General features: G+C 72.7%; 103 protein-coding genes, 1 tRNA gene and 1 riboswitch (2 of these 105 only partly in view). Of the genes, 56 read left to right on the top strand and 48 right to left on the bottom strand.

The genetic code is table 11. The features are described from left to right. Both ABT296_RS15030 and ABT296_RS15035 read left to right on the top strand, forming a co-directional pair. On the top strand, positions 1–155 hold the 3' portion of the coding sequence (locus tag ABT296_RS15030) for a hypothetical protein (RefSeq protein WP_351927161.1). It extends 655 nt beyond the left edge of the window; only the last 155 of its 810 coding nucleotides appear in the window; its start codon lies beyond the left edge, outside the window; the stop codon is at positions 153–155. Between the two features lie 35 nt (positions 156–190). Continuing rightward, complete coding sequence (locus ABT296_RS15035) at positions 191–700, top strand: HAD domain-containing protein (RefSeq protein WP_351927484.1); 510 nt, start codon at positions 191–193, stop codon at positions 698–700. 27 nt (positions 701–727) lie between these two features. Here the strand turns inward: ABT296_RS15035 and ABT296_RS15040 are convergent, their stop codons facing one another. Next, the gene (locus tag ABT296_RS15040; RefSeq protein ID WP_351927163.1) at positions 728–1,621 is read right to left on the bottom strand and encodes an NAD(P)-dependent oxidoreductase; all 894 of its coding nucleotides are present in this window, start codon (positions 1,619–1,621) and stop codon (positions 728–730) included. Positions 1,622–1,682: 61 nt separating this feature from the next. Between ABT296_RS15040 and ABT296_RS15045 the strand changes: the two genes are divergently transcribed. From ABT296_RS15045 to ABT296_RS15070, 6 genes are all read left to right on the top strand, one after another. Then, the gene (locus ABT296_RS15045) at positions 1,683–2,021 is read left to right on the top strand and encodes a winged helix-turn-helix transcriptional regulator (RefSeq protein ID WP_351927165.1); all 339 of its coding nucleotides are present in this window, start codon (positions 1,683–1,685) and stop codon (positions 2,019–2,021) included. Between the two features lie 249 nt (positions 2,022–2,270). Further along, positions 2,271–3,521, top strand: coding sequence for an NAD(P)/FAD-dependent oxidoreductase (locus ABT296_RS15050; protein WP_351927167.1), 1,251 nt, complete (start codon positions 2,271–2,273; stop codon positions 3,519–3,521). A gap of 29 nt (positions 3,522–3,550) precedes the next feature. Then, positions 3,551–4,447 carry an RNA polymerase sigma-70 factor gene (locus ABT296_RS15055; RefSeq protein ID WP_351927169.1) on the top strand — a complete coding sequence of 299 codons (897 nt, stop codon included), beginning with the start codon at positions 3,551–3,553 and terminating at the stop codon, positions 4,445–4,447. A gap of 78 nt (positions 4,448–4,525) precedes the next feature. Then, positions 4,526–5,038 carry a helix-turn-helix domain-containing protein gene (locus ABT296_RS15060; protein WP_351927170.1) on the top strand — a complete coding sequence of 171 codons (513 nt, stop codon included), beginning with the start codon at positions 4,526–4,528 and terminating at the stop codon, positions 5,036–5,038. Between the two features lie 86 nt (positions 5,039–5,124). Continuing rightward, the gene (locus tag ABT296_RS15065; RefSeq protein WP_351927172.1) at positions 5,125–5,778 is read left to right on the top strand and encodes a hypothetical protein; all 654 of its coding nucleotides are present in this window, start codon (positions 5,125–5,127) and stop codon (positions 5,776–5,778) included. Positions 5,779–5,915: 137 nt separating this feature from the next. Next, positions 5,916–6,251, top strand: coding sequence for a DUF2516 family protein (locus ABT296_RS15070; RefSeq protein ID WP_351927174.1), 336 nt, complete (start codon positions 5,916–5,918; stop codon positions 6,249–6,251). 283 nt (positions 6,252–6,534) lie between these two features. Here ABT296_RS15070 and ABT296_RS15075 read toward each other — a convergent pair whose 3' ends face one another. The 3 genes from ABT296_RS15075 to ABT296_RS15085 all read right to left on the bottom strand — a co-directional run bounded on the left by ABT296_RS15075 (position 6,535) and on the right by ABT296_RS15085 (position 10,303). Next, positions 6,535–7,875 carry a PP2C family protein-serine/threonine phosphatase gene (locus ABT296_RS15075; protein ID WP_351927175.1) on the bottom strand — a complete coding sequence of 447 codons (1,341 nt, stop codon included), beginning with the start codon at positions 7,873–7,875 and terminating at the stop codon, positions 6,535–6,537. A gap of 282 nt (positions 7,876–8,157) precedes the next feature. Beyond that, positions 8,158–9,243 carry a C40 family peptidase gene (locus ABT296_RS15080; protein ID WP_351927177.1) on the bottom strand — a complete coding sequence of 362 codons (1,086 nt, stop codon included), beginning with the start codon at positions 9,241–9,243 and terminating at the stop codon, positions 8,158–8,160. Between the two features lie 244 nt (positions 9,244–9,487). After that, positions 9,488–10,303: a class I SAM-dependent methyltransferase gene (locus ABT296_RS15085; protein WP_351927179.1), complete on the bottom strand. Its 816-nt coding sequence runs from the start codon at positions 10,301–10,303 to the stop codon at positions 9,488–9,490. Between the two features lie 190 nt (positions 10,304–10,493). Here ABT296_RS15085 and mshA point away from each other — a divergent pair, with 190 nt between their 5' ends. Continuing rightward, positions 10,494–11,834, top strand: a complete 1,341-nt coding sequence (gene mshA, locus ABT296_RS15090) for a D-inositol-3-phosphate glycosyltransferase (RefSeq protein WP_351927181.1) — start codon at positions 10,494–10,496, stop codon at positions 11,832–11,834. Further along, positions 11,827–12,321, top strand: a complete 495-nt coding sequence (locus ABT296_RS15095; protein ID WP_351927183.1) for a type III secretion system chaperone family protein — start codon at positions 11,827–11,829, stop codon at positions 12,319–12,321. The genes mshA and ABT296_RS15095 overlap by 8 nt, the downstream gene beginning before the upstream one ends. Here ABT296_RS15095 and ABT296_RS15100 read toward each other — a convergent pair. Beyond that, positions 12,287–13,117 (bottom strand): AraC family transcriptional regulator, encoded by an 831-nt coding sequence (locus tag ABT296_RS15100; RefSeq protein WP_351927185.1) that lies wholly within the window; start codon positions 13,115–13,117, stop codon positions 12,287–12,289. The two genes, ABT296_RS15095 and ABT296_RS15100, sit on opposite strands and share 35 nt — an antisense overlap. A gap of 49 nt (positions 13,118–13,166) precedes the next feature. Here ABT296_RS15100 and ABT296_RS15105 point away from each other — a divergent pair, with 49 nt between their 5' ends. Then, positions 13,167–13,592 (top strand): DUF2000 family protein, encoded by a 426-nt coding sequence (locus ABT296_RS15105; protein WP_351927187.1) that lies wholly within the window; start codon positions 13,167–13,169, stop codon positions 13,590–13,592. Between the two features lie 13 nt (positions 13,593–13,605). On the opposite strand, the gene ABT296_RS15110 is transcribed toward ABT296_RS15105, so the two are convergent. Continuing rightward, positions 13,606–14,862, bottom strand: a complete 1,257-nt coding sequence (locus ABT296_RS15110) for an MDR family MFS transporter (RefSeq protein WP_351927189.1) — start codon at positions 14,860–14,862, stop codon at positions 13,606–13,608. Between the two features lie 150 nt (positions 14,863–15,012). On the opposite strand from ABT296_RS15110, the gene ABT296_RS15115 reads away from it, so the two are divergent. After that, positions 15,013–15,774, top strand: a complete 762-nt coding sequence (locus ABT296_RS15115; protein WP_351927191.1) for a phosphoglyceromutase — start codon at positions 15,013–15,015, stop codon at positions 15,772–15,774. Between the two features lie 115 nt (positions 15,775–15,889). Here ABT296_RS15115 and ABT296_RS15120 read toward each other — a convergent pair whose 3' ends face one another. The 3 genes from ABT296_RS15120 to phoU all read right to left on the bottom strand — a co-directional run bounded on the left by ABT296_RS15120 (position 15,890) and on the right by phoU (position 17,221). Beyond that, positions 15,890–16,138: an SCO4226 family nickel-binding protein gene (locus tag ABT296_RS15120; RefSeq protein WP_351927193.1), complete on the bottom strand. Its 249-nt coding sequence runs from the start codon at positions 16,136–16,138 to the stop codon at positions 15,890–15,892. A gap of 121 nt (positions 16,139–16,259) precedes the next feature. Then, complete coding sequence (locus tag ABT296_RS15125) at positions 16,260–16,424, bottom strand: hypothetical protein (protein WP_351927195.1); 165 nt, start codon at positions 16,422–16,424, stop codon at positions 16,260–16,262. 107 nt (positions 16,425–16,531) lie between these two features. Next, a complete protein-coding gene (gene phoU, locus ABT296_RS15130) occupies positions 16,532–17,221 on the bottom strand; it encodes a phosphate signaling complex protein PhoU (protein ID WP_351927197.1) in 690 nt (229 codons plus the stop codon). Positions 17,222–17,454: 233 nt separating this feature from the next. Here phoU and phoR point away from each other — a divergent pair, with 233 nt between their 5' ends. Continuing rightward, a complete protein-coding gene (phoR, locus tag ABT296_RS15135; RefSeq protein ID WP_351927199.1) occupies positions 17,455–18,732 on the top strand; it encodes a two-component system sensor histidine kinase PhoR in 1,278 nt (425 codons plus the stop codon). Positions 18,733–18,737: 5 nt separating this feature from the next. Continuing rightward, complete coding sequence (gene phoP, locus ABT296_RS15140; protein ID WP_502977254.1) at positions 18,738–19,409, top strand: two-component system response regulator PhoP; 672 nt, start codon at positions 18,738–18,740, stop codon at positions 19,407–19,409. A 78-nt stretch (positions 19,410–19,487) separates the two neighbouring features. Here phoP and ABT296_RS15145 read toward each other — a convergent pair whose 3' ends face one another. Beyond that, positions 19,488–20,174, bottom strand: a complete 687-nt coding sequence (locus tag ABT296_RS15145) for a copper chaperone PCu(A)C domain-containing protein (RefSeq protein ID WP_351927203.1) — start codon at positions 20,172–20,174, stop codon at positions 19,488–19,490. A 615-nt stretch (positions 20,175–20,789) separates the two neighbouring features. Between ABT296_RS15145 and ABT296_RS15150 the strand changes: the two genes are divergently transcribed. From ABT296_RS15150 to ABT296_RS15175, 6 genes are all read left to right on the top strand, one after another. Continuing rightward, complete coding sequence (locus tag ABT296_RS15150; protein WP_003953493.1) at positions 20,790–21,272, top strand: CarD family transcriptional regulator; 483 nt, start codon at positions 20,790–20,792, stop codon at positions 21,270–21,272. 358 nt (positions 21,273–21,630) lie between these two features. After that, positions 21,631–22,395, top strand: coding sequence for a 2-C-methyl-D-erythritol 4-phosphate cytidylyltransferase (gene ispD / locus ABT296_RS15155; protein WP_351927205.1), 765 nt, complete (start codon positions 21,631–21,633; stop codon positions 22,393–22,395). Then, a complete protein-coding gene (gene ispF / locus ABT296_RS15160; protein WP_351927207.1) occupies positions 22,385–22,882 on the top strand; it encodes a 2-C-methyl-D-erythritol 2,4-cyclodiphosphate synthase in 498 nt (165 codons plus the stop codon). Before ispD ends, ispF begins: the two co-directional genes overlap by 11 nt. Before the next feature lie 52 nt (positions 22,883–22,934). Further along, entirely contained in the window at positions 22,935–24,335 is a 1,401-nt protein-coding gene (cysS, locus tag ABT296_RS15165) for a cysteine--tRNA ligase (protein WP_351927209.1), read from the top strand. Positions 24,336–24,423: 88 nt separating this feature from the next. Next, complete coding sequence (gene rlmB, locus ABT296_RS15170) at positions 24,424–25,371, top strand: 23S rRNA (guanosine(2251)-2'-O)-methyltransferase RlmB (RefSeq protein ID WP_351927211.1); 948 nt, start codon at positions 24,424–24,426, stop codon at positions 25,369–25,371. 117 nt (positions 25,372–25,488) lie between these two features. Beyond that, positions 25,489–27,090: a DoxX family protein gene (locus tag ABT296_RS15175; RefSeq protein WP_351927213.1), complete on the top strand. Its 1,602-nt coding sequence runs from the start codon at positions 25,489–25,491 to the stop codon at positions 27,088–27,090. A gap of 188 nt (positions 27,091–27,278) precedes the next feature. On the opposite strand, the gene ABT296_RS15180 is transcribed toward ABT296_RS15175, so the two are convergent. The 3 genes from ABT296_RS15180 to ABT296_RS15190 form a co-directional block, all read right to left on the bottom strand. After that, positions 27,279–28,013, bottom strand: a complete 735-nt coding sequence (locus tag ABT296_RS15180; RefSeq protein WP_351927215.1) for a nucleotidyltransferase family protein — start codon at positions 28,011–28,013, stop codon at positions 27,279–27,281. 355 nt (positions 28,014–28,368) lie between these two features. After that, the gene (locus ABT296_RS15185; protein ID WP_351927217.1) at positions 28,369–28,827 is read right to left on the bottom strand and encodes a hypothetical protein; all 459 of its coding nucleotides are present in this window, start codon (positions 28,825–28,827) and stop codon (positions 28,369–28,371) included. 205 nt (positions 28,828–29,032) lie between these two features. Then, positions 29,033–30,160 carry an ABC transporter ATP-binding protein gene (locus tag ABT296_RS15190; protein WP_351927219.1) on the bottom strand — a complete coding sequence of 376 codons (1,128 nt, stop codon included), beginning with the start codon at positions 30,158–30,160 and terminating at the stop codon, positions 29,033–29,035. 206 nt (positions 30,161–30,366) lie between these two features. On the opposite strand from ABT296_RS15190, the gene ABT296_RS15195 reads away from it, so the two are divergent. From ABT296_RS15195 to fxsT, 3 genes are all read left to right on the top strand, one after another. After that, positions 30,367–30,440, top strand: a tRNA-Thr gene (locus tag ABT296_RS15195). Positions 30,441–30,558: 118 nt separating this feature from the next. Then, complete coding sequence (locus ABT296_RS15200) at positions 30,559–32,025, top strand: VMAP-C domain-containing protein (RefSeq protein ID WP_351927221.1); 1,467 nt, start codon at positions 30,559–30,561, stop codon at positions 32,023–32,025. Between the two features lie 356 nt (positions 32,026–32,381). Next, the gene (gene fxsT / locus ABT296_RS15205) at positions 32,382–36,323 is read left to right on the top strand and encodes an FxSxx-COOH system tetratricopeptide repeat protein (RefSeq protein ID WP_351927223.1); all 3,942 of its coding nucleotides are present in this window, start codon (positions 32,382–32,384) and stop codon (positions 36,321–36,323) included. A gap of 36 nt (positions 36,324–36,359) precedes the next feature. Here the strand turns inward: fxsT and ABT296_RS15210 are convergent, their stop codons facing one another. The 3 genes from ABT296_RS15210 to ABT296_RS15220 form a co-directional block, all read right to left on the bottom strand. Then, positions 36,360–38,138, bottom strand: coding sequence for an HEXXH motif domain-containing protein (locus tag ABT296_RS15210; protein ID WP_351927225.1), 1,779 nt, complete (start codon positions 38,136–38,138; stop codon positions 36,360–36,362). Between the two features lie 17 nt (positions 38,139–38,155). Next, positions 38,156–38,320 (bottom strand): FxSxx-COOH-like cyclophane-containing RiPP peptide, encoded by a 165-nt coding sequence (locus ABT296_RS15215; protein ID WP_351927227.1) that lies wholly within the window; start codon positions 38,318–38,320, stop codon positions 38,156–38,158. A gap of 130 nt (positions 38,321–38,450) precedes the next feature. Then, a complete protein-coding gene (locus tag ABT296_RS15220; RefSeq protein WP_351927230.1) occupies positions 38,451–39,362 on the bottom strand; it encodes an effector-associated domain 2-containing protein in 912 nt (303 codons plus the stop codon). A 222-nt stretch (positions 39,363–39,584) separates the two neighbouring features. Here ABT296_RS15220 and ABT296_RS15225 point away from each other — a divergent pair, with 222 nt between their 5' ends. Continuing rightward, a complete protein-coding gene (locus ABT296_RS15225) occupies positions 39,585–39,758 on the top strand; it encodes a hypothetical protein (protein ID WP_351927232.1) in 174 nt (57 codons plus the stop codon). Next, on the top strand, positions 39,755–41,407 hold the full coding sequence (locus ABT296_RS15230) for an HEXXH motif domain-containing protein (RefSeq protein WP_351927234.1): 1,653 nt from the start codon (positions 39,755–39,757) through the stop codon (positions 41,405–41,407). Before ABT296_RS15225 ends, ABT296_RS15230 begins: the two co-directional genes overlap by 4 nt. Before the next feature lie 84 nt (positions 41,408–41,491). Here ABT296_RS15230 and ABT296_RS15235 read toward each other — a convergent pair whose 3' ends face one another. After that, entirely contained in the window at positions 41,492–41,965 is a 474-nt protein-coding gene (locus ABT296_RS15235) for a GNAT family N-acetyltransferase (RefSeq protein ID WP_351927236.1), read from the bottom strand. Next, entirely contained in the window at positions 41,962–42,813 is an 852-nt protein-coding gene (locus tag ABT296_RS15240) for an aminoglycoside phosphotransferase family protein (protein ID WP_351927238.1), read from the bottom strand. The genes ABT296_RS15235 and ABT296_RS15240 overlap by 4 nt, the downstream gene beginning before the upstream one ends. A 97-nt stretch (positions 42,814–42,910) precedes the next feature. Here ABT296_RS15240 and ABT296_RS15245 point away from each other — a divergent pair, with 97 nt between their 5' ends. Next, positions 42,911–44,317: an NAD(P)/FAD-dependent oxidoreductase gene (locus tag ABT296_RS15245; protein ID WP_351927240.1), complete on the top strand. Its 1,407-nt coding sequence runs from the start codon at positions 42,911–42,913 to the stop codon at positions 44,315–44,317. 15 nt (positions 44,318–44,332) lie between these two features. On the opposite strand, the gene ABT296_RS15250 is transcribed toward ABT296_RS15245, so the two are convergent. After that, positions 44,333–45,736 (bottom strand): M1 family metallopeptidase, encoded by a 1,404-nt coding sequence (locus ABT296_RS15250; protein WP_351927242.1) that lies wholly within the window; start codon positions 45,734–45,736, stop codon positions 44,333–44,335. Between the two features lie 6 nt (positions 45,737–45,742). Between ABT296_RS15250 and ABT296_RS15255 the strand changes: the two genes are divergently transcribed. After that, the gene (locus ABT296_RS15255) at positions 45,743–46,243 is read left to right on the top strand and encodes a hypothetical protein (protein WP_351927245.1); all 501 of its coding nucleotides are present in this window, start codon (positions 45,743–45,745) and stop codon (positions 46,241–46,243) included. Positions 46,244–46,405: 162 nt separating this feature from the next. Here the strand turns inward: ABT296_RS15255 and ABT296_RS15260 are convergent, their stop codons facing one another. Continuing rightward, positions 46,406–47,107 (bottom strand): pentapeptide repeat-containing protein, encoded by a 702-nt coding sequence (locus ABT296_RS15260; RefSeq protein ID WP_502977250.1) that lies wholly within the window; start codon positions 47,105–47,107, stop codon positions 46,406–46,408. Between the two features lie 173 nt (positions 47,108–47,280). Here ABT296_RS15260 and ABT296_RS15265 point away from each other — a divergent pair, with 173 nt between their 5' ends. Then, on the top strand, positions 47,281–48,441 hold the full coding sequence (locus ABT296_RS15265) for an NAD(P)-binding protein (RefSeq protein ID WP_351927248.1): 1,161 nt from the start codon (positions 47,281–47,283) through the stop codon (positions 48,439–48,441). A 52-nt stretch (positions 48,442–48,493) separates the two neighbouring features. Continuing rightward, the gene (locus ABT296_RS15270) at positions 48,494–49,474 is read left to right on the top strand and encodes a zinc-binding dehydrogenase (RefSeq protein ID WP_351927250.1); all 981 of its coding nucleotides are present in this window, start codon (positions 48,494–48,496) and stop codon (positions 49,472–49,474) included. Positions 49,475–49,622: 148 nt separating this feature from the next. On the opposite strand, the gene ABT296_RS15275 is transcribed toward ABT296_RS15270, so the two are convergent. Further along, positions 49,623–50,198: a TerD family protein gene (locus ABT296_RS15275; protein ID WP_217128641.1), complete on the bottom strand. Its 576-nt coding sequence runs from the start codon at positions 50,196–50,198 to the stop codon at positions 49,623–49,625. 168 nt (positions 50,199–50,366) lie between these two features. On the opposite strand from ABT296_RS15275, the gene arfB reads away from it, so the two are divergent. After that, a complete protein-coding gene (gene arfB, locus ABT296_RS15280) occupies positions 50,367–50,804 on the top strand; it encodes an alternative ribosome rescue aminoacyl-tRNA hydrolase ArfB (RefSeq protein WP_351927252.1) in 438 nt (145 codons plus the stop codon). A gap of 121 nt (positions 50,805–50,925) precedes the next feature. Continuing rightward, positions 50,926–51,768, top strand: a complete 843-nt coding sequence (locus ABT296_RS15285; RefSeq protein ID WP_351927254.1) for a sigma-70 family RNA polymerase sigma factor — start codon at positions 50,926–50,928, stop codon at positions 51,766–51,768. A 7-nt stretch (positions 51,769–51,775) separates the two neighbouring features. Here the strand turns inward: ABT296_RS15285 and ABT296_RS15290 are convergent, their stop codons facing one another. Both ABT296_RS15290 and ABT296_RS15295 read right to left on the bottom strand, forming a co-directional pair. Further along, the gene (locus tag ABT296_RS15290) at positions 51,776–52,258 is read right to left on the bottom strand and encodes a GNAT family N-acetyltransferase (protein WP_351927256.1); all 483 of its coding nucleotides are present in this window, start codon (positions 52,256–52,258) and stop codon (positions 51,776–51,778) included. Positions 52,259–52,307: 49 nt separating this feature from the next. Beyond that, on the bottom strand, positions 52,308–52,895 hold the full coding sequence (locus ABT296_RS15295; protein WP_351927258.1) for a flavin reductase family protein: 588 nt from the start codon (positions 52,893–52,895) through the stop codon (positions 52,308–52,310). 348 nt (positions 52,896–53,243) lie between these two features. On the opposite strand from ABT296_RS15295, the gene cdgB reads away from it, so the two are divergent. Together cdgB and ABT296_RS15305 are read left to right on the top strand one after the other, a co-directional pair. After that, positions 53,244–54,896, top strand: coding sequence for a diguanylate cyclase CdgB (cdgB, locus tag ABT296_RS15300; RefSeq protein WP_351927260.1), 1,653 nt, complete (start codon positions 53,244–53,246; stop codon positions 54,894–54,896). Positions 54,897–55,014: 118 nt separating this feature from the next. After that, complete coding sequence (locus tag ABT296_RS15305; protein ID WP_351927263.1) at positions 55,015–55,965, top strand: carbohydrate-binding protein; 951 nt, start codon at positions 55,015–55,017, stop codon at positions 55,963–55,965. Positions 55,966–55,976: 11 nt separating this feature from the next. On the opposite strand, the gene ABT296_RS15310 is transcribed toward ABT296_RS15305, so the two are convergent. From ABT296_RS15310 to ABT296_RS15320, 3 genes are all read right to left on the bottom strand, one after another. Continuing rightward, positions 55,977–56,906 carry a 1-phosphofructokinase family hexose kinase gene (locus ABT296_RS15310; RefSeq protein WP_351927265.1) on the bottom strand — a complete coding sequence of 310 codons (930 nt, stop codon included), beginning with the start codon at positions 56,904–56,906 and terminating at the stop codon, positions 55,977–55,979. 117 nt (positions 56,907–57,023) lie between these two features. After that, on the bottom strand, positions 57,024–58,154 hold the full coding sequence (nagA, locus tag ABT296_RS15315) for an N-acetylglucosamine-6-phosphate deacetylase (RefSeq protein WP_351927486.1): 1,131 nt from the start codon (positions 58,152–58,154) through the stop codon (positions 57,024–57,026). Between the two features lie 83 nt (positions 58,155–58,237). Next, entirely contained in the window at positions 58,238–59,179 is a 942-nt protein-coding gene (locus tag ABT296_RS15320) for an ROK family protein (protein ID WP_351927267.1), read from the bottom strand. Positions 59,180–59,284: 105 nt separating this feature from the next. Between ABT296_RS15320 and ABT296_RS15325 the strand changes: the two genes are divergently transcribed. From ABT296_RS15325 to otsB, 3 genes are all read left to right on the top strand, one after another. Beyond that, complete coding sequence (locus ABT296_RS15325) at positions 59,285–60,553, top strand: ABC transporter substrate-binding protein (protein WP_502977251.1); 1,269 nt, start codon at positions 59,285–59,287, stop codon at positions 60,551–60,553. 34 nt (positions 60,554–60,587) lie between these two features. Continuing rightward, positions 60,588–60,821: a DUF3263 domain-containing protein gene (locus ABT296_RS15330; protein ID WP_351927269.1), complete on the top strand. Its 234-nt coding sequence runs from the start codon at positions 60,588–60,590 to the stop codon at positions 60,819–60,821. A gap of 61 nt (positions 60,822–60,882) precedes the next feature. Beyond that, entirely contained in the window at positions 60,883–61,734 is an 852-nt protein-coding gene (otsB, locus tag ABT296_RS15335) for a trehalose-phosphatase (RefSeq protein ID WP_351927271.1), read from the top strand. A gap of 92 nt (positions 61,735–61,826) precedes the next feature. Here the strand turns inward: otsB and ABT296_RS15340 are convergent, their stop codons facing one another. Both ABT296_RS15340 and ABT296_RS15345 read right to left on the bottom strand, forming a co-directional pair. Beyond that, positions 61,827–63,215 carry an alpha,alpha-trehalose-phosphate synthase (UDP-forming) gene (locus ABT296_RS15340; RefSeq protein ID WP_351927273.1) on the bottom strand — a complete coding sequence of 463 codons (1,389 nt, stop codon included), beginning with the start codon at positions 63,213–63,215 and terminating at the stop codon, positions 61,827–61,829. A gap of 62 nt (positions 63,216–63,277) precedes the next feature. Continuing rightward, the gene (locus ABT296_RS15345) at positions 63,278–64,222 is read right to left on the bottom strand and encodes a glucosyl-3-phosphoglycerate synthase (protein WP_351927275.1); all 945 of its coding nucleotides are present in this window, start codon (positions 64,220–64,222) and stop codon (positions 63,278–63,280) included. Between the two features lie 173 nt (positions 64,223–64,395). Continuing rightward, positions 64,396–64,553: riboswitch (SAM riboswitch) on the top strand. 18 nt (positions 64,554–64,571) lie between these two features. On the opposite strand from ABT296_RS15345, the gene thrC reads away from it, so the two are divergent. The 4 genes from thrC (at position 64,572) to groL (ending at position 68,736) form a co-directional block, all read left to right on the top strand. Then, positions 64,572–65,855 carry a threonine synthase gene (thrC, locus tag ABT296_RS15350; RefSeq protein WP_351927277.1) on the top strand — a complete coding sequence of 428 codons (1,284 nt, stop codon included), beginning with the start codon at positions 64,572–64,574 and terminating at the stop codon, positions 65,853–65,855. Then, a complete protein-coding gene (locus tag ABT296_RS15355; RefSeq protein ID WP_351927279.1) occupies positions 65,852–66,127 on the top strand; it encodes a MoaD/ThiS family protein in 276 nt (91 codons plus the stop codon). Before thrC ends, ABT296_RS15355 begins: the two co-directional genes overlap by 4 nt. A 431-nt stretch (positions 66,128–66,558) precedes the next feature. Further along, complete coding sequence (locus tag ABT296_RS15360) at positions 66,559–66,762, top strand: cold-shock protein (RefSeq protein ID WP_004986573.1); 204 nt, start codon at positions 66,559–66,561, stop codon at positions 66,760–66,762. 351 nt (positions 66,763–67,113) lie between these two features. Continuing rightward, complete coding sequence (groL, locus tag ABT296_RS15365) at positions 67,114–68,736, top strand: chaperonin GroEL (protein ID WP_351927281.1); 1,623 nt, start codon at positions 67,114–67,116, stop codon at positions 68,734–68,736. Between the two features lie 94 nt (positions 68,737–68,830). Here the strand turns inward: groL and ABT296_RS15370 are convergent, their stop codons facing one another. From ABT296_RS15370 to ABT296_RS15385, 4 genes are read right to left on the bottom strand one after another with little or no spacing between them, the layout of a single operon-like run. Further along, positions 68,831–70,546: a polysaccharide deacetylase family protein gene (locus ABT296_RS15370; protein WP_351927283.1), complete on the bottom strand. Its 1,716-nt coding sequence runs from the start codon at positions 70,544–70,546 to the stop codon at positions 68,831–68,833. Continuing rightward, positions 70,543–70,836: a hypothetical protein gene (locus ABT296_RS15375; protein WP_351927285.1), complete on the bottom strand. Its 294-nt coding sequence runs from the start codon at positions 70,834–70,836 to the stop codon at positions 70,543–70,545. The genes ABT296_RS15370 and ABT296_RS15375 overlap by 4 nt, the downstream gene beginning before the upstream one ends. Next, complete coding sequence (locus tag ABT296_RS15380; RefSeq protein WP_351927287.1) at positions 70,833–72,320, bottom strand: glycosyltransferase family 2 protein; 1,488 nt, start codon at positions 72,318–72,320, stop codon at positions 70,833–70,835. Before ABT296_RS15380 ends, ABT296_RS15375 begins: the two co-directional genes overlap by 4 nt. Next, on the bottom strand, positions 72,317–73,654 hold the full coding sequence (locus ABT296_RS15385) for a nucleotide sugar dehydrogenase (RefSeq protein WP_351927289.1): 1,338 nt from the start codon (positions 73,652–73,654) through the stop codon (positions 72,317–72,319). The genes ABT296_RS15380 and ABT296_RS15385 overlap by 4 nt, the downstream gene beginning before the upstream one ends. Before the next feature lie 310 nt (positions 73,655–73,964). Between ABT296_RS15385 and ABT296_RS15390 the strand changes: the two genes are divergently transcribed. From ABT296_RS15390 to ABT296_RS15400, 3 genes are all read left to right on the top strand, one after another. Continuing rightward, positions 73,965–75,095, top strand: coding sequence for an NADH:flavin oxidoreductase (locus ABT296_RS15390; protein WP_351927291.1), 1,131 nt, complete (start codon positions 73,965–73,967; stop codon positions 75,093–75,095). 73 nt (positions 75,096–75,168) lie between these two features. Then, positions 75,169–76,053, top strand: coding sequence for a metallophosphoesterase (locus ABT296_RS15395; protein WP_351927293.1), 885 nt, complete (start codon positions 75,169–75,171; stop codon positions 76,051–76,053). Between the two features lie 209 nt (positions 76,054–76,262). Next, the gene (locus ABT296_RS15400) at positions 76,263–77,732 is read left to right on the top strand and encodes an MFS transporter (protein WP_351927295.1); all 1,470 of its coding nucleotides are present in this window, start codon (positions 76,263–76,265) and stop codon (positions 77,730–77,732) included. 54 nt (positions 77,733–77,786) lie between these two features. On the opposite strand, the gene ABT296_RS15405 is transcribed toward ABT296_RS15400, so the two are convergent. Next, on the bottom strand, positions 77,787–78,749 hold the full coding sequence (locus ABT296_RS15405) for an ankyrin repeat domain-containing protein (protein ID WP_351927297.1): 963 nt from the start codon (positions 78,747–78,749) through the stop codon (positions 77,787–77,789). A gap of 180 nt (positions 78,750–78,929) precedes the next feature. Between ABT296_RS15405 and ABT296_RS15410 the strand changes: the two genes are divergently transcribed. Beyond that, entirely contained in the window at positions 78,930–79,997 is a 1,068-nt protein-coding gene (locus tag ABT296_RS15410; protein ID WP_351927299.1) for a tyrosine-protein phosphatase, read from the top strand. A gap of 39 nt (positions 79,998–80,036) precedes the next feature. Here ABT296_RS15410 and ABT296_RS15415 read toward each other — a convergent pair whose 3' ends face one another. From ABT296_RS15415 to ABT296_RS15425, 3 genes are all read right to left on the bottom strand, one after another. After that, on the bottom strand, positions 80,037–81,365 hold the full coding sequence (locus ABT296_RS15415) for a PTS transporter subunit EIIC (protein WP_351927301.1): 1,329 nt from the start codon (positions 81,363–81,365) through the stop codon (positions 80,037–80,039). A 16-nt stretch (positions 81,366–81,381) separates the two neighbouring features. Beyond that, positions 81,382–82,317, bottom strand: a complete 936-nt coding sequence (murQ, locus tag ABT296_RS15420; protein WP_351927303.1) for an N-acetylmuramic acid 6-phosphate etherase — start codon at positions 82,315–82,317, stop codon at positions 81,382–81,384. A gap of 86 nt (positions 82,318–82,403) precedes the next feature. Next, positions 82,404–83,318: a MurR/RpiR family transcriptional regulator gene (locus ABT296_RS15425; RefSeq protein ID WP_351927304.1), complete on the bottom strand. Its 915-nt coding sequence runs from the start codon at positions 83,316–83,318 to the stop codon at positions 82,404–82,406. A 55-nt stretch (positions 83,319–83,373) separates the two neighbouring features. Between ABT296_RS15425 and ABT296_RS15430 the strand changes: the two genes are divergently transcribed. Together ABT296_RS15430 and ABT296_RS15435 are read left to right on the top strand one after the other, a co-directional pair. Next, the gene (locus ABT296_RS15430; protein ID WP_351927306.1) at positions 83,374–83,757 is read left to right on the top strand and encodes a DUF8819 family protein; all 384 of its coding nucleotides are present in this window, start codon (positions 83,374–83,376) and stop codon (positions 83,755–83,757) included. Next, a complete protein-coding gene (locus tag ABT296_RS15435; RefSeq protein WP_351927308.1) occupies positions 83,754–84,017 on the top strand; it encodes a DUF4031 domain-containing protein in 264 nt (87 codons plus the stop codon). The genes ABT296_RS15430 and ABT296_RS15435 overlap by 4 nt, the downstream gene beginning before the upstream one ends. 8 nt (positions 84,018–84,025) lie before the next feature. On the opposite strand, the gene ABT296_RS15440 is transcribed toward ABT296_RS15435, so the two are convergent. Then, positions 84,026–85,138 carry a GNAT family N-acetyltransferase gene (locus ABT296_RS15440; RefSeq protein ID WP_502977252.1) on the bottom strand — a complete coding sequence of 371 codons (1,113 nt, stop codon included), beginning with the start codon at positions 85,136–85,138 and terminating at the stop codon, positions 84,026–84,028. A gap of 9 nt (positions 85,139–85,147) precedes the next feature. Continuing rightward, a complete protein-coding gene (locus ABT296_RS15445) occupies positions 85,148–85,810 on the bottom strand; it encodes an HD domain-containing protein (RefSeq protein WP_351927310.1) in 663 nt (220 codons plus the stop codon). 121 nt (positions 85,811–85,931) lie between these two features. Here ABT296_RS15445 and ABT296_RS15450 point away from each other — a divergent pair, with 121 nt between their 5' ends. Continuing rightward, positions 85,932–86,624, top strand: coding sequence for a copper homeostasis protein CutC (locus tag ABT296_RS15450; RefSeq protein ID WP_351927312.1), 693 nt, complete (start codon positions 85,932–85,934; stop codon positions 86,622–86,624). Positions 86,625–86,949: 325 nt separating this feature from the next. On the opposite strand, the gene ABT296_RS15455 is transcribed toward ABT296_RS15450, so the two are convergent. Then, positions 86,950–88,992, bottom strand: coding sequence for a HelD family protein (locus ABT296_RS15455; RefSeq protein WP_351927314.1), 2,043 nt, complete (start codon positions 88,990–88,992; stop codon positions 86,950–86,952). A gap of 350 nt (positions 88,993–89,342) precedes the next feature. Between ABT296_RS15455 and ABT296_RS15460 the strand changes: the two genes are divergently transcribed. Continuing rightward, positions 89,343–89,528, top strand: coding sequence for a hypothetical protein (locus ABT296_RS15460; protein WP_351927316.1), 186 nt, complete (start codon positions 89,343–89,345; stop codon positions 89,526–89,528). A 33-nt stretch (positions 89,529–89,561) separates the two neighbouring features. Here the strand turns inward: ABT296_RS15460 and ABT296_RS15465 are convergent, their stop codons facing one another. Both ABT296_RS15465 and ABT296_RS15470 read right to left on the bottom strand, forming a co-directional pair. Next, positions 89,562–91,208 (bottom strand): DNA repair helicase XPB, encoded by a 1,647-nt coding sequence (locus ABT296_RS15465; protein ID WP_351927318.1) that lies wholly within the window; start codon positions 91,206–91,208, stop codon positions 89,562–89,564. Positions 91,209–91,290: 82 nt separating this feature from the next. Continuing rightward, the gene (locus ABT296_RS15470) at positions 91,291–93,813 is read right to left on the bottom strand and encodes a helicase-associated domain-containing protein (RefSeq protein WP_351927320.1); all 2,523 of its coding nucleotides are present in this window, start codon (positions 93,811–93,813) and stop codon (positions 91,291–91,293) included. A 133-nt stretch (positions 93,814–93,946) separates the two neighbouring features. Here ABT296_RS15470 and ABT296_RS15475 point away from each other — a divergent pair, with 133 nt between their 5' ends. After that, on the top strand, positions 93,947–94,921 hold the full coding sequence (locus ABT296_RS15475) for a hypothetical protein (protein WP_351927322.1): 975 nt from the start codon (positions 93,947–93,949) through the stop codon (positions 94,919–94,921). A gap of 23 nt (positions 94,922–94,944) precedes the next feature. Beyond that, complete coding sequence (locus ABT296_RS15480; protein ID WP_351927324.1) at positions 94,945–95,592, top strand: HAD family hydrolase; 648 nt, start codon at positions 94,945–94,947, stop codon at positions 95,590–95,592. Here ABT296_RS15480 and ABT296_RS15485 read toward each other — a convergent pair. After that, positions 95,571–95,819: a hypothetical protein gene (locus ABT296_RS15485; RefSeq protein ID WP_351927326.1), complete on the bottom strand. Its 249-nt coding sequence runs from the start codon at positions 95,817–95,819 to the stop codon at positions 95,571–95,573. The genes ABT296_RS15480 and ABT296_RS15485 overlap by 22 nt on opposite strands. A gap of 165 nt (positions 95,820–95,984) precedes the next feature. Here ABT296_RS15485 and ABT296_RS15490 point away from each other — a divergent pair, with 165 nt between their 5' ends. Continuing rightward, positions 95,985–96,368, top strand: coding sequence for a cold-shock protein (locus ABT296_RS15490; RefSeq protein WP_351927328.1), 384 nt, complete (start codon positions 95,985–95,987; stop codon positions 96,366–96,368). Positions 96,369–96,383: 15 nt separating this feature from the next. Here ABT296_RS15490 and ABT296_RS15495 read toward each other — a convergent pair whose 3' ends face one another. The 4 genes from ABT296_RS15495 to ABT296_RS15510 all read right to left on the bottom strand — a co-directional run bounded on the left by ABT296_RS15495 (position 96,384) and on the right by ABT296_RS15510 (position 99,872). Further along, positions 96,384–97,223: a 1,4-dihydroxy-6-naphtoate synthase gene (locus ABT296_RS15495; RefSeq protein ID WP_351927330.1), complete on the bottom strand. Its 840-nt coding sequence runs from the start codon at positions 97,221–97,223 to the stop codon at positions 96,384–96,386. Then, on the bottom strand, positions 97,220–97,912 hold the full coding sequence (locus tag ABT296_RS15500) for a futalosine hydrolase (RefSeq protein WP_351927332.1): 693 nt from the start codon (positions 97,910–97,912) through the stop codon (positions 97,220–97,222). The genes ABT296_RS15495 and ABT296_RS15500 overlap by 4 nt, the downstream gene beginning before the upstream one ends. Then, positions 97,876–98,370, bottom strand: coding sequence for a DUF2771 domain-containing protein (locus ABT296_RS15505; protein ID WP_351927334.1), 495 nt, complete (start codon positions 98,368–98,370; stop codon positions 97,876–97,878). The genes ABT296_RS15500 and ABT296_RS15505 overlap by 37 nt, the downstream gene beginning before the upstream one ends. Before the next feature lie 77 nt (positions 98,371–98,447). Further along, positions 98,448–99,872: an MFS transporter gene (locus ABT296_RS15510; RefSeq protein WP_351927336.1), complete on the bottom strand. Its 1,425-nt coding sequence runs from the start codon at positions 99,870–99,872 to the stop codon at positions 98,448–98,450. 273 nt (positions 99,873–100,145) lie between these two features. Here ABT296_RS15510 and ABT296_RS15515 point away from each other — a divergent pair, with 273 nt between their 5' ends. The 4 genes from ABT296_RS15515 to ABT296_RS15530 all read left to right on the top strand — a co-directional run bounded on the left by ABT296_RS15515 (position 100,146) and on the right by ABT296_RS15530 (position 107,478). Beyond that, positions 100,146–101,072 carry a DUF3027 domain-containing protein gene (locus ABT296_RS15515; protein ID WP_351927338.1) on the top strand — a complete coding sequence of 309 codons (927 nt, stop codon included), beginning with the start codon at positions 100,146–100,148 and terminating at the stop codon, positions 101,070–101,072. 1,116 nt (positions 101,073–102,188) lie between these two features. Then, entirely contained in the window at positions 102,189–105,365 is a 3,177-nt protein-coding gene (locus ABT296_RS15520) for a sacsin N-terminal ATP-binding-like domain-containing protein (protein WP_351927340.1), read from the top strand. A 176-nt stretch (positions 105,366–105,541) separates the two neighbouring features. Beyond that, complete coding sequence (locus ABT296_RS15525) at positions 105,542–106,414, top strand: DUF5707 domain-containing protein (RefSeq protein ID WP_351927342.1); 873 nt, start codon at positions 105,542–105,544, stop codon at positions 106,412–106,414. 155 nt (positions 106,415–106,569) lie between these two features. After that, positions 106,570–107,478, top strand: coding sequence for a hypothetical protein (locus tag ABT296_RS15530; RefSeq protein WP_351927344.1), 909 nt, complete (start codon positions 106,570–106,572; stop codon positions 107,476–107,478). Between the two features lie 18 nt (positions 107,479–107,496). Here ABT296_RS15530 and ABT296_RS15535 read toward each other — a convergent pair whose 3' ends face one another. Beyond that, positions 107,497–109,890, bottom strand: a complete 2,394-nt coding sequence (locus ABT296_RS15535; RefSeq protein ID WP_351927346.1) for an HAD-IC family P-type ATPase — start codon at positions 109,888–109,890, stop codon at positions 107,497–107,499. 119 nt (positions 109,891–110,009) lie between these two features. After that, positions 110,010–110,273, bottom strand: a complete 264-nt coding sequence (locus tag ABT296_RS15540) for a DUF2530 domain-containing protein (protein ID WP_351927348.1) — start codon at positions 110,271–110,273, stop codon at positions 110,010–110,012. 132 nt (positions 110,274–110,405) lie between these two features. Here ABT296_RS15540 and ABT296_RS15545 point away from each other — a divergent pair, with 132 nt between their 5' ends. After that, positions 110,406–111,832 carry the 5' portion of an NCS2 family permease gene (locus tag ABT296_RS15545; RefSeq protein WP_351927350.1) on the top strand. The gene runs 25 nt beyond the window's last position, so only the first 1,427 of its 1,452 coding nucleotides appear in the window; it begins with the start codon at positions 110,406–110,408; its stop codon lies beyond the right edge, outside the window.

Raw genomic sequence — 111,832 nt, forward strand, 5'->3', positions numbered from 1 at the left:
ACTACGACCCCAAGGGCTTTCGCACGGATCTGAACGTCTGGTCCCGGGAAGGAACGGCTGCCGCGGAGGCGGCCGTCTCCGTCTGGAACAAGCACTTCGACGATCTCTGGTCGCTGGCGAAGCAGCCGGCGTGGCGGTCGAGCACGGTTTCCTGAAGCTCCCGCCGCCGTTCTGCGGGATGCTGGTCGGGATGATCCTCTTCCTCGATGTCGACGGGACGTTGTTGCCCTTCGGCGGCCCGGGACCCTACCCCGAGTTCGAGGCGCCGCTGCCGGCGGCCCTCGCCGGGAACCCACTGCTCGCCCGGGTCGACCCCGCCCTCGGGCCGCGGCTGGCCGGGCTGGGCTGTGAGCTGGTGTGGGCCACGACCTGGCTGGACGACGCCAACACCTGCCTGGCGCCCCGGCTCGGACTGCCCGCGCTGCCGACGGTGGACTGGCCGGAGGACCGGGAGCCGCCCGACGGGCTGCACTGGAAGACGCTCCCGCTGACGGACTGGGCGGCCGGGGAGCCCTTCGTCTGGGTCGACGACGAGATCCGCGCCGCCGACCGGGACTGGGTGGCCGCCCGGTACCCGGGCCCCGCCCTGCTCCACCGCGTCGACCACCGCGCCGGCCTGACCGGCGCGGACTTCGACGCGCTGGAGCGGTGGATCACCACCTACGGGATCAGCGGGCCTGCCGAGGCGACAGGTCCGTGACGTGCACGAGGCCGTCCGATTCGTGGATCAATGAGCCTGCCGGGCCAGCAGGTCCGTGACGCGGACGAACCCGTCCGAGCCGTGGCCCTCGGCGACGACCCGGCGTGCCTGGCCCTCGACGACGCGCATCAGGCTCGCGTCGATGCCGTGCGACTCCGAGGCGTGCACGATGTGCGACATCGTGGACACCGCCGAGGTGATCGGGTTCAGCTCCCCGGAGTACGTGCCGTCGTCGACGTCCCCGGCGAACTCCGCGAACAGCGGCGGCAGGATCGCGCCGATGCCCTGCGCGAAGGGCGCCAGCTCCCGCGCGGTGACCCCTTCGGCGCGGGCCACCGCGAGGGCGTGCGCGTAGCCGGCCATCGCCGTCCAGAAGATGTCGAGCAGGGCGATGTCGTAGGCGGCGGCCCGGCCGATGTCCTCGCCCAGGTGGGTGTGGGTGCCGCCGAGCGCGGCGAGCAGCGGGTGGTGACGCTCGTACAGGTCCTTCGGGCCGCTGAGGATGAAGACCGCGTCGGGGGTGCCGATCGACGGCGTCGGGGTCATGATCGCGCCGTCCAGGTACGCGATCGCGTGCTCGTCCGCCCAGGCCGCCGTGGACCGGGCGCGGTTCGGGGTGTCGGCGGTGAGGTTGACGAGCGTGCGGCCTTTGAGGGCGTCGGTGACGTCGTCCCGGCGCAGGACCGCGTCGGAGGCGTCGTAGTTCACCACGCAGACCACGGTCAGCGGGCTCGCGGCGACCGCCTCCGCCGCCGAGCCGGCGGCCGTGGCGCCGCGGGCGACCAGGTCGGCCTCGCGGCCGGGCGTGCGGTTCCAGACCGTGGTCCGCACCCCGGCGTCCAGGAAGGCCCCGGCCAGCGCGCGGCCCATCGGACCCAGACCGAGGACGGTGACGGCAGACTGGTCGTCGTACGTGGACATGCTTCCTCAACTCCCATACCTACGCAGTTGCTCATGAACATTCGTGAGAAAAGGGGCGATGATGACGCGCAGCCGTGCCAAGGATTCGAACGTCTGCGGAGTGACCGCCGCCATTGCGGTGATCGACGGAAAGTGGAAGACGAGCGTCCTGTGGCTGCTGGAGTCGGGCCCGCTCCGGCCCGGTGAGCTGCGGCGCGCGCTGCCCGGACTCAGCGAGAAGGTGCTGACCCAGGCGCTGCGCGAGATGGTGGAGGACGGCCTGGTGCACCGCGAGGTGCATGACGTGCTCCCGTTGAAGACGGTCTACTCGCTGACCGCCTTCGGCCGTGAACTCTCCGAGCTCCTCGGTCCCCTCTCCGACTGGGGTCACCGCCGGCTGGAGCGGCTGGCGGCTTCCTGATCAGGTGCGTCCAGCCTCGCGGGTGGGCGGAGCCGTGCCAAGTACCCACAAAAAGGTGGGTACGACGAAGCGGGGTGCGGGGCTGCCCCACCCCAGGGGCGAGACCGGGCGGCCCCGGCGCCGGTGATCTACTCCGTCGGCCGCTGGTTGCCCGAGCCCTGTTGAACGACGCCTGTGAGGACCCGGAGAAGGCTCCGGGAAGTGATCCGGGTCACGCCGTGTCACAGATCCGAGGGCCGCGGTGTCTCCATGCCGAAGCGACGGACACGGACCGAGGAGGCGGCGATGGAGAACATCGAGATCGTGGTGGTCGGCGGCGGATACGCCGGAGTGATGGCGGCCAACCGGCTCACCCTGCGCGAGGGGGTACGGGTCACCGTGGTCAATCCGCGGGAGACCTTCGTGGAGCGGATACGGCTGCACCAGTTGGTGGGCGGCTCCGACGACGCCGTCGTCGCGTACCGCGAGGTGCTGGCCGAGGGGGTGCGGCTGGTGGTGGACGCCGTGGACCGGATCGACGCCGCCGGACGCTGCGTGGAGCTGGCGTCGGGCCTGCGGCTCGGCTACGACCACCTCGTCTACGCCGTGGGCAGCGGCAGTACCGCGACCGGGGTGCCCGGGGTGGACGAGTTCGCCCGTCCGCTGGCCACCCTGGAGGAGGCGGACCGGCTGCGGTCGGTGCTCCTCGACACCCCCCGGTCGGCCCCGGTCACCGTCGTCGGATCCGGTCCGCTCGGCCTCGAGACCGCCACCGAACTGGCCGAGGAGGGCCGCTCGGTGACCCTGGTCTGCGGCGGGGAACTCGGCCCGTACCTGCACCGGCGGGGCCGGCGTTCGGTCGCCCGGCGGATGGCCGCGCTCGGGGTGACGGTCCTGGACGGCCCGGGCAGCCGCGCCGCCGAGGTCACCGCGGACCTCGTCCGGCTGGAGGACGGCCGTGAGGTGCCCAGCGAGGTGACCGTGTGGACGGCCGGGTTCGGCGTGCCGGATCTCGCCGCGCGCAGCGGGCTGAGCACCGACGCCATGGGCCGGCTGCTCACCGACGAGACGCTGACCAGCGTGGACGACCCCCGTATCGTCGCGGCCGGCGACTGCGCCGCGCCCTCGGACCTGCCGCTGCGGATGAGCTGCCAGTCGGCGATACCGCTCGGCGCCCAAGCCGCCGACACGGTGCTCGGGAGGATCGACGGCAAGGAGCCCGCGACCCTCAACCAGACCTTCGTCGGCCAGTGCATCAGCCTCGGCCGCGCGGCGGGCATCGTCCAGTTCTCCCGCCGCAACGACGTCGCCGTGTGGCTCCACCTCGGCGGGCGCCCCGGCGCGAAGGTGAAGGAATACGTCTGCGTGGGCACCGTCAAGTACCTGTCCGGCGAGGCCCGCAAGCCGGGCTCGTACCGTCTGCACAAGGTCCCGGGCACCCCGGAGCGCAAGAGGCTGCTGCGGTCCCGGAGCGAGGACGGACAGACCGCCGCCTCCGCCTCCGTCGAGCACACGGTCTAGGCCGCGGCCGAACCGGGGAGTGTCCCGTCATGAGTGATCACGCCACCGACCCGGCGACCGAGGCCTTCGTCGCCCACCGCAACCTGCTCTTCACCGTCGCCTACGAGATGCTCGGCTCCGCCGCCGACGCGGAGGACGTGCTCCAGGAGACGTGGCTGCGGTGGGTCCGCCTCGACCTGGACCAGGTGCGCGACCACCGCGCCTACCTGGTGCGGATCACCACCCGGCAGGCCCTCAACCGCCTGCGCACGATGCAGCGCCGCAAGGAGGCCTACGTCGGCCCCTGGCTGCCGGAACCCCTGCTGACCACGCCGGACGTGGCCGAGGACGTCGAACTCGCCGAGAGCGTCTCGATGGCGCTGATGCTGGTCCTGGAGACACTCGCGCCGACCGAACGGGCCGTCTTCGTCCTGCGGGACGTCTTCGACGTCAGCTACGACGAGATCGCCGCCGCCCTCGACAAGAGCCCCGCGGCCGTGCGCCAGATCGCCCACCGGGCCCGGCAGCACGTCGAGGCCCGCCGACCCCGCGAGTCGGTCTCCGAGAGCCGCACCCGAGCGGCCCTCGACTCCTTCCGGCGCACCCTCGAAACCGGCGACCTCCAGGGCCTGCTGGACGTCCTCGCCCCCGACGTCGTCCTCATGGCCGACGGCGGCGGAGTGAAGCAGGCCGCGGTCCGGCCGATCGTCGGCGCCGACCGGGTCGGCCGCTACTTCGTCGGCAACATGGCCAAGGCCCGGGTCGAGGTCGCCTACGAGGCCACCGTGGTGAACGGCCACCCCGCCTTCGCCGTCCTCCTGGACGGCGTCACCGACGGCATCATGGCGGTCCGCGTCGAGGACGACCGCATCACCGGCATCTACTACGTCCGCAACCCCGAGAAACTGACCCGGATCGACTCCGAGACCCCACTGACCCGGCACTGACGCCCTCCCGGCATGACATGGCGCACTATTGCAAGCGGGTGCTTGCAATAGTTAGCGCGAGTGGGGCAAGGTGGGGGCATGGCAACACTCAACGTCGGCAATCTCGGTGAGTACCTGCGCGAGCAGCGGCGAAACGCCCAGCTCTCGCTGCGGCAGCTCGCCGACGCCGCCGGGGTGTCCAACCCGTATCTCAGCCAGATCGAGCGCGGCCTGCGCAAGCCGAGCGCGGAGGTCCTCCAGCAGGTCGCCAAGGCCCTGCGGATCTCCGCCGAGACGCTGTACGTGCGGGCCGGGATCCTCGACGCCGAGCGCGACCGCGACGAGGTCGAGACGCGTGCCGTCATCCTCGCCGACCCCACGCTCAACGAGCAGCAGAAGACCGCGCTGCTCCAGATCTACGAGTCCTTCCGCAAGGAGAACGGCTTCGGGATCACGGCGGACGAGGACGTCATGGCGGGCACCGGACCCGGCCATGCCGCCGGGCCCGTCCGGCTCGACGGCACCCGCACGGCCGGTGACGGCGACGACGCCGTCGTCCAGGACCCACAGGACACCGAAGACCCGCGGGAACCACGGCAGTCGGCCGGCTGAGCCGGGAGACCGGCCGCCGCCGCACCGGCCCGCGGGACGCACCACCAAAACCCTCATCTGCCAAGCGACCCGGGAGAACCATCACCATGGCCATCACCGACGACCTCCGCAAGACCTTCAGCGACCCCACCCCGCTCTACTTCGCCGCAGGCACCGCCGACCTCGCCCTCCAGCAGGCCAGGAAGGTCCCCGGCCTGGTGGAGCAGCTGCGCACCGAGGCCCCGGCCCGCTTCGAGTCCGTACGCGCCACCGACCCCAAGGCCGTCCAGGAGAAGGCCGCCGCGCGCGCCAAGGAGGCCGGGGCCCGCGTCAAGGAGCGCCAGGAGACCCTCCAGGCCAAGGTCGGCGAGTTCATCAACACCCTCGACGGGGACCTGAAGAAGCTCGGCACCCACCTCGACGCCGACCTGAAGAAGTTCGGCGAGTCGGCCCAGGACCTCGCGCTGCGCGGGGTCGGCGTGGCCGCCGAGTACGCCGTGAAGGCGCGCGAGACCTACGAGAAGGTCGCCGAGCACGGCGAGCAGGCGGTGAAGACCTGGCGCGGCGAGGCCGCCGAGGGCATCGAGGACATCGCCGTGGCCGTGGAGCCGAAGGCCGAGCCGGTCGCGGCCGAGCCGAAGCCCGCGCCGGCCGCCGAGCCCAAGCCCGCCGCGGCCGCCGCCGCGGCGAAGAAGCCCGTGGCCAAGAAGTCCGCGCCGCGCAAGAGCACCGCGAAGAAGACCACCCCGCCCGCGAAGTAACGACTTCCGGGGCGACGACCGCACGACGGGCCGGGCACTTAACGCGTGCCCGGCCCGTTGTCGGGGTATCGCGCCAGCGGTTGCGGGTACGGTGACCGCGTAGGGACGAGCCGAGTCGGGTGGTGGACGTTGTGCTGATGCAGGGCTTCGCAAACTTCATGTGGCTGTTGAGCATGGCCCTGATCCTTTTCAGCGGCTTCGCGCTGATCGACGCCGCCACGCGGCGTGAGGACGCCTACCGCGCCGCCGACAAGAAGACCAAGCCGTTCTGGCTGATCATCCTCGGGATCGCCTTCGTGGTGAACCTGATCTTCAACATCCTGTCGTTCCTGCCGATCATCGGCCTGATCGCGACGATCGTCTACATGGTCGACGTCCGCCCGGCACTCCGCTCCCTCCCGGGCGGCGGCCGCAACACCCGCAGAGGCTCCAGCAGCGACGGCCCCTACGGCCCCTGGAACGGCGGCCGCTGACCCCCGCCCCGGCCTGCCATTTCAACCCAGGCCCGGTGAACCCACCCAGGGGCGCGGGGAACTGCGCGACCAGCCACGACGCACGGTCAGCCGACAACGCCCGAAGCCGGCTCAGGCCGCGTGTCCGGACGCTCGGCAAGTCATCCCACCCAGGGGCGCGGGGAACTGCGCGACCAGCCACGACGCACGGTCAGCCGACAACCGCCCGCCACGGCCCGTGGACACGCGGGGAACTGCGCGACCAGCCACAACACACCGTCAGCCGACAACCCCGAAAGCCCACTCAGGGCGCCCGATCCAGCAGCAGCACCGCAACGTCATCCGTCAGCTCACCCCCGTTGAGCTCCCGAACCTCCGAGACCGCGGCCCGCAACAACGCCTCCCCCCGCAGCCCTTCCGCCAGCTGACGCCGGACCATGGACACCATCCCGTCCTGCCCCAACCGCTCCCGCCCCGGCCCGATCCGCCCCTCGATCAGCCCGTCGGTGTAGAGCATCAGACTCCACTCCGCCCCCAGCTCCACCTGCATCCGAGGCCACCGGGCCCCCGGCAGCAGCCCGAGCGCGGGCCCGTTGTTGTCGTACGGCAGCAGCTTGGCCGCCCGCCCGGGCCGGGCCAGCAGCGGCGAGGGATGACCGGCCAGGCAGAGCCCGGCCCGCCGCCCGTCGGGCGCGATGTCCACCGTGCAGAGCGTCGCGAAGATCTCCTCGTCCGACCGCTCGTGCTCCAGCACCTGCTGAAGCGTCCCGAGCAGTTCGTCCCCGCACAGTCCCGCCAGGGTCAGCGCCCGCCAGGCGATCCGCAGCTCGACACCGAGCGCCGCCTCGTCGGGCCCGTGCCCGCAGACGTCCCCGATCATGGCGTGCACGGTGCCGTCCGAGGTGCGCACGACGTCGTAGAAGTCACCGCCGAGCAGCGCCCGCGACCTGCCGGGCCGGTACCGCGCGGCGAACCGCAGCGAGGAGCCCTCCAGCAGCGGCGTGGGCAGCAGCCCGCGCTCCAGCCGGCGGTTCTCCTGGGCCCGCACCCGGCCCTCGGCGAGCCGCCGCTCCGCGGAGTCGGAACGTTTCCGCTCCACCGCGTACCGGATCGCGCGGCTCAGCAGCCGGCCGTCCAGCTCGTCGCGGAGGAGGTAGTCCTGGGCGCCCACCCGTACCGCCTCCTCGCCGCGCTCGGCGTCGCCGGTGGCGGTGAGGGCGAGCACGGCGTGCCGGGGCGCGAGCTCCAGCACGTGCTTGAGCACGGCGAGCTCGTCGCTGTCGTCGCCGCGGCCCGGCGCGGGCAGCGCGAGGTCCAGCAGGATGCAGTGGACGTCGTCGGTGAGCAGCCGCTCGGCCTCGGTGAGGTTGCGCGCGGAGCGGACCCGGATCGGCTTGCCGGACCGGTCCAGCAGCTCGGGCAGTACGGTGGAGCCGCCCGGGTCGTCCTCGATGAGCAGCAGCGTCAGGCTGGTGTGCGCGGTGCCGGTGGCACCGGTGGTGTGCGTGGTGTCGGTCTGCTCGGCCACGGCGCCCCGGTTCGGGGCGTGCTCGGCCGAGGGGCCGCCGGCTGTGGGCATGACCGCTTGCGCCAGACCACTCTCCACGGCCGGGATCGCTCTCTGCCGCGGTACGGGTACGGGCATTGTCCTGGGTTCCTTCCCTCCCCCCGAGGGCACGGTGGGGCGAGGGACCTCGACCCACCGACGGGGACCATAGCGGTAGTCGGTGCCGCAAAGGAATGGCGCAGGCCACCCGGTTCGGCGCCAGGCCACTGTCATATGCCGCGTTCCGTAGCGCAGTTGGGCAGCCCGACCCGGCCCGGGCAATGACGAAGGTCACGTCCGCCCGTGTTCCGGCAGGGGTCTTGGGGTGCGGTCGGTCATGTGGCCCCCGTCACCGCCGGGGTTCTTTGGGTGACTTCGCTCTCAGATGTCCGGTCTCACGACCGCGAGGATCGGCATGGAGCCGGCCCCCGCGACGGTCACCGTCCGCCCGGGCCGCGGAGCGTGCACGATGGCGCCGTCGCCGACGTACATGCCGACATGGCTGGCGTCGTCGTTGTAGATGATGAGGTCACCGGGCCGCATGTCCTCGACGGCGATGCGCTTGAGCTGCTTCCACTGTTCCTGCGAGGTGCGCGGGATGGGCTGTCCGGCCGCCGCCCAGGCCTGCGAGGTCAGTCCGGAGCAGTCGAAGGTGTCGGGCCCCTCGGCACCCCATTCGTACGGCTTGCCCAACTGCGCGGTGGCGTAGGCCACGGCCTTCCTGCCCTGCGCGGACGCCTCGCCGTCGATCGCGTCGAGGATGCCGGAGTCCAGCCACTCGGTCTGCGCCCGCAGGGCGGCCTGCCGTTCCAGTTCGGCGAGGCGCTCCTTCTCCTCCGCCTCCAGCTCCGACTCCAGCTTCTCGGCGGCCGCGATCTGCTTCTTGATCTTCTTCTTCGCCTTGGCCCTGTCCTTGCGGTTCGCCTCCAGCTTCTCCCACTGGGCGGAGGCGTCCTTGGCGTACTGCTCCAAGTCCTGCTGGGTGCGGTTCAGTTCGCCGAGCAGTCCCTTGGTGGCACGCTCGCCCTGGATCACCCGGCCGGCGCCGTCGAGGAACTCCTCCGGGTCGTCGCTGAGCACCAGGTGCGCCCCGTCGGGCAGCCCGCCGTTGCGGTACTGCGCGGCGGCCGCGGAACCGGCCCGCTTCTTCAGCTCGGCCAGCTTCTTCTTGCCCTTGACGATCTTCTGCGCCAGCGCCACGATCTCGGCCGACTGCCGCTCGGACTTGTCCTCGGCCAGGTTGTAGGCGTCGGTGGCGACGGAGGCGTCGTGGTAGAGGCGGTCCAGCTTCTTGCGTACGGCCTCAAGGTCCTTGTTGGTCACCGGGATCGGGGCCGCTGTCGAGGACGCGCTCGGGGTGGGTGCGGGAGTGGGGCTCGCGAACGCGGTCCCGGGTGCCGCCAGCACGGTCACCGCGCACACCACGGTGACGGCGATGGTGATGAGGCCGCGCCTGCCCGTACCCATACCTCTTCCCCCAACCTGATTTACCGTCAGTAACTTACGGTCACCCGGGGGATCGTGCCATGTCCCGGCCCAAAACGACAGAGGCGGCGCAACCTGCTCCTTCCCCCCGCTCCCGCCCCGGCATGACGATCTCCCCGCCTGTGTGACGAACGACTCACGGAGATCGTTCCCCCGCCCGCGGCACCCGGTTCGGAGTTGACGGCCCCCCATCTCCACGGCCCCCAGCCCCCGAACCCCCGCCCCCTCAGCCTCCCGGAGCCAACGCCCCCCACGCCAGCGTCACTTCCCCCTGCCGCCAGCGCCCCGGGCCGTCCAGCACCGGCCAGTCCGCCGAGAGTTCCCGCACCGTACGCATCCAGCGCTGGCGGGCGCCGTAGGAGGCGTAGGGCGCGGCGGCCGCCCAGGCGCGGTCGAAGTCGCGCAGGAACGCGTGCACCGGTTCACCGGGGACGTTGCGGTGGATGAGCGCCTTGGGCAGCCGCTCGGCGAGGTCCGAGGGCCGCTCCAGCGAGCCGAGCCGGGTCGCGAAGGTCACCGTGCGCGGCCCCTCCGGCCCGAGCGCGACCCAGACGTGCCGCCGCCCGATCTCGTCGCAGGTCCCCTCGACCAGCAGTCCGCCGCGTGAGCCGCCCCCGGCCGGCGCGAGCCGCGCGCACAGCCGCTCCCACACCTCGGCCACCTGCCGCTCGTCGTACTGCCGCAGCACGTTGGCGGCCCGGACGAGCATCGGCCGCTCCGGGACCGGGATCTCGAACCCGCCGTGCCGGAAGGCCAGCCCCTCGCGCTCGTAGGGGCGGGCCGCCGTGACCCGGGCCGGTTCGATCTCGACGCCGACCACGCGCACACGGGGTGCGACGGTGCGCAGCCGCCCGAGCAGTTCCACGGCGGTCCAGGGGGCGGCGCCGTAGCCCAGGTCGACCGCCACGGCCGTGCCGCCGGCCCGCCGCAGCTCGGCGCCGTGCGTCGCCGCGATCCAGCGGTCCATGCGGCGCAGCCGGTTGGGGTTGGTGGTCCCGCGCGTCACCGTTCCCACGGGGCGAGGGGTGGCGCGGGCTGTCATGCCTACGAGGGTATGCGTCCCGGCGCCTCCCCAAGGGACGCAGTCGACGGTCGAACGGTTGAGCGACTGCCGGTAATGATTCGGCAAAGAGCCCTCAGCTGGAAATGGAGTCGAACCCTCCGGCGTTGGACCCCCTGGAGGGCCCCGAACGGCCTCCCTCAGCCATGCCCGCAGCGAGGAGGAACGCCACGTGAGCCACTACGTCAGCAGGCTCGGGCGTCGCTCCGCGGCCGCCGCTCCCTCGCGGCTGCGGCTGCACCGCCGCCCCCGCCGGGTCGCGATGCTCTCCGTGCACACCTCACCGCTCCACCAGCCCGGCACCGGCGACGCCGGCGGCATGAACGTCTACATCGTGGAACTCGCGCAGCGCCTCGCCGCGATCAACATCGAGGTCGAGATCTTCACCCGCGCCACCACGGCCGCCCTCCCGCCCACCGTCGAGATGGCCCCCGGCGTCGTCGTCCGGCACGTCGACGCGGGCCCCTACGAGGGCCTAGCCAAGGAGGAACTCCCCGCCCAGCTCTGCGCCTTCACCCACGGCGTGATGCAGGCGTGGGCGGGCCACCGGCCCGGCTACTACGACCTCGTCCACTCGCACTACTGGCTCTCCGGCCATGTCGGCTGGCTCGCCGCCCAGCGCTGGGGCACCCCCCTGGTGCACGCCATGCACACCATGGCCAAGGTCAAGAACGCCAACCTCGCCGCGGGCGACACCCCCGAGCCCGCCGCCCGGGTCATCGGCGAGACCCAGATCGTCGCCGCCGCCGACCGGCTCATCGCCAACACGGCGGAGGAGGCCGACGAACTCGTACGGCACTACAGCGCCGACCCCGCCAAGGTCGCCGTGGTCCACCCCGGCGTCAACCTCGAACGCTTCACCCCCGCCGACGGCCGCGCCGCCGCCCGCGCCCGCCTCGGCCTGCCCCAGGACGCGCTGATCCCGCTCTTCGCGGGCCGCATCCAGCCCCTGAAGGCACCGGACGTCCTGCTGCGCGCGGTCGCCGTGCTCCTCGACGAACGCCCGGAGCTGCGCTCGCGCGTCCTCGTCCCGATCGTCGGCGGCCCCAGCGGCAGCGGCCTCGCCAAGCCCGAGGGCCTGCAGAAGCTGGCGGCCCGCCTGGGCATCGCCGACGTCGTACGGTTCCGCCCGCCCGTCGGCCAGGACCAGCTCGCCGACTGGTTCCGGGCCGCCTCGGTGCTGGTCATGCCCTCCTACAGCGAGTCCTTCGGCCTGGTCGCCATAGAGGCACAGGCGGCCGGCACCCCGGTGCTGGCGGCCGCGGTCGGCGGCCTGCCGGTGGCCGTCCGCGACGGGGACACCGGCTTCCTGGTCTCCGGCCACCAGCCCGCCGCCTACGCGCGCGTGCTGGGCGAGTTCGCCGACGCCCCCGAGCTGTCCGCCCGCATGGGCGACGCCGCCGCCCGGCACGCCCGGTCCTTCGGCTGGGACACCTCGGCCGCCGCCACGGCGGACGTCTACACGGCCGCGATCCAGGCCCACCGCCGTCGCGTACGCTCCCACCATGGGTGATGCGCAGCAGGTGGTGACCGACTTCCTCCGGGACGCGGAACTCGACTGGGAGAGCCCCGAACCCGGCAGCTACGTGATCACGCTCCCCGGCACCCGCAAGCTGTCGACGACCGTCTCCCTGCGGCTCGGCCGCCACTCCCTCTCCCTCAACGCCTTCGTCATCCGCCACCCCGACGAGAACGAGGCCGGCGTCCACCGCTGGCTCCTGGAGCGCAACCTCAAGCTGTACGGCGTCGGTTACGCCGTCGACCGGCTCGGCGACGTCTACGTCACCGCGAAGCTCCCGCTCTCCTCGGTCACCCCGGACGACCTCGACCGGCTGCTCGGCCAGACCCTGGAGGCCGCCGACGGCGCCTTCAACTCCCTGCTGGAACTGGGCTTCGCGAGCGCCATCCGCAAGGAGTACGCCTGGCGCGTCGAGCGCGGCGAGTCGACCCGCAACCTGGACGCCTTCAAGCACCTGACCCGGCCCGCGGACGCCGGCTGACCCGCCGGCCGTCGGCGTAGCGGCCCGGTGTGACCCCCACCAGCCTGCGGAAGTGCCGGGTCAGATGGGACTGGTCGAAGAAACCGGCCGCCGCGGCGACCTCGCCGGGACGCGAGCCGTCGAGGAGCAGGCGCCGGGCGCGGTCGACGCGCCGCGAGGTGAGGTACTGGTGCGGGGCGATGCCGTAGGCGGTGCTGAACGCCCGTACCAGGTGGGCGGGATGGGCGTGCAGGAGTGCGGCGGCCTCCTCCAGCGGGACGCCCTCCACGAGCCGCGCGTCCAGCAGTTCGCGCAGCCCGCGGGCGAGCACCGGATCGGCGCGCGGCACCCCGGTGGCCTGCGTGGGCCGCAGGTGCCGCGTCAGGCGTTCCCCGACCAACACCAGCCTGCTCGCGGCCTCCAGCTCCTCGCCGGGCCGGTCGAGGGCGTCGTGCAGCTGCCCCACCCGCCGGCGCAGCACCGGGTCCCGCAGGTCGGGGGTGTCGACGGCGGAACCGACGAGGTCCTCGCCCAGCAGCGAGGTGTCCAGATAGAGCACCCGTTTGCGGAAACCGCCGGGGCCGGCCGGGGAGCCGTTGTGCGGGACGTGCGGCGGCAGCAGGGTCACCGTGTCGTGCGGGGTGCCGTGCTCGTGCCGGTCGAGGTCGTAGCGGACGGCGCCGTCGTCGACGATCAGCAGCGTCCACGCCGTGTGGACGTGCATCGGGTAGGCGTACTCGGTGAAGTGCGCGTGGAAGACCTCGACGACACCCGGGACACCGGGACGCCAGGCGGTCACCTCGGGCTGCGCGGGCATGCAAAGAACGTACAAGACCGGGCCGTGACGCTCCCGGCAGTCTCGGGGCATGAGCGAGCAGCCTTCCCGATTCGACACGAAGATCGCCGTGGTCCTGCGCGGGGACCTGGAGCCCTGGCAGCGGCTGAACGTGACCGCGTTCCTGGTCAGCGGCCTGGGAACCCAGGTGCCCGAGGTGATCGGGGAGCCCTACGAGGACGCCGACGCGGTGGCCTACCTGCCGATGTTCCGCCAGCCCGTGCTGGTCTTCGAGGCGTCCAAGGAGACCCTGACGGCGGCCCACGCGCGCGTGCTCTCCCGCGCGCTGCCCCGCGCCGTCTTCACCTCCGACCTCTTCGCCACCGGCAACGACCGGGACAACCGGGCCGCCGTCCGCGCGGTCCCCACCCGGGACCTGGACCTGGTGGGGCTCGCCGTGTACGGGCCGCGCAACGCGGTGGACAAGGTGGTCAAGGGGGCGCGGATGCACCCCTGAGCGCCGGCCGACGTCAGACGGCCGCGGTCTCGGGGCGCACCGCGGCGGCCTGCTCGGCGACGGTCCGCACGGGCGGGACCCGGCGCATCAGCAGCCCGTACCCGAGCCCCGCGACCGTGCCGATCACCGCGCACGCGCCCCACAGCCACTCGGCGCCGTACCGGTCGATGACCGCGCCGGACATCAGCGGGGCGATCAGCGAGGCGACGGCCCAGGACATCGTGTACATGCCCTGGTAGCGGCCGCGGCCGTGGGTGGGGGAGAGGCGGACGACCAGGCTGGTCTGGGTCGGCGCGTTGACGATCTCGGCGAGCGTCCACACGCAGACGGTCAGCGCGAACACGCCCACGGACCCGGCGAAGGCGGTGAGCCCGAAGCCGTACCCGGCGAGCACCGAGGAGACCACCAGCAGCCGCCGCGGGTCCCGGTGTTCGATCAGCCGGGTCACCGGGATCTGCAGGACGACGATCAGGAAGCCGTTGACGGCGATGGCCATGCCGTAGTCGGCCGGGGTGAACCCGGCGTCGCCCATCGCGACCGGCAGCCCGATGGACGCCTGCTGGAAGATCAGCGCGACCAGGAACGACAGCCCGACGACCCCCATGAACCGCCCGTCCCGCAGCACCGTCCCCAGCCCCACGGCGGCCTCCTGGGCCTTCACGGTCTCCGTCCGCTCGGGCCGGGACTCGGGCAGCTTGATGAAGACGACGATCGCGCAGGCCAGCGTCATCGCGGCCTCGATCAGGAAACCGGCCCGGTAGCTGTACGCGGCGATGAACCCGGCGGCCATGGAGGAGATCGCGAACCCGAGGTTGATGGCCCAGTAGTTGAGGGAGAAGGCCCGCACCCGGTCCTCGGGCGGGACGATGTCGGCCATCATCGCCTGCACGGCCGGCCGCGAGGCGTTGGAGGCCATGCCGACGAGGAAGGCCACGCCCGCGATGGCGACCGGGTGCTGCACGAACGCGAGCGCCGCCACCGAGGAGGCCATCGCGACCTGCGAGACCAGCATCGTGGGCCGCCGCCCCAGCCGGTCGGCCAGCACCCCGCCGGCGAGCGAGGAGACCACCCCGCCCAGCCCGTGGAGCGAGGCGACGAGACCGGCGTAGGAGGCGGAGTACCCGCGGTCGAGCGTCAGGTACAGGGCCATGAAGGTGGAGATGAAGGCGCCGAGCCGGTTGATCAGGGTGCTCGTCCACAGCCACCAGAAGGCCCGGGGGAGCCCCGAGACGGACTCGTGGACGGCACGCCCGATGGCGGCGACGGACATGGGAATCCCCCGAGATGTAAGTGGCGTGAAGGTTCGACACAACTTACGAAGCCGCCGCACCCGAAGGCCACTCGATTAACAGATCCCGTCAACCGTCCGCCCCCTGGGCGGAGGCGCGACCGATCAGGAGGTTCGATTACGCTCCACCCCATGGCCGACGCACCGTACAAGCTGATCCTCCTCCGCCACGGCGAGAGCGAGTGGAACGCGAAGAACCTGTTCACCGGCTGGGTGGACGTCAACCTCAACGAGAAGGGCGAGAAGGAGGCGGTCCGCGGTGGCGAGCTCCTGAAGGACGCCGACCTCCTGCCCGACGTGGTCCACACGTCCCTCCAGAAGCGCGCGATCCGCACGGCCCAGCTGGCGCTGGAGGCCGCGGACCGCCACTGGATCCCCGTGCACCGCTCGTGGCGCCTGAACGAGCGCCACTACGGCGCCCTCCAGGGCAAGGACAAGGCCCAGACCCTCGCCGAGTTCGGCGAGGAGCAGTTCATGCTGTGGCGCCGCTCCTACGACGTCCCGCCGCCCCCGCTCGAGGACGGCACCGAGTTCTCCCAGTCCGGCGACGCGCGCTACGCGACCATCCCCCCGGAGCTCCGCCCCCGCACGGAGTGCCTGAAGGACGTCGTCGCCCGCATGCTCCCGTACTGGTACGACGGCATCGTCCCCGACCTGCTCGCCGGCCGCACGGTCCTGGTCGCGGCCCACGGCAACAGCCTGCGCGCCCTGGTCAAGCACCTCGACGGCATCTCCGACGCCGACATCGCGGGCCTGAACATCCCCACGGGCATCCCGCTGGCCTACGAACTCGACGCCGACTTCAAGCCCCTCAACCCCGGCGGCACCTACCTCGACCCCGAGGCGGCCGCGGCGGCGATCGAGGCGGTCAAGAACCAGGGCAAGAAGAAGTAACTCTCGCGATCACGCCCCCGACCCGCGCGTACGGCGCGGAGCGGGGGCGTTTTCACGGGCCGGGCGCGCAGCGGGCCCGGGCTCCGCACCAGGCCGTGGTGGAGGCTGACGCGTCTCAGACCGTCAGCGGTACCGCGTGGACCTCGTCCGCCTTGTGGCCGGCGCGTTCGTGGATGCGCTGGACCGCCTCGGCCGAGGGCGCCTCGGAGAGGCAGTACACGAGGCCGGACTCCGGGTCGGCCCAGGCCTGCTTGAAGTGGACCTTCTCGTCCTTCTCGATCGCGAGATCCGCGTTGTGCGCCTCGCGCAACTGGTCGGCCGTGATGCCCTTCATCCCGTGGTGTACGTCCATGAACTGGGGCATGGCATACCTCCTTCCGGTCCTGCGGACCCTCCCCTCCATGCTGCGCCCGTGTCCGGCGCACAGCACGGTGAAGGGCCCCGGCGTCCGCACCGGGGCCCTTCACCGTCGTAAGGGAAACAGATCAGCCGCACTGGCACGGGTTGCCCGACTGGCAGCCGCAGCCGCAGCCCGAGCCGCAGCCGCACGCGGCGATCAGGGTCAGGTTCCTGATCTCGGCGGGCTGCTCGGTACGGCGCTCCTGCGCGGGGTCGGGTGTGGTGCCGGGCGTGCCGGGGGAGTCGGCCATGGTCCCTCCTCGTCGAGGCAGGCTGATGCCTGCTCCCCATTCCATGCCCGCTCCACCGGGCGCATCAACGGCGCACGGAGGCTTCCCGCCCACGCCCCCGAGCGGTGTCAGGCGCCCTCGACCCCCGTCACCGGCGGCAGGTCCTGCTGGAGCTCGTCCGCGTGCTCACCGGTCACCAGGAACACCACACGCTTGGCCACGGCCACCGCGTGGTCCGCGAACCGCTCGTAGTAGCGGCCCAGCAGGGTCACGTCGACGGCGGTCTCGATGCCGTGCTTCCAGCGCTCGTCCATCAGGTGCTGGAAGAGCGTGCGGTGCAGCAGGTCCATCTCGTCGTCGTCGGTCTCCATCTGGAGCGCGAGGTCGATGTCCTTGGTCACGATGACCTCGGCGGCCTTCGCCATCAGCCGCTGCGCGAGCTGGCCCATCTCCAGGATGGTGGCGTGCAGGTCGTTGGGGATCGCGCGCTCGGGGTAGCGCAGCCGGGTCAGCTTGGCCACGTGCTGGGCCAGGTCGCCGGAGCGCTCCAGGTCGGCGGACATCCGCAGCGAGGTGACCACGATCCGCAGGTCGGTGGCGACCGGCTGCTGCCGGGCGAGGAGGGCTATCGCGCGCGCCTCCAGGTCGTGCTGGAGGTCGTCGACCTTCTGGTCGGCCTCGATCACGCTCTCGGCCAGCTTGAGGTCGGAGTCGAGGATGGCGGTCGTCGCCCGCCCGACCGCCGACCCGACCAGGCGGGCCATCTCCACCAGGCTGTCGCTGATCGAGTCAAGTTCCTCGTGGTACGCGTCCCGCATGAGGGTTCCCTCTCGTACGTGTCTTACGGGGTTCCGGGGGCCGGGGCCAGTGTGCACGTCCTGCTGAACCGGCGCTATCGCACCCCACGCTCATACCGTCTGACCTGCACGCGTCCGTTTCTGCCACCCCAAATGAACCACTGCTAGCTCTCAGGTGAACTCTGGGCGACGAGTGTTCGAGGTCGCACCCTCATGGCTGTGGCCATGACCGTCGGCGTGCCTAACCTGGAGGCATGGACGTGAACGCGGCGGTCGCCGCAGCGGCAGCGATCGCCGGGGTGCTCACCGGTGTCATCGCCATGCTGGCGTTCCGCTGGAGCGAACGCGACCAGGCGCGACCCACCCGAACCTCCCTGCACACCGATCCGGTCCTGCCCCCGGGCGTGGACACGGTCCTGTCCGTACTGCGCTCCTCCGCGGTCGTACTGGACGAGGCCGACGCCGTCGTCAAGGCCAGTTCGGCCGCGTACGCGCTCGGTCTGGTGCGCGGCGGCCGGCTCTCCGTCGAGCCGATGCTCCAGATGGCCAGGGACACCCGGCGCGACGGCGAGATACGCCAGGTCGAGCTGGACCTGCCCCGGCGCGGCACCGGACGCGGCGAGGCCCTCGCGGTCTCCGCCCGGGTCGCCCCGCTCGGCTCCCGCCTGGTGCTCCTGCTCGTCGAGGACCTCACCGAGGCCCGCCGGATAGAGGCCGTACGGCGGGACTTCGTCGCCAATGTCAGCCATGAGCTCAAGACCCCGGTGGGCGCTCTCTCCCTGCTCTCCGAGGCCGTCATGGACGCCTCCGACGACCCCGAGGCCGTGGAGCGGTTCGCCGGGCGCATGCAGATCGAGGCGACCCGGCTCACCAACCTCGTCCAGGAGCTGATCGACCTCTCCCGGGTCCAGAACGACGACCCGCTGGAGGACGCCGAGCCGGTCCGGGTCGACGAACTGGTGGCCGAGGCCATCGACCGCTGCCGGCACGCCGCCGGCACCAAGCAGATCACCATGGCCGCCGGCGGCACCGCCGAGCTGAGCATCTGGGGCCACCGCGGTCAGCTCGCCGCGGCCCTGGGCAACCTCGTGGAGAACGCCGTCAACTACTCCCCGGCCCGGACCCGCGTCGGTATCGCCGCCCGCCGGCTGACCGCGCCCGGCGGGGACCACATCGAGATCGCCGTGACCGACCAGGGCATCGGCATCTCCGACAAGGACAAGGAGCGCGTCTTCGAGCGCTTCTACCGCGTCGACCCGGCCCGCTCCCGCGCCACCGGTGGCACGGGGCTCGGGCTGGCGATCGTCAAGCACGTGGCCGCCTCGCACGGCGGGGAGGTCACGGTGTGGAGCTCCGAGGGACAGGGCTCCACGTTCACCCTGAGACTTCCGGAGGCGGGCGCGGCCCGTGACCGAGCTCAGCAGCATCCCGTCCTCGACGACGAGGAAGGGCGCCCCGCCGACCCGTCCCACGACTCACCCCCCGACTCAGCAGCGTACGAAACGCTTCCCGCCCCGGAGGTCCTTCCGTGACCCGAGTGCTCGTCGTCGAGGACGAGGAATCCTTCTCCGACGTCCTGTCGTACATGCTCCGCAAGGAGGGCTTCGAGGTCGCGGTCGCGACCACCGGGCCCGACGGACTCGACGAGTTCGAGCGCAACGGCGCCGACCTCGTCCTCCTCGACCTGATGCTGCCCGGCCTGCCGGGCACCGAGGTGTGCCGCCAGTTGCGCGGCCGCTCCAATGTCCCCGTCATCATGGTGACCGCCAAGGACAGCGAGATCGACAAGGTCGTCGGCCTGGAAATAGGAGCCGATGACTATGTCACCAAGCCGTTCTCCTCGCGCGAGCTGGTCGCCCGCATCCGGGCCGTCCTGCGCCGCCGCGGGGAGCCCGAGGAGGTCACCCCGGCCGCGCTGGAGGCGGGTCCGGTCCGGATGGACGTCGACCGCCACGTGGTCACGGTCTCCGGCTCCAAGGTCGACCTGCCGCTCAAGGAGTTCGACCTCCTGGAGATGCTGCTGCGCAACGCGGGCCGCGTGCTGACCCGTATGCAGCTCATCGACCGGGTCTGGGGCGCCGACTACGTCGGCGACACCAAGACCCTCGACGTCCACGTCAAGCGGCTGCGCGCGAAGATCGAGCCGGACCCGGGCGCGCCGCGCTACCTGGTGACGGTGCGCGGCCTCGGCTACAAGTTCGAGCCGTAGACGGAGCGGGTGCGCAAAGGGCGGGGCCCGTCCTCCGGATGACCGGAGGACGGGCCCCGCCCGTTCTGCCTGTGCGGCTCAGTGGGCGACGGCCGCCTGCTCCGTCTCGGTCGCCGAGGCCGAGGTGGCGTCGGTCGGCGTCGTCGTGTCGTCCGGGGTGCTGGACGCGTCCCCGGTCGGCTCGTCGGTCGCGGTGGCACCGTCCGTCGGCTCGGTGCTCGGGGAGGCGGTGTCCTCGCCGGGGGCGGCCGGCAGCTCGGAGGGGCCCCAGCCGGTGAAGTAGCTCTTGGCGGGGACCACGAAGGCCTGCAGGCCCACGTCACCGGTCTTGCTGAAGGTGAAGGTCACCTTCTGCGCGGCACCGTCCTTGACGGACTCCGGAGTGGCCTCCAGCACCGCGGACGCGTTGTCCGCGCCGCCGAGGATCAGCGAACCGCCGGCCGGGACGTTCAGGCTCCCGCCCTTGGCGGCCTTGAGGGTCACCGGCCCGTCGGACCCGGCGACGGTGATCGACTCCAGCTTCTGGGCGCTGGTGCCCGTGTTGAAGAGCGTCGCGGCGACGACGGCCGGGCCGCTGGCCGTCGGGTCCGGCTGCGTCACGACGACGGCGTTCTGGACCATGATGTCGCCCACCGTGGTGGCCGCGTTGTCCGGCTTGATCTCCAGGGTCTGTGCGTTGTTGCCTGCGCCGCACGCGGCGAGCGGGAGAATCGAGAACGTGATGGCGGCGGCAGCGAGGGCACCGCGTCGAAGGCTGCTGCTCACGGCGGCGGCAACTCCTTGACTCGAACGGGGCGGGCGAATAAAGCCGCCCTAAGTGTCTGTCAGCGGCCTTAGGTTACCGAGCCGTTCCCGCGTGGCCGCACCCGACCCTCCCCTGAGCCCTACATGAACCCCTGTGCATCACCCGTCCCGTCCCCCACAAGTGACTCGCGGGTCACTTTGGAGCAGGGCTCGTCCCCATTCGCATAAGCCCCGCGCGCATACGCCGGACACCGGTGCGCGAAATTTCCGTGAAGGAATGCGCGGACCTCGGGAAAAGGATCACCGACTGTGCGCGGGCGGCCCCGGTGATCAATTCCGGAATCGTCCGGGACCCGACGGATGGAGACCGAACGGAGTAGCGGAAGTCGCACATGCGGAAGCGGACATATCGGGACGTTAGTCCGCTTGGCGGGGGCTTCGGATGTGTGTAACGTGCGCGTTTCTCCTCCCCCGAACAGCCGCTCCGACCTGCGAATACCTCCCTCCGGTCGGCCCGCGCAGCACGTTCGTGTCGCTGTTGTCAAGCCCCGAGATATGCCCTGACCTGCGAAAACGCCATTCAGAACCCGCCGTTTCCGTGTTACTCTGGATAGCCACGGAAGGGGTACCTGTCACATGACGTTCAAGGTTGGCGACACCGTGGTCTATCCCCATCACGGGGCCGCGCTGATCGAGGCTATCGAAACTCGCCAGATCAAAGGCGTGGACAAGACCTACTTGGTGCTGAAGGTCGCCCAGGGTGACCTGACGGTACGTGTGCCAGCGGACAATGCGGAGTTCGTCGGCGTGCGTGATGTGGTCGGTCAGGACGGGCTGGACCGGGTCTTCGAGGTGCTGCGCGCGCCGTATGCCGAGGAGCCCACTAACTGGTCCCGTCGTTACAAGGCAAATCTGGAGAAGCTCGCCTCCGGCGATGTCATCAAGGTCGCGGAAGTCGTGCGTGACCTGTGGCGTCGTGAGCGCGAGCGCGGACTCTCCGCCGGTGAGAAGCGCATGCTCGCCAAGGCGCGCCAGATCCTGGTGAGCGAGCTGGCCCTCGCGGAGAACACCAACGAGGACAAGGCCGAGGCCCTGCTCGACGAGGTCCTCGCGTCCTGACGCCCGCCGTCCCCGGCAGGCTCGGCCCACCACATTGATGCGCGGGTAGAAGAAGTGCCGCGGTGCCCGATGACGAATTGCTGTCGCCGGGCGCTGCGGCATGTCCGCGTACGCGTGGCGTCCCACGCCGTACGGCCTCCGCGTCGTCCATCCTCCCCGAACCACCTAGGGAAGCCGTCGAGCATCTTCCCTGAACGACCTCGGGAAGCCGTCGAGAACACCCGTCCTCGATAATGGGCGTGCCGGGCCCGGGCAGCTGGCTCGACCGATGTCACGGAAGGGTCCGGTCAAGGCGTCGCGCCCGGCACTTCCCAGGCCATACCCACGCCAGGCCGGAACACAAACCTGACAGGAACCGATGTCTGACGAATCGCGCCCCTCGCCCGCGCAGGCCGGTACGACCACCCGTACGGCCGCCGTGATTCCGGCCGCCGGCCGCGGGGTACGCCTCGGCCCCGGCGCCCCCAAGGCCCTGCGCGCGCTGGGCGGCACCCCGATGCTCATCCACGCGGTACGCGCGATGGCCGCGTCCCGCGCCGTCTCCCTCGTCGTCGTCGTGGCCCCGCCCGAGGAGGCCGCCGAGGTGAAGTCCCTGCTCGAATCGCACGCCCTGCCCGAGCGGACCGATTTCCTGGTGGTCCCCGGCGGCGACTCCCGCCAGGAGTCGGTGCGCCTCGGCCTCGACGCGCTGCCCCCCGAGTACGGCATCGTCCTCGTCCACGACGCCGCCCGGCCGCTCGTCCCGGTCGACACCGTCGACACCGTGATCGAGGCCGTCCGCGAGGGCGCCCCCGCGGTCGTCCCCGCGCTGCCGCTGGCCGACACCGTCAAGGAGGTCGAACCCGCCGGCGCCGAGGGCGGGCCCGAACCGGTCGTCGCCACTCCGGCGCGGTCCCGGCTGCGCGCCGTGCAGACCCCGCAGGGCTTCGACCGCGACACCCTGGTCCGCGCCCACGAGACGGTCACCGGCGAGGTCACCGACGACGCCGGCATGGTCGAACAGCTCGGCCTGACCGTCGTCGTGGTGCCCGGCCACGAGGAGGCGTTCAAGGTGACCCGCCCGCTGGACCTGGTCCTGGCCGAGGCGGTCCTGGCGCGCCGGAGGCTCAACGATGGCTTCTGAGGCACCCCTGCTGCCCCGGGTGGGCATCGGCACCGACACCCACGCCTTCGAGGAGGGCCGCGAACTGTGGTGCGCGGGCCTGAAGTGGGAGGGCGAGGGCACCGGGCTCGCCGGTCACTCCGACGCCGACGTCGTCGCCCACGCCGCCTGCAACGCGCTCTTCTCCGCGGCCGGCCTCGGCGACCTGGGCAAGCACTTCGGCACCGGGCGCCCCGAGTGGTCGGGCGCCTCCGGGGTCGTCCTGCTGACCGAGGCGGCGCGCATCGTCCGCGAGGCCGGGTTCGTCATCGGCAACGTCGCCGTACAGGTGGTCGGCCCCCGGCCGAAGATCGGCAAGCGCCGGGAGGAGGCCGAGGAGATCCTCTCCGCGGCCGCCGGTGCGCCGGTCTCGGTCTCGGGCGCCACGACCGACGGACTGGGGTTCCCCGGCAGGGGTGAAGGGCTGATGGCCGTGGCGACCGCACTGGTCGCCCGCACCACGGCCTGACGGTTGTCCACAACCGTCCGAGGCACTGGCTCGCGCCTACTACCCTGGACTCGTGACTATTCGCCTGTACGACACCAGCGCCCGGCAGATCCGTGACTTCACCCCGCTCAAGCCGGGTTGTGTCTCGATCTACCTCTGTGGCGCCACCGTGCAGGCGGCCCCCCACATCGGGCACATCCGGTCCGGGCTGAACTTCGACATCATGCGCCGCTGGTTCGCCCACCGCGGCTACGACGTCACGTTCGTCCGCAACGTCACGGACATCGACGACAAGATCATCACCAAGTCCGCCGACCAGGGCCGCCCCTGGTGGTCCATCGGCTACGAGAACGAGCGGGCGTTCAACGACGGCTACGCCGCGCTGGGCTGCCTGCCGCCGACGTACGAGCCGCGGGCCACCGGGCACGTCACCGAGATGGTCGAGATGATGCGCGGCCTGATCGAGCGCGGACACGCCTACGAGGCCGACGGCAACGTCTACTTCGACGTGAAGTCCTTCCCCGGGTACCTGCGCCTGTCCAACCAGGAGCTGGACAACCTGCTCCAGCCCTCCGGCGAGGGCGAGACGGGCAAGCGGGACCCGCGGGACTTCGCGATGTGGAAGTCGGTCAAGCCCGGTGAGCCGAGCTGGGAGACGCCGTGGGGCCGGGGCCGTCCCGGCTGGCACCTGGAGTGCTCGGCGATGGCCCACAAGTACCTGGGCCCCGCCTTCGACATCCACGGCGGCGGCCTGGACCTGATCTTCCCGCACCACGAGAACGAGATCGCCCAGGCCAAGGCCTTCGGCGACGAGTTCGCCCGGTACTGGGTGCACAACGCCTGGGTCACCATGAGCGGCGAGAAGATGTCCAAGTCGCTCGGCAACTCCGTGCTCGTCAGCGAGATGGTCAAGAACTGGCGCCCCATCGTGCTGCGCTACTACCTCGGCACCCCGCACTACCGCTCGATGATCGAGTACAGCGAGGACGCCCTGCGCGAGGCCGAGGCCGCGTTCGCGCGGATCGAGGGCTTCGTCCAGCGCGTGGTGGAGATGACCGGCCACGCCGTGGAGCCGGCCACCGAGGTGCCGACCGCCTTCGCCGAGGCGATGGACGACGACCTGGGCGTCCCGCAGGCCCTCGCCGTCGTCCACACCACCGTCCGGCAGGGCAACTCCGCCCTCGCCGCCGACGACAAGGAAGCCGCCGTGGCCCGCCTCGCCGAGGTGCGCGCCATGCTCGGCGTCCTCGGCCTGGACCCGCTGCACGAGCAGTGGGCGGGCGGCAACGAGCGCGGCGAGGACCTGCACGGCGTGGTCGACAGCCTCGTCCGCCTGGTGCTCGACCAGCGCGAGGCCGCCCGGGGCCGCAAGGACTGGGCGACCGCGGACGCCATCCGCGACCGGCTGACGCAGGCCGGACTGGCCATCGAGGACAGCCCCCAGGGGCCGCGCTGGACCCTCGGCGCGCGCTGAGCGCAGTGATCGATTGTGCCGCCCGGCCCTCCGGGCGGCACACTGCATAGACGTACGTTTTCCACCGCTACACACAGACAGGTAGGTCATGGCCGCGAACAACCGCCGCATGTCCGGCAAGAAGGGCGCGCAGGTCGGCAGTGGCGGCCAGCGGCGCCGGGGCCTGGAAGGCAAGGGCCCCACGCCGCCCGCCGAGATGCGCAAGGGGCACGCCAAGCAGCGCGCCGCCAACGCCAAGGCGCGGCGCGCGCAGGGCGGCCGCCCGCAGCCGCAGCGGCGCGGCGGCGGCCGGTCGACGTCCGAGCTGGTCGTCGGGCGCAACCCGGTCGTGGAGGCGCTGCGCGAGGGCGTCCCCGCCTCCACGCTCTACGTCCAGCAGTTCATCGACAACGACGAGCGGGTGCGCGAGGCGCTCCAGCTCGCGGCCGAGCGCGGCGGCATCAACCTGATGGAGGCCCCGCGTCCGGAGCTGGACCGGATGACCAACGGCCTCAACCACCAGGGCCTGGTCCTCCAGGTCCCGCCGTACGAGTACGCCCACCCCGAGGACCTCGCGGACGCCGCGGCGGACGCGGGCGAGGACCCGCTGATCATGGCGCTCGACGGGGTGACGGACCCGCGCAACCTCGGTGCCGTCGTGCGTTCCGTCTCCGCCTTCGGCGGTCACGGCGTCGTGGTGCCCGAGCGCCGCGCGGCCGGTATGACGGCCGGCGCCTGGAAGACGTCGGCGGGCACCGCCGCGCGCACTCCGGTCGCCCGCGCCACCAACCTCACGCGCGCGCTGGAGCAGTACAAGAAGGCCGGGATCACGGTCGTCGGTCTCGCCGCCGACGGCGAGGCCGAACTGGGCGACCTCGAAGCCCTCGGCGGCCCCGTGGTCATCGTCGTCGGCAGCGAGGGCAAGGGCCTGTCCCGGCTGGTCGGGGAGACCTGCGACGTGCGGGTACGGATCCCGATGCCGGGCGGCGCCGAGTCGCTCAACGCCGGTGTGGCGGCGGGGATCGTGCTGTACGAGGCGGCGCGCCGACGCGCCTGAACGCGCGTCCGCACCGTCGCCCGTACGGGGCAATCCGGTCGTCCAGGGCAAGCTTGACGCGGTCCGGACAGATCCGGCAGGTCAAAGCAGTGTCCTAAACACACGTCACTCGGTTAGATGAGTGTGGACACCAGAACACCCCGCACACCCACGGGGGACCGCTCGTCGGGATTCGACGACGCTCCCGCGCTGAGCATGGTGAAGGTGCCGAGCGATCCGGCGCAGATCATCGTCAATCACGCCAGTTTCCGCGTGCAGTTGGGCGCGTCGACGAGACGCAGCCAATCGCCGCGGATCGCACGGCACCTGAGCGCCGCCGAGGACACCGCCCGGATGCCCGCGGTCGGCGCCGCGCCCGCCGCCCGGCGCCGGCCCGTCGTCTGGAGCGGCCGGTCCGCGCCCGACGACACCGGCGCCCACCGGCTCCTCCAGGCGGTGCGGGGCGCCGGCGTCACCCACGCCGACGAACCGGCCGACACCGGCTCCACCCAGGTCATCCCGCGCCTCGGCGAGGGCTACGGCGGCGACGGTTACGACGAGCTCGCGCAGACCGTCGAGACCCCGCTGGTCGGCGCCCAGCGCACCCCGCCCGACGGCGGCACCCGGCTGCTGCCCGACATGCGCCAGGCCGGCAGCGCCTACGACGAGGAACTCGCCTACGACGACGAGCAGTTCGCGGAGCCGGAGGAGGACTCCCGCGGCCGCCGGTCCGGCGACGACCCCGCGCGGCACGCGTACTACCCGGGCCGCCGCATGAACCTGGGCGTGGTCCTCCTCCCGCTGCGCATCTTCCTCGGCTTCATCTCCATCTACGCCGGCATGGGCAAGCTCTGCGACCCCGTCTACTTCGACGGCGGCAAGCGCGGCTCGATGGTGAAGTGGCTCAACACCCTGCACCCCTGGGAAGTCGCCGAGCCGCTGCGCCAGTTCGCCCTGGAGCACCCGGTCGGCTCCGGCCTGGTCATCGCCTTCTTCCAGGTCATCGTGGGCGTCCTGACGATCCTGGGCTGCTGGCAGCGGGTCGCCGCCGTGGTGGGCGCGCTGCTCTCCGCCGCGCTGCTGCTCACCGTCAGCTGGAAGAGCGTCCCGGTCTACGACGCCCCCGACATCATCTACCTGGCCGCCTGGTCGCCGCTGATCATCGCCGGCGCCCCCGTCTACTCCGTGGACGGCCGCCTCGCAGGCAGCGCCTGGCGCCGGCTCGGCCCGCGCGCCCACATCTGGGACCTGCGCCGCTACGTGCTGCGCCGGGGCGCCCTGATCACCGCCATCGTGACCGGCCTGACGCTGCTGCTCGGCTCGCTGCTCGGCGGTGCCGTGCGCGACGCCGACCGGGTCGTCGTCCCCGGCCCCGGCGAGGCCCCGCGCAACGAGCTGCCCGGCACGCCGCTGCCCCCGGAGCCCGGCGAGCGGCGCAAGCGCACCCCGTCGGCGTCCACGGCACCCACCCAGGGCGCCACCTCGGCGGCCCCCTCGGCGGGCGCCGCCACGACCCCGGACGCCACCATGGACGCCGGTACGGCCGGCACGCCCAGCCAGACCCAGGGCACCGCGGGCCAGGCCCCGCCCCAGCAGACCACCCCGGCGGAGCAGGCCCCCAGCACCACTTCGGGCCCGACCACGGGCGGCACCACCGGCGGCGGGAGCACGCCGGGCGGCTCGGGAGGCGGAGGCACGACCTCCGGTGAACCGGGCCTGGTGGGCGGCCTGTTGGGGTAGACGGGCCGGTGGGCGGCATCCTGGGTTGAGCCCACCGGCAGCAGACGAGAAACCCACACGGATCCCCGCGCCCGCATCGGGCGCGGGGATCGGCGTGTGCGGCGGGTGGCGTGTCGGGCGGGAGGGCCGGCTCAGGGGCGGCGTGCGCGGCGGGGGCGCGGCTCACGCTCGGAGCCGTGCGCCTCGGCTCAGGAGCGGCGCAGGGCGGCGAGTTCCTTGGCCGCCTCGGTGAGGTCCTTGGCGGTGTCGATGGCCCGCCAGTAGGAGCCCTGGGGGAGCGGGAAGCCCGCCAGCCTCAGTTCGCGGGCCAGCCGCGGGAAGGTGGTCCGCTCGTGGTCCCCGCGCTCGGGGAGCATCGTGGCGAACTCGGCGGAGAAGACGTACACGCCCGCGTTGATCTCGTACGTCGTGGGCGGCGCCTCGATGAAGTCGGTGACGTGGCCGAAGCCGTCCGTCTGGACGGCGCCCCAGGGGATCCGCGGCCGGGCCAGCGCGAGGGTCGCCGTGGCGGCGCGCTCGGTGTGGAAGTCCGCCATGTCGCGCAGCGAGAACCGGGTCCAGATGTCCCCGTTAGTGGCGTACCAGGGCAGGTCGGGGTGGGGGAGGTGCGCGGCCGCGTACTTCAGGCCGCCGCCGCGTCCGAGGGGCTCGGTCTCGACGACCGTGGTGACCTCGACCGGCAGGTCGGCCTGGTCGAGCCACTCCTTCAGGACGTCCGCGAGGTGGCCGCAGCTGACCACCACATGGGTCACGCCCTCCTCGGCGAGCCAGGCGAGCTGATGGCCGATGATCGGCGTCCCCGTGCCTGGGATCTCGACCATGGGCTTCGGCCGGTCGTCGGTGTACGGACGCAGCCGGGAGCCCTGGCCGCCGGCCAGGATCACGGCTTGTACGGGGCGTTGGGCGGCGTTCGGATCGGTCATGGTCCGAACTGTACGGGGGCGCTCCGCTGGGGTTGGGGGTGCCCGTCGGGGGTGGGGGCGGGTGTTGGTGTGGGGGTGCGGGTGGGTGGGGGCTGGTCGCGCAGTTCCCCGCGCCCCTGGGAGCCTGCGGCCCCCGGTGGGCTCCTGGTGGGACTCCGGTGGGCTCCCGGTGGGACCCTGGCGGGCTCCCGGCGGCTCCCGGTGGGACCCCGGTGGGCTTCCGGGGGTCTGGGCGGCCCCGGGCGCCCTGGGGAAGTCCCGTGGGCGGCCGGGGGTGCCTTGGTCCGGCCAAGGGGTGGACCCTTGGCCGGACTCTGCGGTCCTGCCGGCGATTGTGCTGCCGACGGTGGTGCGGTCAGCGGTGGGCCGCTGCGACGCCTGTGGCGAAGGCGGTGTCGCAGACCGGGCGGGCATAGGACTGGGCGCGGGCCGGTCCGTACACGCGGACGGCGGCGCGGCCCAGGGCGCGGGCGATGGAGGCGCAGTGCTTGGCGAGCGACGGGCGCCCGTTCACGGCCTCCTGGAGGTGGGTCAGCGCGACTCCCGGGTTCTTCTGCACCAGCTCCGTCATCAGCCGGTCGCGCAGCAGGTCCTGCGGGGCGCGGGAGACGGAGCCGGGCTTGGCGTCCGAGACCGCCGAGTCCGACGCCGTGAGCACGGAGTTCGAGGAGGGGTTCCCCGACCAGTTGACCCGGGTGACCGCGAGGGTCCCGGAGAGCACCAGGACGACGGGCAGGACGAGGGCGAGGGAGCGGCCGATCCGGTGGGCGGGGCCCCGGCCGCGTCGCGTCTGTTGGTTAGTGGAGTGCTTCACGCGAGTGAGGGTAGCGCCCGGTAATGATTTGGCGACATTTAGTCACCGGTTCGGGGGACGAAGTGTGGCCTCTTTTTGGGTAGGGGGTTGACGCCTGCCGAACGATATGGGCGTTATGCCGGGGTATTTGTCGACAACGAGAAGGGCCCCGCAGCGCTCTGCGGGGCCCTTCTCGTCAACCTGGGTGATTCACCCGGTTCGCGCCTCAGTCGGTGAGACGCTCACCCGTGGAGGTGGAGAACACGTGGGTCTCGCCCGCGCGCGGCACGACGTGCAGCTCGGCGCCCTTCTCCGGGACCTGGCGGCCGTTGACGCGGACGACGAGGTCCTTCTTCTCGCCGCCGACCTCGGCGGTGCCGTAGACGTAGCCGTCGGCGCCGAGCTCCTCGACGACGTTGACGGAGACGGCGAGACCGGCCGGGGCGTCCGCGCTCTCCTTGGACAGGCCGGAGGCGCCCAGCTCGACGACCTCGAAGTGCTCGGGGCGGACGCCGACGGTGACCGTGCGGTCGCCCTTGTCGGCGGCGGCCTTCAGGGCGTCACGGTTGACCGGGACGACGCTGTTGCCGAACTTCACGCCGCCGTCGGTGATCGGCACCTCGACCAGGTTCATGGCGGGAGAGCCGATGAAGCCGGCGACGAAGAGGTTGGCGGGGCGGTCGTACATGTTGCGCGGGGAGTCGACCTGCTGGAGCAGACCGTCCTTGAGGACCGCCACGCGGTCGCCCATGGTCATGGCCTCGACCTGGTCGTGGGTGACGTAGACCGTGGTGATGCCCAGACGGCGCTGGAGCGAGGCGATCTGCGTACGGGTGGAGACACGGAGCTTGGCGTCGAGGTTCGACAGCGGCTCGTCCATGAGGAAGACCTGGGGCTCACGCACGATGGCGCGGCCCATCGCCACACGCTGGCGCTGACCGCCGGAGAGCGCCTTGGGCTTGCGGCCGAGGTACTCGGTGAGGTCGAGGATCTTCGCCGCGTCCTCGACCTTCTGGCGGATCTCGGCCTTGTTGACGCCGGCGATCTTGAGCGCGAAGCCCATGTTGTCGGCGACCGTCATGTGCGGGTAGAGCGCGTAGTTCTGGAACACCATGGCGATGTCCCGGTCCTTGGGCGGCAGGTGGGTGACGTCACGGTCGCCGATGCGGATGGCGCCGCCGTTGACGTCCTCGAGCCCCGCGAGCATGCGGAGCGAGGTGGACTTGCCACAGCCGGAGGGGCCGACGAGGACGAGGAACTCGCCGTCCTCGATCGCGATGTCGAGACCGTCGACGGCGGGCTTGGTGGAACCCGGGTAGATGCGGGTCGCCTTGTCGAACGTAACAGTGGCCATGGTGAATGGGCCCCCTTCTACCGGCAGGAACGTGCCGGACGATCCGTTGTAGGAAGGTGGTGACGCGGTCCAGCTCAGTGGACCGAACTCGGACGGTACCTGCCGTTCACCTGGTCTGTCAGTACCCGGACCCCTGTGAACTTCGCGGAAATTTTCGACGGGGCCACGCCGGGCGACGGTTACACTGCACGGGCACGCAGGTGCATGCCTCCTTAGCTCAGCTGGTCAGAGCGCCGCTCTTGTAAAGCGAAGGTCGTCGGTTCGAATCCGACAGGGGGCTCTTTCTCTGCCTCGGTGGCCCGCCGTCCTCGGGCCCCTCCTTTCCCCTGCCGCGGCGCCCCCCGCCGCCGTACGCTGGTCGGCACGACGGGACCGCGCCGGCTGGGGGAGGCAATGGAGTGAGGAGCCCGGAACGGGTCCGGAACGAGCTGCTGGTGGCCATCGTGGACACGCTTCAGGAATCGGCGACGGTGACGCAGGTCAGCAGCCGCGAGTTATGGCGGGAGATGCTCGCCGACGAGCTGGGGGCGGCGGTGGAGCCGTTCGGCGGTGACCGGCTGCGGCCCTGGCTGATCCAGATCGTGAAGGTGTGCACGGCGGTCGACGACGGTCCGGCCTGTCTGGTGCGGTCGCTGGAGTACATGGAGCAGCAGTCGGCCACGGTCGCGGCGTTATGGCCGCTGGTGGACGAGTGGGAGGCCGTCGACTTCTTCGACGGCGCCGACCTCGGCGTACTGCGGCAGGTCCTGGAGTCGCTGGGCTCCGCCGAGCTGGCGGCCATGGCCCGGCGGGCCAGCCGGTCCCGGGTGCAGGAGCTGCCGGACTGGTGCCGGACCGGCTGGCAGGTCTTCCTGCGGCTGGGCGGTGAGAACTCCCCCAAGGGCGGGCTGCCGCCCAGCATGGCCTTCCTGGCCCTGGCCGCGGACCGGCTGGTGGAGGAGGGCCGGATGGAGGCCGCGGAAGGGCTGCGCCGGTTCAATCGCGGCCAGGCGCAGAAGCTGGGCCTGGACGGCCTGTTGGCGGAGTGGCAGCACTCGGATCTCCCCCAGCCCGCACCCTCGGTGGTGCCGGCCTATCTCATGATCCAGTTCGAGCCGGACCGCAACGAGGCCGGCCGTTTCTACTTCACCTACTGGCGGCAGTCCGATTCGACGGGCTGGCACCCGGTGCGGGGCGAGACGCTCCACCTGCGGCGTGCCGAGCTGCCGGGCGCGGTGGAGGGGCTGATCGAGGAGTCCGAGGCGCGCTGGGCCGAGCTGCGCCAACCGGTCATCCTGGAGTTCATCCTGCCTTGGGAACTGCTCAATGAGCCGGTCGAGTGGTGGTCGAAAGATTCGAATCATCCCGATCCAACCCCCTTGGCCATGGATTACCCCGTTCTCATCAGGTCCCTGGAGCGGCTGCACCGTGCCTCCTGGCACCGCCCCTGGCATGCCAAGTGGCGCCAGCTGAAGGAGCGTCCGGCGGACAGCCACTCCCACTGGAGCCGTCCGGGCGAGGACGGGTCGTACTTCTTCCATCTGGAGCGGGAGCTGAAGGAGGACGGGCACGCCGTGTGCCTGGTACTCAGCGAGCCGCCGGGCGACGACTCGGGCACCGGACGGCGCGAGGTGCTGGCCGGGCTGCGGGCCGGGGTGCCGGCGATGATCTGGCACCGCTCCGACTGCTCCGACTCCGGCTTCCAGGGCGCCATCGGCGAGATCCTCCAGGACCGCGGGCTCGGCAGCCTCGCGGAGTCCGTCGCGAAGTGGCGCAATGACGCCCTCGCGCTCGGACCCGGCGGCTGGGACGGTCACGTCGGGCGCCATCTGGCCATCCTTCTGGACGACCCCGAGCGTAAGCCGGGCCCCGCGGGACCGGTGTAGCGGCGATGACTTCGCAGAGCGGGACCGGGCGCCCGGCCCGGCCCGGTGACGGCTTCTCGCCGATACGCGTACCCGAGTGGCAGACGGCCTTGCACGCCGCACTGCGCGGTGCCACGCTGGACCCGAGAAAGGCCGACGTGCTCGACACCGCAGGGGGGCGCGTTCCGTCCGCCGTTCCATCCGCTGATCGACTGTCCCTTTTGAGTACCTCTCACCCCCTGTGGCCTGCCGTCTTGCACCGTATGCAGACCACTGCCAGGCTTGGCACGTGGATGTCACGCATGCCCGCGAACAGCGGGGTTCCTCTACGGCGCTCCCTCCGTTCCCGGGCCTTACCGGACGCTCTGAGAGCGCTTATGCAGTGTGACGATGCTCCACGACCAACTGCGGAGACCGCGGCTGACGACCTGTCATTCGACGCCGTGCCGCACGCCCTGAGTGAACTGGCGCGCTCGTCTTCGGCGGACCCCCCGTGCGTGCTTCTCGTGGTCGACGACCACGCCACCATGCGGGTCTGGGACGAGACGGTCGAGCGGCTGGCCGGCGAACTCGCCCTGGAGGAACGGCTCGGCGCGGTCAGTTCCGTACGGCTGCTCAGTTCCGACGACACCGAACCGGCCCGCATCCGGCTCGAACAGCTGCCACCCTCCCCGTCCGAGCGCCGGGTGGTGCTCGTGCTGACCGACGGGCTGGCCGCGGGCTGGCGGTCGGACGCGGTGCTCCCGCTGCTGCGCGAGCTCGGCCGGACCGAGCCGCTCGCCGTACTGCACCTGTTGCCGCAGCACTTGTGGTCCCGGGCCGGTCTGGAAGCCAACCGCATGCGGTTCAGCAGCTCCCGCCCCTGGGCGGCCAACGACACCCTGCGCTGGGAACTGCGCAACTCCCCCCTCGAACCCGTCGACGATCCCGAGGCGCGTACCGGTGTGATCCCCGTGCCCGTCCTGGAGCCCACCGAGCGCTCCCTGTCGGGCTGGGTCGGCCTGGTCACCTCGGGCTCCGGCGAGTGGGTGGAGATGTCCGGCGTCCGGGCCCGTGACTGGAAGCGGCGGGCGGACGCGGCGCGGGCCGTGCCGTGGGTGGTGGACGTGCCGGATCCGGCCAGCGGCGTACAGCCCTGGGAGCGGGTCTCGGACTTCCGGGCCGCCGCGTCACCGACTGCGTTTGCTCTAGCAAAGCGACTGGCCGCGGCGCCGCTCACGCTGCCCGTGATGACCGCGGTGACCGCCTCGGTGCCGGGCGCGGGGCCGTCCCACCTGGCGGAACTGCTGATGAGCGGGCTGGTGCGACCCTCCGGCGCGGACGCCGAGCGGGTGGCCGACGTGGCGTTCGTCTTCGGCCCCAACATCCGCCAGGAGTTATTGGCACTGTCCCGGCGCACGGACACCGCCCGGGTCCTGCGCGACGTACGCGGGCTTCTCACCGGCGCGCCGCAGGACGACGACCCCGTCCTGCCCGCCCCCGGGGAACTGCTCGAAACGGACGACGTGCCCTCGGTGACCCGGGGCAATCTAGCTTTCCTGCGCGTCGAACTCGCCGCGTTGCGCGCCCTGTCCGGGAAGTTCCTCCCGCGGGCCGAGCGCCTGGCCCGCGCGCTGCGCGACTACGACCGGCAGAACTCCGTGAGCCTGCGCAAGGGCGTGGGCTTCCGTACCGCTCCTCCGAGCGGCGACCCCCTCTACGCCGAACCGGTCGCGACGGCGACCAGCACAACTTCAGAAGGAGTCACGCCCATGACCACCACGCAGACCCAGCCCGCGGTGGACAGCGGGCGTTCGACGCCGCGCCTGTGGGGCAACGTCCCGCCGCGGAACCCGAACTTCACCGGCCGCGTGGACCTTCTGGAACGGCTGAGCGAGCGCCTGCGCGAGGGCACCACCACGGTGCTGCCCGAAGCGATCCACGGCATGGGCGGTGTCGGCAAGACCCAGTTGGCGATCGAGTACGCCTACCGTCATCAGTCGGACTACGACGTCGTCTGGTGGATCGCCGCCGAGCGGCCCGGCCAGATCGGGCAGGCGCTGGTGGAACTCGCCCAGCGGCTCGGTCTGGTCACCAGCGCCGACGCCAATGTCGCCGGTCCCGCGGTGCGGGAGGCGCTGCGTGAGGGACGGCCGTACTCGCGCTGGCTGCTGATCTTCGACAACGCCGACAGTCCGGAGCGGGTCCGGGACTACTTCCCGACGGGGGGCAGCGGCACCATCCTCGTCACCTCCCGCAACCGGCGCTGGAGCGTGGTCGGCCCCTCTCTGGAGGTGGATGTCTTCACGCGTGAGGAGAGCAAGGAACTGTTGCGCCGCTCCGGCCCCGCCGACCTCGGCGACGCCGAGGCGGACCGCCTCGCCGACGCCCTCGGCGACCTGCCGCTCGCGCTGGAACAGGCGGCCGCCTGGCGGGCGGAGACCGGGATGCCGGTCTCGGAGTACCTGCGGCTGTTCGAGCACAAGCGGGCCGAGCTGCTGGAAGTCTCGCCGCCGCCGGACTACCAACTCCCCGTCGCCGCCGCGTGGAACGTCTCGCTCGACCACCTGGAGACACGCAGCCCCACCGCGCTCCGCCTGCTCCAGCTGTGCTCCTACTTCGCGCCGGACCCGATCTCGCGGTCCATCTTCTCCGGGCTCGGCGGCTCCACCATCGACCCCGATCTGGACCAGGCACTCAACGACCCGATGCGGCTCGCCCGCGCCGTACGGGAGATCAACCGCTACTCCCTCGCCCGGATAGACCACCGCACCAACTCGATCGAAATGCACCGCCTCGTCCAGGCCGTGCTGATCCACCGCATGACCTCCGAGGAACAGAAACGCATGCGCAATGGCGCCCACACCCTCCTGGCCGCCGCGGACCCCAAGGGCCCCAACCAGTCGGCCAACTGGCCGCGTTACGCCGAGCTGTACGGCCATGTGATCGCTTCCGGGGCGATCGAGTCCGACCAGCCCTGGGTCCGCGAGCTGGTGATGAACGTCGCGAAGTACCTCTGGTACTGGGGTGACCACAAGGTGGCCCGGGAGTTCACCGAGCTGGCGTGGCAGACCTGGCAGTCGCTGTTCGGTGAGGAGGACCAGCAGACCCGGCTGATGGGCTGGTGGCTGTGCTTCCTCTATCTGAAGGTGGGACGCTACGACGACGCCTCCCGGCTGGTCTCCCAGCTGAAGGACATCTACGCCCGCACCGCTCCCGAGGACCGCGAGGACACCCGCGAGGACGCGCTGGAGACGATGAACCTGGAGGCCGCGGTACGCCGCGCCCAGGGAGACTTCGCGGCCGGCGCCGAACTGGACGAGATGGCCTACGACCGGGCCAGGCGCGCTTTCGGCGAGGACGATCCGACGACCCTGGGCACCGCCCACAACCTCGGTGTGAGTCTGCGCCTGGTGGGCGAGTTCCAGCGGGCCCTGGAGCTGGACCGGCACACGCACTCGCTGAAGACACGGCTGTACGGGGTGGACCACCACCAGTCGCTCATCACCCAGGGATCCATCGCCATCGACGTCCGCGAGACGGGGGACTACGTCGGTGCGCGGTCCTTGCAGGAGGCGGTCGTCGACGGATTCCGGCCCGCTTTCGGGGAGGGAAATCCCTCGACGCTCCAGTCGTTGCGGCAACTCGGCGAGGCGTGCCGGAAGGCGGGCGACCACGACAAGGGCCTGGAGCTGGCCAGGGAGGCCTTCAACCAGTTCACCCGGCGGTACGGCGACACCCACCCCGAATCCCTCACGGCGGCCCTGGCCCTGTCGGTGGCGCTGCGCCACAACGACGACCTGGAAGCGGCCCTGGACCGCGGGATGAAGACCAGCGAACGGTTCCGGCGGGTGTTCCTGCCCGATCATCCACATGTGCTGGCCGCGGACGTGGACCTCGCTGTGACGCTACGCCTGCTGGGACGGGTGGACGAAGCGCGGGCGCTGGACGAGCAGGCGCTTGCCCTGCTGACCGAGCGGCTGGGAGAGAGGCATCCGATCGCGCTGGCTTGCGCGATCAACCTCGCCAGCGATCTGAGCGCGCTGGGTCTGGTGGAAGAGGCGCGCGAACTAGGCGCGAAATCGCTGCGATTGAGCCGTGAGCGCATGGGGGAGAAACACCCGACGGCGCTGGTGTGCGCCGCGAACCTCTCCCTGGATCTGGCCGCACTCGGTTTCGCCGAGGAGGCGTCTTCCCTCAGGGAGGAGACCTTGGCCCTTATGGACGAGGTCCTGAGCGCGCCCGGCCCTCGGGCCGCTGAGCCGGTGCCGCACCCGGCGACTGTCCAGGCTCGTGCGCGGGAGCGGGCGAACTGCGACATCGACCCGATGCCGCTGTGAGGTGACGAGGCGGGCCTCCTCGGGCGTGGACGGGATTCACTGGTTCGCCAGCCAGGTGGCCAGTTCCACCGGGTCCGGTGGGGTGCCCGTCTCCGTCGCTATCGCTGCGTATACCGCTCGGGCTCGTTCCGGGTGGTGGCGCAGGAAGCGGCCCGCGGCCAGGGACGACTGGTCCCGGCTGAGGCACTGGGCCAGCCCCGACCATGCTGTCGGCCGGCTGGGAAGGGTTGCCAGATGTGTGGCATAGGCGTGCTGGGCCGCCTTCGTCTCGCCTGCCGTCAAGAGGGCGTCAGCTCTCAGCGCTCCTGTCACGGCCGCCTTCTCCGGGTCCTCGCCGACCAAGCGATGACGGGTCAGGACGGCCAAGGTGTCCAGCCAGCGGGCGGATTCGTCGGTTACCACCCTCGAAGGCGCCGAGAGGGAACGGGGTGGGGCCGGGGCACCTGAGATCCAGGCTGCCGTGGCATCCTCCACCGCCTGCCGCGGTGGATGGAGGTGGTGAGCGCGCCAGCGGGTGGCGTGGTCCGTGGCGCAGACATGGGCCAGGGAGAGGGCGGAGTCCGGAACCGGCTCGTCCATCCAGCGGGTGGACAGTGCGTACAGGCGGTCCAGGAACCGCGCGCCGACAGGCGTCAGGCGTTCGTGGCGGTGGACCTGGCGCAGGGCCGCGGTCACATGGGCCCGCCACAGGGCGAACTCGAAATGGGCCATGGGAGTCCCGGCACCCGAGGCCAGGCGATGGGTCCGCCAGAACCGAGCGATGCCCACGAATGCGTAGATCCCCTGCATCAGGCCGTCCAAGGGGCGCGGGTCGTCCCGCCAGGGGGCATACCAGAGTTCGGGGGACTCCGACGTATCCGGGACCAGCAGGGGCGTCAGGTGCAGCAGCCCGCCCAGTTTCGTGTGCTGGAACTCGTGCACCAGGGTCACGGCCAGTTGGACCGCGTCGTCCGGCTCCGACGACTCGACGCCACCGAGCGCATCACCAGCTGTGACACTGCGTGGCCGGAACCTTTCCCTGGCCGGGCCTGGTGTCAGCGACATCAGTCCACGCCGCATCGCCTCGGCGGTCCTTGGCTGTTCGTCCAGCAGTACGGCCCAGGCACGCTCCAGCACGCGTCCCCACTGCTCGGCCTCGTCGTCGGTCAGAGGGCGGGGCTCGGTGGGCCGGGGATAGGTCCGGTACGGGTCGACGTCGTCGAGTGCCAGGGACAGGCGGTGGTGCGGAGGGCCGAGCAACAGCCGCCGCAGGGGATGCCAGCCAGGCGCTGGGGCATCCGGAGAGGCTGGCACGGTGACCGTGGCACCCGGTGCTGTGACAACCGTACGGCCCGCCTGTCGCCGGACCGTCGCCGTTCTCCACGGCTCACGGGTGGGCAGTTCTGCACAGCCCAGGGTGGGCAGTGGTACCAGGCCGTGGCGCATCGGGACCTCGATGGAGAATTCCAGCCCTGCGCGTAGTGCCGCCGCGGCGGCCAGGCAGGACACATGGCCCAGCACGACCCATAGCGGCGTGTCGTCCTGCGGGGCGCTGCCGCGAACCCGGCGCACGGCCGTGGCCAGCCACATTCCGGTCTGCGGATACATCAGTAGTTCGTCCACGACATCCGCGGCCCGGCGCTGCGCCGCACTGAGCAGGTCCCAGGCGGGGCCGAGATCGGTCGCGTCGTCGAGCATCCGTAACAGCAGCAGCCGTCGGCTGCGTTCGGCCGCGAGCAACAGCTCGATCGTGGCCGGACCGCCTTCACCGCAGCTCAGTTCCTCCAGGCCGGAGGGCGTCAGCCGGTGATGAGGAAGTGCGGGCTCAGCACGCATCCGCGGCCCTGGCCTCCTCAGTCCGGCCGCTCCGCGTTGAAGTCGCTGACACTGGCGTGCGCGCGATCGATGCGCAGGCGCAGCTCCTCCAAGGATCCGGCGAGAACCTGACCGTCCAAGGAGCGCAGCGTTTCAAGAGACACCCCCGCGAGATCGACTAGGTTGGACTCGACGGCGGCCACAGACGGCTCCATGACGGCCAAACCCCTTCCCCCCGGCTTTACTTGGCGTGCGGGATGCTCACATCCCCCTGATAATGGCCCGCCGTACAGGGGATGAAACCCGGCGCCCGGACAGCGCCGCGATATCAGGTCAGCGATGGCGCCGGGACAACTCCATCGCCTCCTGGTCCATTCGGGCAACGCCGGTGGAGTCGCCCTCCACCCACCGTATCGCTTCAAGGAGTTGGTCCAAGGTGCCTCGGTAACGCAGGCAGGTACGCAGGATGTTGAAGACATCGGGGCGCAGGGCGGGTGAGCGCGGGCTCATGGCCGAGATGACCGGGTCGATGCTGTCCAGGATCAGGGCGAGGCCGTCACGGTCGCTCACCGAGGGAATCTCGGTCAACGCCGTCACCAAGCCGTCGAGTTCGCGCGGCGGCAGGCGCTCGGGCAGGTGCGCGAGGCCGGGCGGGCCGTCCTGCCCGGGCGGGTCGGTGCGGGCCAGTCCGGCCTGGGACGCGGGCAGCCCGGCATGAGTGTGCAGCAGGGCCAGCTCGGCGGGGGAGAGCAGCCCGTACCAGCGGTCCACGCGGACGGCGGCGAGCCGGTGCGGGGCGTCTGCCCGGCGGTGGCCGGTGACCACCCCGATCAGGCGGTCCTCGTGCCAGACGGCGGCGCCGGTCAGCGCCTGCCGAGGAAGCTCTCCGTCCTGCGGCTTCACGTCGAGTACGAGGGTGTCGCCGCGGTCGTCGGGCGGGACGGAGATCACGCCCTCGGCGCGGCAGGTCGGGCCTGCCGTGAACGGCAGGGGGGCGGCCGTGAGCGGTACGGCGCCGTAGGTGGGCGGCGCGCAGCGGTTTGACATCGCGTCCGGCAACTTCAGCAGGGCCACACCGGCCGCGTCCGAGGTGAGCGCCACACGGGCGGGGGCGGTCCGGGTGCTTCCTGCGAACCGTACGGCTGTCTCCCGCGCGTCGCCGATCAGGTGCGCCGAGGTGAGGACCCAGCGGTCGCCGACCCGGTAGCCGGAGCCGTACCGCTCCGGGCCCCGGGCCGTGGTCACGCAGACCTCCGCCACCCGTGATGAATCCAGCGCAACTCCTCTGTCGCTCAAGCCAGTTCTCTCGCACCTACCCGTACCGCCGTTCCGTCACTCGATCCGGGCTGATTCCGTGCCGTGGATGCTGTGCGGCCCTGCAATGCATTAAGGTCGCCAAGGCGGTTGTAATCACCCTTAAACCGCCTGAAAGACGTAAACACCTGAAAAAGTGAAATGGACGGGGTCATGGAAAAGTCCGGAGTCGAGTCCGAGCTGATCGACCTGAGCGGGGTTCCGCTGGACGCCTGGCCCACTTGCCCCCTCCCCTCCGCCGAAGGCTCGCTGCGGCGGTTGCTGAACCGGATCGACGACCCCGCCGGCAGCCTCGGTGGGTACAACCCGCAGCGCGACGAAGCGTGAGCGGGGCGCACGTTCTGCCCGTCGGTGCCTTCGAGGAGCTGCTCGGTGGCGGCGGCGGGACCGCGGCGGTGGAGGCGCTGCGGGCGAGCGAGCGCAGTTGGCGGCTGTTGGTGGTGCGGGCCCTGCTGGATGCGCAGGGGTCGGCTCCCGCGGGAGCGTGGGAGCTGCTCATGCGGGCCCGGGACGCCGACGAGACCGCCTTCGAGGAGCTGCTCACCTATCCGGCCGTCGGTGTCTGGGCCGCGCACACCCTGCGGCGGCTGCGCGGCAGCGCGGCCGGAGTCGAGCCCCCGGACACCGGACATCTGCGCGCCGTCGCGGCGAGCGCGGCGATCCGCGCCGGGCTGGACTTCCGGACCGTCGTCCCCGTGCGGGACGGATGGGCCGTACTGCCCGCCCTCGGCGCCATGCGCGTGCCCGGCGCCGACACGGCCGAGGTGTCCGCCGCCGCGGGCCGGGTGCTGGTCGCCGGAGAGCCGCTCGACGGACCCCGCTGGCACCCCCTGACCCGGCTGGACTCCGAGGGCTGCGCCCTGCTCCTGGACGACGCCGACCCCTACCGCAGCCTGCGCACCCCCGTGCCCACCGAACCCGTGGACGCCGAGGGCTGGCAGGAGCTGTTCGCCGAGGCGTGGGGGATCCTGCGTGCCCTCGACACCGAGGCGGCCGGGGCGCTGGCCGGCGGACTGGTCACCCTCGTGCCCCGGCCGCGCGCCGAGCGGTTCCGTCCGCACAGCGCCTCCTCCGGCGACGCCTTCGGCGCGGCCCTCGCCTCCGTCCCCGACGACGGCGAGCAGCTCGCGGCCACGCTGGTGCACGAGTTCCAGCACAACAAACTCAGCGCCTTCATGCACCTGTTCACCCTTTACGAGAACCGGGGCGGTGCGCCGCGGCTCCACTACGCGCCCTGGCGGGACGACCCGCGCCCGCTGGGCGGGCTGTTGCAGGGCGTGTACGCCTTCTTCGGGGTCACCGGCTTCTGGCGGCGGCGCGAACACCCGCTGGGGCGCTTCGAGTTCGCGCTCTGGCGGGAGCAGACCGCGCACGCCCTGCACGCGATCGCCGCGGCGGAGGAGCTGACCGGGCTCGGACGGCGGCTGGTGGCCGAGCTGACCGAACGGCTGTCGCCCTGGCTCACGGAGCCGGTGGAGGACACCGCCCTCACCGCCGCCCGGCTCGCGGTGGCGGATCACCGGGCCACCTGGCGTGCGTACCATCTGCGCCCCGACCCGCGGGCGGTACGCGCACACCCGGCGGGCGAGCCGGAGCTGGTTCCCGGGGTTCCGGCCCGCGGACTCGACACCCGCGCGACACTGCTGCGCTGGCGGTTCGCCGATCCGGCGGGCTTCGACGCCCTGCGCGAGGACCCCGGCGCCACGGTGGAGGGCGCCCGCCCCGAGGACATCGCCCTGGTCACCGGGGACAACGCCCGGGCGCTGGAAGCGTTCCGCGCGCGGATTCTGCGCGGTGACGGCGACCCCGAGACCTGGGTGGGCCTCGGTATCGCGGCCCGCGCGTCCGGCGACCCGGCGGGCGGGGCACTGCTCGCCCGCCCGGAACTGGTCATGGCCGTACATGCTGAGCTGGGCACGGACGCCGACCCGTTGGACGCGGCCAGGGGGATCACCCTCAGCCCGTCCGGCGTTTGAGGGCGGGGCCCTCAAGGGCCGATGGGGGTCCGGGGGCGCAGCTCCCGGGGCCTGGACGGGAAGGGGCGGCGGGGGCGAAAACCCTCAGCCGCCCAGCTCGCTCAGCGCCTCGTCCGTCAGCCGGTACACCGTCCACTCGTCCTGCGGGCGGGCGCCCAGGGACTCGTAGAAGGCGATGGAGGGGGCGTTCCAGTCCAGGACGGACCACTCCAGGCGTTCGTAGCCGCGCGCCACGCAGATCCGGGCCAGCTCGGTGAGCAGGGCCCTGCCGTGGCCAGCGCCCCGGGCCGTGGGGCGGACGTAGAGGTCCTCCAGGTAGATGCCGTGGACGCCGCGCCAGGTGGAGAAGTTCAGGAACCACAGGGCGAAGCCGACCGGTTCGCCGGTCCCGTCGTCGACGGCCATGTGGGCGAAGGCGGCGGGGTGTTCGCCGAAGAGCGCCTCGTGCAGCTGCTCCTGTGTCGCCTTTGCCTCGTGCGGGGCCTTCTCGTACTCGGCCAGTTCCTGCACGAGCGCGTGGATGACGGGGACGTCGGCGGGGGTCGCGATGCGGATCATGGGGGGAGGATAGGGCCCGAACCCGCCCGGCCGCGCAGCCTCTTGGCGATCTCCAGCTGCTCGGGGAGCGGAGGCTCTCCCTCCTCCAGGCGCCACACCGCGCCCTGCAACACCCGCCCGTACGTCCAGGCGCGGGCCCGCTCCCGGTCCAGGGCCAGGATCTGCGTCATCGTGTCGAAGCGCCGGCGGACCTCGTCGGCCTCGAACCGGTTCCACAGCGCCGGGAGCAGTTCGAAACCCGGGTCGCCGGCGAGGGGCTTGGGGTCGATGGCGAGCCAGGGGGCGCGGGCCGCGGCCAGTACGTTCTCGAAGTGCAGGTCCCAGTGGAGCAGCCGGTCGCCGGGTTCGGCGGCCACTTCGCGGACCGCCGCCGCGCAGTCCGTGAGCAGCCGTCGTACGGGCCCGTCCTCGACCGCGGGCAGGACGGATGCGGCGCGGTCCAGGAGGCGGGGCGCGAGGTCGGCCAGGCGGCGCAGTCCGGGCGGGGCCGGGACGGCGGTCAGCTCGGCCAGCAGCCGGGCGACGACCTCGGTGGCCGCGCGGGTGTCGGGCAGGTCGCCCAACGGGCGTGTCATGTCGAGGCGTTCGAGCAGCATGGTGCCCGTGCCGGGGTCGTGGGCGAGGAGGCGGGCGGCGCCCGCGCCGTCCCAGACGCGCAGTGCGAGCGGCTCGCCGGCCGTCTCGTCGTCGACGTCCTGGAGCTTGAGCACCGCGGGTGTGCCGTCCGCCCGCAGCACGGGCAGGACCAGCGCGCAGCGGCCGCTGCGGGGCGGGCCGTCGCGGCGCAGGTCCCACTCCCGGAGGAAGCGCGCCGCGCGTTCGCCGTACTCGGCCGGAAGATCGCTCACGGGCCCGACGGTAGCGGCGCGGGAGGGGCGCCGGCCACGCGAGAACGACGGAATCCGAAGAAGACAGTGCCCGCCGCGACGGGTTACCGTCCCGGCCATGAGCAGCTCGGACAGCGGTGTCGTCAACGGCGGCATCTCCTTCTGGTACGCGGACGACGGCCTCCCTGCGGTGCGGGAGCCGCTGCCCGGGGACGCCACGGCGGACGTCGTGATCGTCGGCGGCGGGTACACGGGACTGTGGACCGCGTACTACCTGAAGAAGGCGGCGCCCTTCCTGCGGATCACCGTCCTGGAACAGAAGTTCTGCGGCTACGGCGCCTCCGGCCGCAACGGCGGCTGGCTCTACAACGGCATCGCGGGGCGCGACCGGTACGCGAAGCTGCACGGGCAGGAGGCCGCCGTACGGCTCCAGCGGGCCATGAACGAGACCGTGGCCGAGGTCCTCGCCGTCACCGGGGCCGAAGGCATCGACGCCGACGCGCACCACGGCGGCGTCCTCGAAGTGGCCCGTACACCGGCGCAGTTGGCGCGGCTGAAGGAGTTCCACCGGGCGGAGCTGGCGTTCGGGGAGAAGGACCGGGAGCTCTACGACGCCCGGGAGACCGCCGAGCGGATCCGGGTCGCCGACGCGGTCGGCTCGTCCTGGACCCCGCACGGCGCCCGGGTGCACCCGGTGAAGCTGGTGAAGGGGCTCGCGGCCGCGGTCGAGGCGCTCGGCGTCGTCGTCCACGAGGGCACCCCGGTGACCGAGATCCGCCAGGGGCACGCGGTCACGCCGTACGGCACCGTCCGCGCGCCCTACGTCCTGCGCTGCACCGAGGGCTTCACCGCCGCGCTCAAGGGCGAGCGGCGGACCTGGCTGCCGATGAACTCCTCGATGATCGCCACCGAGCCGCTCACCGAGGAACAGTGGGAGTCGGTCGGCTGGGACGGGCGCGAGACGCTCGGCGACATGGCGCACGCCTACATGTACGCCCAGCGCACGGCCGACGGGCGGATCGCGCTCGGCGGGCGCGGAGTGCCGTACCGGTTCGGTTCGCGCACCGACAACGACGGGCGCACCCGGCCCGCCACCGTCGAGGCGCTGCGGGAGATCCTGCACGGCTTCTTCCCCTCCCTCGCCGGGGTGCGCGTCGAGCACGCCTGGTCCGGGGTGCTGGGCGTGCCCCGCGACTGGTGCGCCACGGTGACCCTGGACCGGTCGACGGGGCTCGGCTGGGCCGGCGGCTACGTCGGCTCCGGCGTGGCCACGGCGAACCTGGCGGCGCGGACCCTCCGGGACCTGGTCCAGCAGGACTCGGGGCAGGGCGGGCGCACGGAGCTGACCGAGCTGCCCTGGGTGGGGCACAAGGTCCGCAGGTGGGAGCCGGAACCGCTGCGCTGGCTCGGCGTGCAGGGCATGTACGCCGTGTACCGGGCGGCGGACCGGCGGGAGACGGCGACGCACAGCGCCGGGTCCTCGCGGCTGGCGCGGGCGGCGGACCGGGTGGCGGGGCGGCACTGAGGGCGCCCGGCCCCGTCAGCCGGGGCTGTCCGGCTTGCCCTCCCCGTACAGCCAGTCCGCCCAGATCGCGTCGAAGTCCTCGTCCGGGGCCCGCTCCTCGACGTACCGGGTGAACTCCTCGGTGTCCGCGTTGCCGTGGCGGTGGCGGGCGGCCCAGCCCTGGACGAGGTCGTAGAAGGCGTCGTCACCCACCTGCTCGCGGATCTTGTGGACGACCATGGCGCCCCGGTCGTACACCGGCCGGTCGGAGATGTGCGCGGGGCCGGACGGCTTCGCGGGCGGGAAGGACCACAGCTCGGGGTCGTCCTCGGCGTACACCGCCTCGAAGGTCTCCTGGGCGCTGTCGCCGCCCTGGTCCTCCTCCCACAGCCACTCGGCGTAGGTGGCGAAGCCCTCGTTCAGCCACATGTCCCGCCAGGAGGCGGGGGAGACGGAGTTGCCGAACCACTGGTGGGCGATCTCGTGGACGAGCAGCGCGATGTCGGGGGCGCCGGGGAAGACCGGCCGGTTCTGGGTCTCCAGGGCGTACTCCGACTCGCCCGCGCCGGCGACGATCATGCCGGTGGAGGTGAAGGGGTACGGCCCGAAGTTGTACTCCGCCCACTCCATCACCCCGGGCAGTTCGCCGACGGCCTCCGGCGCGCCCTCGGCCCGGTCCACGGCCGTGTACGCGGGGTGGCCGGCGGCGGTGGAGCGGCGGACGGTGTAGTCGCCGACGGCGAGCGTGGCGGCGTGGCTCGCCATCGGCTCCCCGGTCCGCCAGGTTCTTACGGTCCGGCCGCCGCCGGTGCGCTCCTTGACCGGCTCGCCGTTGGAGACGGCCTCGACGCCCTCCGGCACGCTGACCGTCAGCTCGTACGACGCCTTGTCCGAGGGGTGGTGGCTGCCGGGGAACCAGGTCATCGAGCCCATCGGCTCGCCGAGCGCGAGGGCGCCGTCCGCCGTGTACAGCCAGCCCTCCCGGGAGCCGTCCGGGTCGGTGAGGGTGCGCGGGGTGCCGGCGTAGCGCACCCGCGTCTCGAAGGTCTCGCCCCGGCCGAGCGGGCGGGCCGGCCGGACGGTCAGCTCCTGGCCCTCGCGGCTCCAGCGGGCCCGCTCGCCGCCCACGGTGATCTCCTCCACCTTCAGGCCGGCGAGGTCCAGGTTGAAGGCGGAGAGGTCCTCGGTGGCGCGGGCGGTGACGGTGGCCGTGCCGGCCAGGTGCCGGGTGGCGGGGGCGTAGGAGAGGTCCAGGGCGTAGTGGCCGACGTCGTAGCCGCCGTTGCCGGCCTTCGGGAAGTACGGGTCGCCGACGCCCGCCGCGCCCGCGCCGGGCCCGTCGTCACCGCCCCCGCACGCGGTGAGCGCGAGGAGCAGCAGGGCGGGGAGAAACCGTACGGACCGGGGCACAATCGCGATCCTACGAGGGCGTGACACCATCACCTCGTGCTCGACATCGGCTACGCCCTCTCCAACCGCTTCCCGGACCCGCCGCAGACGGACTACCGCCGCGCGGACGTCCGGGCGCTGCGCCACGACCTGTTCTGCGGTGACGTCTACCTCGCCGACACCAAGGCGGACCGGGAGCTGTCCACGGCCTGGGGATGGGTGCCGGTGCTGGACTTCGCCTGGGCGCTGTGCGACATCGTGGAAAGTGTCGACCGGGACCCGGCGGGCTCCAGGGCCTCCCGCCCGCAGCGGGCGGAGCTGGACTTCACCGAGTCCACCGACCGGATGCTCTTCGAGCGCCGGTTCGGCTGGGTCGACGTCGAGGCCGACTGGATGCCGGCCGAGGAGGCGCCGCTGAGCTTCTCGCACGCGGAACTGCGGCGCGAGGCCCGGGACTTCCTGCACGATCTGGTCGCCGACCTGTGCGACCTGCACGAGGACCTGGCCGAGAACCCGGCGATCTGGACCCTCCAGGCGCGGTTCCCCCGGATTCCCTGACGCCCGCGGGGTCGGGGCTTCGATCCTCCCGCCTGTTCTCCGGCGGGAGCAGGGCTCCGGCTCCGGAATCCCCGGCAACAGGGCACCGGCTCCCCGGGCAGGTCCCCGGCACGAGGACCCCGGCTCCTCCGGCCGAATCCCCGGCCGGGCCGCCTGAAGCCCTCAGCCGGCCGGGCCGCCTGAATCCCTCGGAAGGGCCTGGTCCTCCACCCGAATCCCCAGCGCCGCCGCCAGCACCGGTGCCAGGTCGAGCAGTTGGCCCGTGCCGATCACCGCTCCCGCCAGGCGGTCCACCCCGTGGGTGATCTCCAGGGACGCCGCCTCTCTCAGGTCCACGTCCTTGAGGGTCGCCCCGGTCAGCTCCGCCCCCTTGAGCACACTGCCCGGGAACGCGACCCGCTCCAGCACGGCACCGCCGAAGTCCGGCTCGACCAGGACGCAGTTCTCGAAGACGACGTCCCTGACCCGGGCCCCGCGCAGATTCAGGTAGTCGATCTTGCCACCGCTGATCAGCACCCGCTCCAGCACCGAGCCGTGCAGCTGGACCCCGCCGAGGCGGGCGTCGCGCACCTCCACGTCCCGCAGGGTGGCCTCCGCCAGCTCGGTGCCGACGCCGCGCGGGGCGGTGAGCACCGAGTCCAGGAAGCGGGCCCGGGTCAGCCGGGTCCCGTCCAGCGCGCAGGACGTGAGCGCGCAGTCCAGGAAGCGGGCGCCGCCGCCGTCCTGCCCCGCCAGGTCCGCCTCGCGGAACTCCACACCGTCGTAGTCGCCGTCCGGCTCCAGCTCCCCGTCGGTGTGCGGCTCCAGCGCCGGGAGCCGTACCTCGGGGCGGCGTGCCGCCCTCACCCTTCCCGCAGTCACCATGGCCCCCATGCTGCACCCCGCCACTGACAACGCCGACGGCACGCCTGTGACCTGCGTCTCTCCGGGCGGTGTCACATTTGGGCGGGCTCGATCCGTCGTATCTGCGGAAAGGCCACCGAGCACCGGGCCCGAAGGCCACCGAGCACCAGGCCACCGAGCAGAGGGAGACCCCCATGCAGCGCATCACCGTCATCGGCGGAGGTTTCGCCGGACTCACCGCGGCCGTCACCGCGGCCGAGGCGGGCGCCCAGGTCACCGTTTACGAGGCCCACCACAGTCTGGGCGGGCGGGCGCGGACCGCCGACGGGCCGTACCGCACCAACGAGGGGCCGCACGCCCTCTACAACGGCGGCCCGCACTGGGCCTGGCTGAAGAAGCGCGGCCTGATCGGACCGCTCGCCACCATCCCGCCCCTGGAGGCGGCCAGGCTGCGGCTGCGCCACAAGGGCGTGCTGCGCCGCACCCCGCCCTTCGGCATGCTCAAGCTGCTGCGCCACGGTCTGCCGCAGGCCCCCGTCGACGTCGACTTCCTGACCTGGGCGACCGGGGTGGCGGGCGAGGAGGGCGCCCGGGCCGCGGCCCACTACTCGGCGGTCGCCCTCTTCCACCACGACCCGGGCGGCCTCTCCGCCGCGTTCGTGCAGGAGCGGCTGCGCCGGGCGACCAAGCTCCCCCCGGAGGCCCACTACCCGCGCGGCGGCTGGGGCGGCCTCATCGGGCGGATGGCCGACCACGCCTGGAACCTCGGCGTCCGGATCGAGACGCTGTCCCGGATCGACACCCTCCCGACGGACACCCCGGTCGTCGTCGCCACCTCGCTGGACTCCGCCCGCCGGCTGCTGGGGGACGACACGCTGCGGTGGCCGAGCGGCCGTACGACGCTGATCGACCTCGCGGTGCGCAGTCGGCGCGGGGACGCCTTCGTCGTGTCCGACCTGGACCACCCGGGGTGGATCGAGCGGTTCACCGCGCAGGACCGGACCCTCGCGCCCGCCGGTGAGCAGCTGATCCAGGGCCAGATCCCGCTCGGCCCCGGCGAGTCCCGGGCGGTCGGGATCGACCGCGCCGAGGAACTGCTGGACCTCGGGTTCGAGGGCTGGCGGGACCGGGTCACCTGGCGCCGGGAGGCCCTCGCCGGCGGCCGCACGGGCGCCGTGGACCTGCCCGGGACCACCTGGCGGGACCGGCCCTCGATCGACCGCGGTGACGGCGTCTACCTCGCGGGCGACCAGGTCGCGGCGCCCGGGGTGCTCTCCGAGGTGTCCTTCAACAGCGCCCTGGGCGCGGTGTCGCTGGCGCTCGGCCGGAGCGCGCTTGACCTCAAGCATGCTTGAGGTTGAAGAGTGGGGGGCCTGACCCACCCGCGGACCCGTTGGGGGAGCCCTCATGCACGCCATTCGCCTGCACGCTTTCGGACCGGCCGAGAACCTCGTCCATGAGCGGGTGGAGGACCCCCGGCCCGGTCCCGGCCAGGTCCGGATCGCGGTCGCCGCGGCCGGTGTCCATCTCCTCGACACCGCCCTGCGCGAGGGCTTGCGGGGGCCGGGCCCGGGACCGGCGGTCCTGCCCACCGTGCCGGGGCGTGAGGTGGCGGGCGTGGTGGAGTCCCTCGGGGAGGGCGTGGCCGGGCTCTGGCTCGGCAGGCGGGTGGTGGCCCACCTCGGCTTCGTCCCCGGGGGCTACGCCGAACTCGCGGTGACCGAGGTGGAGCGGCTGCACGAGATCCCGGCGAACCTGGACTTCGCCGAGGCGGTCGCCATGATCGGCACGGGCCGTACGGTGATGGGGATCGTCCAGTTCGCGGAGCTGGGTCCGGAGTCCGTGGCCGTCGTCCCGGCGGCGGCCGGTGGGATCGGCACCCTGCTGGTGCAGTACGCGAGGAACGCCGGGGCCACCGTCGTCGGTCTGGCCGGCGGCGCGGAGAAGGCGGCCCGGGTGCGGGCGAACGGCGCCGATCTCGCCGTCGACTACACGGAACCCGACTGGCCGGCGAAGGTCCGCGCCTGGCTGGGCGGCCGTGCGGCCACGGTGGTCTTCGACGGGGTCGGCGGGAACGCGGCCCGGGAGTCCGTCGCGCTGCTCGGGCCCGGCGGCCGGCACATCGTCTTCGGCTGGTCCGGCGAAGGGCTGCACGACGGCGAGCCCTACCTCGTGGAAGGGCTGTCCGAGCAGGTCCTCGGGCCCGTGATGCTCGGCCGGGCGGGTGGCCCCGACCCGATCCGCACGCTCGAACTGCGCGCCCTGACGGAAGCCGCCCACGGTCGGCTCACCCCCGCCGTGCAGCGCTTCCCGCTCGCCGAGGCGGCCGCCGCGCACCGCGCGCTGGAGACCAGGGCGACGACCGGCAAGGTCGTCCTGGAACCGTGACGGGTCCCCGACGGGGGCGGACACGGTGGGGCGGGTACGACGCGGCGGGTACGACCGGACCCCCGGCCGGGGGCCGGGGGTCCGGATCGAACGCGCGTGTCTGAAGGCTTAGGCGCCGGAGGGCGCCGAAGCCTCGACCGCGGGCGTCTCAGACGTTGACGCCGAAGTCCTGGGCGATGCCGACCAGGCCGGAGGCGTAGCCCTGGCCCACCGCGCGGAACTTCCACTCCGCGCCGTTGCGGTACAGCTCGCCGAAGACCATGGCGGTCTCGGTCGCCGCGTCCTCGGACAGGTCGTAGCGGGCGATCTCGGCCCCGCCGGCCTGGTTGATGATGCGGATGTAGGCGTTGCGGACCTGGCCGAAGTTCTGCGAGCGGTTCTCGGCGTCGTAGATCGAGACCGGGAAGACGATCTTGTCGATGTCGGCCGGGAGGCCGGCCAGGTTGACGTTGATCGCCTCGTCGTCGCCGGCGCCCTCACCGGTGCGGTTGTCACCGGTGTGGACGATGGTGCTGTCCGGGGTCTGCTTGTTGTTGAAGAACACGAAGTGGCCGTCGGAGTAGACCTTGCCCTGCGTGTTCACCGCGATCGCCGAGGCGTCGAGGTCGAAGTCCGTGCCGGTGGTGGTGCGGACGTCCCAGCCGAGGCCCACGGTGACGGCGGTCAGGCCCGGAGCCTCCTTGGTGAGCGAGACGTTGCCACCCTTGGACAGGCTTACAGCCATTGTTGGGAGTCCCTTCCCTCGTTTTGCGTACGAGCACGAAGCTACAGCTACCCCTATGAACGTCGAGAGGGGTACGCGAGGTTCCAGCCCGCTTTACTTTCTTTACTCGGCCTTCCGGAGCAGTCCGGGACGTAATTCGCGTGACGTGGACCGGACAGAGGCGGGACCATGGACGGCATGTCCGGTCCTTATGTCGTCCGCGGCTCCGTCTCGCTCCCCGAGGCCGAGCTGATGTGGCGTTTCTCGCGTTCGTCGGGGCCCGGCGGTCAGCACGTCAACACCAGTGACTCGCAGGTGGAGCTGCGCTTCGACCTGGCGCGCACCGAGGCGCTGCCCGAGGTGTGGAAGCAGCGGGCGCTGGAGCGGCTCGCCGGACGTCTGACCGACGGCGTCCTCAGTGTCCGTTCCTCCGAGCACCGCTCCCAGTGGCGCAACCGCGAGACCGCGGCCGTACGCTTGGCCGCCCTGCTCGCCGAGGCCACCGCGCCCCCGCCCAGGCCGCGCCGGGCGACCCGCATCCCGCGGGGCATCAACGAGCGCCGGCTGCGGGAGAAGAAGCAGCGCTCGGACACCAAGCGCGGGCGCTCCGGGCGGGACTGGGGATAACCCCGGCTCCGTCACATCGCCGGCACCGGCACCAAGTCGCCGACACATCGCCGTCACAGAGCCGGCCCGGCGTCCGTCATGTCGGTGAGCGCGTGTTCCCGACGAGAGGTGTGACGGACCCATGACCACGGACGACGAGTTTCTCGCCCGGCGCTTCGAGGCGCACCGGGGACGCCTGCTGGCCGTCGCCCACCGCATGCTCGGCTCGTCCGCCGAGGCGGAGGACGCCGTGCAGGAGGCCTGGTTCCGGCTCAGCCGGTCCGGGCCGGAACGGATCGACAACCTCGGCGGCTGGCTGACCACCGTGGTCGGCCGGGTCTGCCTCGACCTGCTCCGCTCCCGCGGCTCGCGCGCCGAGCAGCCGCTGGACGCCGTCGGCGCCCGGCCGGACACCGGCGCAGACCCCGAGCGGGACGCGCTGCTCGCCGACTCGGTGGGCGTCGCCCTGCTCGTCGTACTGGAGAACCTCACTCCCGCCGAGCGGCTGGCGTTCGTGCTGCACGACCTGTTCGCGGTGGACTACGAGGAGATCGCGACCGTGGTCGGCCGTACCCCCGGGGCGGCCCGGCAGCTGGCCAGCCGGGCCCGGCGCCGGGTGCGCGGGGCGCGGCCCTCGGACGCCGATCCGGCGCGGCAGCGGGCGGTCGTGGACGCCTTCCTGGCCGCCGCGCGCGAGGGCGACATCCAGGGGCTCGTCGACGTCCTCGACCCCGACGTGGTGGCCCACACCGAGGCCGGTGTCCTCGCGGGCGCCCGCGAGGTGGCCGGCAACGCCTCCCGCTTCGCCGCGCTCGCCCAAGTCACCCGGCCCGCGCTCGTCGACGGCCGGGCGGGCCTGGTGCTGCTGGTGGACGGGCGGCCCGAGCGGGTGCTGGACCTGACGGTCGTGGGCGAGCGGATCGCCGTCATCGACATCGTGAAGGACCCCGAGCGGCTGGCCCGGATGGAGGTCGTGCCCCTCTGAGGCCCCGCTAGGGCCTGTCTTCCGCAAGATTCAGCACCCCGACCGTCTGGCCCCCGCTGGTCTCGCCGTTCGGTTCGAAGCCGAGGGCGAGGTAGAAGCGCTCGGGGCCGGTCGGGCCGGGGTGCCAGGTGACGTACAGCTCGGTGCCGCCCCTGCGGCGCAGCTCCCGCGCCACGGACTCCACCGCGAAGCGGCCGTAGCCGCGGCCCTGTTCCGCCGCGGCGATGTTCAGCCGCCACAGGCCGGAGCGGACGACGGAGCCGTCGCCCTTCCAGTCGATGTCGAAGAAGGCCATCAGGAAGCCCACCGCCCGGCCGTCGTCGACGATCAGGCGCGGCCAGGCGACCCCGGGCCAGACGTAGGCCTCGGCGAGGGAATGCGCGACCGGTTCGACGGCGTGCTCCTGGTCCGGGCGGATCCGGATGGCGAGAGCGTCCTCGACATTCCTCGGAGTGAGCGTGTCGAGGCGGGGGCCGGTGGCGGTCGTCATGGGGCGAACCGTAGAGCGCGCGCTCACCCTGCGCCATCCGAATTCGGGCTCAGCCCAATTGGCGATAGCGACCGCGGAAATAGGTGAGCGGACCGCCCTCCGCGCCCGGCACTTCGGCCGTCAGAACGCGTCCGACGACCAGTGTGTGGTCGCCCGCGACCGTCCGCTGTTCGGTGCGGCACTCCAGGGTGGCGAGCGCGCCGCCCAGCAGCGCGGCCCTGGTCGCTTCGCCGCGGACATGGGGGACGTCCTCGAAGAGGAGGCGGTCGCTGATGCGGCCCTTCATGGCGAAGCGGCCGGCGATGTGGCGCTGGCGCTCGGACAGCACCGAGACCGCCCACAGGGGCTGCTCGTCGAGGAGGTCGTCCATGCGCGATCCGTTCCGCAGGCTGACCAGCACCAGCGGCGGGTCCAGGGAGACCGACATGAACGCCGTCGCGGTCATGCCGACGTCCTCGCCCTTCGGGCCGTCCGGGCTCAGGGGCGGTTCGAAGGCGGTCACCAGGACCACTCCCGCGGCCAGCCGGGACATGGCGGCGCGGAACTCGTCGTTGCTCACCCCCTCAGCATGCCCGGCGGCGGCGGGCGCGGTGAGCGGGGAGAGGGGGGAGAGTGGGGCGGGGGGAGTGTTCGGCACGCCGGAAACGCTAATCTCCCCCTCGGGACCGTCGCATCGGGCCCGGGTCCGAGAACGGACCTAGGACCTTCGACGGACACTCCGCAGCGGAGTCGAATGACTTCGCGCAGTGCACAAACTTTGCGTTCAGGAAACGCACAGGAAAAATGCAGAAACCCCGCTCAATTGTTCATCTTTCGCTGTGACTTGAGTCACAAGGGGCACTAATTGTTGACCCTGTGTACCGAGTGGGCAGCGCGCTGTGATTCAGTGGCCGGGGACCTTCATCAAGAACAGCAAGCGCGCCGCGCGGAAAAGACGCCGAAGACAACCCTTCATTCACTGCGAGGTCTCGGGGGGAGGGCGAGCATGGAGACCGAGTCGGAGCCGTACGTCCGTCTTGCGACCCTGCGACAACTGCACCAGGTCATGGCGGACATGAACACCGCACGCAGCCTGGCCGACACACTGCAGACCGTCGCCGACGGCGTGGTCAACGGCCTCGGCTACGAGCTGGCCTGCGTCAACCTGGTCCGGCAGGACGGCGACCTGGTCGTCGCCGCGCTCGCGGGCAACCCCGCCGCCGAGGCGCTGATCACCGGCCGGGTCGGCTCGCGCGAGTCCTGGGACCGCCGGCTCGGCATGGGCGAGCACTGGGGCGACCTGGTGTTCATACCCCACACCGAGGGCTGGGTCCTCGACGACGACGACGTCCCGCAGTGGTATACCGACGGTCCCGCGCCCCGCTTCGAGGACGAGTGGCACCCCTCCGACCGGCTCTTCGCGCCGATGTACACGCCCGGCGCGCACGGCGGCGGCTCCGGCGAGCTGATCGGCGTCCTGTCCGTGGACCGGCCGCGCAACGGCCGGCTGCCGGGTGCCTGGGGCCGCGAGGCCCTGCAGATGTACGCCTTCCAGGCCGCCATCGCGATCAGCAACGCGCGGCTGCGCGCCAACATGCAGCGGGCCCTGGTCCGCCTGGAGCGCGAACAGCAGGCGCTGCGGGCCAGCGAGGAGAGCTTCCGGCAGGCCTTCGAGTACGCCCCCTCCGGCATGGCCATCGCCGAGATGGGCGGCGACCAGCACGGCCGCATCCTGCGCACCAACGACGCCCTGTGCCGGCTGCTGGGCCGCCCGGCCGCCGCGATGCGCCGCTACTCCTTCTCCGACCTCGTCCACCCCGAGGACATCGGCACCCTGCTGCGGACCTCCGCCGAGGGCGGCCGGGCCGAGCTCAGGCTCGGGCGCCGGGACGGCACCTACGTCTGGGTCAGCCTGCGCAACAGCGTGGTCGCCGACGCCGCCGACGGCCCCCGCTTCCTGCTCACCCACGTCGAGGACATAGAGGAGCGCAAGCGGCGCGAGCTCCACCTCGCCCACCGCGCCTCCCACGACTCCCTGACCGGCCTGCCGAACTCCGCCGAGCTGCGCGCCCGCCTCTCCTCCCGGCTGTGCCGGCGCCCCGCCCAGGCGGGCGAGCTGGAGACCCTCGACGCGGCCTACGGCCACCCCGCCTTCGACGTCAACGGCCACGGCTTCGACTTCCCGCCCGGCGCGGACTCCCTCGAGGGCTACGACCACCATGTGCACACCGTCGCCCCGGAGAGTGAATACGACGACGGCACCAAGGGGCTCGCGGTGCTCTTCTGCGACCTCGACGGCTTCAAGTCGATCAACGACCGGTTCGGGCACAACTCGGGTGACGCGGTTCTCATCGAGGTCGCCCGCCGGCTCACCCGGGGCGTCCGCGACGGCGACACCGTGGCCCGCCTCGGCGGCGACGAGTTCGTCGTCCTCGCCGACGGACTCGGCCGGGCCGACGCCCAGGACCTCGCGGTACGCCTGCGCAACGAGATCATCCAGCCCATCCGGGTCGACGGCCGGGCCATGCGGGTGGGCGCCAGCTTCGGCATCGGCTGGGCGCACTGCGGCATGACGGCGGACGAGGTGCTGAAGTCCGCCGACGAGCGGATGTACGTAGAGAAACGATCTCGTCCCAAACAGCACAGACGCGCCGGGTGATTCCCAGGTCAGCGAGCTGATGCGGTCCGAGTCACCCGTTCGGGTCAGTCAGAGCGGGTAGGCTCGCCCTTCGTCACACGTACCGCATCCGCCCCGCACCTGGTGAGGAGACCAAGGGATGACGTCCGGCAACAACGGCGCCCATACGCCCGAGGACGACGACCCGTTCGGCTACCTCTACGCCGACGGGCAGGCCAACGGAGCCCAGCCCCCGTCCGGTGGCTACGGCTACCCGAACTCGGTGAACCGGGTGCGGTCGGTCGGCCAGCGCCAGTACGGCCAGCAGCAGGCGCAACCGGCCGGCTACGGCCAGGTCCCCCAGCAGCAGGGCGCCTACGGTCAGGCGAACGCGCACTACACGGCCCCGGAGACCCTCCCCGGCGGTGCCCCGACCACCCAGCAGCAGGCGATGCCCTCCTACGGCGGGGGCGGTGGCCGCGGACGGGGCCCCAACACCAAGGGGCTCCTGATCGGCGCCGTCGCGGTGGTGGCCGCGGTCGTGATCGGTATCGCGGTGGCGATGGCGGGCGGCGACGACGGCGAGGGCGGCGACGCGAACCAGGTCGACTCGTCGCCGACGCAGACCGCGAGCGAGGAGGCGACTCCCTCACAGGGCGGCGAGCCGGAGAAGGAGGTGGAGCTGCCCACGTCGGACGCCAAGACGATGCGGCTCTCGCCGGGCGTGGCCACCGCCTCCGAGGTGGAGGGCGCCCAGTCCGAGAACGGCACCTACGTCGCCGGCCTGAACCAGCCCGGCGCCTCGGTCACCTGGACCGTCGACGGCATCCCGGAGGACGGCGCGTACACGCTGTTCGCGCGGTACAGCGCGGCCGGTGAGGACCAGTCGATGACGCTCACCGTCAACGGCAAGCCGTTCGGCACCAAGCTGAGCATGAAGAACTACGCCAAGGCCGCGGACGGCGACTTCGCCAAGGGCTGGACCACGACGTACGCCTACCCGACCCTCAACAAGGGCACCAACACGATCTCGGTCACCTGCGGCGACGGCGACAAGTGCAACGTCCTGCTGGACCAGATGTGGGTCAAGGCGGGCCAGGTCAAGAACTAGGGCCGCCCCGCTCAGGCCGCGCTGGCCTCCGCCGTCACCGCCACCCGGGTCAGCAGCTCCTCGTAGGCCGTGCGGTCGAACTCGCCCGCCACCGGGGCCAGTACGCTCGCCGCGGACAGGGCCGTGGCCCGGATCAGGCGGTCCGGCCAGGGGAGTCGCTCCACCAGGCCCGACAGCAGACCCGCGACCGCCGCGTCGCCCGCGCCGGTCGGGTTGCCGCGCAGGGTGCCGGGCGGAGCCGCCCGCCAGCGGCCCTCCGGGGTGTGGGCGAGCAGGCCCCCGGCGCCGAGCGAGGCCACGACCGTGTGCGCACCGCGCCGGCGGGCGTCCTGGGCGGCCCGCAACGGCTCGTGGGAACCGGTCAGTTCGGCCAGCTCGTCGGCGTTGGGCTTGACGATGTCGGGGCGCGCGGCGACGGCACGGCGCAGGGGTTCGCCGCTGGTGTCCAGCAGGACGGGAACGCCCGCGGCGCGCGCCGCGCGGACCAGCCCGGCGTAGGCGCCGACCGGAACGCCCGGCGGGAGGCTGCCGCACAGGGCCACCGCGTCGGCGGAGGCGAGCAGCCGGCCGTAGGACTCCTGGAAGGCGGACCACTCGGCGGGGGTGACGATCGGGCCCGGCTCGTTGAGCTGGGTGGTGTCGCCGCTGAGGTCGTCGGCCACGGCTATCGTGCGGCGGGTCGCGCCGGAGACCGGGACGAGGGCGTCGCTCACCGCGCCGACCGCGGCGAGCCGTTCGCGGATCACCCGGCCCGTGGCACCGCCCACCAGGCCGGTGACGGTCACCTCGTGTCCGAGGGCCGCCAGCACCCGGGCCACGTTCAGGCCCTTGCCGCCGGGGCGTTCGAGGACCTCGGTGACCCGGTGGGAGGCGTGCGGGCGCAACGCCCGTACGCGATAGGTGATGTCGAGAGCGGTGTTCAGTGTGACCGTGAGGATCACCCGGGCCGACCTCCCCCCGAAAAGTGGTGCCGTCTCTTCCGGGCCTGATCATGCCAAACAGACGGCGGTCGTCCCAGTCCTCGAAGGCGACCGCCGTCCGTACCGCTGCCGGACGGATCAGCCCAGTTGGGGATCGACCACCCATTCACCCCGGCGCAGCACGCCCTTGAGGTCGAAGGAGGAGTCGAGGACCACCAGGTCGGCGTACTTGCCGGGCTCCAGGGAGCCGATGGTGTCGGCCATGCCGAGCAGCCGGGCCGGGTTGGCGGACAGGGCCGTCACCGCGTCCGGGACGGACAGCCCGTCGACCGTCACCGCGCGCTTGAAGGCGCGGTCCAGGGTGAGGGTGGAGCCCGCGATCGAGCCGCCCTCCACCAGGCGGGCGACGCCGTCGGCGACCTCCACCTCCAGCGGGCCGAGCATGTAGCGGCCGTCGCCGAAGCCGGCCGCGTCCATCGCGTCGGTGATGAACGCGACCCGGTCCGCGCCCGCGTGACGGAACGCCAGCTGGAGGGAGGCGGGGTGCAGATGGGTGCCGTCGTTGATCAGCTCGACGGTGATCCGGTCGTCCTCCAGCAGGGCGGCGATCGGGCCGGGGGCGCGGTGGCCGAGCGGGGGCATCGCGTTGAAGAGGTGGGTCGCCACGGTGGCGCCCGCGTCGATCGCGGCCACGGTCTGCTCGTAGGTGGCGTCCGTGTGACCGATCGCCGCGATGACGCCGTGCTCGGCGAGCAGGCGCACCGAGTCGATGCCGCCGGGCAGTTCGGTGGCGAGGGTGACCATGGCAGCCCTGCCGCGGGCGGCGTCGATCAGCTTGCGCACGTCGGCCGGGTCGGGGTCGCGCAGGAGTTCCTCGGAGTGCGCGCCCTTGCGGCAGGGGGAGATGAACGGACCCTCGAAGTGGATGCCCGCGATGTCGCCCTGCTCGGCGAGTTCGGAGAGCAGGCCCGCGCGCTGGGCGAGGAAGTCCATGTCGCCGGTGACGGTGGAGGCGACCAGGGTGGTGGTGCCGTGCCGGCGGTGGGTCTCGATGCCCCGGAGCACCTCCTCGACGGTGCCCGAGGTGAAGGAGGCTCCGCCGCCGCCGTGGTTGTGGAGGTCGACGAAGCCGGGCACCACGTAGTGGTCGGTTACGTCGATGACCTGGGCGTTCTCCTGGGCGCTCGCGACGATCCGGTCGCCCTCGAAGACCACCTCGCCGTTGCGGACGAGTCCCGTGGGAAGGGCTGCGTGGGCTCCCTTGAGGATCGTCTGCCGGCCGGTGGGGGCCGGTCGCGCCCCGCGGCGGAGCCGCAGCCCGTCGCCGTCCCGCGCCCCTGGGGGAGTTGCCATCAGGTCGTTACCTCCGTGCCGTGAGTAGTGTCGAGGAGATCCCAGGCCAGCAGCCCGGCGCCCAGGCATCCCGCCGTGTCGCCGAGGGCCGCCGGGACGATGGCCGGCAGTTTCTGGAACGTGACCCGCTGCCGGACGGCGTCCTGCAGTGGTGCGAACAAGGTTTCCCCCGCCTCGGCGAGGCCGCCACCGATGATCAGGGTGCGCGGGTCCAGCAGGGTGAGGGCGCCGACCAGGCCGTCCGCGAGGGCGTCCACCGCCTGCCGCCAGACGCGTACGGCGTTCGGGTCGCCGGACATGACGGCCTTCGCGCAGTCCGCGGCGTCCGCCTCCGGATCGCCGCTCGCGGCCGCCCACGCCTCGCTGACCGCCGCGGCCGAGGCGTACCGCTCCAGGCAGCCGTGCTGTCCGCAGGGGCAGGGGCTGCCGCCGGGGCGTACGACGACATGGCCGATCTCGCCCGCGAAGCCGTGCGCCCCCGCCTCCACCCGGCCGTCCAGGCCGATCGCGCCCGCGATGCCGGTGCCCAGCGCCACGAACAGGAACCGGTCGGTGCCCCGGCCCGCTCCGATGCGGCCCTCGGCGAGGCCGCCGGTGCGCACGTCGTGCCCGAGCGCGGCGGGGACGCCCAGCCGCGCGCCGACGAGGTCGCGCAGCGGGACGTCGCGCCAGCCCAGGTTGGCGGAGTAGGCGGCGACCCCGGTGGCCTCCTCGACGATGCCGGGGACGGCGAGGCCGGCCGCGACGGCGGGCTCGCCGAGCGTCTCCACGCCGTGGGCGCGCAGCTCGGCGGCGAAGTCGAGGATGCCCGCGACGACCGCGTCGGGGCCGCGCTCGCGTCCGGTCGGCCGGCGGGCCTGGTGCAGCAGGGCGCCGTCGGCCCCGACCAGGGCGGCCTTCATCCCGGTGCCGCCCACGTCGAGGGCGATGACATGTCTCACGAAGACAGTGTGGCCCGTCTACCCATGAGAGGTCTAGTCCACTACGGTGGTGTAGACCTTATGACGTTGTTTCGAAAGATTTCGCTTCGGGTTGGGGACATAGCAGTGCAGCGGCGCAGGACGGCAATGATCGCGGCGGTGTCCGCCCTCGGTATGACGGCGGTGCTCGGTGGCTGCGGCCTGACCGGCGGATCGGACGAGGTCACGCTGAGGCTCGTCGCCGCCGACTACGGCGACAGCGCGGCCAACAGCTCCGGCAAGTACTGGAACGCCCTCGCCGAGGAGTACGAGAAGGACCACCCCGGCGTACGGGTCGAGGTCAGCGTGTACTCCTGGACCGACGTCGACCGCGAGGTCAAGGAGCTCGTCGACGCCGGCAAGGCCCCCGACCTGGCGCAGATCGGCGCGTACGCCGACTACGCGAAGGCCGGGAAGCTCTACACCGCCAGCGAGCTGCTCTCGATCACCACCCAGGCCGACTTCCTCCCCCAGTTCGCCTCGGCGGGCGCCGTCAAGGGCATCCAGTACGGGATGCCCTTCGCCTCCTCCACACGGCTGCTGTTCTACAACAAGGACCTCTTCGAGCAGGCCGGCATATCCGCGCCGACCACCTGGCAGGAGCTGGCCGCCGACGCCGAGGCGCTGAAGGCGAACGGCGTGAAGTACCCGTACGCGCTGCCGCTCGGGCCGGAGGAGGCCCAGGCCGAGACCATGCAGTGGCTGCTCAGCGGCGGAGGCGGCTACACCGACACCGACGCCGGCACCTACAACATCGACTCGCCGGAGAACATCGCCACGTTCGACTGGCTCAACGACGAACTGGTCGGCCAGGGCCTGACCGGCCCGGGCGCGCCCGCCGCCCTGAACCGCGCGGACGCCTTCGAGGCGTTCACCGACGGCGAGGTCGGCATGCTCAACGGGCACCCCTCGCTGATGAAGGCGGCCAAGGCCAAGGGCGTCGACTTCGGCATGGTGCCGATGCCCGGCGCCGACGGGCCGAGCGAGGTCTCCATGGGCGTCGCCGACTGGATGATGGCGTTCAAGCAGAACGGCCACGCCGAGGAGGTCGGCGACTTCCTCGACTTCGTCTACGAGGAGGAGAACGTGCTCGCCTTCTCCCGCGAGTACAACCTGCTGCCCGTGACGAACGCCGTCTCCGACATCATGAGCACGGCCGAGCAGGACGCCGACCTGAAGCCCTTCCTGCGGGCCCTGTCCTCCTCCGAGCTGTACCCGGTGGGCCGCACCTCCTGGGCCGCGGTCAGCGCCGAGGTGAAGAAGCGGATCGGCAAGGCGGTCTCCTCCAGCGGCGACCCGGCGACCGTGCTGCGCGAGCTCCAGGCCACGGCGGCCGCCGAGGAGGCCGCGGAGTAGCCGCGCTGTCGGTGCCGGGGGCTACCGTGGGCCCGTGCAACAGGACCCGCTGAACCCCAGGGAACAGGCCGTCCTCGCCCTGGAGCGCCGCGGCTTCGCCGGCCCCGGCGCCAAGGAGCGGGCGATCCGCGAGGAGCTGGGCCTGGCCCCCGTCCGCTACTACCAGCTCCTCAACGCCCTCCTCGACGACGCCCGGGCCCTCGCCCACGACCCGGTCACCGTCAACCGCCTGCGCCGGGTCCGGGACTCCCGCAGAAGCGAGCGCTGAACCCGTCGCCGGGCGGATGCCCTGCTGACCGCACGCCCCCCGTCTCGGTAGGGTCGCCCGTATGGGCAGCCACCAGGACTCGACCTCCCTGCCGACCCCCGCCACCCCCGCCGGACGGGCCGGGCTCGCGGCGATCCTCGAACGGCCGGAGCGCGCGGTGATCGCGCTCGACTTCGACGGGACGCTCGCGCCGATCGTCCCCGACCCCGACCGGGCCCGCGCCCACCCCGACGCGGTGCCCGCGCTCGCCGCCCTCGCGCCGAAGGTCGCCGCCGTCACGGTGGTCACCGGCCGCCCGGCCGGCGTCGCCGTCCGCAACGGCGGCTTCGCCGGCGTCCCCGGCCTCGAACACCTCGTCGTCCTCGGCCACTACGGCGCCGAACGCTGGGACGCCGCCACCGGCACCGTCACCGCGCCCGAGCCCGACCCCGGGGTCGCCGCCGTCCGTGCCGAACTGCCCGGCGTCCTCGACGGCGTCGGTGCCTGGCACGGCACCTGGATCGAGGAGAAGGGCCGCGCGCTCGCCGTCCACACCCGCCGCGCCAGCGACCCGCAGGCCGCCTTCGAGGCGCTGCGCGACCCCCTCACCGCACTCGCCACCCGCCACGGACTGATCGTCGAACCGGGCCGGATGGTCCTCGAACTGCGCCCGCCGGGCATGGACAAGGGCGTCGCCCTGCTGGACCACCTCCGCGAGAGAGACGCGGCCTCGGTCCTCTACGCCGGTGACGACCTCGGCGACCTGCCCGCCTACGCGGCCGTCGACAAGGTGCGCGCCGACGGCACCCCGGGCCTGCTGGTGTGCAGCGGCAGCGAGGAGGTCCCCGAGCTGGAGGAACGGGCCGACCTGGTGGTGAAGGGACCGGCCGGAGTGGTGGACCTGCTGAACCGGCTGGCGGCCGCACTGGGCTGAACCCACGGCCGCCGGCGCCTCTGCCTTGGTTCAGGAGGTGAGGGCCCTCAGCACTGGGCTGAACCCACTGCCGCCGGCGCCTCTGCCTCGGCTCAGGCGGTGAGGGCCCGCAGCTGCTCCAGGAACCACTGCTCCGGGGGCAGCGCCGTGGCCGCGCCGGCCAGCCGCTTGGTGCGCTCGGCGCGCTCGGAGGGCGGCATCGTCAGGGCCTCGTGCAGGGCGTCCGCGGTGGCCAGCACGTCGTAGGGGTTCACCACGATCGCGTCCTCGCCGAGTTCCTCGTACGCGCCCGCCTCCCGCGACAGCACCAGCGCGCACCCCTCGTCGGAGACGACCGGCACCTCCTTGGCGACCAGGTTCATGCCGTCCCGGACCGGGTTGACCAGGGCCACGTCGGCGAGCCGGTAGGCGGCCAGGGAGCGGGCGAAGTCGTCCTTGACGTGCAGCACCACCGGCGTCCAGCCCGGGGTGCCGAAGGCGTCGTTGATCTCGTCCGCGAGCCGGCGCACCTCGGCCGTGTACTCGCGGTAGACGGCGAGGTCCTGCCGGGAGGGGTAGGCGAAGGCGACGTGCACGACCCGCTCGCGCCACTCGGGGCGGTCCTGAAGCAGATGCCGGTAGGCCAGCAGCCCGCGCACGATGTTCTTCGACAGCTCGGTCCGGTCCACCCGGACGATCGTCCTGCGGCCCGCGCCGATCTCCGTCCGCAGCGCCGCCATGCGCTCGGCGACGTCCGCCTCGTGCGACCGCGCGCGCAGGAAGTCCGCGTCCGCGCCCAGCCCGTGCACGCCGACCTCGGTGGCGCCCAGGCCCCCCGCCAGCTCCGTGCTGCACGCGGTGAAGGCGTCCGCCCAGCGCCGGGTGAGGAAGCCCAGTCGGTCGGCGCCGAGCATGCCGTCGAGGACCTCCCGCGCCACGTCGTCAGGGAGGATGCGGAAGTAGTCCACCGGCGCCCACGGGGTGTGCGAGAAGTGGCCGATGCGCAGGTCGGGGCGGAGCTCGCGCAGCATCCCCGGCACCAGCGTCAGGTGGTAGTCCTGCACCAGGACCGCGGCCCCGTCGGCCGCGTCGCCGGCCAGCGCCTCGGCGAAGGCCAGGTTGTAGCGCCGGTAGTTCTCCCACTGCCGCCGGAAAGCGGCGTCGAAGACCGGCTCCAGCGGCGTCTGGTACAGCATGTGGTGGACGAACCACAGCACCGAGTTGGCGACGCCGTTGTAGGCGTCGGAGTGCACCTCGGCCGGGATGTCGAGCATCCGCACACCGTCCTCGCCGACCCCGCGGCGGACCGCCTCGCGGTCGCCGTCGGAGAGCGCGGAGCACACCCACAGGGCACCGGCGTCCGGCCCGATCGCCGAGAGCCCCGACACCAGTCCGCCCCCGCCCCGTTTGGCGCGCAGCGAGCCGTCGCCTTGGACCTCGTAGGAGACCGGGCCGCGGTTCGACGCGACCAGCACCCGGGCAGCATCGTGCGTGGAAGCCATGTGCTCCAACCTAGCCCGTGTCGTAAACGCTCAAACGTACGAGCAGTCGGCGGGGGAATGTGTCAGGCCACCTTGCGTGCGGCGTACTCGGCGATCTCCACCATCGGCGGCCGTTCCTCGGTGTCCACCGAGTACGTCCGCGGCTCGAAACCGTCCTCGCCGCGCTCGAACTGGGTCAGCGCGGGGCGGACCAGGTGCCCGCGGGCCAGGCGGAGCTGGGCGGTGCGGTAGATCGCCGCGGACATCCGGCCGAGCGCCTGCCCGTCCTGGTGCCGGTGCTTGCGCACCCCCACGTCGACCTGGGCCAGCGCGTCCAGGCCCACCAGGTGCAGCGAGTCGATCAGCATGCCCAGCTCCACGCCGTAGCCGACGGGGAAGGGGAGCTGTTCGAGCAGCGAGCGGCGGGCCGCGTACTCCCCGCCCAGGGGCTGCACGAATCCGGCGAGCTGCGGCCAGTGCATGTTCAGCAGCGGGCGGGCCATCAGCTCGGTGACCCGGCCGCCCTGTCCGGCGGCCTGCCCCAGCGGGCGGTCGTACATCGCCTTGACCAGGTCGACCCCGGGTTCGGTGAGCAGCGGGCCGACGATGCCCGAGACGAAGTCCGAGGAGAACTCCCTCAGGTCCGCGTCGACGAAGCACACGATGTCGCCCCGGGTGGCCAGCAGCGAGCGCCACAGCACCTCGCCCTTGCCGGGCACCGCGGGCAGGCGGGGCAGGATCGCGTCCCGGTGCACGACCGTCGCCCCGGCCGCCGCGGCGACCTCGGAGGTGCGGTCGGTGGAACCGGAGTCGATCACGACGATCTCGTCGACCAGCGGGACCTGCTGCATCAGGTCGTGCCGGATCACGGCGACGATGTCACCGACGGTCCGCTCCTCGTTGAGGGCGGGCAGCACGACGGAGACCGACTGGCCCGAGGCGCGCTTCGCGGCCATGATCTGGTGCAGCGGGCGGTCGGTCACGGACCAGGAGCGGGTGCTCAGCCAGCGCTCGGTTTCTTCCAGCACAGTGCGCGGCTCCTCTGCGATCTCTCGGCGAGCTCCGGACCAGCATGAACGCCCCATGTGATCCATCTCGCGGTTCGGACGGCTCTCTCAACTGTCCTGGCCTTCGGTTACAGTCTTGAACAACGCTGATGACCATCGCATGTCGGGGGCCGTCAGCGCCCACAACCGAATACCGCTCATCCAGAGGGGCAGAGGGACACGGCCCGATGAAGCCCCGGCAACCCTCCAGTCGGTTCTCGTAGCGATCACCGTCGATCGCCCTGCGGGGCTCCCGGCTCGGGAAGGTGCCAAATCCGTCTCACGGCGAAATGCGTCGTGAGGAAGATGAGGAGAAAGGGCCTCGCCTCACATGGCTGTGCAGACTGCCGCAAGCACCGGAAATCCCACCGTCGACCTCGGTCCCGCCGCCGCCCTGAGCTGCCGCGAGTGCGGTCACCGCGTCCCGCTCGGCCCGGTCTTCGCGTGCGAGGAGTGTTTCGGCCCGCTGGAGATCGCCTACGACTTCTCGGCGTACGACACCGAGGAGCTCCGCGCGCGGATCGAAGCGGGACCCGCGAACATCTGGCGCTACGCGCCCCTGCTGCCCGTCCCCTCGGACGTGGCGGACAAGCCCAACCTGAACCCCGGCTGGACCAAGCTCGTCCAGGCCGACAACCTCGCCCGCGAACTCGGCGTCACCGGCGGGCTGTACGTGAAGGACGACTCCGGCAACCCGACGCACTCCTTCAAGGACCGGGTCGTCGCCCAGGCCCTGGAGGCCGCGCGCGCCTTCGGCTTCACCACGCTCAGCTGCTCCTCCACCGGCAACCTGGCCGGCGCGGTGGGTGCCGCCGCCGCCCGGGCGGGCCTGCGCTCGTGCGTGTTCATCCCGCACGACCTGGAGCAGGGCAAGGTCGTCATGGCCGCGGTCTACGGCGGTGAACTCGTCGGCATCGAGGGCAACTACGACGACGTGAACCGTTTCTGCTCCGAGCTGATCGGCGACCCGGCCGGCGAGGGCTGGGGCTTCGTCAACGTCAACCTGCGCCCGTACTACGCGGAGGGGTCCAAGACCCTCGCGTACGAGATCTGCGAGCAGCTCGGCTGGCGGCTGCCGGACCAGATCGTGGTGCCGATCGCCTCCGGCTCGCAGCTCACGAAGATCGACAAGGGCCTGCAGGAGCTGATCAATCTCGGTCTGGTCGAGGACAGGCCGTACAAGATCTTCGGTGCCCAGGCCGAGGGGTGCTCGCCGGTGTCGGTGGCCTACAAGGCGGGCCACGACGTCGTGCGCCCGCAGAAGCCGAACACCATCGCCAAGTCGCTGGCCATCGGCAACCCGGCGGACGGGCCCTACGTCCTGGACATCGCCCGCCGCACCGGCGGCGCGGTGGAGGACGTCACCGACGAGGAAGTCGTCGACGCCATCAAGCTGCTGGCCCGCACCGAGGGCATCTTCGCCGAGACGGCGGGCGGTGTGACGGTCGGCGTGACGCAGAAGCTGATCAAGAACGGTCTGCTCGACCCGGCGAAGACGACCGTCGTCCTCAACACCGGCGACGGCCTGAAGACCCTCGACGCGGTGGCCGGCACCGGCCTGACCGCCACCATCCGCCCGAACCTGGACTCCTTCCGAGAGGCTGGCCTCGCATGAGCGTGACCGTCCGCATCCCCACCATCCTGCGCACCTACACCGGTGGGCGGGCCGAGGTCGCCGCCGAGGGCGCCAACCTCGCCGAGGTCATCGCCGACCTGGAGAAGAACCACACCGGCATCGCCGCCCGCGTCCTGGACGACCAGGGCAAGCTGCGCCGCTTCGTGAACGTCTACGTCAACGACGACGACGTCCGCTTCGAGCAGGGTCTGGAGACGGCGACCCCCGAGGGCGCCGGAGTCTCCATCATTCCGGCGGTCGCCGGCGGCTGATCGTTACCTTCGGTAACGTATGTCACCGAGAGTTCATCGAATTGCCCTCTCCGTAAGAGAAACGGAGGGGGCAATTCTGCTTGATTGAGCACGGTAGAGTTGGGGAACCAGCTGTTCCCCGCTTGCCGGACGCATATGAGCTCCGACCTCCAGGCGATGAGAAACAGCCAAAGTGTGCGGGTCTTTTGCGTCATTTGCTTCTTTTGCGGGGCCCGACTTGCCCTGAATGCAGGCGAATTCTTACTACATTCCGGACCTCGTGCGTCCAGAATTCTCGTCCGATTGACCTGTTGCAGACGGCAGTTGGACAGATACATTCAGCCGCGGTCGACGCGTTCCGGCGCACGCCCCCAATACGACTGGGGGGTGAGGTCTGACCCGGATCCGCGAAGTGCGGATCTGTGCAAGGGCCAGTAATAGGGGAGTTAGGCATGGCTCAGGGCACCGTCAAGTGGTTCAACGCGGAGAAGGGGTACGGCTTCATCGCGGTCGACGGTGGTGCGGATGTTTTCGTCCACTACAGCGCGATCCAGATGGACGGTTACCGCACCCTGGAAGAGGGCCAGCGGGTCGAGTTCGAGATCTCGCAGGGCCAGAAGGGCCCGCAGGCCGACATGGTTCGCGTCACTGCCTGAACGCGCGACCGAGAACCGCAAGCGAGTCTTCTGCTGAAGGGCTCGCACCGGAGGGACCCAACCCCTCGGGTGCGGGCCCTTCCGCATGCCCGCGGCCGTGCCCGCACGGGGTCCGGCGCGGGGTCGCCGCCCCGAAGGAGTGGGGTTCGATCCCCGAGAGCCGCTTGCACTCGCATGGGTCGAGTGCTAATCATTGGCGTTAGCACTCTGAAGGTGAGAGTGACAACGAAGGACCGGGTCGGTGAGGCCGCAGGCCGGGTGGGGCAAGGAACCACGAGGCAGGCAGGCCGTCCGTCGCGGGCGCGGGCGCGGTCCGAGGAATCACCCCCAGTCCTGGAGGGACCACTTCACATGGCCAAGATCATCGCGTTCGACGAGGAGGCGCGGCGCGGCCTCGAGCGCGGCATGAACCAGCTCGCGGACGCCGTCAAGGTGACGCTCGGCCCCAAGGGTCGCAACGTCGTCCTCGAGAAGAAGTGGGGCGCCCCCACGATCACCAACGACGGTGTCTCCATCGCCAAGGAGATCGAGCTCGAGGACCCGTACGAGAAGATCGGCGCCGAGCTGGTCAAGGAAGTCGCCAAGAAGACGGACGACGTCGCCGGTGACGGTACGACCACCGCGACCGTTCTCGCCCAGGCGCTGGTCCGCGAGGGCCTGCGCAACGTCGCCGCCGGCGCCAACCCCATGGCCCTGAAGCGCGGTATCGAGAAGGCCGTCGAGGCCGTCTCCGCCGCCCTGCTGGAGCAGGCGAAGGACGTCGAGACCAAGGAGCAGATCGCCTCCACGGCCTCCATCTCCGCCGCCGACACCCAGATCGGCGAGCTCATCGCCGAGGCCATGGACAAGGTCGGCAAGGAAGGCGTCATCACCGTCGAGGAGTCCCAGACCTTCGGTCTGGAGCTGGAGCTCACCGAGGGTATGCGCTTCGACAAGGGCTACATCTCGGCGTACTTCGCCACCGACATGGAGCGTATGGAGGCGTCCCTGGACGACCCGTACATCCTGATCGCCAACTCCAAGATCGGCTCCGTCAAGGACCTGCTCCCGCTGCTGGAGAAGGTCATGCAGTCGGGCAAGCCGCTGCTGATCATCGCCGAGGACGTCGAGGGCGAGGCCCTGTCGACCCTGGTCGTCAACAAGATCCGCGGCACCTTCAAGTCCGTTGCCGTCAAGGCCCCGGGCTTCGGCGACCGCCGCAAGGCGATGCTGAACGACATCGCCATCCTCACCGGCGGCGAGGTCATCTCCGAGGAGGTCGGTCTCAAGCTCGAGAACACCTCCCTGGACCTGCTGGGCAAGGCCCGCAAGGTCGTCATCACCAAGGACGAGACGACGATCGTCGACGGCGCCGGCTCCTCCGAGCAGGTCGCCGGCCGGGTCAACCAGATCCGCGCCGAGATCGAGAACAGCGACTCCGACTACGACCGCGAGAAGCTCCAGGAGCGCCTGGCGAAGCTCGCGGGCGGCGTGGCCGTCATCAAGGCCGGTGCCGCCACCGAGGTGGAGCTCAAGGAGCGCAAGCACCGCATCGAGGACGCCGTGCGCAACGCCAAGGCGGCCGTCGAGGAGGGCATCGTCGCCGGTGGTGGCGTGGCCCTGCTCCAGGCCTCCGCGGTCTTCGAGAAGCTCGAGCTCGACGGCGACGAGGCGACCGGTGCCAACGCCGTGAAGCTCGCGCTGGAGGCCCCGCTCAAGCAGATCGCCGTCAACGGTGGTCTCGAGGGTGGCGTCGTCGTGGAGAAGGTGCGCAACCTGGCCGTCGGCCACGGTCTGAACGCCGCCACGGGCGAGTACGTCGACATGATCGCCGAGGGCATCATCGACCCGGCGAAGGTGACCCGTTCCGCGCTGCAGAACGCCGCCTCCATCGCCGCGCTGTTCCTCACCACCGAGGCCGTCATCGCCGACAAGCCGGAGAAGGCCGCCGCGGCCGCTCCGGGCGGCATGCCGGGCGGTGACATGGACTTCTGATCGACCTGACGGTTGATCCACGTCCTGACGGAGGGCGGCACTCCCCATCGAGGGGGGTGCCGCCCTCCGGCGTGTCCGGACCCGGTACCCCGGGTCAGGGGGAGACGCGCAGCGAGGTGAACCGGGGCCAGGCGGTGTCCGGGGCGTCGTTGCGGACGGCGAGCGCCAGGCCGCCGTCCGTCCGCGCGGGCCGCGCCCCGTCGCGCACCCGCACCTTCAGCGACACCTCGCCGTCCACCGTGATCCGCACCGCGCGCGGCGACACCTCCACGGCCAGCCGGTGCTGCCGCGCCGGGTCCAGCCGCCGCACGGTGACCACCGGCCGCGCCCCGTCCCGCCTCTGAGTCACCCGCAGCCCGTTGGCCCCCAGGGTGATCACGCACGGTTCGAGGCTGCCGTGGCCCACCTCGACCGACACCCCGGTCCCGGTCCCGCGCAGCCGGTCCGCGGTCGCGGCCACCCGGTACGTCCGCCAGCCCGCCGTGGCCAGGGGCAGATGGGCGGCCGAGGCGTACGTCCCCGTCTCCGGCCCGGCGCCGGTCAGCGCGGCCGTGCCGGCCGGACCGCCGTTCGCGTCCCGCCACTGCCCGGGGCGGCGCAGCGGCCGAGGTACGTCACCGGGGGCGAGCGTCGTCCAGTCGGCCAGGGCGCGCAGCAGCCCGCCCGGGGTGGTCGAGCCCAGTACCTCCAGCCGCCGCACCTGTCCGGCGGCGGCCGCGCGCGGGCCGGCCGGCAGCGGACGGGAGGTGGTGTTGGTGAGGGTCGCGGTGAAGCGGTCCGCCAGCAGTTCGCGCAGCACGGTGGTGCGGCCGTCGCTCTGGTTGGTCGCGCCGCCCGTCTCGGAGTAGGGGTAGGCGAACAGCCGCGGCCGGGGCAGCCCGTGATCGGCGAAGGCGCCCAGCGAGCGGTCGAGGTCCCGCTCGACGCGGGCCCGGTACTCCGCCGCGCTCTCCAGCCGCCGTTCCCCGGGCAGCCACAGCCGGTTGGCCAGGACCGAACCGGGCCGCCCGGACCCGTCGACGGGGGCCCGGCGGTGCGCGAGGTGGGTGTGGTCCTGGAAGTCCCAGCGGCCCGAGTCCGCCATCCGCCCGATCTCGCTCCAGGACAGGTAGTAGGGGCGGTGGGTGTCCACGGCACCGGTGATCAGGTAGGCCGCCGCCCGCATCCCGTGCCGGGCCAGGACCGGGTCGGCGTACGCCCACAGACCGCGGGTGCCGTCGTCGAAGGTGAGGTGGACGGTGCGCGGGGCGGGTGTGCGGCCGGTGGCGAGGAACTCGGTGAACTCCGCGGTGGACAGGGTCCGGTAGCCGGCGGCGGCCAGCGCGGACAGCTGGGCGTCCAGCCGCTCGGGGGTGAGGGTGTAGCGGCCCCGGGGGCGCGGGGCGATGTCGTGGTAGGCGAGGACGACCGGCGCGGCGGCGGTGCGGGCGGCCTCGGCGCGGGGCCGCGCGTCCGCCTCCCGCCCGGGCGCCGGCACCTGGGCGGAGACCGTGCGCCGTCCGGCCTCGTACTGCCAGGCGGCGGCGAAGGGCGCGGCGAACACGGCCAGGGCGAGCGCGCCGAGCACGACCCGGGTCAAGGGGAGGCGGAGCCGGCCGCGGCCACCGTCCCGAGATGCCGGGTTCAGGGGGCTGTGGGAGGGAGTGGTGCCGGGGAGCGGTTCTTCCGTTCGACAGTGGTGCCGGGCCTTCGGCGGGGAGTCGGCGGAGGGCCCGCCGTCGGGGCCGGTCGCGTCCTGGGCGGTCGGCCGCGGCTCGGTGGTCGAGGGCCGGGGGCCCTGGTGGCCGGGGCGGGCGGGTTCGTCGGTCATGGGGTACCGCCGCGGGTGAGGACGACGTAATAGAGGAGGGCGGCTGCCACCGCGGTGAGGGCGGTGAGCAGCAGGCGGGCCGCGCGGCGCAGGGCGCGTGCGGTCCTGGCCGCGGACGTGCGGTGCGGGGCGCGTCCGGTGCCGGCTGCGGGTGTGCGGTGCGGGGCGCGTGTTGTCGGGGATGGGGCGGCGTGGTTCGTGGTGGGGCGCGGTGGGGGCGCCGGGCGTGGGGGGTGCGGTGGGGCCTTGGGCGCGTGGTGCGCGCGGTCGGTGGGGGTCGCTCGGGTCATACGGGGGTCCTCGTCCAGATTCCGCGGCGCAGGGTGAGCGCGGCGTACGGCAGCAGCCACGCCAGGACACAGCAGGAGAGCAGGCTCATCAGCGGGCGCCAGCGCCAGCGCCGGTCGCCCGGGTTGTCGACGCGGTAGGCCAGGCCCCACAGCACGCCCTTGAGCAGGACACCGCACAGGTACAGCACCGTGAGGGCCGCCCCCCAGTGCAGCGGCGCCCACACCAGGTGCCAGAAGACCAGCGGGGGAGCGGCCAGCACCCACAGGGCGTGGCCGTAGTAGAGCAGGGCCGGCACCGGTCCGCGGCGCCACATGAAGCCGCCGGTGAAGAAGAGGTTGCGGATGAAGCTCTTCTTCCAGCGGACCTGCTGGTGCAGGAAGGGCCGCCAGCGCGAGGGCACGTTCGTCCACACCAGCGCCGACCGGCTGTAGCCCACCAGCCAGCGCCGTTCGGGGTGGTCCTCGGAGCTGACGAAGGGCGAGTCGGCGTGCCGGCGCTTGAGGGCCCGGCCGCGCCAGACCTGCCCCAGCACATAGCCGGTCAGCTGGCGGTCGGTGGCGAACCGGAAGGGGGCGCCCGCGAACCGGTCCGCCGCCCAGGCCGGCAGGTAGTTGTAGACGGCCTCGCGGCGGAACGCGGCGAGCGGCCCGGAGACGCAGGACACCGAGCCGTAGACCGACTCGGCGGCCTTGGCGATCCTGAACTGTCCCTCGTACCAGATGTCCTGGAGGCGGGTCAGCGGGCCGGCGGAGGCGTTCAGGGCCCGGCAGTGTCCGCTGACCGCGCCCAGTTCCGGGTGCCGGACCATCGCCCGTACGCAGCGGGAGACCGCGTCGGGCGCGACGACGCAGTCGGAGTCGGTGAAGACCAGCACCTCGCCGTCGGCGAGCGCGCAGGCCCGCACCAGGGCGGCCTTCTTGCCGACGTTCTCCGCCAACCGCAGCACGGTGACGCCGAGTTCACCGGCGAGGGCGTCGAGTACGGCGCCGGTGCCGTCCCGTGAGCCGTCGTCGACGACGACGATCTGGAGGTCGGGCCAGTCGGAGGCGGCCATGGAGCGGACGCAGTCCTCGACGTTGCCGACCTCGTCCTTGACGGCGAGCAGGAAGCTGACCCGGGGCCGGTCGGGCAGTGCCGGGAACGCCTCGTGGCCGCGGGCGCGGCGGCGCAGGGTGCGCTCGGCCGGGTCGTCGTAGCGGGCGTGGGCGAGGTAGAGCAGACCGGCGGAGCCGACGAGCACGGTGAGGCCGTAGCAGGTCAGCAGCCCGGCCCCGTACGGCAGCCGGACCGCGCGGTGGGCGATCAGCAGCAGGACCGGAAGCAGCGCGAGGAGCACCAGCAGCCGTACCAGCGCGGCCCGTTCACGGGGTTCGAGGCGGTCGAGGGTGGTGTCCGCGGTGGCCCGGAGCTTACGGCGGGCGGCCGAGCCGGCGGCGGCGGGCGGTGCGGTGTCCGGTGGGCGGAGTCCGGCGGGGGCGCTCATCGGGCGGTGGCCGGGGCGGGCCGGCGGTGGCGGGTGTCCAGGACCCGGGGTGCCCGGTCGAGCCAGTCCAGTTCGGTGTCGGGGTGCGCGGTGTGCACGACCACCAGGTCCCAGTGCTCCTCCCGGGGCCGCGGCACGGACCGCAGTGCGCGTCCCGCGATGTCGAGGGAGTCCACATGGCAGTCGCTGTAGTGGACGTCGGCGCCCTGTTCGGCGAGGAGGGCCAGCAGCCGCAGCGCCGGGGACTCGCGGATGTCCGACACCCCTTCCTTGTAGGCGACGCCGAGGACCAGGATCCGGGCGCCGGCGGGCCGCACCCCGTCGGCCCGCAGCAGCTCGGCCGCGCGGGCGGCGATCCGCGCCGGGCGCTCCCGCAGGGCGGCCATCGCGGCGCGCACGACGGGCGCGGACGGACCCGCGGTGGTGCGCCCCGCGGCCGTCCCCCCGGTGTCCGTCCGCTCGGTGTCCTGCCGCCCCGCGTCCGGCAGTTGCCCGAGCAGGTAGTAGGGGTCGCACGGGATGCAGTGGCCGCCGGCACCGGGGCCGGGGTAGAAGGGCAGGAAGCCGTACGGCTTGGTGGCCGCCGCCTCGATCACCGGGAGCGGGGCCAGCCCGAGGTGCAGACAGGCGTCGGACAGCTCGTTGGCGAGGGCGATGTTGACGGCGCGGAAGACGTTCTCCCAGAGCTTGGCCATCTCCGCGGTCTCCGGCCCGGCCACCTCGTGCACCTCGGCGGCGGTGGCCGCCAGCAGGAAGGCGGCGGCGCGGGAGGCGAGGGGTCCGGCGCCGCCGACCAGGCGGGGAGTGGTCTCCGGGGTGTGGCGGGCGTTGCCGGGGTCGATGCGCTCGGGGGCGAAGGCGACGAGGACGTCGCGCTCGGCGGTCAGACCGCGGGCGGCGAGCGGGCGGATCAGCAGGTCACGGGTGGTGCCCACATGGCTGGTCGAGGTCAGCACGATCAGCTGGCCCGGTACCGCCCGCTCCACCACCGAGGCGCAGGCGGTGCGCAGCGCGGTGAGGTCGGGTTCGTGGTCGGCGGTCACCGGGGTGGGGACGCAGATCACGACGGCGTCCGCGTCGCGCACCGCGTCCGCGTCGGTGGTCAGCAGCAGGTCGCGGGTGTTCTCGGCGCAGGCCAGCAGGGCGTGCTGGGCCGGGAGGAGGTCGACGACGCCCTCCCGGATGTCGTTCAGCCGGCGGGCACTGGTGTCCACGCCCACGACGGCGGCCCCGGCTCCCCACAGCGCCAGGGCGGTGGGCAGGCCCACGTAGCCCAGGCCGACGACGGCGACGGTGAGGCCGCGCAGGGCGTCCGGCCCGCGGCCGTCCCCCATGAGGGAACGTTCCGCCCAGCGCCCCGTGCCGGGTGCCACCGGGTCGTCGGGGGTCACTCCACTGCTCGTGTTGACGTGCGTAATAGTCACAAAGTGATATGTAAGGCTCCCACCCCCGCCGAGCTGCGGAAAGGCGGGCGGCGGCAGGTTCGATTCACCCCATCGGAGTGATCGGCGCCCCGGATGTGGCGCGGGTCACAGCGGGGATCGGGCGGGGGCCGGAATGCCGTCGCGGTCCGGGTCGGTTGTGAGGGGCGAGCAATACATTCGTGTGCACATACCACCTGGTCTATCCCGAGGAGCCCTTCACGTGACCGCCACCACCGAACGGGCCGCTTCGCGCGCCGCCGAGATCCTGTCCCGCCCGGTCTCCATCAACGGCCTGACCGTGCCCAACCGCATCGCCATGGCGCCGATGACCCGCATGTTCTCCCCGGGCGGCGTCCCGGGCGAGGACGTGGTCTCGTACTACGCCCGCCGGGCCGCCGCCGGTGTGGGCCTGATCGTCACCGAGGGCACCTACGTCGGGCACGACTCCGCCGGGCAGAGCGACCGGGTGCCGCGGTTCCACGGCGCCGAGCAGCTCGCGGGCTGGGCGAAGGTCGCCGACGAGGTGCACGCGGCCGGCGGCCGGATCGTCCCGCAGCTGTGGCACATCGGCATGGTCCGCGAGCAGGGGCAGCCGCCCTTCGACGAGGCTCCCGCGGTCGGGCCGTCCGGTCTGCGCGTCGACGGCACCGAGGGCACCGGCCGGGCCATGACCCGCCAGGACCTGGACGACGTCATCGGCGCCTTCGCCGAGGCCGCGGCCGCCGCCGAACGCATCGGCTTCGACGGCGTCGAACTCCACGGCGCGCACGGCTACCTGATCGACCAGTTCCTGTGGGAGAACACCAACCGCCGCACCGACGCCTACGGCGGCGACCCCGTGGCCCGCACGAAGTTCGCGGCGGAGATCGTCGCGGCCGTGCGCGCGTCCGTCCCCGCCGACTTCCCGGTGATCTTCCGCTACTCGCAGTGGAAGCAGGGCGCCTACGACGCCCGCCTCGCCGAGACGCCGCAGGAGCTGGAGGCGATCCTCGCCCCGCTCGCGGCGGCCGGTGTCGACGCCTTCCACGCCTCCACCCGCCGCTACTGGCTCCCCGAGTTCGACGGCTCCGACCTCAACCTGGCGGGCTGGACGAAGAAGTTGACCGGGCGGCCCGCCATCACCGTCGGCTCGGTCGGCCTGAACGGCGACTTCATCAAGGCGTTCCAGGGCGAGGGCGCCGAGGTGGGCTCCCTCGACAACCTCCTGGACCGCCTGGAGCGCGACGAGTTCGACCTCGTCGCCGTCGGCCGCGCCCTGCTCCAGGACCCGCGCTGGGCGGAGAAGGTCCTGGCCGGCCGGGTGGCGGAACTGGCCCCGTACGACCCGCAGTCGATGCGCTCGCTGAGCTGACGCCGTCCGGCCGGTCCCCGCCCGGACGGTGCCCCCCTGGTTCCGCTCCCCGAGGACCGTTAGGTTCGGGGAGATGAAGGTCCTTCATCTCTCCGACACCCATCTCGACCGCGCCGACGCGCCCGACCGCGACGGCGTGAACGCCACCGCGTCCCTGCGGCTGATGCTCGCCGAGCTGAGGCACCTGCGGGACGTCGGGGCGGTCGTGGTCAGCGGCGACCTGGCCGACGACGGCGCCGTCGAGGCGTACACCACCCTCCGGGAACTGGCGGGGGAGTTCGCCGCCGGACTCGGGGCGCCGCTCCTGCTGACCACCGGCAACCACGACGAGCGCACCGCCTTCGCCAAGGTGCTGGGCAGCGGGCACCTGGGCGCGGACGGCGGCGACTGCGCCGAACTGGTCCTGGACTCCCCCGCCGGGGAGCGGGCCGCGGTGACCACGGTCGACGGGTGGCGGTTCGTCACCCTGGACTCGCTGGTGCCGGGGGAGGTGTGGGGGCGGCTCGGCGAGGTCCAGCTCGACTGGCTGCGCGAGGTGCTGCGCACGCCCGCCGCCCGGGGGACGGTCCTCGTCCTCCACCATCCGCCGGTCGCCCTCGACCACCCGCTCCAGCGGCTCTTCGGACTGCGCGACCCGCGGGCCCTCGCCGACGTCGTCCGCGGCACCGACGTGAGGGCCGTGCTCACCGGGCACTTCCACCTCCAGCTCCTCGGCTTCCTCGCCGGGATCCCGGTGTGGGTGACCCCGGGTGTGGTCAACCGCATCGATCTGACGGCACCGCCCGGCACCGAGCGCGCGGTGCGCGGGGCCTCGGCCACGCTGGTGGAACTGGGCGGTCCGCAGGGGCCCCTCTTCCACACCCTCCACGCCCGTGATCCGCGCGCCCACGAGACGGTCCACGAGCTGGACGAGGAGCGGATCGGCGCCTTCGTCGAGGCGCGGCGCCCCCGTGACTGACGCCACCGCAGGCAGGGCGGACGCCGCCAGTGGGGCTGGCGTCACCGCCCTCGGGACTGACGCCACCGCCCCGTCCTGGGCGCCCCGGGGGCTGCCCCCGTACCTCCAATTTCCCTTGCTTAAGTCAATCAACCGCTCTATGGTTGCCTGAGTCAATCGCTCAGTGGGTCCTCAGCGGGCCCTCAGCAGGTTCCGACGGAGGCTTCGTCATGTCCGACCCCCTCGCCCAGCCCGCCCCGGCCGGGGGTTCCGCCCCGCCGAGGACGAACGCCGTGGTGGCGGTGCTGGCCCTGGCCGGAATCGTCGTCTCGCTGATGCAGACCCTCGTCATCCCGATCGTCCCGGAGCTGCCGAGGCTGCTGGACGCCCCGGCCTCGGACGCCGCCTGGGCGGTCACCGCGACCCTGCTCGCCGCCGCCGTCGCCACCCCGGTCGTCGGACGGCTCGGCGACATGTTCGGCAAGCGGCGCATGCTGCTGGTCAGCGCCGTCATGCTGGTCGTCGGCTCACTGGTGTGCGCGCTCAGCGACTCCCTGGTCCCGATGGTCGTCGGACGGGTGCTCCAGGGCCTCGCCTCCGGCGTGATCCCGCTCGGCATCAGCATCATGCGCGACGAACTGCCCGCCGAGCGGCTCGCCTCCGCCACCGCCCTGATGAGCGCCTCCCTCGGTATCGGCGGCGCCCTCGGTCTGCCGGCCGCCGCGCTGATCGCCGACAACTTCGACTGGCACACGCTCTTCTGGACCTCGGCCGTGCTCGGCGCCGTCGCCATCGTGCTCGTGCTGCTCTTCGTGCCCGAGTCCCAGGTCCGCAGCGGCGGCCGCTTCGACCTCGTCGGCGGCCTGGGCATGGCGGCCGGCCTGGTCTGTCTGCTGCTCGGCATCTCCAAGGGCGCCGACTGGGGCTGGACCAGCGGCACCACGCTCGGCCTGTTCACCGCCGCCGTGGTCGTCCTGCTCGCCTGGGGCTGGTGGGAGCTGCGGGTGGAGCAGCCGCTGGTCGACCTGCGCACCACCGCCCGCCGTCAGGTGCTCGTCACCAACCTCGCCTCGATCGCCGTCGGTTTCGCGATGTTCGCGATGTCGCTGGTGCTGCCGCAGCTTCTCCAGCTGCCCGAGCGGACCGGGTACGGCCTGGGCCGGTCGATGCTGGTCGCCGGTCTGGTCATGGCGCCGTCCGGTCTGGTCATGATGGCCACCGCCCCCGTCTCGGCCGCCGTCTCCAAGGCCAAGGGCCCCAAGGTCACCCTGATGATCGGCGCCCTGATCGTGGCCGCCGGCTACGTGCTGAACATCCTGCTGATGTCCGAGGTCTGGCACTTCGTGCTGGTGTCCTGTGTCATCGGCGCCGGTATCGGCTTCACCTACGGCTCGATGCCCGCGCTGATCATGGGCGCCGTGCCCGCCTCCGAGACGGCCGCCGCCAACAGCCTCAACACCCTGATGCGGTCCATCGGAACCTCCTCCGCGAGCGCCGTCGCCGGTGTCGTCCTCGCCCAGATGACCACCGACTTCGGGGGCTACGCCCTGCCCTCCGAGGACGGCTTCAAGGTGGTCCTCGCCCTCGGCGCCGGAGCCGCGCTGCTCGCCTTCGCGGTCGCCTCCTTCATCCCCCGCCACCGCCCCGCGGCCCCCGTCGGCGGTACTCCGGCGCCGGCCCCGGTGACGGCGAAGTCCTGAGCACGGCCGTCCCTTCGGCAGTCCCGCGCGGACGGCCGGAGGGACTGGGGCGCCTCAGCCCGCCCAGTGGTCCCGCTCCGGCAGCCGGACCCAGTGGTCGGGCGGGCCGGTGACCGCGCGGGCGTCCGTCGGGCGCAGTCCGGCGTGGGCGAGGCTGTAGCTGACGGCGTTGCCCCCGTGGACGTAGGCGAACAGGACCTCCTCGCGGCTGCCGTCCACGTCCGGGCCGCCACCCGGGTGCAGGTCGGAGCCCTCGCAGACGCCGTCCCGGAAGACGCAGCCCTGGTTGCCGCTCTTGGGGTTGGCGTACAGGCCGTAGGCGTGGGTGCCCTCGGACAGCAGCCGCATGACGACGGTCCGCTGCGGGGCGTAGCCCCAGGGCTGGGTGACGACGCAGCCGCCCGGCACGGTCGTCACACCGACGTACCGCAGGCTCTCGTCCATGTCGAAGTCGAGGAAGTCCTCGATGAGTTCCTCCATCAGTTCCGGGTCGGCCGGGGCCGCCGCCAGCCGGCGTATCGCCTCCTCGGCGTCGATCCCGGCGACGCAGGCCAGGCCCAGGCCGTCCAGGTAGCAGCCGCCGAGGGCCGCGGTGAGCCGTCGTCCCTCGTCCGCCACAGCCTGCTCGGCCTCGGTCAGACCGGGCTCGCCCGCGGCGCGCGGGAAGAGGTCCGGCTCGGGTCCGGCGAGGCCGAGGCGGGCCGGGGTCCAGCCGCCGAATCCGACCCACCCGAGGTCGGCCCCGGCCGCGGCCAGGGCGCGCGCGTTCTCCGTGCGGCGGTACACCAGCGCCTCCCACAGCGCGGTCGTGTCGCCCTCCAGCGCGTCCACGTCGGCGACGCGCCGGGCCAGTTCGGCGACCGTTTCGGGCGAGCCGAACGCCGCCGCCCGGTGCAGCGGCCGCGAGCCGCCGACGCCCCAGCGCTCCGGATCCGCCCCCGCGTCGAGGCGCCGCCGCACCTCCTCGTGGTCCCGCCAGCCGCGGTGATCCATGCCTTCCCAGCCCTGCCCCGTCACGGTGCCCCCTTCGACGCGCACGCCCCGCCGGCGGACCGCGCCCGGCCCGCCGCTGTCTCCCGTCCCTGCCAAGACCATCGCAGACCCCACTGACACCTGGCACAAACTGCCACCCTGTCAGAAGGTGACAGTCGACCGGAGTTCACCCGGACGTCGATGTGTGCACACACCATCCGTCCCATGAGCAACCTCACCCGCGCCGGTGCCGCCCTGGCCCTCACCGCGCTCGCAGCGACCGCGACGGCCGTGCCCGCCGCCGCCCACACCCGGCACTCCGACACGCGCACCGCCCAGCGCATCCCGTTCACCGCGGCGACCGTGACCGCCGGCGACGACGGCTCGTACCGCATCGTCTGGACGGCGCCCGGGGCACGCAAGGTGACCGTGAAGGCGGGCGGCGAGGTCGTCGCGCGCGGCGGTTCGCACGGCGACGTGACCGTGCGCGGGCTCACCGCCGCCGACCGGCAGTGGTTCGACCTGGTGCCCGAGCGCGGCGGCTCGCTGCACCTCGCGGACCGGCTGATCGAGCTCGACGGCACGGTCAACTTCCGTGACGCGGGCGGTTACCGCACCAAGGACGGCCACTGGGTGAGGATGGGCGAGGTCTACCGCTCCGACGCCCTGAACCACCTCACCGACGCCGACCTGGCCAAGCTGGCGCGGCTCGGCATCAGCACGGTGTTCGACCTGCGGATGGAGTCGGAGCGGGCCGCCGCCCCGGACCGCGTCCCGGCCGGCGCGACGTACACCGTCGCCGACGTCGTCGGTGACTCGGGCGCGTTCACCTCCCTGCCCACGACCGGGGCCGAGGCCGCCGCGATGATGGTCGAGGGCGAGAAGGCCATGGTCAGCGGCGACTCGGCGCGCGCCGCCTACAGCACCGTGTACGCGGGTGTCGCCGACGACGAGCGCGGAGTGCTCTACCACTGCACCGCGGGCAAGGACCGCACCGGCTGGTCCAGCGCGGCCCTGCTGACGGCCCTGGGCGTCCCCGGCGACACGGTCATGGCCGACTACCTGGCCAGCAACACCTACCGGGCCGTCGTCAACGAGGCCACGCTCGCCGCGCTGCCCGCCGCCCGGGCCGAGATCTACAAGCCGCTGCTCGACGTCCGGCCGGAGTACCTCGACTCCGGTTTCCAGGAGGTCCGAGAGGAGTACGGCTCCTTCAACGGCTACCTGCGCGAGGGACTCGGCATCGACGCGCGCGAGCTGCGCGAGCTGAAGTCGGAGCTGCTGGTCGGTTAGGAGCACGCCACGGGCGGCGGACGGCACCGTCCGCCGCCCTCACCCGGTGTGCGCCCTCAGCCCGAACAGGTACGTCGCCGCGAAGCCCACCGCGTACCCCGTCAGCAGGCCGCCGGCGTAGACCGCCGCCGTCCAGGCGAGGCCGCCGGGGCCCGCCAGCAGCGGGAACAGGGCCCAGCCCGACGGGCCGATGGCGGTCGCGCCCACCCGGTCGCCGAGCATCGCGAACCCGCCGACGAAGGCACCGCCCGCCGCGCCGCCCGCGCAGGCCGTCAGGAACGGGCGGCCCAGCGGCAGCGACACCCCGTAGATCAGCGGCTCGCCCACCCCCAGCAGGCCCGCCGGGAGCGCCGATCTGATGGTGGTGCGCAGGGTGGTGTCGTGGCGCAGCCGCACGTACACCGCCAGGGCCGCGCCGACCTGGCCGGCGCCGGCCATCGCCAGGATGGGCAGCAGGACGGTGTGGCCCTGCTCCTCGATGAGGGTCGCGTGGACCGGGATCAGGGCCTGGTGCAGGCCCAGCATCACCAACGGCAGGAACAGGCCGCCCAGCACCATCCCGGCGGCCGCCCCGGTCGTCGTCAGCAGCCAGTTCGCCGCCGTGCCGATGGCCGACGACACCGCGCCGGCCGCGAACATCAGGCCGTAGAGCGTGGCCAGGCCCGCCACCAGGACCGTCAGCGTCGGGGTCAGCAGCACGTCCAGCGTGCCGGGCATCCGGCGCCGACACCACTTCTCGACGTACGTGCCCAGCAGCGCCGCCGCCAGCGCCCCCAGCACCCCGCCCTGACCGGGCGCCAGGGTCACCCCGAACGCCGTCACCTTCGCCACCCCGGGGTAGACCACGATCGCCGCGACCGCGCCGCCGAGCACCGGCGTGCCGCCGAACTCCTTGGCCGTGTTGTGGCCGACGAACACCGCGATCAGCGCCATGAAGGCGGCGGCGACGGCGGACAGGGCGGGCGTCAGCCCGGGCAGCCACCCCAGGTTCAGCAGCAGGCCGTTGAGGCCCGCCAGCACCCCGCAGCCGATCAGCGCCGGGATCAGCGGGACGAAGACGTTCGCGACCCGGCGCAGGGCCAGCTTCACCGGGGTGGCGTTGCGGGCCGCCTGCGTCCGCTTCAGCAGCAGCGCCTCGAAGTCCGCCGTCACCCGGGCGACCGCGCCCGGGCCCAGCACGATCTGGTAGGTGTCGTCGTCGACCACGCCGAGGACGCCGGGCACCGCCCGCAGGGCCTCCTCGTCCACCAGGGAGCGGTCTCTGAGGCCCAGCCGCAGCCGGGTCATGCAGTGGGCGACGGAGGTGATGTTCGCGGGGCCGCCGACGAGCGGGAGGATCGCGGCGGCCGTGTCGCATGAGGTGCTCACCCCCCGAGACTGCGGTTCAGCCGCCCGCCGCCGCCAGCGCGGCACGCAGATGGCCGCCGGACTCCTCCAGAAGGCGGGCGGCCGTAGGGCCGTCCACGCCGGCGAGGACGGCGAGGACGGCGTTCTTCACCTCGCCGTCGGTGGCGGTCAGCGCCCGTTCGATCTCCGCGTCCTCCGCGCCCGTGGCCAGCGCGACGATCCGGCGGGACCGGGCGCGCAGCTTGTCGTTGGAGGCGCGCACGTCGACCATCAGGTTCCCGTACGTCTTGCCCAGCCGGATCATCGTGATCGTCGAGATCATGTTGAGGACGAGCTTCTGCGCCGTGCCGGACTTCAGCCGGGTGGAGCCGGTGAGCAGTTCGGGGCCGACGACGACCTCGATGCCGTGGTCCGCTGCGGCCGCGAGCGCGCTGTGCGCGTTGCAGGCCACGCCGATGGTCAACGCGCCCAGGGCGCGCGCGTGTTCGACGGCGCCGACGGCGTAGGGGGTGCGGCCGGAGGCCGAGACGCCGACCACCGTGTCGAGCGGGGTGAGGGCGAGCCTGTCGAGGTCGGCGCGGGCCAGGGCCGCGGAGTCCTCGGCGCCCTCGACCGACGTCACCATCGCGGTGGGGCCGCCCGCGATCAGGCCGACGACCTGCGCGGGGTCGGTGTTGAAGGTGGGCGGGCACTCGGAGGCGTCGAGCACCCCGAGCCGTCCGGCGGTGCCGGCGCCCGCGTAGACGAGCCGTCCGCCGCGCGCCATGCGCTCGGCCACGGCGTCGACGGCGGCGGCGATCTCCGGCAGACGGGCGGCCACCGCGGCGGGCACGGAGGTGTCCTCGCCGTTCATCAGGCGGGCGATGTCGAGGGTGGGGAGCTTGTCGATGTCGGCCAGTTCGGGCCGGAACGCCTCGGTGGTCAGGGAGTCCAGTTCGGCACGGAGTTCACGGGGGTCGGACGGAGGGGTCATCGTGCTCTTTCCGGTGCGGGTGCGGCCTGTCGTCTTGCGGGCCGGGGCTGTCGCCGGGCGGTCGGGACGGCGACGAGCGGGCGGCCCTACCGCCGGTGCCGGTGGGCGAGCGCCTCGTAGGACGCCGACAGCGCGGGCGCCGCGGTCTCGTACGTGCGCTGCGCGACCCCCACGAACAGGCAGTCCACGACCAGGAGTTGACCGGTCCGGGAGGACATCGCGGCGGGGCGCAGCTCGCTCTCGCGCGCCGTGGACGTGGTCAGTACGTGGTCGGCGTACTGGGCGACCGGCCCGTCGGGGCGTCCGGTGATCGCCACTGTCGTGGCGCCGTGCTCGAAGGCCGCCCGCAGCGGTTCGATCACGTCCCCGGTGGACCCGGAGTGGGTGATCGCGACGGCCACGTCGCCCCCGCGCAGCTGGACGGCGTTGGTCACGGCGAGGTGCGGATCGCTGTGCGCGTGGGCTATGAGACCTATGCGCAGCAGCTTCTGGGTGAGGTCCTGGGCGACCAGACCGGAGGCGCCGACGCCGTAGACGTCGATCCGGCGGGCGCCGGACATCGCGGTGACGGCCGCGCCGAGCTGGGCGGTGTCGAGTCCGGCCGCGGTGTCGGCGAGGGTCTGCTGCTCGTCGTAGGCGAGTTTGGCGACGACGTCGGCGATCGGGTCGTCGACCGCGATGTCGGTGGTGATCGCCGGTGACCGTCCGGACTGCTGCTGGGCGGCGAGTCCGGCGAGGGCGAGGCGCAGATCGCGGTAGCCGGGGTAGCCGAGCAGCCGGGCGGTGCGTACGACGGTGGCCTCGCTGGTGCCGGTGAGCTCGGCGAGGCCGGTGACGGTGAGCGCCGAGCAGCCGGCCGGATCGCCGGCCACGGCCTCGGCGACGCGCTGCATGGAGCGGGTCATCGACGGTGCCAGCGTGCGCACCTTCGCCGCGAGGGCGGCCGGGGCCGGGGGCGGACCGCTCGGCTTGCCGAAAGTTTCCTTCACATGCTGGGTCACGGTTGAAAGATATTTTCGCTTCAGTGTTGTGGTCAAGAGTGCGCACAATGGGGGCATGGATCCCTCCCACCACCCCGTTGGCCCCCTGGAGCAGGCGTTGCACGCGGCACGCGCCCTCGTGCTCGCCGATCTGGTCGCGCGCGAGGTCGCCGAGGCGGACGTCGTGTCCCTGGTGGAGGACTCCGTGGTCCAGCGCCGCTGGTGGGTGGAGCAGTGGCCGGAGGGCGCCGCCTATGTCGCCGGACTGGTCGCGCAGGACGTCCAGGACGCCCTGCTGGAGCGGTACGGCCGCTGGCCGCTGTGCCCGGTCTGCGGCCAGGGCGACCCGCACGCGCTGGACGTGGAACCGGAACTCGGCCCCGATCCGCACTGGGTGTGCCACAAGGCGGGCGTGCGGGTGGCGTCCGTCGGCTCGCTGGGCGGAGCGGCCCGCCCGTGACGGTGTACATCGACCCGCCGACCTGGCCCGGCCACGGCCGGATGTGGTCCCACCTGGTCAGTGACGTCTCCTTCGCCGAACTGCACGCCTTCGCCGAGGGCCTGGGCGTGCCCCGCCGGGCGTTCGAGCGGGACCACTACGACATACCCTCGCACCGCTACGCCGACGCGGTCGCCGCCGGAGCGAGGCAGGTCACCAGCCGGGACGTGGTGCGCCTGCTGACCGAAGCGGGCCTGCGCCGCCCGAAGGGCCGGCCCTAGGGCAGGCCCTAATGCCTGCCGCCACCGCGCAGGTACACCTGGAGCGGACCGTCCGCCCCGTGGTTCTCGCCCAGGGCGCGCTCCTCCTCCACCGTCGCCCGGACGAAACCGGACCGGGTGAGCACGGCCTGCGAGGGGTGGTTGGCGTGGTCCACCGTCGCCATCAGCGTCCGTACGTCGTCCCTGGCCAGCGCCCACTCCGCGAGCGCGCCCAGCGCCTCCGTCGCGTAGCCGTGGCCGCGCGCCGACTCCGCGAGGTCGTAGCCGATCTCGACCCGGCCCTCCTCGTCGGGCGCGCCGTGGAAGCCGATCGCGCCCACGGCCCGGTCGTCCTCCTGCCGCACCAGCACGAAGGCGCCGAACTCCGGCCGGTGCACGCCCGCTTCGTACGCCTTCACCAGCATCCCCGACGCCTCGCGGGTGCCGTCGTACGGTCCGCCCGCGACCCAGTCGAAGCCCCCGTCGCCGCCCGCGGCGAGGTCGGCGGCGGTCGCCGGGGTCAGGCTCTCCAGGGTGAGCCGCTCGGCGGGGACGACCAGGTTGTTGACCCAGTGCCAGTCCGTGACCGGCGCACGGCCGGGCAGTTCACCGCGGCCGGTCGCCCACAGCAGGGTGCTCCACGGCGTGGGGCCGGGCCGCACCTGCGGCAGCAGCCGGGTCAGGGCGAACCCGGCCAGTTCGGCGGGCGGTTGGTAGGCGAGCCCCAGGGCCTCGGCGATGTCGTACGTGTGCAGCAGCACCTCGCCCACGCCGAGCGCGGCGAAACCCTCCGGGTTCGCGGTGCCGAAGGGGCGGGGGTGGGGGGCGCGGAGACCGCGCGGGGTGGTGCGGATCGTGGCGGCGAGCAGGGCGCCGGCGGTCTCGACGGCCCGCAGCGCGCCCTCGCCGCCCCGGCCGTCCTCGGCGGCGACGACGAAGGGGACGTACGGGTCCTTCCCCCGCGCGGCCAGCCGGCTCGCGTACGCGATCAGGGACTGGGCGACGTGCACCGCCGCCTCCCGGCAACTCCACTGCGAACGGGCCGCCTCGACCGCGTCCCAGTCCCGCTCGCTCGCCGTCGACAGCAGGCCGACCGCGCCCGCCACCGCTTCCTGTACGCGTTCCCCGCCCATGTGTCGCATGCGGGCAGGCTATGCGGACGGGTCCGGCGGCAGCGAGAGCATTTCCAGTTCCCCGGCGAGGTTGTGCCGGGCGGTCGCCTCCCAGTTGCGCTGCCCGTACGGCGTCCTGAACAGCCTGGGCAGGTCCAGCAGTTGGCGCAGGACCGCCGCCCGGCCGGTCCGGAAGGCGTCGCCCGGCACGAAGTGGTACTCCGCGCGGACGGCGGCCGTGTACGCGGCGTACGCGGCGGGCGGCGAGGCCAGGACCGCGAGGTCCGCGTCGCACAGGACCTGCCCGTCCACGTCGTCCTCGGCGGGGTCGTGGGTCACGGTGAGGCGGACCAGCCGGGCCACCTCGGCGACCCGCTCCGCGGGCACCCCGGCCTCGGTCAGGGCCCGCTCGGCCAGCCGCGCGGACCGCTCCTCGTTCGTCGAGCGGTCCGGCAGGTACACCGCGTCGTGGAACCACGCCGCCAGGCGTACGGCCACGGGGTCGCCGGCGTACCGCTCCAGCTCGTCCAAGTGCCCCAGGACCGCGGCCAGGTGCTCGACCGTGTGGTACCGCCGCTGCGGCTCCGACCAGCGCTTGAGCAGTTCCTCGCCGTACCGCGCGGGATCGGGGTGGCCGGCGCCGTCCGGCGCCGGGGGCAGGGTCGCCAGCCAGCGCCGGCGGAGGTCGTCGAGATCGGCCATGGGTCCATTCTCCGCGACCGGGGGCATCGGGCGGACCCCGCCGGGGGCGGGTTCGTGGTGTGGCGGGCGTAGTCTTGGGACAGGATTGGACTAGACCTATAGAGCCGATGAATGGGGCCCCATGAGCAAGCGTGCAGTCCTGGAGGTGATCGCCCTCGACGCCGAGGACGCGGTCGCCGCCCAGGCCGGAGGCGCGGACCGCCTCGAACTGGTCACCGACATCGCGGCCGACGGGCTCACCCCGTCCACCGGGACCGTCGCGGCCGTCCGCGCCGCGGTGGACATCCCGGTACGGGTGATGCTCCGGCTGACGGACGGCTTCGCCGCGGGCGACCTCGACCGGCTGGCCGGGGTGGCCGCCGAGCTGCGCGGTGTCGGGGCGTCGGAGTTCGTGCTCGGGTTCCTCGACGCGGACGGGGCGGTCGACCTGGACGCGGTGGAGCGGCTCACCTCGGTCCTCGACGGGTGCCGGTGGACGTTCCACCGCGCCATCGACCGGGCGGCGGACCGGGACGCGCTGCGCAAGGCGCTGGACGGGCTCCCCGGCCTGGACACGTACCTCACCGCGGGATCGGCGGCCGGCGTGGACGAGGGCCTGCCGGTCCTGCTGGCGGAGGCCGCGCGAGGCGGCGAACCGGGCTACGAGCAGCAACTGCTCGTCGGCGGCGGCCTGACCCTGGCCCACGTCCCGTACCTGCGCTCCGCCGGCCTCGACGCCTTCCACATCGGCGGCGCGGCCCGCCCCCAGGGCTGGCAGCACCCCCTCTCCCAGGAGTCCGTGGCGGAGTGGCGCCGGGCACTGGACGAGGTCTGAGCGCTGCTCCCGGCGCGGGGCGCGGGCTCAGGTGCGGCGGTTGGTGTTGGCGTGCGCTGAGGTGAGGCGCCCGCGCTGCGGGGCGTGGGCTGAGGCGTGGTGGCGGGTGCCCTGCGCGGATTGGACGGGTTCCGTGCCGGGGCCTGCCGCGGCAAGTGGCGGCGGCGCCGCATGCCGACCGCGCCGGAGTCTGCTGCCGGGCGGCGCGGACATCGGGGCGGTACGGCGACCCGCGGAGTGGCGGCGGCGGCACGACGAGGCCCGGCGCCCCGCCCCACCCCATCCGCCCAGCTCCCTCAGCCTCGCCCCTCAGCCCGTCAGCCCGTCAGTCCGTCAGCTCGGTCGGCAAGGGGGCCGTGTGTGTGACCGTCAGGCCTGATACCGCTCGGGTCAGGGTGACGTACAGGCGGCGCAGGCCCGTTCGCTCGTCGGGTTCGCCGGCGACCACCGCGGCGGGCTCGTCGAGGACCACGTAGTCGTACTCCAGGCCCTTCGCCAGGGACGCCGGCACCAGGGTGAGGCGGGTCTCCTCCGTCGTCTCCTCACCGGGGGAGAGGTGACCGATGCCCGCCCCGGCCAGCGCCCGCGCCAGCTCCGGGATCCGCGCGTCCGCCGCGATCAGCCCCGTGGAGCCCTCGTGGCGCAGCAGCTCCCCGCACGCCGCGACCACCTCCGCGACCCCGCCCACCTCCCGCACCTCGAAGAACCCCGGGTTCTCCCGGACCGAGGCCACCGGGGTCAGCCCCGGTGCGATGTGCGGGAGCAGCCGCGAGGCGTAGGCGATCACGTCCGTCGGCACGCGGAACCCCGCCGTCAGCTCCTCCACCTGCCCGTCCGCCTTGCCCAGGTGCGCCAGCGCCTCCGCCCAGCTCCTGGTCGCCCACGGGGTCGTGCCCTGCGCCAGATCGCCCAGCACCGTCGCCGAACCCGTCGTACAGCGCCGGCCCACCGCCCGGTACTGCATCGGCGACAGGTCCTGTGCCTCGTCCAGCACCACATGCCCCAGCGACTGCGTCCGCCGGTCCAGGTCCGTCGCCTCGTCGATCAGCACCGCGTCCGCCGCCGACCACTTCGCCGACTTCACCGACCGCACCGGACGCGCCCACAGGATCAGCTTCCGCTCCTCCTCGGTCAGCACCTCCCGCGCGTGCTCCGCGAGGAACTCCTCGTCCGTCAGCAGCCGCAGCACCAGCTTCGCCGGCTCCACCGCCGGCCAGATCGCCTTCACCGCCGCCTTCACCGCGGCGTTCCGCGCCACCGCGTCCTGCACCCGGTCGTCGGGCGCCTCGCCCGACCGCTCCATCTGCACCAGCACCGCGTGCGCGATCCGCTGCGGCAGCGCCTCCCGCGCGGCGCCGTACCGGATCTCCCGGTCCAGCAACTCCCGCACGATGTCCTGGAGTTCGTACGAGGCGACCCGCCAGCGGCGCGAACCGCGCACCACCACGACCGGCTCCGTGGGCATCGTCACATGGGAGTACAGCGCCGACCGCAGCACCCGGGCCATCCGCGCGTCACCCTTGACGACCGCCGCGGCCGCCTCGTCCGTGCCGCGCACCTCCACCTGCCCGACCAGGTCGTCCACGGTCGCCTGCCGTACCGTCAGCTCGCCCAGCGCGGGCAGCACCTGCTCGATGTAGTTCAGGAAGGACCGGTTCGGCCCGATCACCAGCGTTCCCGTGCGGGCCAGCCGCTCCCGGTGGGCGTACAGCAGATAGGCCACCCGGTGCAGGCCCACCGCCGTCTTCCCGGTCCCCGGACCGCCCTGCACACACACCGTGCCGCCCAGACCGGACCGTACGATCTCGTCCTGCTCGGGCTGGATCGTGGCGACGATGTCCCGCATCGGGCCCACGCGCGGACGCTCGATCTCCTGCTGGAGCAGCTTGCTGGTCCGGGCCGCCTCGGCCGGGTCGGACAGGTGCTCGTCCTCGTACGCGGTGAGGCCGCCGCCCGTGTAGCCGAAGCGCCGGCGCAGCGCCACGTCCATCGGGTCCTTCTTGGAGGCCCGGTAGAACGGCTGCGACACCGGCGCCCGCCAGTCGATCACCATCGGATCGCCGGCCGCGTCGTGCACGTGCCGGCGCCCGATGTAGAACTGCTCGCCCCCGGCACCCTCGGCCAGCTCCGTGCCCGGCGCGTGCAGGTAGTCCAGGCGGCCGAAGAAGAGCGGGGTGTCGCTCAGGTCGGCCAGCGCCTTGATCCGGTCGTCGATCTGGCGGGCCAGCACCTCGGCGTTCACCCAGTTCGCGGTGACGTCCTTGATGTCGAGCGCCTCGACGTCCTCACGCATGGCACGCAGCGCCGCACGGGAGGAGGCCAGGTGGGAGCGCTCTCGGGAGAGCGGGTCGTCGATGGGCGTGGACAAGGGGGTGCCTCCGGTGGGCCTGCGGGGTTCGGGCGCTGCGGGAAGCCGTCCGGTTTCCGTCCGGACGACGGCACTCCGCGAAGGGAGGCGGGCAAGAGCGGAGAGTGTAGGCGAGGGCGCCAGGTCCGGGCCAATGGATTTCCCGCCCGCACCCGATCCCGATCCCCGTACTGCCCCGGACCATCATCGGACCGCCCCCGGACCATCCCCGGAGCGCCCCCGGACCACCCCCTAGGGGACGCCTCTCCTCCTTGAGGGCGGCCCCTCCCCCTCGGGTACGACCCCGCGCCGACCCCGGTTCGCCCCCGAGACCGATGCTCTCCTTATGTCCCGGAATCCACCATGGAGACATGAGCACAGCGACCATCACCCCAGCCCACGGCCGTCACCCCACCACCGGAGCCACCCCGGTCCTCGGCAGCCACCGCCACCGCCTCGGCGACGCCCTGCGCGCCGTCAAGGTCTTCGCGGGCGCCGCCTACGACGTCGTCGTCCTCGGCGAGTACGGCGAGGAAGCGGGTGTACGCCGCAGGTGAGCGACCCCGCACCGGCCCACCGTCACGGACCGCTCAGGAGCCCTCCGCCAGCAGCTCGTCCGCGTCCACGATCCGGTACGCGTACCCCTGCTCGGCGAGGAACCGCTGGCGGTGCGCGGCGAAGTCCTGGTCGATCGTGTCCCGGGCGACCACCGAGTAGAAGTGCGCCTTGTGGCCGTCGGCCTTGGGCCGCAGCACCCGCCCCAGCCGCTGCGCCTCCTCCTGGCGGGAGCCGAAGGTGCCCGAGACCTGGATGGCGACCGTGGCCTCCGGCAGGTCGATGGAGAAGTTCGCGACCTTCGACACCACCAGCACACTGATCTCGCCCTCACGGAAGGCGTCGAAGAGCTTCTCGCGCTGCGCGTTGGGGGTCTCGCCCTTGATCACGGGCGCGTCCAGATGCTCGCCCAGCTCGTCGAGCTGGTCGATGTACTGCCCGATGACCAGGATCTGCTGGCCCGCGAACCGCCGCACCAGCGCCTCCGTCACCTTGCGCTTGGTGGCCGTCGTCGCACAGAAGCGGTACTTCTCCTCCTGCTCGGCGGTCGCGTAGGCGAGCCGCTCGGAGTCGGTGAGGTTCACCCGCACCTCGACACAGTCCGCCGGCGCGATGTACCCCTGCGCCTCGATCTCCTTCCACGGAGCGTCGAACCGCTTCGGCCCGATCAGCGAGAACACGTCCGACTCCCGGCCGTCCTCCCGCACCAGCGTCGCCGTCAGCCCCAGCCGCCGCCGCGCCTGGAGATCCGCCGTGAACTTGAAGACCGGCGCGGGCAGCAGATGCACCTCGTCGTAGACGATCAGCCCCCAGTCCCGGGAGTCGAACAGCTCCAGATGCGGGTAGACACCCTTCCGCCGGGTCGTCAGCACCTGGTACGTGGCGATGGTGACCGGCCGGATCTCCTTGCGCGTCCCGCTGTACTCGCCGATCTCGTCCTCGGTCAGCGAGGTCCGCTTCACCAGCTCGTGCTTCCACTGCCGGGCCGAGACGGTGTTGGTGACGAGGATCAGCGTCGTCGACCTGGCCTGAGCCATCGCCCCCGCCCCGACCAGGGTCTTGCCCGCCCCGCAGGGCAGCACCACGACCCCGCTCCCGCCGTGCCAGAAGTTCTCCACGGCCTGCCGCTGGTAGGGCCTGAGCGCCCACCCGTCCTCGGCCAGGTCGATGGGGTGCGCCTCGCCGTCGACGTACCCGGCGAGGTCCTCGGCCGGCCAGCCCAGCTTCAGCAGCGTCTGCTTGATCTGCCCGCGCTCGGAGGGGTGGACGACGACGGTGTCCGGGTCGATCCGGGCGCCGACCAGCGGAGCGATCCGCTTGGAACGCAGCACCTCCTCCAGCACCGGCCGGTCGGTGCTGGTCAGCACGAGCCCGTGCGCGGGATGCTTGGAGAGCGTCAGCCTGCCGTACCGGTCCATCGTCTCGGCGACGTCCACCAGCAGCGCGTGCGGCACCGGATACCGGCTGAACTCCACCAGCGCGTCCACGACCTGCTCGGCGTCGTGCCCGGCGGCCCGCGCGTTCCACAGCCCCAGCGGCGTCACCCGGTAGGTGTGGATGTGCTCCGGCGCCCGCTCCAGCTCGGCGAACGGCGCGATGGCACGACGGCACGCGTCCGCCTGCTCGTGGTCGACCTCCAGGAGCAGTGTCTTGTCTGATTGGACGATCAGCGGTCCGTTCACGTACGCATCCCTCCGGACGGGTCCAAACCTCCAGTGTGCCCCAGCCGCGCCCGGTCGCGGGCGGCGTGGATCACACCGCGGTCTACTCGTCCGCCAGCTCCGCCACCCCCGTCACCCGGTGCAGGGGATAGGTGCGGACCTCGTCCGCGGTGTGGTCGTACGCCGTCACGAAGCCGCCCTCGACGCGGATCGGGGCGATCACCCGCTGGCTGGCGGAGCCCTCGGCGTTGACGTAGCCGATCCACACGGCCTCGCCCGTCAGGACCGCCGCCTGCATCGTGGCGAGGGTCTCCGCGGCACTGGTGCGGGGGAGTTCGCCGCCGGAGAGCGCGGGCTGCTTGCGCGGGGCGGTGGAGGCGAGGTCGCCCGCCCGGATCGCCCGGATCGCCGCCGACAGCAGCGTCCCGTCCGGCACCGGCGGACCGTCCGGCACCGGTTCCGGCGCGGTGCGCGGCGGCGTGCGGTGGGCCAGCGCCCGCGTGATCAGGACGTCGCCCTCCGCGGACTCCGCGGCCGGCGCGAACCCCATCGCGCGCAGCCCCTCCAGCAGCGCCGCCGGATCGGCCTGCGCGGCCAGCACCGTCGGCGCCAGCCGCCGCAGCCGCAGACCCGCGGCCCGCTTGTCGGCGAGGATCTCGTTCAGCATCGCGTCGTCGTCGCAGCGCACGTACGCGGACGCCGCGCCCACCCGCAGATGACCGTGCTTGCGGGCCACGTCGTCGATCAGGTACGCCAGCGGCTGCGGCACCGGCGTACGGGAGTGCGCGGCGAGGAAGGCGTGCAGGTCGGACGCGGCCTGACCGGAGTCCAGGGCCCTGCGCACCGAGCCGGGCGTGAAGCGGTAGACCGTGGCGCCGCCCTTGGACTCCACGTCCGCGAGCACACCGAGCATGTCCGCCAGGGGCCGCCGGAGCGGGCCCGGGGCCACCGCGGTCAGGTCCGCCTGGAGCAGGACGTGGTCCAGCGGCTCGGGCAGCAGCGGCGCCAGCAGCCGCGCCGCCGCCGCGGCGGCCGTGGCCTGCTCCGGCGCGGTCAGCGGCGCCGCGGCCGGCACCGGATGGTGATGGACGGGAAGCTTGTCGCCCGGCCCGGCGGGCTCCCTCCCCGCCCGGTCGTGCCCCCTCGGCTCCGGCAGACCCAGCAGGGCCCGCCCGTGCGCCGACAGCGCGCCGCGCCCGGTCACCCCGAGCCGCTCCGCCTCCTCCAGCGTCCACCCGGCCAGCTGTCCGCGCAGGTCCTCGCCCTTCTGCGGCCCCCGCAACGGCCGCTCCCAGCCCAGCCGGGCCAGCACCGAGGCGGGGTCCGCCGCACCGCCCTGCGGCAGCCCGGCCAGCAGCGCCAGCACCCGGTGCCGCACCTCGGGCGCAGCCGAACGGTCCAGTCCCGGGCCGAGCGCGGAGAGCGTACGGTCCTTGGCGTCCCGCCCGCCGACCAGCCCCGCCGTCCTGGTCGCCGTCAGCCAGGCCCGCGCCAACCGCGCCCACCGCAGATGCGGGGCCTGCTCCAGCCACTCGTCGTAGGCGGGCGTCGCCGCGAACCGCTCGTCGGCCTCACCGTCGGAGGCCAGCAGTCCGGCGGCCAGCGCCAGCTCCACCCAGAACGCGGCGACCGGCTCGGCGACGTCGAGGGCGACGGCCGTGCGCTTGAGGTCGCGGACGCTGAGCCCGCCCGCCCGCAGCACCGCGGGCCCGCCCTCGTCCCAGTCCTTGAGCAGCTCCTCCACGGTCGCCAGCGCGTTGTGCGCCTGCCCGGCCGCCGTCGCGTCCACCACCCGCGCGGGATGCGTGGCGGCGGCCTCCACGGCGGGCGGCAGCGGCTCGGTCGCCCGGTGCGCGCGGCCGCCGCGCAGATGCAGCGCCACCTCGCGGGGCAGGACGACCGTGCCCGGCGAGGTCGGCAGCAGCAGCCCGCGGTCCAGCAGCCACCGCAGATGCGCCGCCGGATCGGCCGTGACCTGCCCGTACGGCGGCCCCCACACCAGCCGGGACAGCACCTCCAGGGACTCCGCCGGGGCGCCGGCCAGCAGCCCGGACATCCGGCGCCGGTCCGCGAACAGCCCCGTCAACGCGGTGACCGCGGAGACCGCGTCATGCGTGGAGGGCAGCCCGGCGGCGGCGACGATCTCCTGCACCCGGCCCGGTGACATCCCCGAGGACGCCTCCCGCACGGTCGGCCCCAGCCCGGTCGGGGACGGATGCTGAGGGCTCGGGGTGAGCAGCTCACGGGCGGTGCGCACCAGCCGCAGCCGCTCGTCGTCCCCCCACACCAGGGCCTGCTCGCGCAGCAGGGCGACGGCACGGGGCAGCGCGCCCGCCACCGCGGGGTCGCCCTCGTCGCCGGCCGTCAGCCGCAGCAGCTCCGCGTACGGCGCCGGGTCCGAGGCCACGGCCAGCGCCTCGGCCGTCTGCAGCGCGAAACGGTCCAGCCGCTCCAGGGCCCGGACCACGGAGGCCCGGGTGCCGGCCCGCGTCGCGAGCTGCGTCAGATCCGTCGGGACGGGCGTGATGAGGTCGGGACGGCTGCGCAGAAGCACGGCCAGGGAGGCGTCGTCCCGCACGCGGAGCGCTTCCGCGAGGGAACGGGGCGAGGGTGCCGGGTCGCTCATCCGACCCACGTTAGCGGCTGGGTATGACGATCGGGTTCGCCCGCGTCGCACGACCTCCCTCGGCCGTCCCGGCGGTGCGACACGGTACCTTCGTCGCGCGGGGTTTCAACACGGCGACCCCCGGAGGGACTTCGTGGGGATTGAGAGCGACCAGGTCGTCTACGAGTATCTGAGCCGCGTCGGAGACGTCGCTCAGCAACGGCAGTTGCCGTCGGCCACTCGGATGCGGCTCGTTTCGGAACTGCGCAACGAGATCGACCGGCGCCGGGCCAAGGTCCCCGTCGACTCGCCCGCCGCCGTACGCCGGATCATCGAACGCCTCGGCACCCCCGACGACATCGTCACGGCCGCCGGCGGCCGCGGCGGAGCCGCACCCCGGCCACCGGCCCCCGCCGTGCCCGAGCAGCCCGACGGGCAGCCCCGGAGACTGCGCCGCATCGTGCCGCGCCCCCGCCCCGCCGAGGCCGCCCCGGACGCCGACATCCCCTCCCCGCCGCACCTCGCCGCCACCCACGAACTCGGGGACAGCGCCGCCCAGCCGGACTGGTGGCGGCTGGACTCCAGCCCCTTCGGAATCGGTGACGAGGTCCCCGGCTTCGTCGGCGGCGTGGAGATCCCCGAACTGCTCAAGCCCCCACCGCCGAAGGAACCCAAGGAGCCGGCCAAGGCCCCCGCGGCCACGGAGAAGACCGAGAAGGCCGAGCCGACCGAGGCAGCGGACGAGTCCGCCGGACGCCGACGCTTCCGGCTCCTGCCCGCCGGCGCCCTGAAGAGCCGGCAGAACCCCCTGCTGCTCCTGGCCGCCGCCCTGCTCGTGGCCGGCGCCGTCCTCGGCAACCTCGTCGTGCTGATCCTCGGCTGGCTCCTCGCCTACGGCTCCCGCCGGCTGACCGACGGCGAACGCAAGGGCGCCGTCGTGATCGTGCCCGGCCTCGCCGCCGCCGCGGGCGTCGTCTGGCTGTGGGGCCGTACCGAGGGCCGCTGGGGCGACCCCGTCGCCGAGGGGCAGCTGGGCGACGCCGTCGCCGGGACCTGGCCCTGGGTCCTGCGGGGCGCCGCGGTCGCCTCGGCGCTGTACCTGGTGTGGCGGTCGCAGAGGCAGAAGTAGGTCCGCCGGACCGGCTGGGCACAATGGCCCATATGGCCTTCACCGCGCACCCCGAGCCCGCCCCGACCGTCGGCTTCGACCTCGACATGACCCTGATCGACTCCCGCCCCGGCATCCACGCCTGCTACACCGCCCTCGCCGAGCGGACCGGGACCTACGTCGACGCCGACCTCGCGGTCACCCGGCTCGGCCCGCCGCTGGAGGAGGAGCTCGCCCACTGGTTCCCCGCGGAGCGGATCACCGCGACCGCCGAGCTGTACCGGGCGATGTACCCGCAGCACGCCATAGCCGCCACCCCGGCCCTGCCGGGCGCCGCCGAGGCCATCGCCGCCGTGCGCGCGGCCGGCGGACGCGCGATCGTCGTCACCGCCAAGTACGAGCCCAACGCCAAGCTGCACCTCGCACACCTCGGCATCGAGCCCGACGCGGTCATCGGCGACCTGTGGGCCGAACGCAAGGCGGAGGCGCTGCGGGAGCACGGAGCGGGCGTCTACGTCGGCGACCACCTCGGCGACATCCGGGGCGCCCGGGCCGCCGAGGCCCTCTCGGTGGCCGTGGCGACCGGCCCCTACGACGCCGACGCCCTGCGCGCGGCCGGCGCCGACGTCGTCCTCGCCGACCTCACGCACTTCCCCGACTGGCTGGCCGCCTACCGTCCCGCGCGCGCCTGACGGCGCCCCGCCGCGATTGACCGGAACACCCCCGCGCCGGCGATCAGGAATCCGACCCCCATGAGCATGCTCAGACCGAACATGAACGTGGGAAAGGGATCCGTCCCGAGCAGCAGCGGGGCCACGGTGACCAGAGTGGCCACCGCACCGACAAGGAACACGACGCCTCCGACCCGGATCAGTCGGTCACCGGGCCCGGCGGAATTCGTTTGGGTTTTGTCACGCACTCGACCAGGGTAGTTCCCTGCCCGAGAGAACAACCGGGGGACGTCTTGTCACCGGCCCGAAGACCATTAGCCTTGGAACCGGCGGGTCAAGGTCGACCCGCCGCAGTGCTATCAAGACCCCTTTTCAGAAGCAGTTTTCCGACGAGTACGAGGACGAGGACAGACGTGCCTACCGGCAAAGTCAAGTGGTTCAACAGTGAGAAGGGCTTCGGCTTTCTCTCCCGTGACGACGGCGGTGACGTCTTCGTGCATTCCTCGGTTCTCCCCGCCGGAGTGGAGACGCTCAAGCCCGGTCAGCGCGTGGAGTTCGGCGTGGTCGCCGGACAGCGCGGCGACCAGGCCCTCTCCGTCACCGTCCTCGACCCGACGCCCTCGGTCGCGGCGGCCCAGCGCAAGAAGCCGGACGAACTCGCCTCGATCGTGCAGGATCTGACGACCCTGCTGGAGAACATCACGCCCATGCTGGAGAAGGGCCGTTACCCCGACAAGGCGTCCGGAAAGAAGATCGCCGGACTGCTCCGCGCGGTCGCCGACCAGCTCGACGTATAGCCGTCGGGCCGGAGTTCAGGGGAATTCCAGTGCCTCCGGGCCGAGGGGCGGCAACAGCCCCTCGGCCGCGGCGCGGGTCAGCAGTCCGCGCACCGCGGCATAGCCGTCCTCGCCGAGACCGGCGGTGAACTCGTTGACGTACAGCCCGATGTGCTGGTCGGCGACGGCCGGGTCCATCTCCTGGGCGTGCTCCATGACATAGGGCCGGGAGATCTCGGGGTCGTCCCAGGCCGCCCGCACCGAGGCGCGGACCGCGTCGGCGAGCGCGGTGAGACGCTCGGCGCCCAGCGCGCGCTTGGCGATGATCGCGCCCAGCGGGATCGGCAGCCCGGTGGTGTGCTCCCAGTGCTCGCCCATGTCGGCGAGCTTGTGCAGACCGTAGTTCCGGTACGTGAACCGGGCCTCGTGGATGACCAGCCCGGCGTCCACCTTGCCGTCCCGCACCGCGGGCATGATCTCGTGGAACGGCATCACCACGATCTCGCCGACCCCGCCGCCGAGGGTGTCCGCCGCCCACAGCCGGAAGAGCAGGTACGCCGTCGACCGCTCGCTGGGCACCGCGACCGTCCGGCCGGTCAGGTCCGTGCCCGCCTCCCGGGTCAGCACCAGCGGGCCGCAGCCCCGGCCCAGCGCGCCCCCGCAGGGCAGCAGCGCGTACTCGTCGAGGACGTAGGGCAGCACCGCGTACGACACCTTCAGCACGTCGAACTCGCCGCGCTCGGCCATGCCGTTGGTGAGGTCGATGTCCGCGAACGTCACGTCCAGCCCGGGCGCGCCGGGGACGCGGCCGTGGGCGAGGGCGTCGAAGACGAACGTGTCGTTGGGGCAGGGGGAGTACGCGATGCGAAGGCTCATACCGACTTCCAACTCTCCAGTACGGGCGTGATCTTCCCGAAGCCCGTGGTCAGGGCGGCCAGGGCGGCGGGGACGGCCCAGGCGGCGCGGTCGCGCGGGCCGACCGGGTTGGAGACGGCCCGGATCTCCAGCACGGGCACCCGGTGCGCGGCGGCCGCCTCGGCGACCCCGAAGCCCTCCATGGCCTCGGCGAGGGCGGTGGGGTGGCCGGCCCGGAGCGCGTCGGCGCGGGCGGCGCTGCCGGTGACGGTGGAGACGGTGAGGACGGCGCCGGTCAGCGCGCCCGCCGCGGCCGCCGCCCGGCGTACCAGGTCGGCGGGCGGGTGGTGGGTGACGGTGCCGAAACCGAGCTCGGTGACGGGGACGAAGCCGTCGGGGGTCTCGGCGCCCAGATCGGCGACGGTGATCTCGTCGGCGACGACGAGGGAGCCGAGGGGCGCGTGCGGGGCGAATCCGCCGGCGATCCCGGCGGAGACCACCAGGTCGTAGGGGGTGCCGGCGAGGGCGGCCCGGGTCAGCGCGGTGGCGGTGCCGGCGGCGGCGCGGGCGGGGCCGACGCCCACGGCCAGTACGTCACCGGGGTACGCCTCGGCCACCGCGTCCCGTTCGGCGGGGACCGCGGTGGCTACGAGGACCCGTACGGGGGACGTGGTCAGTCCTCGTCTTCCTTCTTCAGCTTGAAGGACCACAGCCCGGTGACCGCCTCGCCGCCCTTCTCGCCGTCGCCCGCCTTGATGGAGACGAGCGTGGAGTTGCCCTGCGCGCCGTACTGGGCGTTGAAGAAGACGCTGCCCGGGATCTCCTGGTACGTCTTGTCGAAGTCGTCGGTGATCGGCTGGCCGTTCATCAGGATCGACCAGCGCTTGTCGGCGATCTCGGGGTCGACGCCGATGCGGACGGTTTTGTCGGGGTCGACGGTGAGGGACTTGATGTCGGTGTCCTTCAGGCACGCCGTCAGGTCCTCGGTCTTCAGCGTCTCGTCCCCGCCACCGCAGGTGGCCTCCTCGCTGACCGAGGAGGTGCCGACGGTGATCGTCGCGATCGGCGTGGGCTTGTCGCAGGCAGACAGAACGAGCAGTCCGGCGGAAACGGCGCCGGCGGCTGCGACGGCGCGGCGGCGTCGCACAACGGATTGCAGCGTGGTCATGGGCGAAGGTTATCGGGACCTTACTGCGCTCTCTTTACGTGGGGGTACGGCGTGCCGCGGTGAAGCGTTCCGAGGGCCTACGCCACCCGCCCGCGCGGTGAGCCGCCGTGGCGGGCGGAGCTGATCAGGCCGCGGACGGTGGTCAGCCAGCCCGCGCCGACGATGACGGCGGCCACCGACATGCCGAGGACGCCGTTCAGGGGCAGCACGATGCCGATGGCGCCGCCGAGCACCCACGACATCTGCAGGAGCGTCTCGGAGCGGGCGAAGGCCGAGGTGCGCACCAGTTCCGGCACGTCCCGCTGGATCAGCGCGTCCAGGGAGAGTTTGGCCAGCGCCTGGCAGAACCCGGCGACCGCCGCGAGGCAGGCCACCAGGGCCGCGCTGAACAGGACGGCGGCGGTGATCGCGGCGGCCAGCACACAGGCCACCACGGTCACGATGATGATCTCCGGGGCGCGCGATCTCAGCCACGCGCCGACCGCCGTACCGCAGGCGTTGCCCACGCCGGCCGAGACGGCCACTATCCCCAGCGACACCGCGGCGCTCTGGCCGGCCAGCGGATGCTCGCGCAGCAGGAAGGCCAGGAAGAAGATCAGGAAGCCGGACAGGCAGCGCAGGGAGGCGTTGGCGCCGAGCGCGTGGGTGACGGCGATACCGACCGTGCGCAGCCCGGGACGCTTGACGGGCTTGAGGTGCGGCCCGTGCAGATGCTGGGCGTCCGCGGCGAGCAGCGCGGTGTCCTCGCCCTTGGCCGAGTCCACCTTCCGCGGCAGGGTGAACGACAGGATCGTCCCCGCCACGAAGATCACGAAGGCGCCGTAGAGCGGCCAGCGCGGTCCCAGCGCCTGGAGTCCCGCGCCGATGGGCGCGGCCACACCGGTGGCGAGGAGCCCGCCGAGGGTCACCCGCGAGTTCGCCTTGACCAGGGAGAACTTGGGCGGCAGCAGCCGTGGGACGACGGCGCTGCGCACGACGCCGTACGCCTTGGAGGCGACCAGGACGCCGAGTGCCGCCGGGTACAGCTGGATGCTGCCGGTGATCACCGCGCCGGACAGCACGAGGGCGAGCAGGGCGCGGGCGAGCATCGCGCACGCCATCGCGGCCCGGCGGCCGTGCGGGACCCGGTCCAGCAGCGGGCCGATCACCGGAGCGAGGAGGGTGAACGGCAGCATGGTGATCGCGAGGTACATCGCGACCCGGCCCCGGGCCTCGTCGGTGGGGACGGAGAAGAACACGGTGGAGGCGAGCGCCACGGTGATCATGACGTCGCCGGCGCCGTTCACGGCGTGCAGTTCGATCAGTTTGCCCAGGCCCGACTCGCCCGCCCCGTGGGCGTGGGTGGCCTTGCGGATGCCGCGGGCGGGGCCGGTGACCGGAAAGTGCAGGGCACGGCCGACGGAGCGGACGGCGCCGCCGATCCGGCCCGAACCGCCGCCTCGACTGCGGCCCCTGTCCCCACCGACCCCGGTGGCTCCTTGAGGCGTCCGCGCGGCTGCCACGACGTCATAGTGCCCCGAGATCGGCTCTTGTAGTGCGGTTACCGCGCGTATGGCGGTGGCTTTGTCCGTGGTTTGCGACCGTCGGTGTAGGCCGAGCGCCGGTGAGCAGGTAGCGTGCGTATCTCGGCCATCCCGCAGAATGGATGGTGACAGGTGCGCCCGAGTGCGAAGGGGCGAGGACGTCGACGCGGTCCCCAGGTCCGCTCCGTCCGCCCGCCCCGCCGCCTTCAGGCAGCCGCACCCGTGAGACGGCGTAGGAGAGAAGCGATACCTGTGAGCGCAGCGACCACGCGAAGCCGCACCCCCGACCGCCTGTGCGCCGAGGCGGTCGACCTCGCCCGCACCGCCGCCGAGGAGGCCGCAGCGCCCGGCGTCGTCGGGGAGCACGCCGGTCTGGTCTCCGAGGGCGACCGCGTCGTCACGCACTTCTTCGAGTGCAAGGAGATGGGCTACCGGGGCTGGCGCTGGGCCGTGACGGTGGCGCGGGCCTCCCGGGCCAAGTTCGTCACCCTGGACGAGGTCGTCCTGCTGCCCGGCCCGGACGCCCTGCTGGCACCCGAGTGGGTGCCGTGGAGCGAGCGGCTGCGTCCCGGCGACATGGGCCCCGGCGATCTGCTGCCCACCGACGCCGAGGACCTGCGGCTGGAGCCCGGCTACAGCGGGGAGGACGAGCCGGTGCCGAGTTCGGCCGTCTCCCACGAGATGGCCGAGCTGGTCGAGGCCGAGGACGCCGAGGTCACCGCCGGCACCCCCGCCCATCTGCCGGTCGCCCCCTCCCGGGGTTCGATCGCGGCGGTCGCCGAGGAGCTGGGCATGCGGCGCGCCCGCGTCCTGTCCCGCTACGGACTCCACGTCGCCGCCGACCGCTGGGAGGAGGGGTTCGGCGCCAAGACCCCGATGGCGCAGGCCGCCCCGGCGCCCTGCGTCAGCTGCGGCTTCCTGATGCCGCTGGGCGGCTCCCTGGGCCAGGCCTTCGGTGTCTGCGCCAACGAGTTCGCCCCCGCCGACGGCCGGGTCGTCTCCCTGACCTACGGCTGCGGCGGCCACTCCGAGGCGGCCGTCATGCCCCGGCCCCCGCAGCCGCCCCCGCCGGTCGTCGACGAGACGACGGTGGACCCCTTCCCGCTGCGCCCGGCGTCCGACTCGGGTTCGGTCCCGGCGGTGGCGGACGAGGACGCGGCGGACCTCGGCCACTCCTGACGACGGCCGGACGTTACGGCCCCATCCCGCTCGGCAGGGGGCCCGCCTCCGTACGACGGGTGCGGGAAGCCGCCCGCCCGGCTTCCCCGCGGCCTGCGCGGGGTGCCACGCCGGGTGGTTCCGGCCGCCACGGTCCCAGAGCCTGACGCACGGGTCGGCGCCGCCTCGGATCACGGGTGCCGGTGGCCCTCCGGCCGGTCGGTTGCGGGTTGCGGCCGGTTCGGCCGGCCTGGGCCGTCCGGGTGCAGGCGGACGGTTCCGCGGCCTTGCGCCGGGTGGTTTCGGCGGGTCGGTGATCCGGCGCCGGGGGTCTACGGCGTGGGCGGGTGCCGTCTCGCCGGTTGGCGTTCATTTAGCGATCACGGGTCCCGCGGCCGCCGGTCGGTGCGCGGGTTGTGGCCGGTTCGGCCGGTCTGGGCCGTCCGGGTGGGAGCGGGTGGTTTCGCCGCCGTGCGCCGGGTGGTTTCGGCGGGTCGGTGATCCGGCGCCGGGGCTCCATGGCATGGGCGGGCGCCGTCTCGCCGGTTGGTGCCTGCCCTGCGATCACGGGTCCCGGGGCCGGTCGGTGTGCGGGGGCGTCGCTGGTTCGGCCGGTGTGGGCCGTCCGGGTGGGTCGGGTGGCTCGGGGCGGTCCGGTGCGTCGGTGTCCCGTGGCTGGGGCGGTCTGGCGGGCCGGCTGTCTCCGTGACTGTGGTGGTCCGGTGTGCCGGGCGCCTGTGGCGGTGGTGGTTCGGTGCGTGGGCGTGCCTGTGGCTGGGGCGTCTGGTGCGGTGGCTGTCTCCGTGGCCGGGGCAGTCCGGTGCGTGGGTGTCCCTGTGGTCGGGGCGGGCCGGTGTGGTGGCTGTCTCCGTGACCGGGGCGGTCTGGCGGGCCGGCTGTCTCTGTGGCGGTGGTGGTTCGGTGTGCCGGGTGCCCGTGAGGGTGGTGGTTCGGTGCGTGGGTGTCCCTGTGGTCGGGGCGGGCCGGTGTGGTGGCTGTCTCTGTGACCGGGGCGGTCTGGCGGGCCGGCTGTCTCCGTGACCGTGGTGGTCCGGTGTGCCGGGCACCCTCGCGGTGGTGGGGGCGCCGGGGCGTCCGTCGGGGGGTGGGCAGCGCGGTACCTTCGTCGTCACGCCGATGAGTGGAGTGAACGTGAGCAAGTTCGTGCGGCCGGCCGTCGAGGGAGCGGATCCGTTCGGGACCGCCCGGCTCCGGCGTGGGGTGCTGGACGCGTGGGCGACCAGCCCGGCCCGGTTCCGGGAGGACGCCAACGCCGAGGAGGACCTCGTCCTCGGCGGGTACCGGGACCGGCTCGTCGTGGAGCTGGCCCAGAACGCCGCCGACGCCGCCGCCCGTGCCGGGGTCCCCGGACGGCTCAGGCTCACCCTGCGCGACGGCGTCCTCGTCGCCGCCAACACCGGCGCCCCGCTGGACGCCGCCGGCGTCGAGTCGCTCGCCACGCTCCGCGCGTCGGCGAAGCGGGACACCCCGTCCATCGGCCGCTTCGGCGTCGGCTTCGCCGCCGTCGTCTCCGTCACCGACGAGCCCGCCGTCGTGGGCCGGCACGGCGGGATCCGCTGGTCCCTGGCCGAGGCCCGGGAACTCGCCGCCGACACCGCCCGGCACAGCCCCGGCCTCGGGGACGAGGTCCGGCGCCGCGACGGACATGTGCCGCTGCTCAGGCTCCCGTTCGCCGCCGAGGGCACCGCTCCCGACCCCTACGACACGGCCGTCATCCTGCCGCTGCGCGACACCGCCGCCGCCGACCTCGCCGAACGGCTCCTGAACGCCGTCGACGACGCCCTGCTGCTGGCCCTGCCCGGGCTCACCGAGGTCGTCGTCGAGACGGACACCGTGCGCACCCTGCGCCGCACCGCCGAGGGCGCCTTCACCGTGGTGGAGGACTCCCGGGACGGCACCACCCGCTGGCGCACCGCGTCCGCGCACGGGCCGCTCACCCCCGAGCTGCTGGCCGACCGGCCGGTGGAGGAGCGGCTGCGGCCGCACTGGTCGGTCACCTGGGCGGTGCCCGCCGACGCCGACGGCGCCCCCGTACGGCCCCGCACCAGCCCCGTGGTGCACGCCCCGACCCCCAGCGACGAGGCGCTCGGGGTGCCCGCGCTGCTCATCGCCTCCCTCCCGCTGGACACCACCCGGCGGCGCGCGGCGCCCGGCCCGCTGACCGACTTCGTGGTGGAGCGCGCCGCCGACGCGTACGCCGAACTGCTCGCCGGCTGGCGGCCGGTGACCGCGGGGATCATCGACCTGGTGCCCGGCCCGCTCGGCAAGGGCGAGCTGGACGGGGCGCTGCGGGCGGCGATCCTGCGGCGGCTGCCGCGCACCGAGTTCCTCCCGCCCGCCGTGACCGCGGCCCCCCGGCCCGCCCCCGGGCCGGCCGACGACGGGACCCTGCCCGATACGGACCCCGACACCCTGCCCGAGGCCCTGCGGCCGCGGGACGCCGAGGTGGTGGAGGGCGCCGGCGCCGATACGGTCCGGGTGCTCGCCGAGGTGCTGCCGACGCTGCTGCCCGCCGGTCTCGAACGGCGTGTGGAGCTGCGGACGTTGGAGGTCGCGCGGGTCCCGCTGACCGACGCCGTGGACCGGCTGGCCGGACTGGAGAAGGAACCCGGCTGGTGGTGGCGGCTCTACGACAGCCTCGCCGGGATCGACCCCGACCGGCTCTCCGGGCTGCCGGTGCCGCTGGCCGGGGGAGGGCGGACCGCCATCGGCCCCCGCCAGATCCTGCTGCCCACCCCCGGCGACGCCGGCACCGACCCGGAGGTGCTCGCCCGGCTCGGCCTGAAGGTCGCCCACCCCGACGCCGCCCACCCGCTGCTGGAGAAGCTCGGCGCGCTGCCCGCCACCCCGCGGGCGGTGCTCACCACCCCGCAGGTGCGGGCCGCGGTCGCCGCCTCCCTGGACGACGAGGGCCCCCTGGACTGGGAGCAGGACGCGCCCGACGCGGAGGAACTGGCCGACATCGTCCTGGCGTTGGTCCGGGACGCCGACCTCGACCCCGGTGACGAGCCGTGGCTCGGCGCGCTCGCCCTGCCCGACGAGGACGGCGAGCCGGCCCCCGCCGGTGAACTGGTGCTGCCCGGCAGCCCCTTCCACCAGGTCATGCGGGAGGGCGAACTCGCCACGGTCGACGCCGAGCTGGCCGAGCGCTGGGGTGAACAGCCCCTGGCCGCCTGCGGGGTGCTCGCCTCGTTCGCGCTCGTCCGGGCCACCGACGTGGTGCTCGACCCGGACGAACTGGAGCCCCGCGAGGGGGACTTCGCCGAGCCCGACGACGCGGGACTGCTGGACGCCGTCGACGTGTGGAGCGAGGACGTCCTCGACCGCTTCCCCGACAGCCCGGTGCCGCCCGTGGCCACGGAACTCGTCGCCGTACGGGACCTGGACCTCGTCGACGACGACAAGTGGCCGCAGGCGCTGGCGATGCTGGCCCGGCCGCCGCTGCGGGACGCCCTCACCCAGCAGGTGCGGATCCTGCTGCCCGACGGCACCCACGAGGTCGTACGGCCCTACACCGCCTGGTGGCTGCGCGGGCACCCGGTGCTCGACGGCCGCCGCCCCGCGGGCCTCCTCGCCGCCGGCGGCGACCCGCTGCTGCGCGGCCTGTACGACGAGGCCGACGCGACCGGGTTCGACGACGAACAGGTGCTGCGCGCCCTGGGGGTGCGGACCTCGGTGGCCGCGCTGCTGGACGAGCCCGGCGGCGCCGCGGAACTGCTGGACCGGCTCGCCGACCCCGAGCGGGAGGTCACCGGGGCCCAACTGCACGCGCTCTACGGGGCGCTGGCCGACCTCGACCCCGAACAGGTGACGCTCCCGGACGACGTGCGCGCGGTGGTCGACGGGCGGGTGGAGGTGGTGGACGCCGCCGACGCCGTGGTCGTCGACTCGCCCGACCTGCTGCCCTTCACCGAGGGCGTGCCGCTGCTGCCCGTGCGCCCGGCGCGCGCCGCCGAACTGGCCGAACTGTTCCAGGTGCGGCGGCTGAGCGAGTCCGTCACCGGTCAGGTCGACTCCGAGGGCACCGAGCACGAGGTGCCGGAGCCGGTGCGGGTGCTGCTCGGGGCGCTGGTGCCCGCGTCGTACGTCGAGCACGAGGAACTCGTCGTGGACGGCGTGGAGATCGACTGGCGGCTCACCGACGACGGCGTCCTGCACGCGGCCACGCTGGAGGGCGTCGCCGCGGGGCTGGCCTGGGCGGCCGGTCAGTGGCCGCGCCGGTTCGAGGTGGCGGCGCTGCTGGAGGACCCGTCCAGGACCCGGGAACTGGCGCGTGACCGCTGGTTCGACTGACGGGTTCGTCCGGCGCCGGAATCTCCACATAAAACTTTCGTACGACGTACAACCATTCACCTGCGTCATGGATCTGATCTTGCGAGCCAACAGGCTCCACGATCACTTTGGGCCCCGGCCGCCGACGAGCCGTAGGGAACGACCACTGTCGGGGCCCCTCTCCACGTGGGGAACACATGCGCATTCGAGCCACCGTGGCCGCCGTCACCGGCGCCCTGGCCCTTTCCGCTCTCGCCGTCCCGTTCGCGCAGGCCGACTCGCAGGGCGCCGCGGGCGCCGACAAGCCGAGCGCCGCCGAGCGCTTCGGCTCCTCTCCCGCCAAGTCGGCGTTCAGCACGGCCGCCGCCGCCGCTCTTCCCACCGTCTCCAACGTGACGGTGAACGCCGGCAAGAGCATCGTTCTCGGCACCACCACCGTGAAGACCTTCAACGTGTCCCTGACGGCCTCTCACGAGAGCGGCATCGCGGACGCGTACATCGACCTGTGGCACGGCACCGACCCGATGGAGGACGTCGACGGCCTCTTCCTGCCGAACGAGGAGGTCGCCACCTGCACCGCGGCCAGCGCCACCACCTCCACCTGCAAGCTGACCATCACGGCTGACGCCTACAACGACCTGTTCCTGAACTCGGTGGCCGGCAACTGGCACGTCACCGCGGGCGTGCTCGCCAACGACGGCGAGATCTTCTGGGACGACTTCCACTCGACGCACAAGGTCCAGCGTGAGTCGAAGCTGACGGTCAACGCCTCGCCGGAGCCGGTGAAGAAGAACACCACCCTGACGGTGACCGGCAAGCTGACCCGCGCCAACTGGGAGAGCTCGACCGGCGCCTACGCCGGCCTCCCGAGCGGCCAGTCCGTGGTGCTCCAGTTCCGCAAGGCGGGCTCCACCACCTACACCAACGTCAAGGGCATCAAGACCGCTTCGGGCGGCGCGCTGAAGACCACGGTCACGGCGACCACCGACGGTTACTGGCGCTTCACCTACGCCGGCATCACCAGCACCGCCGGCAGCACCGCTGCGGGCGACTACGTCGACGTGCGCTGACCAACCACGCAACACCCGCCCGGTTCCGGCAGCCAGCCGGGGCCGGGCGTTGGTGTTTTCGGCCATTCGGAGGGACGCGGGGCAACCGAACCAACCCAGGTGCCATCTGATGACGTGGAGCATCCAGGCTCCCTTCACGACCACTTGGGGAACGCATGCGCATACGTGCCACCGTCGCCGCCGTCACCGGCGCCCTGGCCCTGTCCGCCTTCGCCGTGCCGGCCGCGCAGGCCGACGACTCCGGCTCCGCCTACCGCGCCGACGTCGCGAAGGTCCGTGCCGCGCACGCCAAGAGCGCCCTCGGCTCCCGCGCGGACGCCCCGTACGACATGGACGTCACCTTCTCCAACTTCAAGATCGCCAAGAGCTTCAAGGTCGGAGCACTGGAGCGCGTCTCGACGACGGTCACCTACACGATGACCCACGCGGCGGACGTCGACATCGAGGCCGAGGACTTCACCACCGTCCCGTACCTCTACAAGGGCTCCTACACGGCCCCCGACAACATGCTCTTCGGCAACCTGCCGGCGACCTGCGCCGCGACCTCCGCGACCACCGCCGACTGCAAGGGCAAGATCGACGTCTACCCCTCCGAGGGTGAGCTGATCAACGCCGACGCCGGCTCCTGGAAGGGCGCGGCCCTCGCGCTCGCCCAGAACGGCCAGGACCCGCTCGCCGAGGACTACGACATCACCAAGGTCGGTTACGCCGACCAGGGCGGCCTCGGCTCCACGCTGGTCCAGCGCAACGCCAAGCTGACCGTCGACGCCGCGCCGGAGCCGGTGAAGAAGGGCAAGACGATCACGATCACCGGCAAGCTGACCCGCGCCAACTGGGAGACCAACAAGTACTCCGGCCTGCCCAGCGGCCAGAGCGTGGTCCTGCAGTTCCGCCAGGCCGGCACCACCGCCTACACCAACGTCAAGGGCATCAAGACCACCACCGGCGGCGCCCTGAAGACGACCGTGAAGGCCGACGTCGACGGCTACTACCGCTTCACCTACGCGGGCATCACCAGCACCGCGCCGGTCTCCGCCGCGGGCGACTTCGTCGACGTGCAGTAGCGGGCGGCGAGCCCCGGCTCACGCGGGGAAGCGGCGGTCGACCCACCTCCACAGGAACTCCAGGACGGCCGCCGCGACCACCGAGACGCCCACCGCGATCCACGGCATGGTGACCCCGACCAGCTTCAGCGCGAAGAACTCCTGGAGCCACGGCACGACGAGCACCAGGACGAAGCCCAGCGCCATGGACGCCACCAGCACCACCCGCCACCAGGTGTAGGGGCGGGCGATGATGGCCAGCACCCACATCGAGATCAGGAACAGCGTGAGCGTCGCCGCGCTGGTCTCCGCGTCCAGCGCCCCCTCGCCCGTGTAGTGGTGCCGGGCGATCAGATACGTCACGAAGGTCGCGACGGCGGCCACCACGCCACCGGGGATCGAGTACCGCATCACCCGCCGCACGAAGTGCGGTTTCGCCCGCTCCTTGTTGGGCGCGAGGGCGAGGAAGAACGCCGGGACGCCGATGGTCAGGGTGGACAGCAGCGTCAGGTGCCGGGGCAGGAACGGGTACTCCACCTGCCAGCACACCACCAGCACCGCCAGCAGCACCGAGTACACGGTCTTCACCAGGAACAGGGTGGCGACCCGGGTGATGTTCCCGATCACCCGCCGCCCCTCGGCGACCACCGAGGGCAGCGTCGCGAAACTGTTGTTCAGCAGCACGATCTGCGCCACCGCCCGGGTCGCCTCGGACCCGGAGCCCATGGCGACGCCGATGTCGGCGTCCTTCAGCGCGAGCACGTCGTTCACCCCGTCGCCGGTCATCGCGACGGTGTGCCCGTGCGCCTGGAGCGCGCCCACCATGTCCCGCTTCTGCTGCGGGGTGACCCGCCCGAAGACCGTGCCCGAGTCGAGGGCCTCGGCCATGCCGTCCTTGTCGCGCGGCAGCAGCCGGGCGTCGACGGTGCTGCCCTCCAAGCCCAGCTTGGCGGCGACCGCGCCCACGGAGACGGCGTTGTCACCGGAGATCACCTTGGCGCGGACGTTCTGCTCGGCGAAGTAGCGCAGGGTGTCACCGGCGTCGGGCCGCAGCCGCTGCTCCAGCACGACCAGCGCGGCAGGCTTCGCTCCGGCGGCCACGTCGGGGGCGTCGAGTTCGCGGGCGGCGCGGGCGAGGAGCAGGACGCGCAGGCCCTCCTCGTTGAGCCGCTCGGTCTCGGTGAGGGCGGGGTCGTCCGCGGCGAGCAGCACGTCGGGCGCCCCCAGCAGCCAGGTGCTGGACTCGCCGCCGCCCTCGCCGAAGGTGGCGCCGCTGTACTTGCGGGCGGAGGAGAAGGGCAGCGACTCGGTGCAGCGCCAGTCCTCGGTGTCGGGGTAGGCGTCGATGATGGCCTGGAGGGAGGCGTTGGGGCGGGGGTCGGACTCGCCGAGGGCGCCCAGCACCCGGCGTATGTACTCCTCGTCGTGGCCGCCGAGCGGCCTCAGCTCGGTGACGTCCATGCCGCCCTCGGTGAGGGTGCCGGTCTTGTCGAGGCAGACGGTGTCGACGCGGGCGAGGCCCTCGATGGCGGGCAGCTCCTGGACGAGGCACTGTTTTCGGCCAAGCCGGATGACGCCGATGGCGAAGGCGACGGAGGTGAGCAGGACCAGGCCCTCGGGGACCATGGGGACGATGCCGCCGACGGTGCGGGCGATGGAGTCGTCGAGGTCCTTGTCCTTCACCACGAGCTGGGTGACCACCAGGCCGAGCGCGGCCGGGATCATCATCCATGTCACGTACTTCAGGATGGTGGAGATGCCCGAGCGCAGCTCGGAGTGGACCAGGGTGAACCGGGACGCCTCCTCGGCGAGCTGGGCGGCGTAGGCCTCGCGGCCGACCTTGGTGGCCTGGAAGGCGCCCCCGCCCGCGACCACGAAGCTGCCGGAGAGGACCTGGTCGCCGGGGCGTTTGACGACCGGGTCGGCCTCGCCGGTGAGCAGGGACTCGTCGATCTCCAGCCCGTCCGCCTCGACGCAGATCCCGTCGACGACGGCCTTGTCGCCGGGTCCGATCTCGATCAGGTCGTCCAGCACGATCCCGGCCGTGGTCACCTCGGTGGCGACCCCGTCGCGCCGCACCGTGGGCCGGGCCTCGCCGATGACGGCGAGGGAGTCGAGGGTCTTCTTCGCCCGCCACTCCTGGACGATGCCGATACCGGTGTTGGCGAGGATGACGAAACCGAACAGGCTGTCCTGGATCGGCGCCACGAACAGCATGATCACCCAGAGCACGCCGATGATCGCGTTGAACCGGGTGAAGACGTTGGCCCTGACGATCTCGACGGTGGAGCGGCTGCTGCGCACCGGGATGTCGTTGACCTGGCCCCGCGCGACCCGCTCGGCCACCTCGGCGGCGGTGAGTCCGCCGGCGTCCACCGGAGCGGGCAGGGGACGGCCGGGATCGACTTCGGCGCCCGCGTCGATGTGCGTCATGCCTTCGACGGTACGTGCGGAACTACGGCTTCACCCGCCGAGTGCGCGCAGATCCGACCCAGGGAGGAGGACCAACGGGGCGAAGTGGTGCCGTGGTTGTAGTCCGGCCCCGGGTGCGGTCAGGGTTGCGGTCGCTCGGCGGCCGCCGCCCGCTTCAGTGCCGCGTCCCGGCCGCGGACGTACCAGATGCCGATCAGGCCGAGCCCGGTGCCGGCCAGGCAGGTCCACACCCACCAGGCGTGCCCGCGGTCGTCGAACCAGCCGTAGAACGGCAGCTGGAGCAGGAAGAGGACGAACCACAGGATCGTGCCGCCGGTGATGGTGGCGACGACCGGGCCCTCCAGGGGCTCCGGCGCCTCGTGCGTAGGGGTCCACTTCGCCATGTGCACAGCTTACGAGGCGATCGGGATGTGACACGGTCGACCATGGTCTACGCGCGGAGATAGCGGCCGGGTCCTTATATGTTCATACTGAAACCGTTTGTCTTTGACCACTTCTGTTCGTAGGAAACGCCAATGACCACCTCGGCCTCCGCCAAGGTCCCCGCCCCCGAGCAGCCCGGCGGCGCGCCCGCGTACGGCGCCCTCGACCGCTACTTCAAGATCTCGGAGCGGGGCAGCACGCTCGCGCGTGAGGTCCGCGGTGGCTTCGCCACCTTCTTCGCGATGGCCTACATCATCGTGCTGAACCCGATCATCCTGGGCAGCGCGAAGGACATGTACGGCAACCAGCTCGACAACGGTCAGCTGGTCACCGCCACCGCGCTGACGGCCGCCTTCACCACGCTGCTGATGGGTGTCATCGGCAACGTGCCGATCGCGCTGGCGGCCGGCCTCGGGGTGAACTCCGTCGTCGCCCTCCAGCTCGCGCCCCGGATGTCCTGGCCGGACGCCATGGGCATGGTGGTGCTGGCGGGCCTCGTGGTGATGCTGCTGGTCGCCACGGGTCTGCGCGAGCGGGTGATGAACGCGGTGCCGTTCGGGCTGCGCAAGGCGATCTCGATCGGTATCGGCCTGTTCATCATGCTGATCGGCCTGGTGGACTCCGGGTTCGTCTCCCGGATCCCGGACGCCGCCCACACCACCGTCCCGCTCCAGCTCGGCAGCGACGGTCACCTCAACGGCTGGCCGGTGCTCGTCTTCATCCTGGGCGCCCTGCTGACGCTCGCCCTGATCGTGCGCAAGGTCTCCGGCGCCATCCTGATCTCGATCGTCGCCATGACGGTCGTCGCGCTGGTCATCGAGGCGGTCGCGGACATCCCCTCCTGGGGTCTGACCACCCCGAAGTGGCCGGGCAACCCGGTCGCCACCCCCGACTTCGGCCTGGTCGGCGAGGTCAGCCTGTTCGGCGGCTTCGCGAAGGTCGGCGTGCTGACCGGTGTGCTGTTCGTCTTCACGGTCCTGCTGTCGTGCTTCTTCGACGCGATGGGCACGATCATGGGCGTCTCCGACGAGGCGAAGCTGACCGACGCCCAGGGCCAGATGCCGGGCATCAACAAGGTCCTGTTCGTCGACGGCATCGCGGTCGCCGCGGGCGGCGCCACCTCCTCCTCGGCCACCACGGCCTTCGTGGAGTCCACGGCGGGCGTCGGCGAGGGCGCCCGGACCGGCTTCGCCAACGTCGTCACCGGCGGTCTGTTCACCGCGGCCCTGTTCCTGACGCCGATCGCCACCATGGTCCCGTCCCAGGCTGCCACCCCGGCACTGCTCGCGGTCGGCTTCCTGATCCTGGCGAACTCCGTGAAGGAGATCGACTGGGCCGACTACACGATCGCGATCCCGGCCTTCGTCACGATGGTGATGATGCCGTTCACCTACTCGATCACCAACGGCATCGGCATGGGCTTCATCACCTTCGTGGTGCTGCGGCTGGCGGCCGGGCGGGGCAAGGAGATCCCCGCCGCGATGTACGTCGTCGCCGCCGTCTTCACCTTCTACTACCT

This window comes from Streptomyces sp. NPDC000983, from assembly GCF_040299205.1.
GTDB lineage: Bacteria > Actinomycetota > Actinomycetes > Streptomycetales > Streptomycetaceae > Streptomyces.

Bases quoted from the DNA above. Each gene is read 5' to 3' on its own strand.
- otsB (WP_351927271.1), top strand. From the start codon at position 60,883: ATGGGCAGCCACCAGGACTCGACCTCCCTGCCGACCCCCGCCACCCCC.
- ABT296_RS15125 (WP_351927195.1), bottom strand. From the start codon at position 16,424: ATGGCCGACTCCCCCGGCACGCCCGGCACCACACCCGACCCCGCGCAG.
- rlmB (WP_351927211.1), top strand. From the start codon at position 24,424: ATGGCCGCGAACAACCGCCGCATGTCCGGCAAGAAGGGCGCGCAGGTC.
- ABT296_RS15100 (WP_351927185.1), bottom strand. From the start codon at position 13,117: ATGCCCGCGCAGCCCGAGGTGACCGCCTGGCGTCCCGGTGTCCCGGGT.
- ABT296_RS15430 (WP_351927306.1), top strand. From the start codon at position 83,374: ATGGATCCCTCCCACCACCCCGTTGGCCCCCTGGAGCAGGCGTTGCAC.
- ABT296_RS15120 (WP_351927193.1), bottom strand. From the start codon at position 16,138: ATGCCCCAGTTCATGGACGTACACCACGGGATGAAGGGCATCACGGCC.
- ABT296_RS15450 (WP_351927312.1), top strand. From the start codon at position 85,932: ATGAGCAAGCGTGCAGTCCTGGAGGTGATCGCCCTCGACGCCGAGGAC.
- ABT296_RS15375 (WP_351927285.1), bottom strand. From the start codon at position 70,836: ATGACCCGAGCGACCCCCACCGACCGCGCGCACCACGCGCCCAAGGCC.
- ABT296_RS15270 (WP_351927250.1), top strand. From the start codon at position 48,494: ATGCACGCCATTCGCCTGCACGCTTTCGGACCGGCCGAGAACCTCGTC.
- ABT296_RS15440 (WP_502977252.1), bottom strand. From the start codon at position 85,138: ATGCGACACATGGGCGGGGAACGCGTACAGGAAGCGGTGGCGGGCGCG.
- ABT296_RS15060 (WP_351927170.1), top strand. From the start codon at position 4,526: ATGGCAACACTCAACGTCGGCAATCTCGGTGAGTACCTGCGCGAGCAG.
- ABT296_RS15355 (WP_351927279.1), top strand. From the start codon at position 65,852: ATGAGCGTGACCGTCCGCATCCCCACCATCCTGCGCACCTACACCGGT.
- ABT296_RS15250 (WP_351927242.1), bottom strand. From the start codon at position 45,736: ATGGTGTCACGCCCTCGTAGGATCGCGATTGTGCCCCGGTCCGTACGG.
- ABT296_RS15395 (WP_351927293.1), top strand. From the start codon at position 75,169: ATGAAGGTCCTTCATCTCTCCGACACCCATCTCGACCGCGCCGACGCG.
- ABT296_RS15115 (WP_351927191.1), top strand. From the start codon at position 15,013: ATGGCCGACGCACCGTACAAGCTGATCCTCCTCCGCCACGGCGAGAGC.
- ABT296_RS15055 (WP_351927169.1), top strand. From the start codon at position 3,551: ATGAGTGATCACGCCACCGACCCGGCGACCGAGGCCTTCGTCGCCCAC.
- ABT296_RS15385 (WP_351927289.1), bottom strand. From the start codon at position 73,654: ATGGGGGACGGCCGCGGGCCGGACGCCCTGCGCGGCCTCACCGTCGCC.
- arfB (WP_351927252.1), top strand. From the start codon at position 50,367: ATGGACGGCATGTCCGGTCCTTATGTCGTCCGCGGCTCCGTCTCGCTC.
- ABT296_RS15540 (WP_351927348.1), bottom strand. From the start codon at position 110,273: ATGGCGAAGTGGACCCCTACGCACGAGGCGCCGGAGCCCCTGGAGGGC.
- ABT296_RS15470 (WP_351927320.1), bottom strand. From the start codon at position 93,813: ATGAGCGACCCGGCACCCTCGCCCCGTTCCCTCGCGGAAGCGCTCCGC.
- ABT296_RS15190 (WP_351927219.1), bottom strand. From the start codon at position 30,160: ATGGCCACTGTTACGTTCGACAAGGCGACCCGCATCTACCCGGGTTCC.
- ABT296_RS15340 (WP_351927273.1), bottom strand. From the start codon at position 63,215: ATGGCTTCCACGCACGATGCTGCCCGGGTGCTGGTCGCGTCGAACCGC.
- ABT296_RS15480 (WP_351927324.1), top strand. From the start codon at position 94,945: ATGGCCCATATGGCCTTCACCGCGCACCCCGAGCCCGCCCCGACCGTC.
- ABT296_RS15210 (WP_351927225.1), bottom strand. From the start codon at position 38,138: ATGCGTGCTGAGCCCGCACTTCCTCATCACCGGCTGACGCCCTCCGGC.
- ABT296_RS15150 (WP_003953493.1), top strand. From the start codon at position 20,790: ATGACGTTCAAGGTTGGCGACACCGTGGTCTATCCCCATCACGGGGCC.
- ABT296_RS15065 (WP_351927172.1), top strand. From the start codon at position 5,125: ATGGCCATCACCGACGACCTCCGCAAGACCTTCAGCGACCCCACCCCG.
- murQ (WP_351927303.1), bottom strand. From the start codon at position 82,317: ATGACCCCTCCGTCCGACCCCCGTGAACTCCGTGCCGAACTGGACTCC.
- ABT296_RS15235 (WP_351927236.1), bottom strand. From the start codon at position 41,965: ATGATCCGCATCGCGACCCCCGCCGACGTCCCCGTCATCCACGCGCTC.
- ABT296_RS15505 (WP_351927334.1), bottom strand. From the start codon at position 98,370: ATGACCACGCTGCAATCCGTTGTGCGACGCCGCCGCGCCGTCGCAGCC.
- ABT296_RS15400 (WP_351927295.1), top strand. From the start codon at position 76,263: ATGTCCGACCCCCTCGCCCAGCCCGCCCCGGCCGGGGGTTCCGCCCCG.
- ABT296_RS15305 (WP_351927263.1), top strand. From the start codon at position 55,015: ATGACGTCCGGCAACAACGGCGCCCATACGCCCGAGGACGACGACCCG.
- phoR (WP_351927199.1), top strand. From the start codon at position 17,455: ATGGACGTGAACGCGGCGGTCGCCGCAGCGGCAGCGATCGCCGGGGTG.
- ABT296_RS15260 (WP_502977250.1), bottom strand. From the start codon at position 47,107: ATGGTGACTGCGGGAAGGGTGAGGGCGGCACGCCGCCCCGAGGTACGG.
- ABT296_RS15360 (WP_004986573.1), top strand. From the start codon at position 66,559: ATGGCTCAGGGCACCGTCAAGTGGTTCAACGCGGAGAAGGGGTACGGC.
- ABT296_RS15095 (WP_351927183.1), top strand. From the start codon at position 11,827: ATGGGTGATGCGCAGCAGGTGGTGACCGACTTCCTCCGGGACGCGGAA.
- ABT296_RS15050 (WP_351927167.1), top strand. From the start codon at position 2,271: ATGCCGAAGCGACGGACACGGACCGAGGAGGCGGCGATGGAGAACATC.
- ABT296_RS15175 (WP_351927213.1), top strand. From the start codon at position 25,489: ATGAGTGTGGACACCAGAACACCCCGCACACCCACGGGGGACCGCTCG.
- ABT296_RS15370 (WP_351927283.1), bottom strand. From the start codon at position 70,546: ATGACCGACGAACCCGCCCGCCCCGGCCACCAGGGCCCCCGGCCCTCG.
- ABT296_RS15070 (WP_351927174.1), top strand. From the start codon at position 5,916: ATGCAGGGCTTCGCAAACTTCATGTGGCTGTTGAGCATGGCCCTGATC.
- ispD (WP_351927205.1), top strand. From the start codon at position 21,631: ATGTCTGACGAATCGCGCCCCTCGCCCGCGCAGGCCGGTACGACCACC.
- ABT296_RS15290 (WP_351927256.1), bottom strand. From the start codon at position 52,258: ATGACGACCGCCACCGGCCCCCGCCTCGACACGCTCACTCCGAGGAAT.
- ABT296_RS15225 (WP_351927232.1), top strand. From the start codon at position 39,585: ATGGAAAAGTCCGGAGTCGAGTCCGAGCTGATCGACCTGAGCGGGGTT.
- ispF (WP_351927207.1), top strand. From the start codon at position 22,385: ATGGCTTCTGAGGCACCCCTGCTGCCCCGGGTGGGCATCGGCACCGAC.
- ABT296_RS15265 (WP_351927248.1), top strand. From the start codon at position 47,281: ATGCAGCGCATCACCGTCATCGGCGGAGGTTTCGCCGGACTCACCGCG.
- ABT296_RS15045 (WP_351927165.1), top strand. From the start codon at position 1,683: ATGACGCGCAGCCGTGCCAAGGATTCGAACGTCTGCGGAGTGACCGCC.
- ABT296_RS15085 (WP_351927179.1), bottom strand. From the start codon at position 10,303: ATGACAGCCCGCGCCACCCCTCGCCCCGTGGGAACGGTGACGCGCGGG.
- thrC (WP_351927277.1), top strand. From the start codon at position 64,572: ATGGCTGTGCAGACTGCCGCAAGCACCGGAAATCCCACCGTCGACCTC.
- ABT296_RS15530 (WP_351927344.1), top strand. From the start codon at position 106,570: ATGCGCATACGTGCCACCGTCGCCGCCGTCACCGGCGCCCTGGCCCTG.
- ABT296_RS15245 (WP_351927240.1), top strand. From the start codon at position 42,911: ATGAGCAGCTCGGACAGCGGTGTCGTCAACGGCGGCATCTCCTTCTGG.
- ABT296_RS15525 (WP_351927342.1), top strand. From the start codon at position 105,542: ATGCGCATTCGAGCCACCGTGGCCGCCGTCACCGGCGCCCTGGCCCTT.
- ABT296_RS15460 (WP_351927316.1), top strand. From the start codon at position 89,343: ATGAGCACAGCGACCATCACCCCAGCCCACGGCCGTCACCCCACCACC.
- fxsT (WP_351927223.1), top strand. From the start codon at position 32,382: ATGCAGTGTGACGATGCTCCACGACCAACTGCGGAGACCGCGGCTGAC.
- phoU (WP_351927197.1), bottom strand. From the start codon at position 17,221: ATGCGGGACGCGTACCACGAGGAACTTGACTCGATCAGCGACAGCCTG.
- ABT296_RS15285 (WP_351927254.1), top strand. From the start codon at position 50,926: ATGACCACGGACGACGAGTTTCTCGCCCGGCGCTTCGAGGCGCACCGG.
- ABT296_RS15075 (WP_351927175.1), bottom strand. From the start codon at position 7,875: ATGCCCGTACCCGTACCGCGGCAGAGAGCGATCCCGGCCGTGGAGAGT.
- cdgB (WP_351927260.1), top strand. From the start codon at position 53,244: ATGGAGACCGAGTCGGAGCCGTACGTCCGTCTTGCGACCCTGCGACAA.
- ABT296_RS15275 (WP_217128641.1), bottom strand. From the start codon at position 50,198: ATGGCTGTAAGCCTGTCCAAGGGTGGCAACGTCTCGCTCACCAAGGAG.
- ABT296_RS15495 (WP_351927330.1), bottom strand. From the start codon at position 97,223: ATGAGCCTTCGCATCGCGTACTCCCCCTGCCCCAACGACACGTTCGTC.
- ABT296_RS15445 (WP_351927310.1), bottom strand. From the start codon at position 85,810: ATGGCCGATCTCGACGACCTCCGCCGGCGCTGGCTGGCGACCCTGCCC.
- ABT296_RS15040 (WP_351927163.1), bottom strand. From the start codon at position 1,621: ATGTCCACGTACGACGACCAGTCTGCCGTCACCGTCCTCGGTCTGGGT.
- ABT296_RS15410 (WP_351927299.1), top strand. From the start codon at position 78,930: ATGAGCAACCTCACCCGCGCCGGTGCCGCCCTGGCCCTCACCGCGCTC.
- ABT296_RS15105 (WP_351927187.1), top strand. From the start codon at position 13,167: ATGAGCGAGCAGCCTTCCCGATTCGACACGAAGATCGCCGTGGTCCTG.
- ABT296_RS15380 (WP_351927287.1), bottom strand. From the start codon at position 72,320: ATGAGCGCCCCCGCCGGACTCCGCCCACCGGACACCGCACCGCCCGCC.
- ABT296_RS15535 (WP_351927346.1), bottom strand. From the start codon at position 109,890: ATGACGCACATCGACGCGGGCGCCGAAGTCGATCCCGGCCGTCCCCTG.
- ABT296_RS15080 (WP_351927177.1), bottom strand. From the start codon at position 9,243: ATGGGTACGGGCAGGCGCGGCCTCATCACCATCGCCGTCACCGTGGTG.
- ABT296_RS15180 (WP_351927215.1), bottom strand. From the start codon at position 28,013: ATGACCGATCCGAACGCCGCCCAACGCCCCGTACAAGCCGTGATCCTG.
- ABT296_RS15035 (WP_351927484.1), top strand. From the start codon at position 191: ATGATCCTCTTCCTCGATGTCGACGGGACGTTGTTGCCCTTCGGCGGC.
- ABT296_RS15520 (WP_351927340.1), top strand. From the start codon at position 102,189: ATGAGTGGAGTGAACGTGAGCAAGTTCGTGCGGCCGGCCGTCGAGGGA.
- ABT296_RS15110 (WP_351927189.1), bottom strand. From the start codon at position 14,862: ATGTCCGTCGCCGCCATCGGGCGTGCCGTCCACGAGTCCGTCTCGGGG.
- groL (WP_351927281.1), top strand. From the start codon at position 67,114: ATGGCCAAGATCATCGCGTTCGACGAGGAGGCGCGGCGCGGCCTCGAG.